The organism is Mesorhizobium sp. BH1-1-4 (genome assembly GCF_020165665.1).
Taxonomy (GTDB): Bacteria; Pseudomonadota; Alphaproteobacteria; order Rhizobiales; family Rhizobiaceae; genus Mesorhizobium.
On sequence record NZ_JAIUIN010000024.1, the window covers coordinates 1 to 87,012 of the forward strand.

75 protein-coding genes and 1 tRNA gene are annotated in these 87,012 nt (G+C 64.8%); 51 read left to right on the forward strand and 25 right to left on the reverse strand.

Translation table 11 applies throughout. From position 1 onward, the window contains the following. Nucleotides 1–138: 138 nt before the first annotated feature. Complete coding sequence (locus LB569_RS26960; protein ID WP_015314715.1) at nt 139–945, reverse strand: undecaprenyl-diphosphate phosphatase; 807 nt, start codon at nt 943–945, stop codon at nt 139–141. A 321-nt stretch (nt 946–1,266) separates the two neighbouring features. Here LB569_RS26960 and LB569_RS26965 point away from each other — a divergent pair, with 321 nt between their 5' ends. From LB569_RS26965 to LB569_RS27005, 9 genes are all read left to right on the forward strand, one after another. Further along, nucleotides 1,267–1,959 (forward strand): glutathione S-transferase family protein, encoded by a 693-nt coding sequence (locus LB569_RS26965; protein WP_015314714.1) that lies wholly within the window; start codon nt 1,267–1,269, stop codon nt 1,957–1,959. Continuing rightward, complete coding sequence (gene queG, locus LB569_RS26970; RefSeq protein WP_224694761.1) at nt 1,940–3,094, forward strand: tRNA epoxyqueuosine(34) reductase QueG; 1,155 nt, start codon at nt 1,940–1,942, stop codon at nt 3,092–3,094. The genes LB569_RS26965 and queG overlap by 20 nt, the downstream gene beginning before the upstream one ends. Beyond that, complete coding sequence (locus LB569_RS26975; protein ID WP_224694762.1) at nt 3,091–3,999, forward strand: SDR family oxidoreductase; 909 nt, start codon at nt 3,091–3,093, stop codon at nt 3,997–3,999. Before queG ends, LB569_RS26975 begins: the two co-directional genes overlap by 4 nt. A gap of 65 nt (nt 4,000–4,064) precedes the next feature. Further along, nucleotides 4,065–5,150, forward strand: coding sequence for a penicillin-insensitive murein endopeptidase (gene mepA / locus LB569_RS26980; protein ID WP_224694763.1), 1,086 nt, complete (start codon nt 4,065–4,067; stop codon nt 5,148–5,150). A gap of 187 nt (nt 5,151–5,337) precedes the next feature. After that, nucleotides 5,338–6,384 (forward strand): glucokinase, encoded by a 1,047-nt coding sequence (locus LB569_RS26985; protein WP_224539694.1) that lies wholly within the window; start codon nt 5,338–5,340, stop codon nt 6,382–6,384. A 79-nt stretch (nt 6,385–6,463) separates the two neighbouring features. Further along, entirely contained in the window at nt 6,464–8,323 is a 1,860-nt protein-coding gene (locus LB569_RS26990) for an ABC transporter ATP-binding protein (RefSeq protein WP_224694764.1), read from the forward strand. After that, entirely contained in the window at nt 8,320–9,141 is an 822-nt protein-coding gene (gene dapB, locus LB569_RS26995) for a 4-hydroxy-tetrahydrodipicolinate reductase (protein ID WP_224694765.1), read from the forward strand. The genes LB569_RS26990 and dapB overlap by 4 nt, the downstream gene beginning before the upstream one ends. Before the next feature lie 32 nt (nt 9,142–9,173). Then, nucleotides 9,174–9,794 carry a 2,3-bisphosphoglycerate-dependent phosphoglycerate mutase gene (locus LB569_RS27000; protein WP_140703458.1) on the forward strand — a complete coding sequence of 207 codons (621 nt, stop codon included), beginning with the start codon at nt 9,174–9,176 and terminating at the stop codon, nt 9,792–9,794. A 149-nt stretch (nt 9,795–9,943) separates the two neighbouring features. Beyond that, nucleotides 9,944–10,028: transfer RNA gene (locus LB569_RS27005), tRNA-Leu, on the forward strand. 201 nt (nt 10,029–10,229) lie between these two features. On the opposite strand, the gene LB569_RS27010 is transcribed toward LB569_RS27005, so the two are convergent. Beyond that, nucleotides 10,230–10,715, reverse strand: coding sequence for a hypothetical protein (locus LB569_RS27010; protein ID WP_224694766.1), 486 nt, complete (start codon nt 10,713–10,715; stop codon nt 10,230–10,232). 300 nt (nt 10,716–11,015) lie between these two features. On the opposite strand from LB569_RS27010, the gene LB569_RS27015 reads away from it, so the two are divergent. The 3 genes from LB569_RS27015 (at nt 11,016) to LB569_RS27025 (ending at nt 13,789) form a co-directional block, all read left to right on the forward strand. Further along, a complete protein-coding gene (locus LB569_RS27015) occupies nt 11,016–12,692 on the forward strand; it encodes an FAD-dependent oxidoreductase (protein WP_224694767.1) in 1,677 nt (558 codons plus the stop codon). Nucleotides 12,693–12,762: 70 nt separating this feature from the next. Continuing rightward, nucleotides 12,763–13,071 (forward strand): UBP-type zinc finger domain-containing protein, encoded by a 309-nt coding sequence (locus LB569_RS27020; RefSeq protein ID WP_224694768.1) that lies wholly within the window; start codon nt 12,763–12,765, stop codon nt 13,069–13,071. A gap of 181 nt (nt 13,072–13,252) precedes the next feature. After that, the gene (locus LB569_RS27025; RefSeq protein WP_224694769.1) at nt 13,253–13,789 is read left to right on the forward strand and encodes a cytochrome b; all 537 of its coding nucleotides are present in this window, start codon (nt 13,253–13,255) and stop codon (nt 13,787–13,789) included. A gap of 44 nt (nt 13,790–13,833) precedes the next feature. Here the strand turns inward: LB569_RS27025 and LB569_RS27030 are convergent, their stop codons facing one another. Beyond that, nucleotides 13,834–14,013: a hypothetical protein gene (locus LB569_RS27030; RefSeq protein ID WP_041163272.1), complete on the reverse strand. Its 180-nt coding sequence runs from the start codon at nt 14,011–14,013 to the stop codon at nt 13,834–13,836. A 164-nt stretch (nt 14,014–14,177) separates the two neighbouring features. Between LB569_RS27030 and LB569_RS27035 the strand changes: the two genes are divergently transcribed. Further along, nucleotides 14,178–14,534, forward strand: a complete 357-nt coding sequence (locus tag LB569_RS27035; protein WP_224694770.1) for a hypothetical protein — start codon at nt 14,178–14,180, stop codon at nt 14,532–14,534. A 33-nt stretch (nt 14,535–14,567) separates the two neighbouring features. Here the strand turns inward: LB569_RS27035 and LB569_RS27040 are convergent, their stop codons facing one another. After that, nucleotides 14,568–16,088 carry a winged helix-turn-helix domain-containing tetratricopeptide repeat protein gene (locus LB569_RS27040; protein WP_224694771.1) on the reverse strand — a complete coding sequence of 507 codons (1,521 nt, stop codon included), beginning with the start codon at nt 16,086–16,088 and terminating at the stop codon, nt 14,568–14,570. 237 nt (nt 16,089–16,325) lie between these two features. On the opposite strand from LB569_RS27040, the gene LB569_RS27045 reads away from it, so the two are divergent. From LB569_RS27045 to LB569_RS27065, 5 genes are all read left to right on the forward strand, one after another. Continuing rightward, the gene (locus LB569_RS27045) at nt 16,326–16,574 is read left to right on the forward strand and encodes a DUF1127 domain-containing protein (protein WP_224694772.1); all 249 of its coding nucleotides are present in this window, start codon (nt 16,326–16,328) and stop codon (nt 16,572–16,574) included. Nucleotides 16,575–16,717: 143 nt separating this feature from the next. Beyond that, nucleotides 16,718–17,089 carry a hypothetical protein gene (locus tag LB569_RS27050; protein ID WP_224694773.1) on the forward strand — a complete coding sequence of 124 codons (372 nt, stop codon included), beginning with the start codon at nt 16,718–16,720 and terminating at the stop codon, nt 17,087–17,089. Nucleotides 17,090–17,209: 120 nt separating this feature from the next. Beyond that, nucleotides 17,210–17,836: a CDGSH iron-sulfur domain-containing protein gene (locus LB569_RS27055; RefSeq protein ID WP_224694774.1), complete on the forward strand. Its 627-nt coding sequence runs from the start codon at nt 17,210–17,212 to the stop codon at nt 17,834–17,836. A 198-nt stretch (nt 17,837–18,034) separates the two neighbouring features. Then, nucleotides 18,035–20,077, forward strand: coding sequence for a hydantoinase/oxoprolinase family protein (locus LB569_RS27060; RefSeq protein WP_224694775.1), 2,043 nt, complete (start codon nt 18,035–18,037; stop codon nt 20,075–20,077). Nucleotides 20,078–20,332: 255 nt separating this feature from the next. Beyond that, nucleotides 20,333–22,504: a malate synthase G gene (locus LB569_RS27065; RefSeq protein ID WP_224694776.1), complete on the forward strand. Its 2,172-nt coding sequence runs from the start codon at nt 20,333–20,335 to the stop codon at nt 22,502–22,504. Between the two features lie 22 nt (nt 22,505–22,526). Here LB569_RS27065 and LB569_RS27070 read toward each other — a convergent pair whose 3' ends face one another. After that, on the reverse strand, nt 22,527–24,059 hold the full coding sequence (locus LB569_RS27070) for a YifB family Mg chelatase-like AAA ATPase (RefSeq protein WP_140703434.1): 1,533 nt from the start codon (nt 24,057–24,059) through the stop codon (nt 22,527–22,529). Nucleotides 24,060–24,361: 302 nt separating this feature from the next. Between LB569_RS27070 and LB569_RS32035 the strand changes: the two genes are divergently transcribed. Beyond that, nucleotides 24,362–24,583 (forward strand): hypothetical protein, encoded by a 222-nt coding sequence (locus tag LB569_RS32035; RefSeq protein WP_411970256.1) that lies wholly within the window; start codon nt 24,362–24,364, stop codon nt 24,581–24,583. Nucleotides 24,584–24,801: 218 nt separating this feature from the next. On the opposite strand, the gene gshB is transcribed toward LB569_RS32035, so the two are convergent. Then, nucleotides 24,802–25,746, reverse strand: coding sequence for a glutathione synthase (gene gshB, locus LB569_RS27080; RefSeq protein WP_224694777.1), 945 nt, complete (start codon nt 25,744–25,746; stop codon nt 24,802–24,804). 214 nt (nt 25,747–25,960) lie between these two features. Between gshB and LB569_RS27085 the strand changes: the two genes are divergently transcribed. The 9 genes from LB569_RS27085 (at nt 25,961) to LB569_RS27125 (ending at nt 35,678) form a co-directional block, all read left to right on the forward strand. After that, entirely contained in the window at nt 25,961–27,196 is a 1,236-nt protein-coding gene (locus LB569_RS27085) for a glycosyltransferase family 2 protein (RefSeq protein ID WP_224539675.1), read from the forward strand. Further along, nucleotides 27,193–27,579: a GtrA family protein gene (locus LB569_RS27090; protein ID WP_224694778.1), complete on the forward strand. Its 387-nt coding sequence runs from the start codon at nt 27,193–27,195 to the stop codon at nt 27,577–27,579. Before LB569_RS27085 ends, LB569_RS27090 begins: the two co-directional genes overlap by 4 nt. Nucleotides 27,580–27,738: 159 nt before the next feature. Then, nucleotides 27,739–29,544 carry a GtrA family protein gene (locus tag LB569_RS27095; protein WP_224694779.1) on the forward strand — a complete coding sequence of 602 codons (1,806 nt, stop codon included), beginning with the start codon at nt 27,739–27,741 and terminating at the stop codon, nt 29,542–29,544. A 209-nt stretch (nt 29,545–29,753) separates the two neighbouring features. Further along, nucleotides 29,754–31,103 (forward strand): putative bifunctional diguanylate cyclase/phosphodiesterase, encoded by a 1,350-nt coding sequence (locus tag LB569_RS27100; protein WP_140703422.1) that lies wholly within the window; start codon nt 29,754–29,756, stop codon nt 31,101–31,103. Between the two features lie 143 nt (nt 31,104–31,246). Continuing rightward, nucleotides 31,247–32,014, forward strand: coding sequence for an SDR family NAD(P)-dependent oxidoreductase (locus LB569_RS27105; protein ID WP_224694780.1), 768 nt, complete (start codon nt 31,247–31,249; stop codon nt 32,012–32,014). After that, nucleotides 32,011–32,964, forward strand: coding sequence for a 2-dehydro-3-deoxygalactonokinase (locus LB569_RS27110; protein WP_224694781.1), 954 nt, complete (start codon nt 32,011–32,013; stop codon nt 32,962–32,964). The genes LB569_RS27105 and LB569_RS27110 overlap by 4 nt, the downstream gene beginning before the upstream one ends. After that, entirely contained in the window at nt 32,961–33,602 is a 642-nt protein-coding gene (locus LB569_RS27115; protein WP_224694782.1) for a 2-dehydro-3-deoxy-6-phosphogalactonate aldolase, read from the forward strand. Before LB569_RS27110 ends, LB569_RS27115 begins: the two co-directional genes overlap by 4 nt. Next, nucleotides 33,602–34,483: an SMP-30/gluconolactonase/LRE family protein gene (locus tag LB569_RS27120; RefSeq protein WP_224694810.1), complete on the forward strand. Its 882-nt coding sequence runs from the start codon at nt 33,602–33,604 to the stop codon at nt 34,481–34,483. The genes LB569_RS27115 and LB569_RS27120 overlap by 1 nt, the downstream gene beginning before the upstream one ends. 136 nt (nt 34,484–34,619) lie before the next feature. Then, the gene (locus tag LB569_RS27125; protein WP_224694783.1) at nt 34,620–35,678 is read left to right on the forward strand and encodes a D-alanine:D-lactate ligase-like protein; all 1,059 of its coding nucleotides are present in this window, start codon (nt 34,620–34,622) and stop codon (nt 35,676–35,678) included. A 205-nt stretch (nt 35,679–35,883) separates the two neighbouring features. On the opposite strand, the gene LB569_RS27130 is transcribed toward LB569_RS27125, so the two are convergent. The 6 genes from LB569_RS27130 to dnaK form a co-directional block, all read right to left on the reverse strand. Beyond that, a complete protein-coding gene (locus tag LB569_RS27130; RefSeq protein WP_140703414.1) occupies nt 35,884–36,171 on the reverse strand; it encodes a DUF1330 domain-containing protein in 288 nt (95 codons plus the stop codon). A 28-nt stretch (nt 36,172–36,199) separates the two neighbouring features. Continuing rightward, nucleotides 36,200–36,883 carry an orotidine-5'-phosphate decarboxylase gene (gene pyrF / locus LB569_RS27135; RefSeq protein ID WP_263579806.1) on the reverse strand — a complete coding sequence of 228 codons (684 nt, stop codon included), beginning with the start codon at nt 36,881–36,883 and terminating at the stop codon, nt 36,200–36,202. Nucleotides 36,884–36,909: 26 nt separating this feature from the next. After that, nucleotides 36,910–37,506: an NADPH-dependent FMN reductase gene (locus LB569_RS27140; RefSeq protein WP_140703412.1), complete on the reverse strand. Its 597-nt coding sequence runs from the start codon at nt 37,504–37,506 to the stop codon at nt 36,910–36,912. Between the two features lie 145 nt (nt 37,507–37,651). Then, nucleotides 37,652–38,257, reverse strand: coding sequence for a phospholipid N-methyltransferase PmtA (pmtA, locus tag LB569_RS27145; RefSeq protein WP_140506955.1), 606 nt, complete (start codon nt 38,255–38,257; stop codon nt 37,652–37,654). 152 nt (nt 38,258–38,409) lie between these two features. Continuing rightward, entirely contained in the window at nt 38,410–39,540 is a 1,131-nt protein-coding gene (gene dnaJ / locus LB569_RS27150) for a molecular chaperone DnaJ (RefSeq protein ID WP_140703410.1), read from the reverse strand. A gap of 213 nt (nt 39,541–39,753) precedes the next feature. Further along, nucleotides 39,754–41,670: a molecular chaperone DnaK gene (gene dnaK, locus LB569_RS27155; protein ID WP_224539657.1), complete on the reverse strand. Its 1,917-nt coding sequence runs from the start codon at nt 41,668–41,670 to the stop codon at nt 39,754–39,756. 489 nt (nt 41,671–42,159) lie between these two features. On the opposite strand from dnaK, the gene LB569_RS27160 reads away from it, so the two are divergent. The 5 genes from LB569_RS27160 to LB569_RS27180 all read left to right on the forward strand — a co-directional run bounded on the left by LB569_RS27160 (nt 42,160) and on the right by LB569_RS27180 (nt 51,716). After that, nucleotides 42,160–44,121, forward strand: a complete 1,962-nt coding sequence (locus LB569_RS27160) for a hypothetical protein (protein WP_224694785.1) — start codon at nt 42,160–42,162, stop codon at nt 44,119–44,121. 10 nt (nt 44,122–44,131) lie between these two features. Then, nucleotides 44,132–47,977: a DUF11 domain-containing protein gene (locus LB569_RS27165; protein ID WP_224694786.1), complete on the forward strand. Its 3,846-nt coding sequence runs from the start codon at nt 44,132–44,134 to the stop codon at nt 47,975–47,977. A gap of 219 nt (nt 47,978–48,196) precedes the next feature. Beyond that, entirely contained in the window at nt 48,197–48,874 is a 678-nt protein-coding gene (gene rpe / locus LB569_RS27170) for a ribulose-phosphate 3-epimerase (RefSeq protein WP_224694787.1), read from the forward strand. Nucleotides 48,875–49,270: 396 nt separating this feature from the next. Then, a complete protein-coding gene (locus tag LB569_RS27175; RefSeq protein ID WP_224694811.1) occupies nt 49,271–50,017 on the forward strand; it encodes a GntR family transcriptional regulator in 747 nt (248 codons plus the stop codon). 175 nt (nt 50,018–50,192) lie between these two features. Further along, on the forward strand, nt 50,193–51,716 hold the full coding sequence (locus tag LB569_RS27180) for a malonate--CoA ligase (protein ID WP_224694788.1): 1,524 nt from the start codon (nt 50,193–50,195) through the stop codon (nt 51,714–51,716). A gap of 33 nt (nt 51,717–51,749) precedes the next feature. On the opposite strand, the gene LB569_RS27185 is transcribed toward LB569_RS27180, so the two are convergent. The 5 genes from LB569_RS27185 to LB569_RS27205 are packed head-to-tail and all read right to left on the reverse strand — an operon-like array spanning nt 51,750 to nt 56,730. After that, the gene (locus LB569_RS27185) at nt 51,750–52,862 is read right to left on the reverse strand and encodes an NAD(P)/FAD-dependent oxidoreductase (RefSeq protein WP_224694789.1); all 1,113 of its coding nucleotides are present in this window, start codon (nt 52,860–52,862) and stop codon (nt 51,750–51,752) included. A 10-nt stretch (nt 52,863–52,872) separates the two neighbouring features. Beyond that, complete coding sequence (gene nagA, locus LB569_RS27190; RefSeq protein ID WP_224694790.1) at nt 52,873–54,045, reverse strand: N-acetylglucosamine-6-phosphate deacetylase; 1,173 nt, start codon at nt 54,043–54,045, stop codon at nt 52,873–52,875. Further along, a complete protein-coding gene (locus tag LB569_RS27195) occupies nt 54,042–55,076 on the reverse strand; it encodes an SIS domain-containing protein (RefSeq protein ID WP_224694791.1) in 1,035 nt (344 codons plus the stop codon). The genes nagA and LB569_RS27195 overlap by 4 nt, the downstream gene beginning before the upstream one ends. Continuing rightward, nucleotides 55,073–55,855, reverse strand: coding sequence for a GntR family transcriptional regulator (locus tag LB569_RS27200; RefSeq protein ID WP_224694792.1), 783 nt, complete (start codon nt 55,853–55,855; stop codon nt 55,073–55,075). Before LB569_RS27200 ends, LB569_RS27195 begins: the two co-directional genes overlap by 4 nt. Next, on the reverse strand, nt 55,852–56,730 hold the full coding sequence (locus LB569_RS27205) for a BadF/BadG/BcrA/BcrD ATPase family protein (protein ID WP_224694793.1): 879 nt from the start codon (nt 56,728–56,730) through the stop codon (nt 55,852–55,854). Before LB569_RS27205 ends, LB569_RS27200 begins: the two co-directional genes overlap by 4 nt. 200 nt (nt 56,731–56,930) lie before the next feature. Here LB569_RS27205 and LB569_RS27210 point away from each other — a divergent pair, with 200 nt between their 5' ends. From LB569_RS27210 to LB569_RS27235, 6 genes are all read left to right on the forward strand, one after another. Further along, entirely contained in the window at nt 56,931–57,881 is a 951-nt protein-coding gene (locus LB569_RS27210) for an N-acetylmuramic acid 6-phosphate etherase (RefSeq protein WP_224694794.1), read from the forward strand. Between the two features lie 115 nt (nt 57,882–57,996). Beyond that, complete coding sequence (locus tag LB569_RS27215) at nt 57,997–59,256, forward strand: ABC transporter substrate-binding protein (RefSeq protein ID WP_224694795.1); 1,260 nt, start codon at nt 57,997–57,999, stop codon at nt 59,254–59,256. Nucleotides 59,257–59,505: 249 nt separating this feature from the next. Further along, complete coding sequence (locus tag LB569_RS27220) at nt 59,506–60,435, forward strand: carbohydrate ABC transporter permease (RefSeq protein WP_224539636.1); 930 nt, start codon at nt 59,506–59,508, stop codon at nt 60,433–60,435. A gap of 222 nt (nt 60,436–60,657) precedes the next feature. Continuing rightward, complete coding sequence (locus LB569_RS27225; RefSeq protein WP_224694796.1) at nt 60,658–61,497, forward strand: carbohydrate ABC transporter permease; 840 nt, start codon at nt 60,658–60,660, stop codon at nt 61,495–61,497. Then, on the forward strand, nt 61,494–62,555 hold the full coding sequence (locus LB569_RS27230) for a Gfo/Idh/MocA family protein (RefSeq protein ID WP_224694797.1): 1,062 nt from the start codon (nt 61,494–61,496) through the stop codon (nt 62,553–62,555). The genes LB569_RS27225 and LB569_RS27230 overlap by 4 nt, the downstream gene beginning before the upstream one ends. A gap of 15 nt (nt 62,556–62,570) precedes the next feature. Beyond that, complete coding sequence (locus LB569_RS27235) at nt 62,571–63,569, forward strand: ABC transporter ATP-binding protein (protein ID WP_140703381.1); 999 nt, start codon at nt 62,571–62,573, stop codon at nt 63,567–63,569. 195 nt (nt 63,570–63,764) lie between these two features. Here the strand turns inward: LB569_RS27235 and LB569_RS27240 are convergent, their stop codons facing one another. The 5 genes from LB569_RS27240 to LB569_RS27260 form a co-directional block, all read right to left on the reverse strand. Further along, entirely contained in the window at nt 63,765–64,610 is an 846-nt protein-coding gene (locus LB569_RS27240; RefSeq protein ID WP_140703379.1) for a fumarylacetoacetate hydrolase family protein, read from the reverse strand. A 211-nt stretch (nt 64,611–64,821) separates the two neighbouring features. Further along, nucleotides 64,822–65,553 carry an SDR family oxidoreductase gene (locus tag LB569_RS27245; RefSeq protein ID WP_224694798.1) on the reverse strand — a complete coding sequence of 244 codons (732 nt, stop codon included), beginning with the start codon at nt 65,551–65,553 and terminating at the stop codon, nt 64,822–64,824. A 181-nt stretch (nt 65,554–65,734) separates the two neighbouring features. After that, nucleotides 65,735–68,107, reverse strand: coding sequence for an aldehyde dehydrogenase family protein (locus LB569_RS27250; protein ID WP_224694799.1), 2,373 nt, complete (start codon nt 68,105–68,107; stop codon nt 65,735–65,737). 58 nt (nt 68,108–68,165) lie between these two features. Beyond that, on the reverse strand, nt 68,166–69,212 hold the full coding sequence (gene deoC / locus LB569_RS27255; RefSeq protein ID WP_140703373.1) for a deoxyribose-phosphate aldolase: 1,047 nt from the start codon (nt 69,210–69,212) through the stop codon (nt 68,166–68,168). 213 nt (nt 69,213–69,425) lie between these two features. After that, the gene (locus LB569_RS27260; protein ID WP_224694800.1) at nt 69,426–70,253 is read right to left on the reverse strand and encodes a ferredoxin--NADP reductase; all 828 of its coding nucleotides are present in this window, start codon (nt 70,251–70,253) and stop codon (nt 69,426–69,428) included. A 219-nt stretch (nt 70,254–70,472) separates the two neighbouring features. Between LB569_RS27260 and LB569_RS27265 the strand changes: the two genes are divergently transcribed. The 4 genes from LB569_RS27265 (at nt 70,473) to LB569_RS27280 (ending at nt 76,391) form a co-directional block, all read left to right on the forward strand. Next, nucleotides 70,473–72,557 (forward strand): hydantoinase/oxoprolinase family protein, encoded by a 2,085-nt coding sequence (locus tag LB569_RS27265; RefSeq protein ID WP_224694801.1) that lies wholly within the window; start codon nt 70,473–70,475, stop codon nt 72,555–72,557. 16 nt (nt 72,558–72,573) lie between these two features. Further along, nucleotides 72,574–74,316, forward strand: a complete 1,743-nt coding sequence (locus LB569_RS27270) for a hydantoinase B/oxoprolinase family protein (protein WP_224694812.1) — start codon at nt 72,574–72,576, stop codon at nt 74,314–74,316. Between the two features lie 122 nt (nt 74,317–74,438). Further along, nucleotides 74,439–75,212, forward strand: coding sequence for an ABC transporter substrate-binding protein (locus LB569_RS27275; protein WP_224694802.1), 774 nt, complete (start codon nt 74,439–74,441; stop codon nt 75,210–75,212). A 63-nt stretch (nt 75,213–75,275) separates the two neighbouring features. Next, nucleotides 75,276–76,391, forward strand: a complete 1,116-nt coding sequence (locus tag LB569_RS27280) for an aminomethyltransferase family protein (protein WP_224694803.1) — start codon at nt 75,276–75,278, stop codon at nt 76,389–76,391. Nucleotides 76,392–76,505: 114 nt separating this feature from the next. Here the strand turns inward: LB569_RS27280 and LB569_RS27285 are convergent, their stop codons facing one another. The 3 genes from LB569_RS27285 to LB569_RS27295 all read right to left on the reverse strand — a co-directional run bounded on the left by LB569_RS27285 (nt 76,506) and on the right by LB569_RS27295 (nt 79,172). Next, nucleotides 76,506–77,162, reverse strand: a complete 657-nt coding sequence (locus LB569_RS27285; RefSeq protein ID WP_224539617.1) for a methionine ABC transporter permease — start codon at nt 77,160–77,162, stop codon at nt 76,506–76,508. Beyond that, nucleotides 77,143–78,231: a methionine ABC transporter ATP-binding protein gene (locus tag LB569_RS27290; RefSeq protein WP_224694804.1), complete on the reverse strand. Its 1,089-nt coding sequence runs from the start codon at nt 78,229–78,231 to the stop codon at nt 77,143–77,145. The genes LB569_RS27285 and LB569_RS27290 overlap by 20 nt, the downstream gene beginning before the upstream one ends. Before the next feature lie 86 nt (nt 78,232–78,317). After that, nucleotides 78,318–79,172, reverse strand: a complete 855-nt coding sequence (locus tag LB569_RS27295) for a MetQ/NlpA family lipoprotein (RefSeq protein ID WP_224694805.1) — start codon at nt 79,170–79,172, stop codon at nt 78,318–78,320. A gap of 265 nt (nt 79,173–79,437) precedes the next feature. Here LB569_RS27295 and hpaR point away from each other — a divergent pair, with 265 nt between their 5' ends. From hpaR to LB569_RS27335, 8 genes are all read left to right on the forward strand, one after another. Continuing rightward, a complete protein-coding gene (gene hpaR, locus LB569_RS27300; RefSeq protein WP_224694806.1) occupies nt 79,438–79,794 on the forward strand; it encodes a homoprotocatechuate degradation operon regulator HpaR in 357 nt (118 codons plus the stop codon). 233 nt (nt 79,795–80,027) lie between these two features. Next, nucleotides 80,028–80,510, forward strand: a complete 483-nt coding sequence (locus LB569_RS27305; protein ID WP_224694807.1) for a hypothetical protein — start codon at nt 80,028–80,030, stop codon at nt 80,508–80,510. A gap of 203 nt (nt 80,511–80,713) precedes the next feature. After that, nucleotides 80,714–81,808 carry a transporter substrate-binding protein gene (locus LB569_RS27310; protein WP_224539608.1) on the forward strand — a complete coding sequence of 365 codons (1,095 nt, stop codon included), beginning with the start codon at nt 80,714–80,716 and terminating at the stop codon, nt 81,806–81,808. Beyond that, on the forward strand, nt 81,805–82,434 hold the full coding sequence (locus tag LB569_RS27315) for an ANTAR domain-containing response regulator (RefSeq protein WP_140703354.1): 630 nt from the start codon (nt 81,805–81,807) through the stop codon (nt 82,432–82,434). Before LB569_RS27310 ends, LB569_RS27315 begins: the two co-directional genes overlap by 4 nt. After that, nucleotides 82,412–83,320, forward strand: a complete 909-nt coding sequence (locus LB569_RS27320) for an ABC transporter permease (RefSeq protein WP_411970257.1) — start codon at nt 82,412–82,414, stop codon at nt 83,318–83,320. Before LB569_RS27315 ends, LB569_RS27320 begins: the two co-directional genes overlap by 23 nt. Nucleotides 83,321–83,333: 13 nt before the next feature. Continuing rightward, nucleotides 83,334–84,254, forward strand: coding sequence for an ABC transporter permease (locus tag LB569_RS27325; protein WP_140703350.1), 921 nt, complete (start codon nt 83,334–83,336; stop codon nt 84,252–84,254). Between the two features lie 52 nt (nt 84,255–84,306). Further along, on the forward strand, nt 84,307–85,950 hold the full coding sequence (locus LB569_RS27330) for an ABC transporter substrate-binding protein (protein ID WP_224694808.1): 1,644 nt from the start codon (nt 84,307–84,309) through the stop codon (nt 85,948–85,950). Then, nucleotides 85,940–86,884, forward strand: coding sequence for an acetamidase/formamidase family protein (locus tag LB569_RS27335; protein WP_224694809.1), 945 nt, complete (start codon nt 85,940–85,942; stop codon nt 86,882–86,884). The genes LB569_RS27330 and LB569_RS27335 overlap by 11 nt, the downstream gene beginning before the upstream one ends. Nucleotides 86,885–87,012 lie beyond the last annotated feature (128 nt).

Here is an 87,012-nt window from a genome sequence, read left to right on the forward strand (position 1 = left end):
CGGCGAACCCATCATAAGGGGAGAAACTGTTACCTATGTATCCGGTTCAAACTGTTACCCATCTATCGGCTGGACACCGGCAGGCAGGTGAGGGGCAGCGCTAACGTTCGGTTGCTCCAACCGAACCGGTCGCTGCGCTCACCCCCAGATCATCAACGCTACCAGCCCGACGATCCCCACAACCAGCCGCCACCAGCCGAACAGCGAGTAGCCGTTGCGCGAGACGTAATCGAGGAGGTAGCGCACCACGACCAAGGCCGTGACGAAGGCGGCGACGAAGCCGATCGCGATGATCGGCAGGTCGGCCGAGGTCAGCACGTTGCGGTTCTTGAACAGGTCGAAGGCGAAGGCGCCGACCATGGTGGGGATGGCGAGGAAGAAGGAAAATTCCGCCGCCGCGCGCTTGTCGACGCCCAGTAGCAGCGCGCCGACGATGGTCGAGCCCGAGCGCGAGGTGCCGGGGATCAGCGACAGGCACTGGAACAGCCCGATCTGCAGGTAAAGTCGGGTCGGAAACCGCTCGACGTCGCGATAGACGGGCTTGAGATTCATGCGGTCGACGACCAGTAGCACCACGCCGCCGATGATCAGCATGATGCAGATCAGTCGTGGCGATTCGAACAGCACCGTCTTGATGAAGTCGTGCGCCAGCGCGCCGATGATCGCCGCCGGCAGGAAGGCGATGAGGATGCCGATGACGAAATGCCGCGTCAGCCGGTCATGCGGCAGGTCGAGCAGCATCTGCCACAGCCGGCGGAAATAGACGCTCAGGATCGCCAGGATGGCGCCGAGCTGGATCAGGATCTCGAAGGCCTTGCCGGTCGACTGGAAGCCGAGGAAATGGCCGGCGAGCAGGATATGGCCGGTCGAGGACACCGGTATGAATTCGGTCAGTCCCTCCAACAGGCCGAGCAGCAGGGCTTCGACGATGGTCTGGCTTTCCATTTCTACCTCGGCATTTGCATGACGGCTAACGGCACGGCTTGCTTGTCATGGCGTTGAAGTCCCCCTATAGGTCGCAGCACCCCTGACGGCCCGCTAACCGGGCGGCCAAGACTTACCGGTGCGCCCTGCGATTCGCCAGTGTGGCAATCCGGAATTCGCCATAGCTGGGACGAGCGCGATGCGCGAATTCCGGGTTCTGAGCCACACTGCCAACTCAAGTTCTGGTGTGGTTTGGATTTGAAGTTCCTGAACGCGGATGCCGTTGAGGGGACAGGAACTTCAAATCCAAACCACACCAGTGCGCTTTATCATCGCGGAACCATGCTGACGCTTTTCCATCACCCCATGTTCGCCACCTGCCGCTTCGTCCGCCTCGCCTTTGGCGAGTACGGCGAGGAGCTGGCGCTGATCGAGGAGAAGCCCTGGACGCGGCGCAAGGAGTTTCTGGCGCTGAACCCGGCCGGCACGCTGCCGATCCTGCTGGCCGAAGGCGACGTGCCGATCATCGGCGCGACGGTGATTTCCGAATATCTCGACGAGACGCGCGGCGTGCTCAAGCGCGACAAGCGGCTGTTCGCCGAAGACCCGATGCAGCGCGCCGAAATCCGCCGGCTGATCGACTGGTATCTCAACAAGGCCGAGAGCGAGGTCACCCGCCACCTCGTGCGCGAGCGCGTGCTGAAGCCGGTGATGCCGGAAACGGCTGGCGGCGGCTCGCCCGATTCGGGCGCCATCCGCGCCGCGCGCGCCAACATCCGCCAGCACATGAAATACACCAATTGGCTGGCCGGCACCCGCCACTGGCTGGCCGGCGGCAGGGTCACCTATGCCGACCTGGCGGCCGCCGCGACGCTCTCTGTGCTCGACTATCTCGGCGAGATCGACTGGCGCGAACATCCCGCCGCGCGCGAATGGTACACGCGGGTGAAGTCGCGGCCTTCGTTCCGGCCGCTCTTGACCGACCGCGTGCGCGGCCTGTCGCCGGTGTCGCACTATGCGGACCTCGACTTCTAACGCGGCAAAACTGCGTGCGCTGATCGACGCGGAGGCGCGGCGCGCCGGCTTCGCTGCCATTGCCGTCACCGCTCCCGACGCCATCCCGCTGGCTCCGGCGCGGCTCGCCGAATTCGTCGCCGACGGTTTTCATGGCTCGATGGACTGGATCGCTGAGACGATCGCGCGCCGCAGCGAGCCTTCGACGCTTTGGCCCGACGTGCGCTCGATCGTCGTGCTGGCGATGAATTACGGGCCTGACGAGGATCCGCGCGAGGTTCTGGCCAGGCCCGATCGGGGCGCCATCTCGGTCTATGCGAAAAACCGCGACTATCACGAGGTGATCAAGGGCCGGCTGAAGGAAATCGCCGGCAAGATCGTGGCGCGGACGGGCGGCGACGTGAAGGTCTTCGTCGACACGGCACCCGTCATGGAAAAGCCGCTGGCCGAGGCCGCGGGTCTGGGCTGGCAGGGAAAACACACCAATCTGGTGAGCCGCGAGCATGGCTCCTGGCTGTTCCTCGGCACCATTTTCACCACGGCCGAACTGGAACCGGACAAGCCCGAGATCGACCATTGCGGCTCCTGCCGCGCCTGCCTCGACGCCTGCCCGACCGATGCCTTCCCGGCACCCTACAGGCTCGATGCGCGGCGCTGCATTTCGTACCTGACCATCGAGAACAAGGGGCCGATCCCGCATGAATTTCGGGAGAAAATCGGCAACCGCATCTATGGCTGCGACGACTGTCTCGCCGCCTGTCCGTGGAACAAGTTCGCCCGCGCCGCGTCCGAGACCAAGCTCGCCGCCCGCGACGATTTGCGCGAGCCGCCGCTGGTCGAGCTGTTGCGGCTGGACGATGCTGCCTTCCGGGCCTTCTTCTCCGGTTCGCCGATCAAACGCATTGGCCGCGACCGTTTTGTCCGCAACGTGCTGATTGCCGCCGGCAATTCCGGCGAACAGTCGCTTGCCGGTACCGTGCGGTCCTTGCTCGGCGATGCCTCGCCGCTGGTGCGGGGCGCGGCAATTTGGGCGCTGGCGCGGCTGGTGCCGGAAACCGAATATGCCGAACGGGCCGCGGACGGCCTGCAGAGCGAGAGCGACGGCGCCGTCCGCGAGGAATGGCGCCTGGCGCGGCCAACCAGGACGCATGCATGAGCCAAAAGCAGGTTTTCATCTTCGGCGCCGGCTATTCCGGCAAGGCCTTTGCCCGTGCCAACAGGGGAGCCGCCACGATCGTCGGCACGACACGCTCCGAGGGAAAATTCGAAGCGCTGCGCCAGGCCGGCATCGTCCCGCTGCTGTTCGACGGCAAGTTGACGAACGAAATCGGCGAAACGCTTGAGAAAACCACGCATCTGGTGATCTCGGTCGCCCCGGAAGACCCCGGCGATCCCGTGTTGAATGCCACCCGCGAGGCAATCGTAGGGATGCCTGACCTGCAATGGATCGGCTATCTCTCGACCGTTGGTGTCTATGGCGATCATGGCGGCGCCTGGGTCGATGAAACGGCCGCCTGCCGGCCGGTGTCGAAGCGCTCGGTCATGCGGGTCGAGGCCGAGCAGGCGTGGCAGAAGTTCGGCAGGGAAATCGACCGGCCGGTGGCGATCCTGCGGCTGTCCGGCATTTACGGGCCGGGGCGCAATGCGCTGGTCAATCTGGAAAACGGCACCGCAAGGCGGCTGGTCAAGCCGGATCAGGTGTTCAACCGCATCCATTGCGATGACATTGCAGGCGCGCTCTGGCATCTGATCGGCGGCAATACGGGCGGCATCTTCAACGTCACCGACGACGAGCCGGCGCCGCCGCAGGATGTCGTCGCCTACGCCGCTTCGCTGATGGGTATCGAGGCGCCGCCCGAAATTCCCTTCGAGGGCGCCCAACTTTCGCCCATGGCGCGGTCCTTCTATGGCGAGAACAAGCGGGTCGCCAATGCGGCGATCAAGGCGGCGGGCTATCGGTTTCGCTTTCCCGACTACCGCGCCGCCTTCGACCATATGTGGGCAAGCGGCGACTGGCGCGACGGCGCGCCGCGCAGCCCGATGAAGGGCGCCAAGGCATGAGGACGATCGAAGCGTGACGCTTGGCGTGGTATGATTCGGCGGTTGCAGGCACGGGGGTGCGGTTCATGAAATCATCGACGCGATCGCTCGGCGCCAGAAATGCGGTGTTGGCGGTGGTGCTGGCCATTGCAGGCCTGGCCGCACAGCCGGCGGCCGCCGAGGAGCGGGCGAAAGACCTGTTCGGCGCCGAGAAACTGCCGACCGCCACCGCGCCGCAATCCTTCGGCTTCTATTCCAAGGGCTGTTTTGCCGGCGGCGTCGCCATTCCCATGGACGGCCCGACCTGGCAGGTGATGCGGCCGTCGCGCAACCGTCGCTGGGGCCATCCGGCAATGATCGCCACGATCGAGCAACTGTCGCGCGACGCGGCCGCCGATGGCTGGCCGGGCCTTTTGATCGGCGACATCGCGCAGCCGCGCGGCGGCCCGATGCTGACGGGCCATGCCTCGCACCAGATCGGGCTCGACGCCGACATCTGGCTGACGCCGATGCCCGACCGCACCATGACCAGGGCGCAGCGCGAGACCATGAGCGCCACGCTGATGGTCGACGAGAAGACGCATCTGGTGAAGGACGCATTGTGGACGCCGCGGCACACGGCGTTGCTGAAGCGGGCGGCGAGCTATCCGCAAGTCGAGCGCATCCTGGTCAATCCCGGCATCAAGAAAAAGCTCTGCGACACGGTCAAGGGCGACCGCACCTGGCTGCGCAAGATCAGGCCGTTCTGGGGCCACGACTACCATTTCCACATGCGTATCGGCTGCCAGCCTGGCTCGCCCACCTGCAAGGCGCAGGAAGCGACGCCGGATGACGATGGCTGCGGCAAGCCGCTGGCCTGGTGGTTCACCCAGGAGCCGTGGCGGCCCAACAAGAACCCCGATGCGCCCAAGGCGCGCGACGTGATGACGATCGCCAACCTGCCCAAGGAATGCCGGGCCGTGCTCGACGCGCCGGGGCCGGCCTCGGCCGAGGCGGCGACCTATCACGGCGGCGCCGTGCCAGTCGCGGTTGCCGCGCCCGAACCGGAAGCGCCGTCGCTGCCCGCCACCACGGCAAGCGGGACGGCCGGCCTGCCAAGCGCGGTGAACGCCTTCACGGCGACGCCCGAGGTCGGCGTGCCGGTGCCGCGGCCACGACCGCCCGCGAAATGAGTGTTGGGCGCCATCGGCCGTCTCAATCGGTTTAGCGGCCTGTTTTCATGAAACAGTGGCCGTTTGGCCGCATAACCCGACCCTGCACGCCGGCGGGTTCGAAAACCGTTTCCCTTTTCAAACCCATGCGCTAGTCAACGGAAGAACGGCAAAGCGCCGTTGGGGGCGCCGGGGAACGGACGAGAGCATGCCAAGCACAGCCGATGACGAGACTTTGCTGCGGTTTCCGATCCTGATCGGCGATATCGGCGGCACCAATGCGCGCTTTTCGATCGTGCTCGACGCCAATTCCGAGGCCGGCGAGCCGATGATCGTCCAAACCGCCAATTACAACACCATCGACGAGGCGATCCAGGCGGCGGTGCTCGACCGCTCGTCCGTCCGCCCCAATTCGGCGGTACTGGCCGTGGCCGGCCCGGTCGATGGTGACGAGATCGAGCTCACCAACTGTCCCTGGGTCGTCAAGCCGAGGCAGATGTTCGCCAATCTGGGCTTGAGCGATATCGTCGTCCTCAACGATTTCGAGGCGCAGGCGCTGGCCGTCGTGGCGCTCGGCGAAGAGCATATGGAAAAGATCGGCGGCGGCGCGCCCGAGCCCAACGCCGGGCGCGTCGTGCTCGGCCCCGGAACCGGACTCGGCGTCGCCGGGCTGGTCCACGCGCTGCACCACTGGATTCCGGTGCCCGGCGAAGGCGGCCATATGGACATCGGGCCGCGCACGCCGCGCGACTACCAGGTTTTCCCGCATATCGAGAAGCTCGAGGGCCGCGTTTCGGGCGAGCAGATCCTGTGTGGGCGCGGCCTGGTCAACGTCTACCGGGCGGTGGCCAGGGCCGATGGCAAGCCGGCGCCCTTGACCACGCCGGCCGAGGTCACCGGTGCGGCGCTGGCCAAGACCGATCCGGTGGCGCAGGAAGCGTTGGAGACCTTCGTCACCTGTCTCGGGCGTACGGCGGGCGACCTTGCCTTGGTGTTCATGAGCCGTGGCGGCGTGTTCCTCACCGGCGGCATCGCGCAAAAAATCGTGCCGGCGCTGAAGGAGGGCAATTTCCGCGCCGCCTTCGAGGACAAGGCGCCGCACAGCGCGCTGATGCGCACCATGCCGGTCTACGTCATCACCCACCCGCTGGCCGCCCTTCTCGGCCTTGCCGCCTATGCCCGAAACCCGTCGCTGTTCGGCGTCCAGACGGCGGGCCGGCGGTGGCGCGACGAAGTTAGTCACTCGAAGGCATAGGCAAGCCGGCTGCTTGGCGCTAATAGGGGTGCCGAATTGCCCGGCCACGGGAAGCGGAAACCGACAAAAGCCCTCTGATTTGACACTTCAAAACCCAACCAAGCAAAAGGCCACCCCCGGCGAGGTCACGGCGGTGCTCCGCCGCATCCTCGCAGAAAACGGCAACGAGTATCGTTGGACCTATGTCGTTGCCGTCGCCTGCTTGCTGATCGTTTCCGGCACCACCGCGTTCACGGCGTGGATCATGGCCCCGATGATCAACCAGATCTTCTACGAACGCCGCGGCGATATGCTCTGGTTGATCTGCGCCGGTTTCATGGGCGCCTCCGTGCTGCGCGGCTTCGCCGGTTACGGCCAGGCAGTCGCGTTGGCCAGTATCGGCAACAATCTGGTCGCGCGCTACCAGAAGCGTGCCTTCGACCATCTGATGAAGCTCGGCGTCAACTTCTTCAACGATACACGGTCCGGTCGGCTGGCGGCACAGGTCAGCGAGAATGTGGGCGGCGTTCGCGATCTGCTGTCGCTGACACTGACCTCCATCAGCCGCGACGCGGTCACGCTGGTCGCTCTCGTCGGCGTCATGATCTACCAGGATCCGGTGTTGTCGCTCAGTTCGCTGCTGATCGGCCCTCCACTGATCTGGGCCGTCGTCTACATCACCCGCCGACTGCGGCGTATCAACCGGGAATCCGTGCTGATCAATTCACGGCTGAACGGGTCCGTGCAGGAGGCCACACAAGGCATCGCCATCGTCAAGGCCTTTACCTTGGAGGCTGAGCTGGCGCGCCGCATCGGCATCATGGCGGACACGGCCGAGCAGCGGAACAACAAGATTGCCCGCGTCTCGGAGCGGCTGTCGCCGATTTCCGAGATTCTGGGCGGTCTCGCCATCACCTCCGTGCTCGCCTATTCCGGTTACCGGGCGCTGTATCTCGGGCAGCCGCCGGGCGCGGTGTTTTCCTTCATCACCGCGCTGATCATGGCCTACGATCCGGCAAGACGCCTGGCGCGCACACAGGTGGGCATGGAACGGGCGCTGGTCAACGCACGCATGATCTACGAGTTGCTCGACCTGGAGCCGAAACAGGGCGATGCGCCCGATGCTGTCGAGGCCAGGATCACCACCGGCGAGGTGCGCTTCGACAATGTGACGTTCGGCTACAACGCCGACATGCCGGTGCTGAGGGACCTGAGCTTTACCGCCGCCGCCGGCAAGGTCACGGCCATCGTCGGTGCCTCGGGCGCCGGCAAGTCGACGTTGGTGGCGCTGCTGCAGCGCTTCTATGACGTCGACCAGGGCAGCATCGCGGTCGATGGCCAGGACATCTCGAAGGTGACCAAGCATTCGCTGCGGCAGTCGATCGCCTATGTGGCGCAGGCACCCTATCTGTTCGAAGGCACGATCCGCGACAACATCCGCTACGGCCGGCTCTCGGCCACCGACGCGGAGATCGAGCAGGCCGCGACGCAGGCCGCCGCCGACGAGTTCATCCGCCAGCAGCCGCAAGGTTACGACACACCGGTCGGCGAAGGCGGCTCGACCCTTTCCGGCGGCCAGCGCCAGCGCGTCTCGATCGCCCGCGCCATCGTGCGCCAGGCACCGATCCTGCTACTCGATGAGGCGACCTCGGCGCTCGACAACGAGGCGGAGGCCCGCGTCCAGGAGGCGCTGACCCATGTCATGGAAGGCCGTACCACCATCGTCATAGCGCATCGTCTGTCGACGGTGGTCAATGCGGACCACATCATCGTGCTGGAAGAGGGACGATTGGTCGAGGAAGGCACCCATGCGACGCTGATGGCCGACCCGGACAGCATCTATTCCCGCTTCCACCGCATCCAGGGCAAGAAGGGGCTGGGGCTTGTCGATGACAGCAAGCCGATCCAAACTCCGGTTCGGGCCACGCGTGCGAAGAAGACTGCTGTGAGGAGCACATGAGCGAAGCAGGCGATATGGGCCTCGTGGTGGTGGGCGCCGCCGGCCGCATGGGCCAGACGCTGATCCGCGCCATCCACACCATTCCGGGCGCCCGCGTCATTGGCGCTGTCGAGCGCCCGGATTCTCACTATCTAGGCAAGGATGTCGGTGAGCTGGCGGGCATCGGCATCATCAATGTGCCGATATCAGACGATCCGCTGCCGGTCTTCGCCAAAGCCGATGGCGTGCTCGATTTCACCACGCCGGCCTCATCAGTCGAATTCGCCGGCTACGCAGCGCAGGCGCGTATCGTCCACGTCATCGGCACGACTGGCTGCTCGGCCGATGACAATGCCAGGATCGCCGCGGCCGCCCGCCACGCGACCATCGTCAAGTCGGGCAATATGAGCCTCGGCGTCAATCTGCTGGCGGTGCTGGTCGAACAGGCGGCGCGCGCGCTCGACGCCGACGATTTCGACATCGAGATCCTCGAAATGCACCACAGGCACAAGGTCGATGCGCCGTCGGGCACCGCACTGCTGCTCGGCGAGGCCGCCGCCGCCGGGCGCGGCATCGCCCTCTCCGGCAATGACGTGCGTTCACGCGACGGCCATACGGGTGTGCGAAAGCAAGGCACGATCGGCTTCGCCACGTTGCGCGGCGGCTCGGTGGTCGGCGACCACAGCGTGATCCTGGCCGGCACCGGCGAGCGCATCACGCTGTCCCATCATGCCGAGGACCGCGCCATCTTCGCCCGCGGCGCGGTCAAGGCCGCGCTCTGGGCGCGGGGCCAGAAGCCGGGACTGTATTCGATGCGGGACGTGCTCGGCCTAAGCTGAGCTTCCGATCCGCGAACCCCAAGGGAGCAAAAATGTCGAGAACCCTCGTGCTCGTGCGCCACGGCCAGAGCGAATGGAACCTGAAGAACCTGTTCACCGGCTGGCGCGACGTCGACCTGACCGAGCAGGGCCACGCCGAGGCCAAGGCCGCCGGCCAGAAGCTCAAGGCGCGCGGCCTGAAATTCGACATCGCCTTCACCTCGGCGCTGATCCGGGCGCAGAAAACCTGCCAGCACATTCTCGACGCCGTCGGCCAGAGCGACCTCCAGACCATCCGCGACCAGGCGCTGAACGAGCGCGACTATGGCGACCTCTCCGGCCTCAACAAGGACGATGCCCGCAAGAAGTGGGGCGAGGAGCAGGTGCATGTCTGGCGCCGCTCCTACGACGTGCCGCCGCCCGCCGGCGAAAGCCTGAAGGACACCGGTGCCCGCGTCTGGCCCTACTACCTGCACGACCTGCAGCCGCATGTGCTGCGCGGCGGCACCGTCCTGGTCGCTGCCCACGGCAATTCGCTGCGCGCGCTGATCATGGCGCTGGACGGCAAGTCTGGCGAGGAGATCGTCAAGCTTGAACTCGGCACCGGCGTGCCGATCATCTACCAGCTCAACGCGGATTCGACCGTGGCTTCCAAGGAAGTACTGGAAGGTTGAGAGCGTTCCTCCCCGTCACTATACGGGGAGAGGATGCCGGCAGGCAGGTGAGGGGCGGCGCAGGCGCCCGAAACTGAGCCGGCGAGCATCGGCCCGCGAAAAAAGCGCGTTGACAGCCATCGCTTGCCCGCTTACATGAGCCCGCACCAGCCCAGATGGCGGAATTGGTAGACGCGCACGGTTCAGGTCCGTGTTCCGCAAGGAGTGGAGGTTCGAGTCCTCTTCTGGGCACCATCTTTCCCGACTACCAACGGGATCACGGAGATAAGTCTTTCGATTCGCATCCGCATTTGTGTTTAGGCGCATCTGTCTGGTGAACGAAAAGGCTCATTACCACGTGCCACGCCCCACTGATGTCTAGGCATGTGCGCTAGCCTATGACCGAACATTTCCTATCGAATAATGCGGGGAAGAACGACGACGGCCACTAAGTTCCTATGCAGCGCTCCGTCCTTTTGTTCTGGCTGCGGCCGAAAGATGGACGCCGAACCGCTCGTCCACGTCCTGCATAACGTCGACAATTTGCAGAATGCGGGATGCTTGCTCCTCTACGGTCATAGGCTCTTGGGATAGCTGAAGAATAGTCCTTTGCTTTATCGCAGAGAGCTTGATGCGACCCTGCTCGCGAAGATGTGCAGCTCGCTCAATACCCGTTCTATACAGAAACCCAGACACCAAAGTAGCTGCGGCGGATAGAATGACGACCGCCCACTTAACCATTTTGTCGTCAGATGGATAAGCAGCCACCACCGTCGTTAGGAACGCCAAAAATAAACCTGAAACTTGGAGCCACCACGTCCAAGATTCCAGTTTCTGGGTTTCTTTCCAGTACCATTTCAGCATGTCATCGATCTGGTCTTCGACTCTTTCAGTTGCCTTCTCCAAGGACAAGACGCTCTTCGTCTGATTCAGTGTTGGCATTTTACCCCCCATAGATGGACACTTCGGTGTCCTTTTGAAGGATATAGGGCACCAATCGTCGCCGCAACTGTAGCGGAGCAATTGGTCAACCGAATTGCCACGAAACGAAGGGATTTAGTCTGCGTTCTGACTTCTCAGCGATCATCAATGCATCGTCACGGCCATCTATGCCCGTGGTCAGGACACCAGCATGGCTTCTCTCATGGATTGGCCATGCGTGAATTGGGATGTGCGGGCATGGATGCGCCAGCCCCCAACAAACCGCTTCAAACCGCCCCACCACTTCGCTACGCTCGCGCCATGGCCCCTTCCGTCAGCCCGACCATTGCCGCGCGCCGCGACCAGATGTTTCCCATCCTCGGCGATGCGGATGTCGAGCGGATGCGCCGGTTCGGCGAGGCACGGACCTATGCCGCCGGCGATCCTGTCGTCACCGCTGGTGAGGTCTCGCCTGGCCTGATCCTCATCCTGTCGGGCAAGGTCGCCATCACGCAGGCCTCGATCGGCTCGCGCGAGCCGATCATCACCCACGGCCCCGGCAATTTCGTCGGCGAGCTGGCGCAGCTCTCCAGCCGTCCGTCGCTGGTCAATGCCGAGGCTGTCGAACCGGTCGAGGCCGTCGTCATCCCCTCGCAGCGTTTGCGCGACCTGATGGTGCAGGAGGCCAATCTCGGCGAGCGCGTCATGCGGGCGCTGATCCTGCGCCGCGTCGGCCTGCTCGAAAGCGGCATTAGCGGGCCGATCGTCATCGGTCCTCCGGGCAATGGCGACGTCCTGCGGCTGCAGGGTTTTCTCGCCCGCAGCGGCCAGCCCCACCGCGCGCTCGATTCCGACAGCGACCCCTGCGCGAAAACGTTGATCGAGCGGTTCCATGTCGACCCGCACCATCTGCCGATCGTGCTTTGCCCAAGCGGCAAGCTGCTGCACAATCCCGGCGAGAGCGACCTTGCCCGCTGCATCGGGCTGTTGCGGCCGGTCGACGCCTCGAAGGTCTATGACGTCGCCATCGTCGGCGCCGGGCCGGCGGGGCTGGCGGCGGCGGTCTATGCGGCCTCCGAAGGGCTGTCGACCATCGTGCTCGATTGCCGGGCCTTCGGCGGCCAGGCCGGCGCCTCCGCGCGCATCGAGAACTATCTCGGTTTCCCCACCGGCATTACCGGCATGGCGCTGATGGCGCGCGCCTACAATCAGGCGCAGAAATTCGGTGTCGAAATGGTCATCCCCGACGAGGTGAAGCTGCTCGGTGCCGCCGGCGATGGCGCTCGCTACCAGCTTGCGGTCGGCGACGGCGAGACGGTGCGCACGCGCTCCGTGGTGATCGCCAGCGGCGCGCGCTATCGCCGCCTCGATGTCGCCAACCTCGCCGCGTTCGAGGGCACATGCGTGCATTATTGGGCCTCGCCCATCGAAGCGCGGCTTTGCGGCGGCCAGGAAGTGGCCCTGGTCGGCGCCGGCAATTCGGCCGGCCAGGCGGCCGTGTACCTTGCCAGCCAGGTCAGGAAGGTGGCGCTGCTGGCGCGTGGCGGCAATCTCGAGGCCTCGATGTCGCGTTACCTCGTCGAGCGTATCAGGGCGCAGCCGAACATCGAGGTGCTGACCGGCACCGAAATCGAGGCGCTGGACGGCGAGGAAGGCAATCTTGCCACTGTCCGCTGGCGCGACCGCTCGAGCGGCGCGGTAACGACGCGGCCGATCCGTCATCTCTTCCTGTTCATCGGCGCCGAACCGAACACCGACTGGCTCGCCCAATCCGACGTGGCGTTGGATGCCAGGGGTTTCATCCGCACCGGATCGGACATAGCAACGGCTAACAGTGGGATGGAGACGAGCCGCAGCGGCGTGTTCGCCATCGGCGACGTGCGCTCCGGCTCGGTCAAACGCGTCGCGGCGGCCGTCGGCGAAGGCGCCCAGGTGGTCGCTGCCTTGCATGCATTTCTGGCGCGGGAAGGCAGCCCCGCCGACGCGCCGAAAGTATGATCCCGAAAAGTGAGAACCGGTTTTCGGAAAAAGATCATGCTTCAAATGAGAGCCAGGTCGGGAGAGTGCGATGGCGGATGAGTGCAGACACGCGGCTGATGTGAGGGACGTGACGCCGAGCGCGCTCGGCTGCGAGGAATGCCTGAAGAGCGGCTCGTGGTGGGTGCATCTGCGGCTCTGCCGCACCTGCGGCCATGTCGGCTGCTGCGACGACTCCCCCAACCGCCACGCCACCAAGCATTTTCACGCCACCAGCCATCCCGTCATCGAGGGCTACGACCCGCCGGAAGGTTGGGGCTGGTGCTATGTCGACGAGGTGTTTATCGACCTCGGCGACCGCACGACGCCACAGAACGGTCCGATCCCGCGCTTCTATTGACGCAGAGCGGCCCGGATGCCCGCCGAGAAAACCCAAAAGCCCGGTTCGTCCTGGCTTTTTTGTGCAACGCAGTCTGCAGGCGCCCGGCCGAAAGAACCTCTGTTGCGACAAAGCCCCTGTTGCGACAAAGCTTTGACATGATCGCGGCTAGTTTAGAAACATTCAAAACTGGACGAGCCAAATGAACCCCACCTACACAGGCGCGCAGAAAGCCATCCACTGGGCCGTCTTCGTACTGGTCATAGGCCTCTACGGATTGACTTATCTGGAGGATCTTTTTCCACGCGGCGATCCCGGCCGTGCGCTGGTCTGGTGGTTCCACATTTCCTTCGGGATGCTGCTTTTCGCGCTGGTCGTCATCCGCGTCGCCCTGCGCCTGACGGTGGGAACGCCGGGACTGCCGCGGGAAATGTCGGGGCTCGAGCGATGGGCGGCCAGGGTCGCGCATCTCCTGCTTTACGCGCTGCTGGTAACCATTCCGGTGCTTGGCATCCTGCTCACCTGGTACAGGGGCGACGCCTTAAGCTTTTTCGGCCTCTTCACCATTCCGGCTCCGTTTGCGCCGAACAGCGGTACGGCGCGTTCCATCAGGGAGCTGCACAGCCTGTGCGCCAATCTCATCCTCATCCTTGCCGGGCTGCACGCGGCCGCGGCGCTATGGCATCATTTCATCCGCAAGGATGACGTGCTCAAGCGCATGCTGCCGACGCGATCCTGACGCAACCCAAGCAAAAGCGGATCAGCGGCAGGGAGTCTCGCTGCCTATCGTACCGAGCCCGTAACGGTACGGTCGACATCGGGAACGGATTTGCGGTCGTTGCCGGCAAGCGCGGCGATGAGCAGCAGGCTGGCCACCACCGGTACGAACAGGATGGCGACGCGGGCTTGTACGTAAAAAATGGCGCGCCATTCGCTGCGCTTCTCAGGGCTGTCGCTCATCATACTCACTTTGCCATGGCCCCCCGGGAGGTCACATAGCCGTGAACGGTTAAGCAACTCCTTCCGAGTTTGTTAACGGGCCGAGTTCGTAACGGCGCAGCTTGCCTGTCTTCCTAGTTCCCGGCGGGCGTGCGAACCTGCCCGCGATGATTCGGTGGAGGTCGGCGGTGACGCTGTTTCGCATGGTTGCGCTGGCGGCACTGGTCCTGGCCAATTCGGCCGAGGCCGCCGACATGGCGTTTTTCGTCAAGAACCTGCGCAAGGAGCCGGTCGCGATCGAGCTGTTCAGCCGCGACCGCGAGACGGTCTGGCCGGGCAACGACAAGGTCTTCCTTGTCGATCCGGGCTCGCGGAAATCGGTGCCGATCTCCTGCAATCAGGGCGAACGCATCTGCTATGGCGCCTGGGTCGACGGCAACGACCAGATCTCCGCCGGCGTCGGGCCCGATAACGACCAGCCTTGCGACACCTGCTGCTTCATCTGCGTGGAGCACACGACCGAGACGATCGACCTGGTGCCGTAACAGTGCTTGCCGCGCGGCGGCCACGCCGGCGCGTCAATCCGGAAGGCCGGCCTTGCGGAAGCCGTCGACGAAATGGTCGCGCGTCGCGTCGTCGCGGAACGGTTCGGTCCACACCCAGTGGCTGGTGGTGAAATGCGGATTGCCGACCAGGAACAGCTCGACCTCGGCGCGCGCCTCGTCGAGCCGGCCGAGTTGCGCCAGGCTCGCCGCCAGGAAGCGGCGGGAGCTCGTGCGGTAGGTCTCGTCCCGGCGCAGCGTCTCGATGGCGCCCTGATAGTCGCGCGCCGCATATTGCGCCTGGCCGAGCGTCAGATAGTACCAGCTCGCCGGAAACGGGTTCAGCCGCAAAGCCTTGCGGATCTGCTCCAGGCCCTCCTCGACCCGTCCCGCCAGGGTGGTTATGTCAGCTAATGTCGCCCAGGCGTCGGCCTCGTTGGGGTCGAGTTCGAACGCCCTGGCGAATTCGGCATCCGCCCTGGCGAAATCATGTTCATAGGCAAGCAGATTGCCGAGCACCCAGTGGCAGCCGGCATCGTTGGGATCGATCGAGACCGCCTTGCGCGCCAGATCCAGGGCAAGGCGGCGATTGGGGTCGACCGGTTCGCCCCAATGCACCCATCCCATCCAGTGGTTCATGGCCAGCCAGCGATAGGCCTCGGCATAGTCGGGATCGAGCGCAATCGCGCGCGTCAGCATCAGATGGGCTTCCCGCGCCGTCTGCGGCGAATCGTCGATCAGCTTGCGCGCCCGCACGCACAGATCGTAGGCGTCGAGATTGGTGGGCCGGTTGCGTGGCGGCGGCGCGCGCAGCCGGCCGAGCAATGCCTCCACGATCTTGGCCGTCACCTCATCCTGGACGGCAAAGATATCGTCGAGGCCGCGGTCGAAGCGTTCCGCCCATAGATGGTCGCCGCTCGCCGCGTCGACGAGCTGTGCATTGATGCGCACGCGCCCCGCCTCGCGCCTCGCGCTGCCTTCCAGCAAATAGCGGACGCCAAGCTCCCCGGCGATCGCGCGCACATCAATCGCCATTCCCTTGTAGGCAAAGGTCGAATTGCGCGCGATGACGAACAGGCCGGAGATTCTCGACAGGTCGGTGATCAAGTCTTCGGTCAAGCCGTCGCAGAAGGAATCCTGCCCCGGATCGTTGCTGAAATTGACGAAGGGCAACACCGCTATCGACGGCTTGTCCGGCAGCGGCAGGGGTTTTGGTCTGGCGCCAGTAAGGTGCTCGACGGTCCCCGCGAAGCGATAGCCGACGCGCGGAACGGTCGCGATCCATTCGCCACCCGCTTCACTCCCAATGCCGGGCGGACCGAGCAGCTTGCGCAGCTGTGCGATCTGTACGGTGAGGTTGCCTTCCTCGACGGCCGTTCCCGGCCACGCAGCGTCCATCAATTCGGCTTTTTGCAGGATTTCGCCGGGCCGTCCGACGAGCGCCGCAAGCAGCTTCAGCCCGCGATAGCCGACGGCAACGGGGTCGTCGTTCCGAAGCAGCGTTCCCGCACCCGGATCAAGCACGAACGGACCAAAGGCAAAGCGCGATCCCTGCATGGGCGCATCTATAGAGCAATTCCGGGAAAAGTGTGAGGCGTCTTGCCGGCGAAACGCGTGGCGCGCGCTCCTTGGGAGTAGCGCCAAAACAAAGAGTTAGCGCAGGTTTGGAACTTTTGAGAACTATTTGGGAGGGCTTAATTACGCCGCCGCCCATATCCTGCAGACTCCAACCTCTTTCAGCTCGAGGCGGCCCATTCTCAAAGCGTATGGGCGCCAAACCACATGGAGGTTGCCATGACCAACACCTTTGCATCGACCCTGCATCAGGCAGCGCGACGGGGAACGCTCGTGGGCCAGGCGTCGCGCCGGCGCTACGGCCTTGCCAGCCTGCGAAACACCATCGCGGCCTGGCGTCAACGGGCCCGCTTCCGCTGGGATCTCAAGCGAATCTCGGAAGCTAATCCGCATCTGATCGACGATATCGGTCTGACCAGACAGCAGGTCGATGAAGAGATCGCCAAGCTGCCTTTCTGGCAACGATAGAGCGAAGTCGGCGATGACGCCGGTTCGCCGGCTTGCACATGCGATTATATTAGGGATTGCCCTTGGCATCCCTTTAGCCCCCGCCCGCGTCATGGCATGATCCCCCGTCGGCCGTGGGGGCCGATTCCATATCGGGGGTTTCCATGTCAGTCATATCCGCGCGCCGGCTCGCCGCCGCGTTTTCGCTTGCCTTCCTGTTCGTGCCCGCCGCCCAGGCCGGCGACGTCACCTTCGCCGTCAAGAACAGCCACCCCAATGCCATGCGCCTCGAGCTCTACAGCCAGGACCGCGACTATGTCTGGCCGGGCGATGGCAAGGATTTCTATCTCGACGACGGCGAGACCAAGCAGCTGCCGATTTCCTGCAACGAGGGCGAATCGATCTGCTACGGCGCCTGGGTCGATGGCGACGAGGGTACCTATTGGGGCGTCGGCCCCGGCAACAAGGAGAAATGCGAGGATTGCTGCTATACGTGCAGCGGCGGCGAGACCGAGGAGATCGACCTGGTCCCCTGACCGGTTTGCCAGCTTGACGGTTTTCCTGTTCGAGCCATAGCTTGGCTACAAGACCATACCCAAGGCGCGCCCGCCTGTGCATTCAGGCGCGGCGCGCTCCAGGCAAACAGGAGCACCGCGATGGCCGGCACGGTCGAGGGCGAAAAAATCGACGTCGGGTTTTCCGGCAGGCGCTGCATCCATTCGCGCAATTGCGTGCTCGGCGACCCGCATGTCTTCGTGCCCAACGCGCCGGGCCAATGGATCCATCCCGAGGCGGCCAGCGCCGAGAAGGTCGTCGCGCTGGCCGAGAACTGCCCTTCGGGCGCCATCACCTATGTCCGCAAGGATGGCGGGCCGCAGGAAAAACCGCCCGTGGTCAACACCGTACGCTTGCGCGAAAACGGCCCGCTGGCGGTCCATGCCGAGATCGTGCTTGGCGACGAGACATTTTTCCGCGCCACGCTCTGCCGCTGCGGCGCCTCCCAGAACAAGCCGTTCTGCGACAACAGCCATATCAAGGCTGGTTTTGCCGCCACCGGCGAACCGGCGCTGAAGGACACCCCCGCGCTGGAGGGCCGCAACGGCCCGCTGAAAGCGGCGCCGACCACCAACGGCCCGCTCAAGCTCGAAGGCAATGCCGAGATCGTCACCGGCACCGGCCACACGATCGACCGCACCACCAAGGTCTTCCTTTGCCGCTGCGGCCATTCGGCCAACAAACCGTTCTGCGATGGCAGCCATAAGAGAGTGGGGTTCGTGGGATAGGCGAGTAGCCAAGCTCCCCTCGTGGGGGAGATGTCCGGCAGGACAGAGGGGGGCGCCGTAGAGCGCTGCCTTTAAATACCCGGCGAACAGTGACGAGGGGGGAGATCGCTTGTGGCCCATCGCTCTCGCCTTTATCCCCAAGTCCGTATCGGCTAAGGGCTTCGCAACAAATCTCTCGCCAGCCGGACCGCCCCGCTCATGACCGCCAAACCCAAGCCAAAACCTCTCTTCCTCGGCATCGACACCGGCGGCACCTACACCGATGCCGTGCTGTGGTCCGAGACCGAAGGTCCGCAGCAGGGGCCGAACAAGGGCAAGGTGCTGGCCAAGGCCAAGGCCCTGACCACGCGGCATGATCTGGCCGTCGGTATCTCGGGCGCCGTCGATGCGGTGCTGGAAAAGGCAGGCACCGATCCGGCCGCCATAAAACTGGTCTCGATGTCGACGACGCTCGCCACCAACGCGCTGGTCGAGGGCCAGGGTGGCCGCGTCGCGCTGGTCATGATCGGCTTTTCGGAGGCCGACCTTGCCCGCGACGGGCTGAAGACGGCGCTCGGGACCGACCCGGTGGTCTTCTGCCCGGGCGGCCATGACGTGCACGGCAATGCGGCAAAGCTCGATCTGTCCGGGCTGGAGGCGATGCTGCCGGAACTTGGCGCGTCGGTGTCCGGCTTCGCCGTCTGCGCTTATTTCGCCACCCGCAATCCCGCGCACGAGATCGCCACCCGCGAGCTGATCCGGGAAAAGACCGGGCTGCCGGTGACATCGAGCCATGAGCTGTCGGCCAAGCTCGGCGGCCCGCGCCGGGCGCTCACCACGCTGCTCAATGCCAGGCTGATCTCGATGATCGACCGGCTGGTGGCGGCGACGGAGGGGTTTCTTCAGGCGCGCAACATTGCCGCTCCCCTGATGGTGGTGCGCGGCGATGGCGCGCTGGTTTCGGCGGCGTTTGCACGGCAGCGGCCGATCGAAACCATCCTGTCGGGTCCCGCCGCCAGCCTGGTCGGCGCCCGCCACATGACCGGCCTGGACAATGCGGTGGTGTCCGACATTGGGGGTACCACCACCGATGTCGCCGTGCTCGATGGCGGCCGGCCGCGGCTCGATCCGGAAGGCGCCACCGTCGGTGGCTTCCGCACCATGGTCGAGGCGGTGGCCATGCGCACCTTTGGCCTCGGCGGCGATTCCGAGGTGACGCTGGAGGACGGCGCGCTCAACCCGAAAATCCTGCTCGGGCCGCGCCGCCTGGTGCCGCTGGCGCTGGCCGGCATGGCGCATGGCGCCGCGGTGATCGCGGAACTCGAACGCCAGTTGCGCGCCCCCAACACCGGCCGCATGGATGGCCGCTTCGCGGTTCGCACCGGCGTGCCTGATCGGCTCGCCGCGGGGCTGACCGCGCCCGAGGCGAAGCTTTACGAGGCGATCGGCGCGGTGCCGCTTGCCCTCGACAGGCTGCTGACCTCGAACGCCCAGAATGCCACGCTGAACCGGCTGGTCTCGCGCGGGCTGGTGCATATCTGCGGCTTCACCCCGTCCGACGCCGCGCATGTGCTGGGCAAGCAGGCGAACTGGGATGTCGCGCCCGCCCGCCTCGGCGCCGAACTGTTCGCCCGCAGGCGCGATGGCCGTGGCCAGGCGATCGCGGCCTCGCCGGAGGTCATTTCGGAACGCGTGCTGGTAACGCTGACGCGCTGGTCGGCCGAATACATCCTGGAAACCGCCTTTGCCGAGGACGGGCTCGACGGCGCCGCGACCGTGGCGCACGCGCTGGTGCAGCGCGCCGTCGATGCCCATCCCGGCATTGCCCGCCTCAGCGTCGCGCTCGACCGGCCGGTCATTGGGCTCGGCGCCTCGGCCCCGCTGCACTATGCCGGCCTGGCACCGCTCGTCGGCAATGAGTGCGTGGTGCCTGGGGATACCGATGTCGCCAACGCGCTCGGCGCGGTCGTCGGCCAGGTCCGGGTCTCGGCCGAGGCGCGCGTCAGCCAGCCCAAGGAAGGCCTATTCCGGCTGGCCTCGGGAGAAGCGGTGCGCGATTTCCTCGACGAAGCGGCGGCGCTCGCGGCCGCCGAGATCGATGTCCGGGCGATCGTCGCCCAACGCGCCCGCGATGCCGGCACCGACAGCGCCGAGATCGAAGTCGCCACCGAGTTCCGGGTCTCGACCGTCGAAGCCCAACGCATGTTCATCGAAGCGCATGTGGTGGCGGTGGCCTCGGGCAGGCCGAGGATCGCGGTGTGAGCGCCTCTTCCCTTCTCCCCGTTTCACGGGGAGAAGGTGCCCGAAGGGCGGATGAGGGGCAGCGCCAGCCAACGCAGTTTCGCCGCCACGCCACCTCACCTACCTCCGCGCCGCCGCTCATCTGGCTGCCGCCATCTTCTCCCCGTAGAACGGGGAGAAGGACGCTGTTGCGACCCGCCTTCAACCTAAGCTGAATTGACCATGCAACCCTGACATGCCAAAGCCCGGCAACGCCTGATATCTGGAGACAGCCTGATGACCGATCGTGTCGAGATCGCCGGACTGCGGATTGCCCGCGAGCTCACTGACTTCGTCGTCAACGAGGCATTGCCCGGCACCGGCATCGAAGCGGCGCGGTTCTGGGACGGTTTTTCTGCCATCGTCCACGATCTTGCCCCGAAGAACCGGGCGCTGCTGGCAAAACGCGATGCCCTGCAGGAAAAGCTCGACGGCTGGTACCGCGACAACGGCGCGCCCATCGACATGGAGGCCTACAAGGCGTTCCTGAAGGAGATCGGCTATCTCGTGCCGGAAGGGCCGGCCTTCAGCGTCTCGACCGAAAATGTCGATCCGGAGATCGCCGTCGTCGCCGGGCCGCAGCTCGTCGTGCCGGTTATGAACGCGCGCTACGCGCTCAACGCCGCCAATGCGCGCTGGGGTTCGCTCTACGATGCGCTATACGGCACCGATGCCATTCCCGAAACGGATGGTGCCGGGAAGGGCAAGGGCTTCAACCCGGCGCGCGGCGCCAAGGTCATCGCCTGGGCCAAGGACTTTCTCGACCAGTCGGTGCCGCTCACCTCGGGCAAATGGGCAGGGGTCAATGGCCTGTCGGTGGCCAATGGGGCGCTGAAGCTCGGCGCCGGCGCCGGTTCGACGACGCTGGCCGATCCCAGGCAATTCGTCGGTTATCGCGGCGACGCGGCCAACCCTGAAGCCGTGCTGCTGGTGAAAAACGGATTGCACGTCGAGATCGTCGTCGACCGGGCCAACCAGATCGGCCGCACCGATCCGGCTGGCATCGCCGACGTCATCCTGGAATCGGCGCTGACCACCATCCAGGACTGCGAGGATTCGGTCGCAGCGGTGGATGCGCAGGACAAGGTCGTCGTCTACCGCAACTGGCTCGGCCTGATGAAGGGCGACCTCGCCGAAGAGATCAGCAAGGGCGGCAAGAGCTTTGTCCGCAGGCTCAATCCCGACCGCGCCTACACCGCGCCCGCCGGCGGCCAGCTCACCGTGCCTGGCCGCTCGCTGATGCTGGTCAGGAATGTAGGCCACCTCATGACCAATCCGGCGATCCTGGATCGCGACGGCAACGAGGTGCCGGAAGGCATCATGGACGCGGCGATGACGGCGCTGATCGCGCTGCACGATGTCGGGCCGAAGGGACGGCGGATGAACTCCCGCGCCGGCTCGACGTATGTCGTGAAGCCCAAGATGCACGGGCCGGAGGAAGTCGCCTTCGCCGTCGAGATTTTCGACCGTGTCGAGGCGCTGCTCGGCATGGCCCGGAATACCATCAAGATGGGCATCATGGACGAGGAGCGGCGCACCACCATCAACCTCAAGGAGGCGATCCGCGCGGCACGCGAGCGCGTGGTGTTCATCAACACCGGTTTCCTCGACCGCACCGGCGACGAGATCCACACCTCGATGGAAGCCGGCCCGATGATCCGCAAGGGCGACATGAAGCAGGCCGCCTGGATTTCCGCCTACGAGGCCTGGAATGTCGATACGGGCCTGGAATGCGGCCTCGCTGGCCACGCCCAGATAGGCAAGGGCATGTGGGCGATGCCGGATTTGATGGCGGCGATGCTGGAACAGAAGATCGCCCATCCCAAGGCCGGCGCCAACACCGCCTGGGTGCCGTCGCCGACGGCGGCGACCCTGCACGCCACGCATTATCAAAAGGTCGATGTGCATGCCGTCCAGGCGGCGTTGAAGAGCCGGCCGAAGGCCAAGCTCGACGATATATTGTCGGTGCCGGTGGCCGTGCGGCCGAACTGGACGCCCGACGAGATCCAGCGCGAGCTCGACAACAACGCGCAGGGCATTCTGGGTTACGTCGTGCGCTGGATCGACCAGGGCGTCGGCTGCTCCAAGGTGCCCGACATCAACGATGTCGGTCTGATGGAGGACCGCGCCACGCTGCGCATCTCCTCGCAGCACATCGCCAACTGGCTGCGCCACAAAGTGTGCACGGAAATCCAGGTGCGGGATTCGCTGCAACGCATGGCGGCGATCGTCGATCTGCAAAATGTCGGCGACCCGCTCTACCAGCCCATGGCCGCCGACTTCGACAAGTCCATCGCCTTCCAGGCCGCATGCGACCTGGTATTCAAGGGAACGAGCCAGCCGAATGGCTACACCGAGCCGGTGCTTCACGCGCGGCGGCTCGAGCTGAAAGCGCGCGATAGAGCCTGAAAAGCAGGATGGCCCAAAGCGCCTACGCCGCCTGCGCCACGCGCTCCGCACTCATCCGGTAGGAAATCGCCTCGGCCAGATGGATGCGGCCGACGGTTTCGCTGGCATCGAGGTCGGCCAGCGTTCGTGCCACTTTCAGCACGCGGTGATAGGCCCGCGCCGAAAAAGCGAGTTTTTCGCTGGCATCCTTGAGCAGCGACAGGCCTGCCGCATCCGGCATCGCGATTGTCTCGATGATTGCCGGAGAACAATGCGCATTGGTGGTGGCGCTGCTGACGCCGAGCCGCTCGAAACGCTCGCGCTGGAGGGCGCGGGCGCGGCCGACGCGCAGTGCAACGTCCGCGCTCTTCTCCGCCCGGTCGGGCCGGATCAGGTCGCTGGCCGAAACCGCCGGCACTTCGATCCTGAGATCGATGCGGTCGAGCAGCGGGCCGGAGATGCGCGCCTGATAGTCGGTGCGGCAGCGTTCGCCGCGCAAGCAGCGATAGCCGGGCTCGCCGGCCATGCCGCAGCGGCACGGGTTCATCGCCGCCACCAGCTGGATGCGCGCCGGATAGGTGACGCGGTGGTTGGCGCGCGCGATCATGCAGTCGCCGGTCTCCAGCGGCTGGCGCAACGCATCGAGCGTTTGCGGCGTGAATTCGGGGAATTCGTCGAGGAACAGCACGCCATGATGGGCAAGCGACACTTCGCCCGGCCGCGCACGCAGGCCGCCGCCGACCATCGCCGCCATCGAGGCCGAATGATGCGGCGCCCGGAACGGCCGCCGATCGGTCAGCTTGCCTTCGCCGAGTTCGCCCGCCACCGAGGCGATCATCGAGACCTCCAGCAATTCCTTCGGCGCCAGCGGCGGCAGGATCGACGGCAGCCGCTGCGCCAGCATCGATTTGCCTGAACCTGGCGGGCCGATCATCAGCAGATTGTGGCCACCGGCGGCGGCCACTTCCAGCGCCCGCTTGGCCGTCTCCTGGCCCTTGATGTCGGCAAGGTCGGGCAGGTCGCGCGGCGCGGCGCGGATGCCGGCTTCGGGGCGCGACAGCACCTGCGTGCCGCGGAAATGATTGGCGATCGCAATCAGGCTGCGCGGCGCGAGGATATCAAAATCTTTTCCCGCCCAGGCCGCTTCCGGCCCGCAGGCGAAGGGACAGATCAGCCCCTTGCCCTCGGCATTGGCACCGATCGCCGCCGGCAAGGCGCCGGCCACCGCCGTGATCGTGCCATCGAGCGACAGTTCGCCCAGCACGACATAGCCGGCCAGCATGTCGCCCGGAATGGCGCCAAGTGCCGCCATCAGGCCGAGCGCGATCGGCAAATCGTAGTGGCTGCCTTCCTTCGGCAGGTCGGCCGGAGCGAGGTTGACCGTCACCTTCTTCGACGGCATCGACAGGCCTGACGCATGCAGCGCCGCCTGCACCCGCTCGCGGCTTTCGGCCACCGCCTTGTCGGGCAGGCCGACGATATGCATGTTGACCTTGCCGGGCGCGATCATCACCTGCACGTCGACCGGCACGGCCTCGATGCCCTGGAAAGCGACCGTACGAACCCGCGCCACCATGTTTTGCCCCCGGATGCGGCTCGTCTTGGCCCGTGTGAACAGGCCGCGAGCGGTGTCAACGCAAGACAACCACAGATTTCAGCCCAAGGCAAGAACAATACAGGAACAAATAAGACGCCGCGCACGGTCGGATGGACTTTTCGCCTGCTGCCGCACGCAACAAGCCTCGCCGTGTTCGCGACCTCCCCGGAAGACGAGCCTCACCGGATGCCGGGCGGGCCCCTCGAGGACGCGCGGGGTCACGACCGCCTCACCGCCAGGAAAGTATTCCACCCCCGCTCCTTCCTGCCGACGCTAAAGGCGTGGCTGAGAAGCTCCATGCTGGCGGCCTCGATGCGCGCCGCGAAGGCGTCCCTGCGCCAGTCGACCGTATGGTATCTGCCACCCGTTTCGCCGTCGCCGTCGCGCATCGAGACGACAAGGCGCCGCCGGGCCGCAAGGAGCGCGCAATCTTCGCCAGGACCTGGTCGATCTGGTCGCGCGGCACATGGATCAGCACGGTGAGCGCCACCACCCCGTCGTAGGGACCGCCAAGCTCGTCGCGGCGCGCCTGCCACGCCTGGCCGGGATGCACAGGTTTTCGACCAAATCAGGAACATCACCGGAACCGGTAATCGCTTCGGTTGCATCGCGATTTGTACGCGGTTGCAAAAAGCGGAACATGGTTAAAACAAAGTGAAAACGGCTGCTCAGCCTGGCATGAGCGCCGAGCAATATGCCAAACCCTCATAGGCTGTAAGCGCTATTTCCCGCGCTTGGCCTCCACCGCGTCCCAGAACAGGCTGGCGATGTCGGCGCCTCCGAAGCGTGCGACTTCGCGCACGCCGGTCGGCGAGGTAACGTTGATCTCGGTCATGTAGTCGCCGATGACGTCGATGCCGACCAGGATGAAGCCGCGTTCCTTCAGCGACGGTCCGATGCGGGCGCAGATCTCGCGCTCGCGTGTCGTCAACTCGGTCTTCTCGGCGCGGCCGCCGACATGCATGTTGGAGCGCGAATCGTGCTCGGCCGGCACCCTGTTGATGGCGCCGACCGCCTCGCCATCGATGAGGATGATGCGCTTGTCGCCCTTGCGCACGTCCTTCAGATAGCGCTGCACGATATAGGGCTCGCGCGACAGCTGGGCGAACATTTCGAGCAGCGAGGCGAGGTTGCGGTCGTCTTCCTTGAGATGGAAGATGCCGGCGCCGCCATTGCCGTAGAGCGGCTTGACGATGATGTCGCCAAACTCCTTGCGGAAGGCGGCCACCTCGAGCGGATCCTTGGTGATCAGCGTCTCCGGCATCAGGTCCGGGAATTCGGTGACGAAGATCTTTTCGGGGCTGTTGCGCACCCAGGCCGGGTCGTTGACGACCAGCGTCTTCGGATGGATGCGGTCCAGTATGTGCGTGGTGGTGATGTAGTTCATGTCGAAGGGCGGATCCTGGCGCAGCAGGATCACGTCCATCTCCGACAGGTCGGTGCGCACCTTGTCGCCCAGTGTGTAATGGTTGCCCTTCTCGTCGCGCACCTGCATCTCCTCGATGCGGGCAAACACCTTGCCGTCGCGCAGCGACAGCCGGTCGGGCGTGTAGTGAAACAATTGATGGCCGCGCCGCTGCGCTTCCAGCGACAGCGCGAACGAGGTGTCGCCGGCGATCGACACGGTGGAGACATGGTCCATCTGGACGGCGATTTTCAGCTTCATGGCGGATCCCCAGCGCAGTCGACGCAAGCGATATAAGGGTCGCGGCGCCTTCTGCCAATCGCAGGTTTTGAACATTGCGATCAGCCAGACGTGCCGGCCGTTACAGACAAGGCGAGAACGCATGTCATCGCTTTCTTAAGCCTTATCGGACAAGATCGGCGCCGAAAACCCTGACGGCCGGTGCCGGACAGGGTGTCTCCGTTGGACAACGATCATGAACGCGCTCACTGCCGTCCGCGCAGCCTCCTCCCAGCAGCTCGAACTCACCATCCTGATGCCGTGTCTCAACGAGGCCGAGACGCTGGCCGTTTGCATTGGCAAGGCCAGGGCATTTCTCGACAAGACCGGAATCCCGGGTGAGGTGCTGATCGCCGACAATGGCAGCAACGACGGCTCTCAGGAGATTGCCGCGCAAGGCGGCGCCCGTGTCGTCCCGGTCGCGCAAAAGGGCTATGGCGCGGCACTTCTGGGCGGCATCGCCGCCGCCAGGGGGCGCTTCATCATCATGGGCGACGCCGATGACAGCTATGATTTCGGTGCGCTGGAGACATTCGTGGCGCGGCTGCGCGGCGGCGCCGACCTGGTCATGGGCAACCGCTTCCGGGGCGGCATCGAGGCCGGCGCCATGCCGCCGCTGCATCGGTATCTCGGCAATCCGGTGCTTAGTTTCGTCGGCCGGCTGTTCTTCAGCATCAAGACGGGGGATTTCCACTGCGGCCTGCGCGGCTTCAATGCCGACAGCATCCGCAAGCTCGATCTGCAGACGACCGGCATGGAATTCGCCAGCGAAATGGTGGTGCGCAGCGCGCTTGCCGGCCTGCGTATCGAGGAAGTACCGACCACGCTCAAGCCGGACGGCCGCAGCCGGCCGCCGCATCTGCGGACCTGGCGCGACGGCTGGCGGCATCTCAAATTCCTGCTGGTCTACAATCCGCGCTGGATGTTCTTTATCCCGGGCGCGGTGCTTTCCGGCCTTGGCTCGCTGTTTGCCGCCCTGCTGGTGTTCGGCCCCTTGCGGGTGGTCGACAATCTTTCGCTCGATCTCAACACCTTCGTCGCCGCCTGCTTCATGGTCGTCACCGGCATCCAGCTCATCACCTTCGGCGCCATTTCGAGATACTATGCCGAGATCACCGGCATCCTGCCGCGCAGCCGCGGGTCCGACTGGCTGACCAGGACCATCAGCACCGACCGCCTCGCCGCCAATGCCGGCATCTGCTTTGCCGCTGGCCTGCTGTTCTGCCTCTATGCCGTCATGCGCTGGGCCCACCTCAATTTCGGCCCGTTGAATGATTCCGAAATCCCGCGCATCGTCGTCCTCGGCCTCAGCCTGATCGTCATTTCGTTTCAGGCCTTCTTTTCGGCTTTCCTGCTCGGGGTCCTGGAAATACCGGTCAAGCGGCTGAAGGCAGGCCAGTTCCAGGAAACGCCGGCCCGCGAGGAACCGTGACCGACCTCGTCCAGACACGGCTGTTCCGCTTCCTGACGGTTGGCGTGGCCGCCGCGTTGCTTCTGTTTGCCCTGTCGTGGCTGCTGGTCTCGCTCGGCCTCTCGCCCTTCCTGGGCAGCCTGCTTGCTTACGCGCTCACGGTTGCCGTTGCCTATTGGGCGCAACGAGGCTGGACCTTTGGCGGGCAGCACGATCATGCTCGTGCCTTGCCCCGCTATCTGGCGGTGCAAGCGGGGTGCGCGGTCTTTTCCGGCGCCGTTTCCCATATAGCGGTGGCGTATCTCGGCATGTCCGCGCCCGCCATGTCGGCGCTGATGACGGTCGCGACCAGTACGCTGAGCTATCTCCTGTCTTCGCTTTGGGTTTTCCCGATGCGCGCCTGAGCAGGCTCAGGGAAACGCCGGGATGGCCGCCTTCTTGTCTTGCTCGATTCCAGCTCGAAACCGTCGGACACGTCCCTGACGGTTGTTCTGATTTTACCCTTTGTTGAAACCCGCGCGCTACGATGCGGTGCTCCGCACGGAATGAAGCCGCTCGTGACCATGTCCCAGAAATCTTCCAAGCAGACGCGCCACGGCTTCTGGCGATCCGATATTGCGTTTGCGCTGCTTGCGCTCTTGCTGTTGCTGGCCCTCGAGGCCCTGCAAGGATTCCCGCAACTGGCCAATCCCGCGGGCGACAATGACAGCCTGCTGCAACTGGTCGAGGTCCGCGATCTGCTGGGGGGCCAGGGCTGGTTCGACCTGCACCAGTACAGGATGGGCTTGGAGGGCGGCTTCGTCATGCACTGGTCGCGGCTGCTCGACGCGCCGCTCGCGCTGGGCATCCTTGCGGCTTCGAGCCTGACCGGCAGCCCCGCTTTGGCCGAACACATCGTGCAAATTTTCTGGCCTTCCCTGCAGTTCTGGCTGGCGATCTTCTTCGTCATCCGCGCCGCGCGCGCTTTCGCCGGCGCGCCCGCCGTGCTGCCCGCCGCCGTCGTCGGTGGGGCGGCCTTGTACTACATCGGTATTTTTTCTCCCGGCGCGCTGGACCATCACAATGTCCAGTTGATGCTGACGCTGGCAAGCCTCGCTTTGCTGCTCGAGGCGCCCATGCATCGGCCGGCTGCCTTTGTCGCGGGCATCTGCGCCACGCTGACCCTCGCCATCGGTATGGAGAGCGCGCCCTATGCCGGAACCCTCGGCGCCGTCGTCGCGCTGCTGTTTCTCGGCACGGGTGACGGCGAAAGATTGATCGCCAGGGATTTTGGCCTCGGCCTCGCCGGCGCCTCGGGCCTCGTCTTCGCCGCCACCATTCCCGTCTCGTCCTGGGGCGTGGCCCAGTGCGACACATTCTCGGTCGTGCAGTTCGCTGTCACCGGGCTTGCCGGCAGCGGCTTGGCAATCATTGCTTCATGGAAGGCCGCCAACGCGACGGCCGCCCGGCGCCTGATATCGCTTGCCTTGCTTGCCGTCGCTCTCGCGCTCCTTGTCGGGCTCCTGTTCCCGCAATGCCTGGCGGCGCCCTACGCCGATCTCGACCCGCGCCTGCGGCAGATATGGCTCGACCATATCGAAGAGGCACAGTCGATCACCCAGCTTGTCGTCGACGATCCGGCAAGGGCCGTGGCGCGTTTTGCCACGCCGCTGGTGGCGATCGTCCTGATGGCGCTCCGCTTCAGCCATGGCGGCTGGCGGCGGCAGGATAGCCTCGTCGCCGCGCTGCTGGTGGTGGCACTCCTCGTCAGCGCCTGGGAAGTGCGCGGCTCGACCTTCTCCATCGTCTTCGCGGTGATCCCGCTTTCGGCCTGGATCGCCAAATGGCGGCAGCGGGCCGAAGCCAGCCCGTCCAGCGGCTCGGTGCTCCGGATGGCCGCGGCCTGGCTGATCTCGGTGAACGCGATCTGGGCGGGTGCCGCTCAAGCCGCATCGAGCGCGTTCGAAACCGCGGCACCTGCCAGCGCCGCCGGCATCAATGCACCCTGCAACAGCAAGGCTTCGTTCGCCACGCTTGGCGCGCTGGCCCCCACCACGGTGCTCGCCATCTCCAATCTCGGCTCGCCGATCCTCGCCTTCACCGGTCATCGCGTGTTCGCCGGGCCCTACCATCGCAACGTCGCCGGAAACCTGCTGGCGTTCGAAGCCTTGCTGGGCTCGGCCACCGACGCGAAAGCCGTCGTCGAAAGCCACCATGTCGGAATTGTCGCGCTCTGCCGCGGCAACCCGGAAAGCCGGCTATTCGCGGCCAAGGCGCCGGACGGCTTCCTGGCCGGACTGATGCGCGGCAGCGTGCCGGAATGGTTGGAGCCGGTGGCCGAGACCCGTGGCGCCCCTCTGGAACTGTACCGCGTCCGGCCCGGCGGCTGAAAATCCACGTGCTTGACGTATCTTGTAGCCGGCTTCTCGAAGGCATCCGCTCCCTGTCCAGGCGTGGTTCACGGTGAAGGCCGGATGCCATTTTTCGGGATCATGCTCCGGCTACAAAAATCGGTTCACGCGATACGTTTCCTAAAGGGTTTGCTGCCAGTCTCGAAAATAAATTCCGACGACAAGAGCAGGGACGAACAGGGACACCGATGCAAACTCCGTTTGGCACCGGTCAGGCAAACAGGGAAAGCACGGATCTGGCATTCACCGATCCGTTGACCGGGCTTGGCAATCATCGCCGCTTCTTCGACAAGGTGGATCGTCTGATCAGCGACCGCGCCGACGATCCCGCGCCCTTCACCGTCGGCATTCTCGACCTCGACGGCTTCAAGCCGATCAACGATCTGTTCGGCCACAAGGCCGGCGACGACATCCTGATCCAGGTCGCGATGCGGCTGCGCGCCTCGATGGACGGCCATTCGACGGTCTGCCGCATCGGCGCCGACGAATTCGCCTTCCTCTACCCGCTGGTGTTCTCGGAGGACGCGGCGGCCGAAAAGTCCCGCATGTTGATCGAGATACTGTCAGCGCCCTACGATGTCGGCGAGCGCACCGCCAGGCTTTCGGCCTCGGTCGGCTGCTCGCTGTTCTATTCCGGCGACGAAACCACCGAGATCCTCATCAACAAGGCCGAAACGGCGCTTTACCACGCCAAGCGTTCCGGCCGTGGCCGCGTCGTCGTTTACACCCGTGAGATGGAGGAGGCCGCCAAGCGCGTCACCCGCATCGAGCAGGCGCTGCGCCGCGCCGTCTCGGCCGGCGAGGTGGAGCCGCATTTCCAGCCGATCGTCGATCTCGCCACCCGTCGCACCATCGGTTTCGAGACGCTGGCGCGCTGGACCGACCGCGATCTCGGCGCGGTACCCCCGACCGTCTTCATTCCGATCGCCGAGGAACGCGGCATCATCGGCCCGCTGTCGCAGCTCGTATTGCGCAAGGCGACCGAAGCCGCCAGGAGCTGGCCGAAGGACCTGTTCCTGTCCTTCAACCTGTCGCCCTCGCAACTCGTTGACCAGAACACCGGCCTGCACATACTGGCGATCCTCGACCGCACCGGCTTCGACCCGCGCCGGCTGGAGATCGAGATCACCGAAACCGGCCTGATGAACGACCCCGCCTCGGCCGCGCAGATCGTCGAGGATCTGCGCCGCGTCGGCATCCGCGTCTCGCTCGACGATTTCGGCACCGGCCAGTCCTCGCTCGGCCGCTTGCGTGAATTCCATTTCGACAAGCTCAAGATCGACCGCGCCTTCGTCTCCTCCATTCTCGACGACCGGCCGTCCGAACACATCATCCGCGCCATCCTCGCAATGTGCGAAGGGCTCGGCATGGACGTGGTCGCCGAAGGCATCGAGGAGGAAGCGCAGGCCGACCGGCTGGTCCAGTTCGGTTGCGCCGGCGGGCAGGGCTATCTGTTCGGCAAACCGGCCGATGCCGACGCCACATTGGGCTATCTCCGCGATTCCTTCCGTGGCGCCTTGCGCGCCAAGGCGATCTGAGCGGCGGATTCAGGCGCTGCCCCGCATGGAGCGATGCCGCCTCCGCCTTTTTGTCTGACATAAGCCGGAAAACCGTCTTTCGCCCTTGCCCACCGGACGCGTCTGGCTAGGATGCGCGCCGGTTGACCCGGGAGACGACAATCATGATGCCATCGGCGCGTTTTGCCGACCTCGAAGGCGCTTCGGTACTGATTACCGGCGGCGGCTCCGGCATCGGCGCGGCCCTGACCGAGGGGTTCATGCGCCAGGGCGCCAAGGTCGCCTTCATCGACATCGCCGACACGCCGAGCACCGCGCTTGCCGACAGCATCGAGAAGGAGCTCGGCCGGCGGCCGCTCTATCTCAAGACCGATCTGCGCGACGTCGAGGCCTTGCGCGCGGCCGCGGCCCGGGCCGCCGACGCGCATGGCGACGTCACGGTGCTGGTCAACAACGCCGCCTGGGACGAACGCCATGCCGTCGAGGATGTCAGCGTCGAATTCTGGGACAATAATCTCGCCATCAACCTGCGGCCGCATTTCTTCACCGCGCAGGCGGTGGCGCCGGGGATGAAGCGGGCGGGCGGCGGCTCGATCATCAATTTCACCTCGACCTCCTACCTCATCAACCATCCCGACATGCCGGCCTATACCGCCGCCAAGGCGGGTATACTGGGTCTCACCAAGGGGTTGGCCGGCAAGCTTGGACCCGATCGCATCCGCGTCAACGCCGTCGCGCCCGGCTGGGTGATCACCGAGCGGCAGCAGGAGCGCTGGGTGACCGAAGGCGCGCTTGCCGCCCATGTCGCCAAGCAGTGCATCAAGGAGGTCATGCGGCCGGACGACATGATCGGCACGGTCCTGTTCCTGGCCTCCGACGCCTCGCGCATGCTGACCGCTCAGATGCTGATCGTCGATGGGGGCTTCCTGTGAGCGCGGGATTTGCCGCTCCGGCCGTCGCGGCGCTCGACTGGGGCACGACCCGGCTCCGCGCATGGCTGATCGATAGCAATGGCAACGTCCTTGCCGAGCGCCGCGGCGACGATGGCCTGATCACCGCGCGCGAAAAGGGGTTCTCCAACGTGCTGGAAGGCCATCTGACCGCCATGGGGGCGCCTGATGCGCTGCCCGTCATCATCTGCGGCATGGCTGGCTCCCGCCAGGGCTGGATCGAGGCGCCCTATGTGACCGTGCCTGCACCGATCGGTGCCATCCTGCGCGGCGCGGCCCGGATCGAGGGTGAGCGCCGCGATATCCGCATCGTTCCGGGCCTTGCCCAGCGTCTGGCCGATGCGCCCGACGTCATGCGCGGCGAGGAAACACAGCTCGCCGGCGCCGGTTTGCCGGCAAGGGGGCGGCATCTTGTCTGCATGCCCGGCACGCACTCGAAATGGGTCGCGGTCGAAGATGGCGCGGTTGCCGGCTTCGGCACCTGGCCGACCGGCGAATTGTTCTCGGTGCTATCTGCGCATTCGATCCTCAAGCATTCGCTGGGCGAGCATCCGGCTCCGGTGGCAGTGGACAGTCCGTTCTTCCGGCAATGGTGCGAGCAGGCGCTTGGCGAGGGTGGCGATGTCACCTCACGGCTGTTTGCCATCCGCGCCGCCGGGCTCTTGCAGGATTTGAAGTCGGAGGATGCGGCGGCCTGCCTGTCCGGCCTGCTGATCGGCGGCGAGATCGCGTCGGCCCGGCGCCGTCATGGCGCCGGCGCGACATCGGTCGTCCTGGTAGCCTCGGGCGCGCTGGCTGGGCTCTACCAGGCCGCGATTGGCCTTGCCGGGCTTGGTCTGCGCACCGTCGATGCCGACGAGGCAGTACGCGCCGGTCTCATAGAAGCCGCGCGCGAGAACGGCATGATCGCCAGAACCGGAGCAGCCCCATGAGCCAGACCGCCCCTTTCCCGAAGCTCAAGCGCGGGCTGGTCGCCATCCTGCGCGGCCTCAAGCCGACTGAGGCGATCGCCATCGGCCAGGCATTGTTCGATGCCGGCATCGAGGCGATCGAGGTGCCGCTCAATTCGCCCCAGCCGTTTTCGTCGATCGCCAGGATTGTTCAAGTGCTACCGAAGTCAGCGCTGGTCGGCGCCGGTACGGTGCTGACGGCGGCCGACGTCGACGGCCTTCACCAGGCCGGCGGGAGGCTGCTGGTCAGCCCCAACATCGATGCCGAGGTGATGGGCCGCGCCGCGCATTACGGCATGGTCACCATGCCCGGCGTGTTCACCCCGACCGAGGCTTTCCAGGCGATCCGGCTCGGCGCCTCGGCGTTGAAATTCTTTCCCGCCAGCGTGCTCGGCGCCTCGGGCATATCCGCGATCCGGGCGGTGCTGCCCGCGCAGACGCTGGTCGGCGCGGTCGGCGGCGTTTCGGAGAAGGATTTTGCCGGTTACAAGGCGGTTGGCGTGACGGTCTTCGGGCTGGGCTCCAGCCTGTTCAAGCCGGGCATGAGCGTCGACGACGTGGCCGCGCGGGCCCAGGCGGCGGTGGTGGCCTGGGACGCCGTGTTCGGCGGAGGCGCATGATGAACGAAGCGATCGTTTCGGTTTTTTCCGACCATGTCTGCCAGCTCGGCGAAGGGCCGAGCTACGATCCCGCCACCGATGCGCTGTTCTGGTTCGACATCGTCAACGGCCAGCTTCTGGAAAAGCAGCTGTCCGGCGGCGCGACAAAGGTTCACGAGCTCGGCCAGATGGCCAGCGCCATCGCCATCATCGACGACAAGCGCCAGCTGATCGCCACCGAGACCGGCCTTCATGTCCGTGACGTCGCGACCGGCAAGATGACGTTGCACACGCCGATCGAAGCCGACAATCCGGTCACCCGTTCCAACGATTCCCGCGTCCATCCCTGCGGCGCCTTCTGGGTCGGCACCATGGGCAAGGGCGAGGAAAAGGGCGCCGGCTCGATCTACTGGTTTTTCAAAGGCGAACTGCGCCGCCTGTTTTCGGACATCACGGTGTCCAACTCGATCTGCTTTTCATCAGACGGCGCGCTCGCTTACTATACCGACACCTCGACCGGACTGCTGATGCGCGTTGCCTGCGATCCGGCGACCGGACTGCCCGCCGGCGAGCCGAAAATCTTCGTCGATCACCGGTCGGCCAAAGGCTATATCGACGGTTCGGTGCTCGACCGCGACGGCATCCTGTGGAACGCTGTCTGGGGCGGCAGCGTCATCGAGGCCTATGGACCGGACGGCAAGCTCGTCCGCACGGTCGCCATGCCGGTGACGCAGCCATCCTGCCCGGCCTTCGTCGGCAAGAATGCCGATCGGCTGGCGGTCACGTCGGCCTGGTCCGGCAAGAACGAGAAGCAACGTCTGCTCGACCTGCAGGGTGGCATGACCTTCCTGATCGACATTCCTGTCAATGGTCGCCTGGAGCCGCGCGTCCTGATCGCTTGAACAGGCCGGGCGACCGGCACCGCTCACGCCCATGGCGGTGCTGTCACGCAGGCGTCCGGCTTGAGTCGGTTTCGCGAAAGCCGTTTGTGTCGGCTGTGCGATTGTGGGTGATCGCATTGCCGGGATTCACGCATCGATGTCGAGCCACAAGCCAACCCTGATCCTTGTCCATGAACCGGAGAAGGCTTGCCTCGACCGCCTGGTCGCCGATGGCCATGCACCGGAGCGAGCCGCCGAGATTTCGTCCTATCTGGCGCAGTCGACCGATCTCGCGCCCGAATTCGACACGCTGGCCGCCGCCTGCGACAGAGGCGGCCTCGCCTTTGTTCCGGTGGAACTGGACGACGCCGCAAGCACCCTCACCGGAGCCGATCCGTCCACGACGCTGGTCTGGACGCTGACCGACGGCATCGCCTATTTTCGCGGCGGTGCCGCGCCAGCCTTGGCGAGGCTGGGCGGGTTCAAGACAATCGGCGCCGACGATTCGCTCTTCGCGCTCTGCCAGGACAAGTTCCGCTCCGGCGCCGTGCTTGGTGCGCTCGGCCTGCCAGTGCCTCAGGCGGGTCTTGCCCGGGATGGGAAATGGCTGGTCGAGCCGCCGGCCTCCACCGCCGGCTGGTTCGTCAAGCCCAACCGGCTCGGCGCCAAGATCGGCATCTGGCCGGATTCGCGCGTAAGCGATCTCGGCCACGCGCTGGAGCTCAGCCGGCGTGTTTTCGCCAGATATCGCGACGATGTCGTCGTCCAGCCCTATGTCGCCGGCCGCAACGTGCGCGCCAGCTTCCTCGGGCTGACGCCGCAAACCGGCGTCGAGGCGCTGGGCATCGCCTTTGTCGAATCGGGCGCGGATTTCCAGACCATGGCCGACAGCCTGGCGCTCTATGGCGACACTGGCGAGGCGGCCAAGGCGGCGGGTGAGTACCTCGAACCGGAGCTCGTGGCCGTTGGCGACAGCCAGCCCGGCGCCGATGCCAAGATCCGCCGGATCGCCGAACGGCTGATCCAGGGACTCGGCCTGCGCGACGTGTTTTCCATCGATCTGCGTGTCGAGGCCGACGATACGGTTCACCTCATTGAATTCGAGGTCTGCCCCGGACTGCCCTGCTTCGATTTTCGCGACTATTGCCGCGCGCAGTGGGGGCTGAGCCTTGCCGACGCGATGGCGCAAACAGCGGCGAATAGGCTGATGCCGTGATCTTCATGATTGGCTGAGACCGAACGACTTCGTCATTCCAGGGCGGAGCAAGGAGCGAAGCGACGCGCGCAGACCCTGGAATGCATGCCGTGACTCAGAAGCGTCGCGACGCTGCATTCCTGGTCAAGGTCACGGAATGGATCCTTAGGTCTTCGCTCCGCTTCGCGTCGCTACGCCCAAGGATCACGAAACCAAGAGGCGTCGCCTAAATCCCCTCGACCAGCACGATCTCGCCGTCGGCGACCTTCTGGCGGATGGCGACGGCGCGCTGATACTCCGGCGAGTGGTAGCAGTCATGCGCGGCGGCGAGCGATGGAAACTCGATGACGACATTGCGCGCGCGGCCGGGACCCTCGGCTTTCTCGTGTTCACCGCCGCGGGCGAGAAATGTCGCGCCGAAGCGCTCGAAGGCCGGCTTGGCGGCCGCGACGTAATCCTTGTAGCCTTCCGCGTCGCGCACATCGACGCGGGCGATCCAGTATCCCTTGGGCATTGTCTTTTCTCCTATTCGTGCGGGCCCGTCAGGCCGAGCGCATTTCTTCCAGAATGGCTTCAGCCGCGGCGCGCCGGTCGCTGGCCGCGACGATCGGTCGTCCGACGACCAGATGGCTGGCGCCGTTTCGGACCGCCTGTCCCGGTGTCACCACCCGCTTCTGGTCGCCATGGTCGCTGCCAGCGGGCCGGATGCCGGGTGTCACCACCGCCATGTCAGGGCCGACGATGCGGCGCACCGCCTCGGCCTCCGCGGCCGAGCAGACGATGCCGCCCATGCCGGCATGCAGCGCCTGTTCCGAACGCCGCAGCACCAGCGTGTGCGGGTCGTATTCATAGCCGACATCGATCATGTCCTGTTCGTCCATCGAGGTCAGCACGCTGACGGCGAGCAGGCAAAGCTCGCTGCCGCGCGCCGCCTCCACCGCCGCCGCCATCGCCTTGGGATAGGCATGGACGGTCAGCATGGTCATGCCCATCTTGACGATGTTCTCGACGCCCTTGGCCACCGTGTGGTCGATGTCGAGCAGCTTCATGTCGAGGAAGATTTTCGTCCCGCCACCGGCCAGTTCCCTGGCGAAGTCGAGGCCGCCGGCAAAGGCCAGCTGGTAGCCGATCTTGTAGAAGGAGACGACGCCGTCGAGCTCGCGCACCGCCCGCTCGGCCTCTTTCACGGTCGGCACGTCGAGGCCGACTATCAGTCGCTCTTGCATGGAGTTGGCCTGCACGGTTGCGGCTGTCACGCCTCGACCCTGGTCGACAGCATGCGCGAGGTCTCGATCAGCGTGCGGCATAGGTGCTCCATCGATTTGTGCAGTCTTTCGTCACGGAAATGACCGTCCCCGTCGAAGGCGTCGCCCCCCTCCGGCACCGAGCATTCCGGTGTCACAACCTCCATCTGGCAGCGCACCAGCACGGCGCGCAGATGGTTGATGCAGCGGATGCCGGCGAAGTGGCCGTTGGAGGACGAGCAAAGGCCTGCGACCTTGCCGGCAAGCGGCCTGACCGATCGGCCGCCATCCCTTCGCACCCGGCTCACCCAGTCGATCGAGTTCTTGAGCAGCGGCGGGATGGAGCCATTATATTCCGGCGTCGCGATCAGCAGCCCGTCATGAGCGGCGATGAGCCGTGCGAGCCTCTGGGCGTTTTCGGGAACGCCTTTTTCCTTTTCCAGGTCTTCGTCGAGGATCGGCAAGGGATAGTCCGCGAGCGAAATGCGGGTCACCTCGGCGCCCTGAACCGCAAGTTCCTTCTGCGCCACGTCGGCGGTCCTGCCACTATAGGCGCCCGTGCGCACCGAGCCGGCGAAGACGAGGATTTTCGGGATCACTGCCATGGGCCAACCTTGTTCTGGCACACGTACAGCCAAGGTTCGATCAAATCAACGCATCGGCGCAAAATCGAAAGGCGTTTTTGGAAGGCGCGCTCCAGGCTGTGTTGATATTCAGGTGAGGCCGGCCTCACCTGAATATCAACACAGCCTAATGCGCCTCGCGCCGGTAGATCCACAGCTGCGTCGGCGGGATGTTGCGGAAGATGAAATCGAAATGCTTGACCGTGTAGTCGCCGCGGCCGGCCGGGATCGGCGACATCGGGCCATAGGTCAGCTGGACGATCGGCCGTCCGGCCGGGATGCGGTCGAGCAGGCTTTCGATATAGGCGATGCGCTGGGCGACCGGGAAGTTGAGCAGCGGCACCCCGGAAACGACGCTATCGAAGATCATCCCGCTCCTCTCGCCAAGCGTGGCGTTGAGGTTGAAGGCATCGCCCTCGATGACGTTGACGCCGGGATAGAGCTGGCGCAGATGGCGCACGAAATCGGTGGAATATTCGACCGCGTAGAGGTTTTCGGGCCGCACACCCTGGGCGAGGATGGCGCGGGTGATGACCCCGGTGCCGGGACCGACCTCGAGCACCGGCAGGCCGGACTTCGGGTTGACGATCGAGGCCATCTTGCGCGCGGTGATCGAGCTGGTCGGAACGATGGAGCCGACCGTCTTCGGCTTGTCGATCCAGCCCTTGAAGAATTTGAGTTCGTCGTCGAACTTCTCGGCAAACGCCTTCCGCAGTCCGTGACCACGTGCCATGCAAGCTCTCCTCAGCGCTCCCCTTGGGAGGTACTTAACACCTGGATGACGCAAGGCAAGGCGCGGACATGCGGATGTCGTGGATAAGATAGTTTTTGTCGCGCCTCGCTTTGCCGGTCAGCAGGCTGCATTGGCTTGCTTGCGACCGGCGGTCAACGCTCGCCGAAAGACTCGAAAAAATCCTTCATGCGGGCGAAAAAGCCGCTCGATTGGGGCGAATTGTCCTGCGAGGAGAGCTGTTCGAACTCTTCCAGCAGCTCGCGCTGGCGGCGCGTCAGGTTCTGCGGCGTCTCGACGGCGGTCTGGATGTAAAGGTCGCCGACATTGGGCTGGCGCAGCACCGGCATGCCCTTGCCCTTGAGGCGGAACTGGCGCCCGTTCTGCGTGCCTTCGGTCACTTTTACTTTGGTCTGGGTGCCGTCCAGCGTCGTTACCTCGAAGGAGCCGCCAAGGGCGGCCGTCGTCATCGAGATCGGCACCTTGCAATAGAGATCGGCGCCGTCGCGCTGGAAGAACTCGTGCGGCTTCACCGCCAGGAAGATGTAGAGGTCGCCCGAGGGCCCGCCGCGCAGGCCGGCCTCGCCCTCATTGGCCAAGCGGATGCGGGTGCCGTCCTCGATGCCGGCCGGGATGTTGACCGACAGCGAGCGCTCCTCGGTGACGCGGCCCTGGCCCGCGCATTTCGGGCATGGGTCCTTGATCGTCTGGCCGCGGCCCTGGCATTGTGGGCAGGTTCGCTCGATCGAGAAGAAGCCTTGCGTGGCGCGCACCTTGCCATGGCCGTTGCACATCGAGCAGGTGACCGGCTGGGTGCCGGGCTTGGCGCCGCTGCCCGAGCATTCCGTGCAGGAGATCGAAGCCGGCACGCGGATTTGCGCGGTCTTTCCGGCGAAGGCCTCCTCCAGCGAGATTTCCATGTTGTAGCGCAGGTCGGCGCCGCGCTCACGGCCACCGGAAGAGCGGCGCTGGCGCCCACCCATCATGTCGCCGAAAATATCCTCGAAAATGTCGGCGAAGCCGCCAGCGCCAAAGCCATGCGCACCGCCATTCATGCCGCCCTGCTCGAAGGCGGCGTGGCCGAAACGATCATAGGCCGCGCGCTTCTGCGGGTCCTTCAGCGTCTCATAGGCTTCGTTGATTTCCTTGAACTTGTGCTCGCAGGCATGATCGCCCGGGTTGCGGTCGGGATGGAACTGCATGGCGAGCTTGCGGAAAGCGCTCTTGAGTTCCTTCTCGTCGGCGCCTTTCTGGACGCCCAGCGTTTCGTAGAAATCAGCTTTCATTTTTTCCCGCTGTCCGGATGCTCAACGTCTTGCTGCATTGTCGCGTCGTTTGCCGGCACGTTGTTTCGATTTAGGATCGGCGCAGCCCGGATGCTAGGGCCGGTGCGGAGCTGTTCGTGCTTTTCGACGATTTTTTCCGCACTTTTTCTGCCAGGGTTGCAAAAAAGCCCGGCTTTGCGCCGGGCTTTCCGCTTTATCTTGCCGTCAGGCCGTTCAGGCCGACTTCTTCTTGTCGTCGTCCTCGTCGATTTCCTCGAAATCGGCATCGACCACGTCGCTATCCTTGGCGGCATCCGCCTTGGCGTCGGCTTCCGCCGCGTCCTTCTGCGAGGCCTCGTACATGGCCTGGCCAAGCTTCATGGAAGCTTCGGCAAGCGCTTGGCTCTTGGCCTCGATGTCGGCCGGGTCATCGCCTTCCGCCGCGGTCTTCAGCGCCGCGATCGCGTCCGAAATCGCCGTCCGCTCGGCCTCGGAGACCTTGTCGCCATATTCCTTCAGCGACTTCTCCGACGAATGCACCAGCGCTTCGGCCTGGTTGCGGGCCTCGACCACGGCGCGACGCTTCTTGTCGGTGTCGGCATTGGCCTCGGCGTCCTTGACCATCTTCTCGATGTCGGCGTCGGAAAGACCACCCGAGGCCTGGATGCGGATCTGATGCTCCTTGCCGGTGCCCTTGTCCTTGGCCGACACGTTGACGATGCCGTTGGCGTCGATGTCGAAGGTGACCTCGATCTGCGGCACGCCGCGCGGCGCCGGCGGGATGCCGACCAGGTCGAACTGGCCGAGCGCCTTGTTGTCGGCGGCCATTTCACGCTCGCCCTGGAAGACGCGGATGGTCACGGCCGACTGCGAATCCTCGGCCGTGGAGAACACCTGGCTCTTCTTGGTCGGGATCGTCGTGTTGCGTTCGATCAACCGGGTGAACACGCCGCCCAGCGTCTCGATGCCGAGCGACAGCGGCGTCACGTCGAGAAGCAGCACGTCCTTGACGTCGCCTTGCAGCACGCCGGCCTGGATGGCGGCGCCCAAAGCGACGACCTCATCGGGGTTGACGCCCTTGTGCGGCTCCTTGCCGAAGAACTGCTTCACGATCTCCTGGATCTTGGGCATGCGGGTCATGCCGCCGACCAGGACCACTTCGTCGATCTCGCCAGCCTTCAGCCCGGCATCCTTGAGCGCCGCCTTGCACGGTTCGATGGTGCGCTGGACGAGATCCTCGACCAGGCTTTCGAACTTGGCGCGGGTCAGCTTCAGCGTCAGGTGCTTCGGGCCGGTCGCGTCGGCGGTGATGAAGGGCAGGTTGATCTCGGTCTGCGTCGTCGACGACAGCTCGATCTTGGCCTTCTCGGCCGCTTCCTTGAGGCGCTGCAGGGCAAGCTTGTCGGCCTTCAGGTCGATGCCCTGTTCCTTCTTGAATTCGGCCGCCAGATACTCGACCAGGCGCATGTCGAAATCCTCGCCGCCGAGGAAGGTGTCGCCATTGGTCGACTTCACCTCGAACACGCCGTCGCCGATTTCCAGCACCGAAATGTCGAACGTGCCGCCGCCAAGGTCATAGACCGCAATGGTCTTGCCTTCCTTCTTGTCGAGGCCGTAGGCCAGTGCCGCGGCCGTCGGCTCGTTGATGATGCGCAGCACTTCCAGGCCGGCGATCTTGCCGGCGTCCTTGGTGGCCTGGCGCTGGGCGTCGTTGAAATAGGCCGGAACGGTGATGACCGCCTTCTCGACCTTCTCGCCGAGATAGGCTTCCGCCGTTTCCTTCATCTTCTGCAGGATCATGGCCGAGATCTGGCTGGGCGACTGCTTCTTGCCGCCGGCCTCGACCCAGGCATCGCCATTGTCGCCCTTGACGATCTTGTAGGGGACAAGCTTCTTGTCCTTCTCCGTCACCGGATCGTCATAGCGGCGGCCGATCAGGCGCTTGACCGCGAAGATGGTGTTTTCAGGATTGGTGACCGCCTGGCGCTTGGCCGGCTGGCCGACGAGACGTTCGCCGTCGCCCGAGATGGCGACGATGGAAGGCGTCGTGCGCGCGCCTTCCGCATTCTCGATCACCTTCGGCTCCTTGCCGTCCATGATGGCGATGCAGGAGTTGGTGGTGCCGAGATCGATACCGATTACTTTTGCCATTGTTCTAGTCTCTCCGCTAAGCAGGCTTTCAGGACCCGTAAGGCGTTCCGACGAAAGCCCCTGTTCACAAGAAATCCCGTTCGACGACCGATGTTCCGGCGCCGCACGGCTTGGCGCGTATATAAGAACAGGCGGCATCGGGCGCAAGCATTCTGCGCAAGGCTTCCATGAACCTTTCCGTGCCAGCCCGCGACTGATGTCCAGGCGCCGCATGGTGCGGCCCTGGAAAGGAAGCCCCCCATGACCAGCAACCCAGAGACTCCACGGTCTCCGGGAGCAACGGGAGCTCGGCGCGGCCACCGCCTTCGGGACGAGGTCGATGCGCTGGGCTTCCGGTTGATTCCGTTGACCCTGCGGAAGAGCAAGCGTATTCTAATGGAGAGGAAAGCAGACAATTCGATCAGGGAAGAACGAGCCGGACCGCCGCGCCTTGCCCTGATTTGCGCGGCAAGCCCGGACGTTGCTCCCCTGGACTACGGGGGTAGTGTCATGTCTCGCATCCGCGGCTCGTTCGTGCCTTCTCTCTATGGCCATTTGCGCAGGGCCGCCCATGCGGGCGGCGGCTTGCTGGCGCTGGCGCTGGCCGCCGGCCTGTTGTCGGGCGGCGCGGCCCGGGCGCAGGAAACCCAGATCATCTATCCCGGCTCGATGGCGGTCACCGGCTTCCCCGGCACCATCATCCCCGATTTCGACCAGGGCTTGCCGCCCGGCGTCGACCCGGTCGACGAAACCTTCATCGACACCTCGCGCGCCACCTTGCGCGTGTTCGACGTTTCGCACCTTGGCGGTCCGGCCTCGGGCCAGCTCGTCTTCACGCCGCCGCCTTTCGAGGTGACGGCGGGCCAGATCGGCGAGGTGTTCGGCCTGACCTATGATGACGGCGTGCGCGACGGCGTGCCGTCTGATATCCCCAACCTCTACGCCGCCGCAACTTCGCTGCATGGCATCGAGATCGTGACGCCGGATGCCGACAAGGACGGCAGGCCGGAACGGCAGCGTCGCGGCACGGCGGGCGCCACCTTCATGGAGGGCCAGTTCGGCACCGAAAACGGCGGCGGACCGGGCACCATCTGGAAGATCGACGGTATCTCAGGCCAGGTCGCCAAATTCGCCGACATTGATACCAATAGCGGCCCCGGCATCGGCAATATCACCTTCGACCCCGTTCATCGCCAGTTCTTCGCCTCCGACCTCGATACCGGCCTGATCCATCGCATCGACGCCGGCGGCAGACTGGTCGACACGTTCGACCACGGCGTCGCCGGCCGCCCGGCGCATGGGCTGGCCCCGGTCGCCGACGATGGCGCGGTGATGGATATACAGGGCGCGGCCTTCGACACCGAAGACCCCGACAGCTGGGGCTACACCCAGGACGAGCGCCGCGTCTGGGCCGTCTCCTATCATGGCGGCCGGCTCTACTATTCGGTCGGCGAAAAATCCGAAATCTGGTCGGTGGGCATTGCCCGCGACGGCACCTTTGCCGGTGATCCGCGCTGGGAACTGACCGTGAAGGCCGACAAGGACTACGCCGTCACCGACATTGCCTTCGACAACAGCGGCTTCATGTATCTCGCCCAGCGCGGTCCGGTCGAAAACCGCTATGATTACAGCCGGTTCGCCGATGCCGGCAAGGGCGAGGTGATCCGCTACTTCAGAGAGGATCCGGACGATCCGACGACGGAATCGGTTTGGGTTGAAACGCCGCAGGAATATGCTGTCGGCTTCCCGCAAGGCAACCGGCAGTCGGCCGGCGGTCTCGACCTGCAATATGGCTACGATGCCGACGGCAATCTCGACGCCTCCGTCTGCACGCAGACCTTGGTCAACATCGGCGACAAATTGCGCGACAATCCCGAGCTTGCCGAAAAGCTCGCCGCCGGCGGCCCGCTCGCCGTGCATGGCGTGCAGATCACGCCCAAGGACCTGGTCAAGCCGGCCAACGTGCCGCCTTACGGCTCCTGGTTCGTCGATTTCGATGGCTATTTCGAAGACCCCGAAGTGGAAGGCCATGTCGGCGACGTCGCCGTCTGGCATCCCTGCGAGGGCCGTGCCGGCTATTATGAGGAAATACCGGGCGGCTATGAGCCACCCTTCTACCCGCCGGACTTCCCACCGCCCGGCAATCTGCCTCCGTGTCTCGATGTCGAGGACGTGCAGTATTACTGTACGCCGCGCGGTCTCGAGGCCGATCTCTATCTCCATGACCATGCCGGCTTCGGCGGCGATTCGATCAAGGTCCAGTCCAGGACGCCAGGCGTCGGGGTGACCTCGCCCATGTCGCATGCACCGGGCAAGCCTTACACGATCGACATCACCGGCCACTATCCGGGCGACAGTGTGGATGTCGGACTGTGCTTCTACAGGAAGTCCGATAAGGACAAGGGTGGCTACTACCCTTGCTGCAAGATGACCTTGCCGCTCCGCACCCCCGCCGTCAGTTGCGAACGTTGAGGAGGCAAAGATGAACATTCTTGCCCTGTCCTCACCCGTAAACGCTCAGCAAACCGTCATGGAGACGATCATGAAACCCCTGTCATATGCCAGGCGCGGTGCGCGCTGGCTGATGGCGGCCGGTATCGCGGTCGCCACGCTTGCCCCCCTGCAAAGCCAGGCGGAAGACACCACCCCGATCACTCCGGAACTGAGGCTTGACCTCGAGAATTCGCGTGTCGTCAACCCCAGGCCGGAGCGGCTGGTCCCCTTCTTCACCAAGAAAGGCACCCAGCGAAGCTGCGACTATGTCGTCTATTCGCTGAGCTTCGGCCTGCGCGGCGATCCGCGAGGTTTTGCCGATCCGGGCATGATAGCCCTGTTGAAGAAGCTCAAGATCGAGTTCAAGGACCAGCTTCCGCACGGCTTGGCCATCGTCGGTGCGACTGTCTCCGGAGACGGCACGGACGCCTCCGGCGGACCGCTGCCCGGCGTTTCGATCAGCACCTCGGCAAATCCGAACGACACGGCCACGGTCTCCGATTTCCGGCTCTCCGCCGCCGATATCGACGGCGCCGGAGCCGCCAATGAACGCGTCATCACCTTCCAGATCACGGCCAAGATCGACCATGCGGCGTTTCCGTCGCCGACCACGGTCGACAATCAGGGCCTGATCAAGGTGAGCAACGAGGCCGGCACGGGCACCATCATCCTGTCGCAGGATCCGGGCAAGCCCGATGACGGCGACTACAAGACCGGCGCGAAGACCTCGATCCGCATCGACCTCACCAACTGCGACAAGCGGCCTCCGCCGCCGACCGACCATGAATGCTTCAAGGTCGAGCGCGGTACGGTCGACTGCGTGCCCGGCGGCGGCGCCTTCATCTACCACATGCCTGTCGGCCCGGAGATGGGCGGCAAGTGGGTGCAGCTGTCGACGACCACACCAGGCACCACCATCATCCCCGACACCCAGTTGGTGCCGGCGGGCGGCGGCGTGCTCAACTGGAAGATCGTCGGCGCGTCACCCGGTGACGTCATCCACCTCATCGTCACCGGCATCGAGACCTATGCCGGTCCGAAGGAGGGCTGGGGCCTGTGCTGCACGCAGACGATCGACATCGTCATCCCGCGTGACCAGAGATGCCCGCCCAGGGACAAGGAGCCCGACCTCAAAGTCGAGAAGCGCGCCGACGTCACGCGTTGCACGATGGCGGGCGGCTGCGACTTCACCATCCGGGTCACCAATGTCGGCGACGGCCCCTACCATGGCAAGATCGTGCTTGACGAAGTGACGCTGCCGGCCGGCTCGACGCTGAGTTCAGGGCCCAATCCGCCCTGGGTCTGCGTGCCGGGAACCACCCCGATGACGTGCACCTATCCGGTGACCACGCTCAATCCGGGGGCCTTTGTCGACCTCAAGCTCGGCTTCAGGCCGGCGGGAGGCTGGCAAGGCAGCGTGCTGCGCAACTGCGCCACCTACAATTACGGCGCCAGCGGCAAGCCGCTGTTCGGCAGCCAGCAGAACGACCGGGGCTGCGCCTCGATCCCGATCTGCCGGCGCGGCGACCGCAACCCGGATTGCCAGCCGCCGGTCGACAAGAAGGTCGACCTGATCCTGAAGAAGCGTGCCCGCACTGAAGTCTGCACCGCCGACGGCGTCTGCACCTTCATCATCGACATCATCAACAACGGCACATCGACCTATAACGGGCCGCTGACGGTGATCGACAACTACCCAAGCGGCGCGCCGACATCCTCGACCTTCGGGCCGAGCCCGCCCTGGACATGCGGCCCGAACGGCCCTGGCCAGTTCCGCTGCGACAATGCCGGCATCTCGCTGCCGGCGGGCGCCTCGACGCCGATCTTCGTCAAGGCGGTCGTGCCGGCCGGCTACCGGTCCGACACGGTCGAGAACTGCGCCGAGGTCAAGGCCATTCCCGGTGAGGTCGACCTCACCAACAACAAGGCCTGCGCCAAGGAACGCATCCGCCATCCCAATGGCGGCCAGCCGACCTTGCGCATCACCAAGGTGTGCAACGGCTCGCTCGCCGGTGCGTCGCTGGTTTCCTGCCGCATCACCGTCAGCAGCGTCGGCACAGCTGCCCCCACCGGTCCGGTGCGGGTCAACGACGCCGCCACTTTGGTGTCGGGCGGCGCGCCCGTCCAGATCCAGACCGTCACCCCCGACGGCGCGGAATGGGCGTGCGGACCGGTTCCGGCCAACACGCTGTCGTGCCAGATACCAGGCGCCGTCATGACGCCCGGAACCTCCAGGCACTTCGACGTGACGGTTTCGGCCAATGGCGAGTTCGAGAACTGCGCGCGCGGCTCCTATGGCCCGGCGCAGGGCGACGACGTCGTCTATCCGATCGGCCAGGCCTGCGCCAAGGGCGGCGGCTCCTCGACCATCCGTGTCGAGAAGACCGGCGACCGCGAATGCAGGCTCGGCCAACCCTGCTCGTTCGACATCACCATCACCAATGACGGGACGAGCCCCTTCTCCGGTCCGGTTCGCATCGGCGATGCGATCGGCGTGGAAGGGCTTGGCCGGCTCGAAGGCGTCGAGATCACCTCGATCGACCCGCCCTTCGGCTGTTCGCCGGAGCCGACGACCCTGCCGGCCTCCTGCATAGCCAACCTGACGCTCGGCGCTGGCGAGAGCCAGTCACACCGCGTGACGGTTGTCATCCCCGACGATGGGCGTCTCGCCAATCTGCAGGGCAACGTCGATGGCCAGAACTGCGTCGGCGTGCTCTCTCCCGACACACGGGTGCAGGGCGGCGGCGACGTGCTGTCCAGGGACGCCACCAATGTGCAGGGCGATCGCGGCAAGGCCTATGCGTGCCATCCCTTCATCATCACGCATGAGGTGAAGAACGAGTGCTCGCCGGGCTTTGTCATGAACGACGCCGGCCGCTGTGTCTGCCCGGAAGGCACCACCTTCCGCAACGGCCAGTGCACGGGCGGCGGCACCAACGTTCTGCCGACGCCTCCGCCGAAGCGCTGCGTTCTGCTGGAAGGCCAGATCCGCACAGAGGACGGACGCTGCGTCTGCCCGCGCGGCACCGCACTCGAGAACGGAAAGTGCGTCAGTACCGACCAGCCCGAGCAGTGCACCATCCGCGGTCAGATCCACAATGCCGACGGCGATTGTGTCTGCCCAAGGGGCACCGAGGTGCGCAACGGCGCCTGCCGTCCGCTCCGGCCGAAGCCCGAGCAGTGCACCATCCGTGGCCAGGTCCACAATGCGGATGGAGACTGCGTCTGCCCGCAAGGGACCGAGGTGCGCAACGGCGCCTGCCGACCTGTCCGGCCGAAGCCCGAGCAGTGCACCATCCGTGGCCAGGTCCACAATGCGGACGGGGACTGCGTCTGTCCGCAGGGGACCGAAGTGCGCGACAGGGCCTGCCGTCCGATCCGGCCGAAGCCTGACCAGTGCACGATCCGTGGCCAGGTCCCCGACGCCAATGGCGATTGCGTCTGCCCGAGAGGCACGGAGGTGCGGGACGGCGCCTGCCGGCGCAAGCAGCCGCAACTGGAGCAGTGCGACATACGTGGCCAGATCCACAACAAGCGCGGCGAGTGCGTCTGTCCGCGTGGGACCGAGGTGATCGACGGCGCATGCCGCCGGCCCAGGCAGCAGGAGGAATGCGCGCCAGGCTCGCAGATGATCAACGGCCTGTGCCAGCCGATCATCAGGCGGCGTTGCCCGGAAGGTACGATCGGGCGGTATCCGAACTGCCGGCCGATCCGCGGTCAGCCGTCTCTGGAGCTCAACCCGGGCCAATTGCTGCAATTGCTGCCGCGGCGCCAGCAGAGCGACCAGCAACAGGATCCTGCTCCAAACAGAATCCTGAAACTCCAGCAGCAGTAAGTCTGCGCTTCACCGAACGAGAAACCCGCCGGAGCAATCCGGCGGGTTTCTTCATGATCCGCGCAGGCGGTGGATTTGGCGGCCGAGGACCAGCGCGCGCCGCGACGTTACCCCTGCCTGTGGAACCGCCATACTTGCGCCCTCGACAAGTCGCCGGGAGCGCTTTAGGCAGTCGGTTTGGGACGACCGTATGAAAAGGGCGTCCGGAAAGGCCTCGAGATGAGCAAAAAAACCTTGATCGCACCGTCGGTGCTGGCATCGGATTTCTCGAAGCTCGGCGACGAGGTCGAGGCGGTGGCGGCGGCCGGTGCCGACTGGATACATCTCGATGTCATGGATGGGCATTTCGTGCCCAACATCACCTTCGGCCCACCCGTCATCAAGGCGATCCGCGACCGCACCAAGGCCTTTTTCGACTGCCACCTGATGATCGCGCCCGCCGACCCCTATCTCGCCGCCTTCGCCGAGGCCGGTTGCGACGGCATGACGGTGCATGCCGAGGCCGGGCCGCATCTCGACCGCTCGCTGCAGACCATCCGGAACCTCGGCAAGAAGGCCGGCGTCTCGCTCAATCCGGCGACGCCGGAAACGGCGATCGAATATGTGCTGGACCGGCTCGACCTGATCCTGATCATGACCGTCAATCCGGGTTTTGGCGGGCAGGCCTTCATCCCGGCAATGGTCGACAAGGTAAGAAGGGTCAAGGCGTTGATCGGCGACCGGCCGATCCGCATCGAGATCGACGGCGGCGTCTCTCCGGAAACCGCGCCTCTGGTCACCGCGGCCGGCGCCGACGTTCTGGTGGCCGGTGCCGCCATCTTCAGGGGTGGCAGTGTCGAGGCGTACCGCACCAACATCGAAGCGATCAGGACGGCGGCCGACAAGGCCGCCGGCTAACTCCGCGCCATCGCCCGGTTCTCAATCCCGTTAGGCCCACTAAGAACATGGTGCGGGGACGCCCCTTCGGCGTCCCGGCCGAATCAAATCCGTACGGAAAGCCTGATTCGGCCGAACCTTGCCGCTGTCTTTGCGCGCGACAGAAAAGATGCTCTCACGGGACCAAGGAAACAGATAATCCTGCGTGCATACAAAACACGTTAAGTTCTGCTGGTTGTAGAGATATACGAATTCCCGCGATCGGACGGCGGATCGGGTATATTTCTTTGTTCTAAAGTACAATAGCGCGATCTTCTGCTTGAGCAGCGAAAGTGCGGCGCTATATGATACATGTACAGAAGGGGAATTTTCGGACTCGAATTGCCCAAGATGACAGTTGGGGACAAGGAGTCGCTTTTGACATACGGAGCTGCCAATCTGAACGACGACGGCACGGGAGCCAAGAGTACGCTTGCCAGCACGGTCTATCATCAATTGCGTGATGATCTTCTGAGCGGCGCTCTGGAAACCGAAAGCAAGCTGCGCGTCGAGTGGGTCGTTTCCAAGTATGGCGCCGGTGCCTCTCCGGTTCGCGAAGCCCTCAATCGTCTTGCCTCCGAAGGTCTCCTTGGTCGCCACGACCAGCGTGGCTTCTTCATCATGCCTGTCAGCGCGAAGGAGCTCGATGAGCTGACGCGCACCCGCTGCTGGCTCGAGGAGCGGGCGCTGCGCGAATCGATCGCCCACCGCACGGCCGAATGGGAAGAACAACTGGTGCTGGCGCTGCATCGCCTCGGGCGCGCCTCACGGCTTTCGCCGCAAATTAGCTCGTCGCTCAATCCGGACTGGGAGAAATTGCACCGCACCTTCCACCGGGTGCTGATCTCGGCCTGCCGTTCGCACTGGCTGGTGGGCTTCTGCGATCAGCTTTCCGATCACGCCTACCGCTACCGCCAGATGGCCCATGACGGCGAGAGCGTCCAGCGCGACGATTTCGCCGAGCACCGGCTGATCGCCGAAAATGCGCTCGACGGAAACGCGGATGGCGCCGTCCGGGCCCTGATCGATCACTATCAGCTGACCGCCGCCATGTGCATGGAACGCTTCAAGCAAGACGAGGCGCCAAAAGCCGCCGCCGTTCCGGGCCGGCGCATCCATCGTTGACGGCTGTCTGATCGTCGCGCTTTGCTGTCCTATCCTTTTTCAATCTTTCGGTAGACGGGTGCCGTGGGCAGCCGTCCGCGGTCTTGACGGCAGGGCTGCGAAACGCGAACGCTTCGCCCGCGTGCCGACCCGGACATGGCCGGCGCGCCAGTCGCGGCCACCCCAGGAAGTTTTCATGATCAATCATCTGTTCGATGCATTCCGGTCCCGGATGCCGGCGCCCGGGCGTCTGCTGATGGAGACCGATGATGGACGCTCGCTCATCTATGGCGACATGCTGGCGCGCTCGGCGCAGCTCGCGCATGCGCTGCTGCAAATGGATGTCGCGCCCGGCGACCGGGTTGCCGTGCAGGTCGAGAAGAGCCCGGAGATGGTTTTGCTCTATCTCGCCTGCGTGCGCGCCGGCGCCGTCTTCCTGCCCCTCAACACCGCCTATACGCTGGCCGAGCTCGGCTATTTCTTTGGGGATGCCGCGCCTCGGGTGATCGTGTGCGACCCGGCACGGGCGGCGGATATCGCGGGGATGGTCGAGCCGTCCGGTGCTGTCGTCGTCACGCTCGACCGCGATGGCCAGGGATCCCTTGCGGACCAGGCATCGCGGCAGTCCGGCGATTTCCATGATGTCGAGCGCGGCGCGGACGACCTTGCGGCAATCCTCTACACATCGGGAACGACCGGCCGTTCGAAAGGCGCCATGCTCAGCCACGAGAACCTTGCCTCGAACGCGCGGGTCCTGGTCGAGCAATGGCGCTTCACCGGGGATGACGTGCTCATCCACGCGCTGCCGATCTTCCACACGCACGGCCTGTTCGTTGCCACCAATGTCGTCCTGATGGCCGGCGCCTCGATGCTGTTCGAGCAGAAATTCGATGCGGGCCGCATCGTCTCGCTGCTGCCGCGCGCCACCGTTCTGATGGGCGTGCCGACCTTCTACACCAGGCTGTTGCAGCAGGAGGGCCTGGACCGCGAGGCGGCGAAAAACATCCGTCTATTCGTCTCTGGCTCCGCGCCGCTGCTGGCCGAGACGCACAAGGCATGGCGCGATCGTACCGGCCACGCCATCCTCGAGCGCTACGGCATGACCGAGACCAACATGAACACCTCCAATCCCTATGAGGGCGAGCGGCGCGCCGGCACGGTCGGCTTCCCCTTGCCCGGCGTGTCGCTGCGCATCGCCGATCCCGAGACCGGCAAGCCACTTGCCCAGGGCGAGGTCGGCATGATCGAGGTGAAGGGGCCGAACGTCTTTGGCGGTTACTGGGGCATGCCGGAGAAGACCAAGGCGGAATTCCGCGCCGACGGCTTCTTCATCACGGGCGACCTCGGCACCATCGACGCCGATGGCTACGTCCACATTGTCGGTCGCGGCAAGGACCTGATCATATCAGGCGGCTACAACGTCTATCCCAAAGACCTTGAAAGCGAGATCGACGCGCTCGACGGCGTCCTGGAAAGTGCCGTCATCGGCCTTGCCCATCCCGACTTCGGCGAAGGCGTCACCGCCGTCGTTGTGCGCTCGCCAGCGTCGCGGATCAGCGCGGCCGAGATCCTCGACGCCATCGCCGGCCGCATGGCGAAGTACAAGCATCCAAAGCAGGTGATCTTCGTCGACGACCTGCCGCGCAACACGATGGGCAAGGTGCAGAAAAACTTGCTTCGCGACACCTACAAGGATCTCTACGCTTACAAAGCCGGCTAAGTAGACATTCCGCTTCGGCGCGCGAACGCCCGCTCAGGTCGGGTACAAGAGTTCGACGACATGGTCGGCGATCGCCAGGCTCGCCGTCAGGCCGGGGCTCTCTATGCCGAACAGATTGACGATCCGACCCGCGCCGTGATCGGCCGGCCCCTGCACCAGGAAGTCCGCGGCGGGCTGCCCGGGTCCCGAGAGCTTCGGCCTGATGCCGGCATAGGCAGGCTGCAGGGCGTCGTCGGCAAGGTCGGGCCAATAGCGGCGGATCGCCTCGTAGAAGACAGCACTTCGGCTGGGGTCGACCGTGTAATCGACACCGTCAATCCATTCGACGTCAGGGCCAAAGCGTGCATTGCCGGCGAGGTCGAGCGTTAGATGGACGCCGAGGCCGCCCTCGACCGGGACCGGATAGATCAGCCGTGAAAACGGCGACCGCCCCGGAAGCGCGAAATAATTGCCGCGCGCCAGCCACTGCCGGGGGACGAAATCGCCCGGGAAACCCTCGATTCGCCCGGCCAACGCCTGCGCGTCGAGGCCAGTGGCGTTGACGAAAGCGCCGGCCGCGAGGGCGAAGGTCTCGCCATTGGCATCACGTGTATCGATACGGATCCCGCCAGTTTCGATCGTCGCCCCGGCAACGGAAGTGAGGAAAGCGAAGGATGCACCGGCCGCTTCGGCGTCGCCGCGCAGCGAAAGCATCAGCCCATGGCTGTCTATGATGCCGGTCGATGGCGACAACAGCGCACCGGCACATGTCAGCGCCGGTTCCAGCCGCTCCGCCTCGCTGCGCGTCAAAAGCTCGACATCGTCGACGCCGCAGCGTTTCGCATTGGCCTCGATCGCCCGCAGCCCGTCGGCCTGGCCGGGCTCGCTGGCGACGATCAGCTTGCCGGCGCGGCGATGGCCGATATTGTGTTCGGCGCAGTAGGTGTAGAGAAGCCGGCGGCCTTCGACGCAGAGCCGGGCCTTCAGGCTGCCGGGCGCGTAATAGAGCCCGGCATGGATGACTTCCGAATTGCGCGAACTGGTGGCGGTGCCGATCGCGTCGGCCTTCTCCATCACCACCACCTCGCGGCCCGACAAGGCAAGCGCCCTGGCAATGGCAAGCCCGACGACACCTGCTCCGGCGACGACAAAATCGATGGTCTGCATGGCCTCGCTCTCAGCGTGGAGCGACAGCCCCGAACACCTTGTCGCCGCCGATCCAGACGCTTCCTATGCCAAGATCGTCCGACAGCGCAACGATGTCCGCCGCCGTGCCATTGGCAAAGCGGCCCAGCCGGTGCGACTGGCCGATCGCCTGCGCCGGATAGAGCGAAGCCATGCGCAAGGCTTCGGAAAGTTCGATGCCGACGGTGCGGTGCATGAACCGGATGGCCGAGATCATGTCGAGGTCGGCGCCGGCCAGCGTGCCGTCGGCAAGTCTCAGGCTGCCATCCCTGCGGTAGATGGTGCGGCCGTTCAGCGTGAACGACGTCATGTCGGTGCCGATCGTCGCCATCGCGTCGGTGACCAGCACGATCCTGCCCGGCCCCTGCTTGGCATCGAGCGCGATCCTGATCGTTGCCGGATGAACATGGATGCCGTCGGCGATCAGACCGGCCGACAAGGCACCGACATCGATGGCCGCACCCGCCAATCCGGGCTCGCGGTTGCCGATCTGGCTCATCGCGTTGAACAGATGCGTGACCACTCTGGCGCCGGCCTCGGCGAAGGTTTTTGCCGTGGCAAAACCCGTGTCGGAATGACCGAGGCTGACGATGATTCCGGCCTTGGCCAAGGCCGCGACGCGGGCCGGGTCGACGGATTCCGGCGCGATCGTGGTGAGCAGCACCGGCAGCTTGTCCCGCGCCGCGATCAGCATGGCCTGGTCGGCGTCCGTCATCGGCCGGATCAGCGCCGGATCATGCGCGCCCTTGCGGGCGACCGACAGATGCGGACCTTCCAGATGCAGGCCTAAAAAGCCCGGCACTTTTTGCAGCGCTGCCGCTTCGCCCGCGGCGATGGCGGCCGCGGTGATCGCGGGTGTGTCGGTGATCAGCGTCGGCAGCAGCGCCGTCGTGCCGAACGGCGCGTGCGCGCGGCAGATGGTTTCGATGGAGGCGACATCGGGATGGTCGTTGAGCATGACCCCGCCGCCGCCATTGACCTGGATGTCGACGAAGCCCGGCACCAGCATGCCGCCGCCCGTGTCGACGGCGCGAATATCGGAAGCGATGGCGCCAGCCGGCACGATGGCCTCGACGAGGCCCTCACGCACGACAAGGGCGGCACCTTCATGCCAGTCGTCGCCGTCGAAAATGCGGGCGCCGGTCAGGGCAAAACGGTCGCTCATACGGTCTCCGTCACCTTGCGAAGGTTGCGCGGCGCATCCGGGTCGAGGCCGCGATGGCGGGCAAAGGCCTCGACGAACATGTAGAAGGAGACGATCAGCGTCAGCGGATCGGTCAGCGGATGACCGGTGGCGACATGCGGCAGCCGCGTGGCGCGGTTGGCGAGCGCCGAGGTGACGAACACCGGCGCGCCCTTGGCCGCCAGGCTGTCGGCGGCTTCGGCGACGGAGGGCTCGGACGCATCGCGCGCGGCCAGCGCCAGCACCGGAAAGTCGGGGCCGATCAGCGCCAGCGGGCCATGCATGACCTCGGCCGCGCTATAGGCCTCGGCATGCATCCCGCAGGTCTCCTTGAATTTCAGCGCTGCCTCGTTGGCCATCGCCGCCGACGGGCCGCGTCCGAGGATGAACAACGACTTCTGCTTCTCGATCGTTTCGGCCAGCACGCTCATCCAGTCGCAGGCGATCGCCTTGCCGAAATGCTCGGGCAGGCGTGCAAGCGCCGCAAGCAGCGCTTCGTCGCCGGTCGAATGCGCCATCAGGGCAAGACCGGCAACGGCGGAATTGATGAAGGTCTTGGTGGCCGCGACGCTGCGCTCCGGTCCGGCCAGGATGTCGATGGCGAAATCCGAGGCGCGCGCCAGCGGCGAATCGGCGGTGTTGGTGACGGCGATGGTCAGCGCGCCGCCGGCCCTTGCGGTTTCGGCCATGGCGACGATGTCGGGGCTCTTGCCCGACTGTGAGATCGCGAGACACGCCGAGCCCTCAAGCCTGAGCTTGCGGCCGTAGATCGAGGCGATGGAGGGACCGACAGAGGCGACGGCAAGGCCGGCGGTCAGCTCGACGGCGTATTTCATGAAGGTGGCGGCGTGGTCGGACGAACCGCGCGCCACGGTGACGACGAAATGCGGGTCGCGTTCCCGGATGCCGCGCCCGGCTTCGGCGAGCATAGCGCCGGAGCCGTCGAGCAGGCGGGCGACGGCCTGCGGGATCTCCTCGATCTCGCGCTGCATATGAGTGGTGTTGGCAATCATGGTCGGCCCTCTTCGCTCGGCCCTGTCAGCCGCAGTTCGGCGACGAAATCATAGGCGTCGCCCCGGTAGATGGAGCGGGTGAATTCGATCACCTTGCCGCTCGCCAGATAGGAAATACGCTCGATATGCAGGCCGGCAATGCCCGGCGGCACTTCCAGCAGGCGCGCGTCACTGTCGCCGAGATTGGCAGCGGAGATACGCTGCACCGCCCGCACCGGCCGGTTGCCGGTCAGTTCCAGCGCCGCGTAGAGCGAGGAGCCGATGCCGGCCGGGTCGGGCAGCACGCTGGCCGACAGCGAAGCGCGTTCGATGGCCAGCGGCGTGTCGTTGGCGATGCGCAGGCGCGCGACGCGCGCCACCAACTCATTCGATGACAGGCCGAGCACCATCATCTCGTCGGGCGAGGGGGCGTAGAGGCCGCGATCAAGCCAGGCCGAACGCACGGCCATGCCGCGCCGCGCCATGTCCTCGGTGAAGGAGGTCAGCCGCGACAGCGACTGCTCGACGCGCTCCATGCGCGGCGCCACGAAGGTGCCGGAGCCATGGCGCTGCACCAATATGCCGCCCTTGACCAGGTCCTGCACCGCCTTGCGCACGGTGACGCGGGAAATATCGGCCTTGGTGGCGATGTCGCGCTCGGACGGCAGCGCGTCGCCGGGCCCGATCAGGCCCCGATTGACGGCGTCCTCAATGCTCTTCCTGAGCTGCAGATAAAGCGGCGCGCCACTCTGCGAGGATTGCTTGAGCGCGAAGAAGATCTGGTCGGCGGCATCGCTCATCGTGCGGCCTCCGTCCTGGCGAACAGACGCGCCGCCATCTGAACGGCACCGCCGAGCGCATCGTCGAGCGGCTCCTTCAGCAGGGCGCGGTAGCGCGCCGACAGGCGCGGCGCATAGAGCGGCGCCAGCCCGCCGAGCAGGCAGAGCGGCGCGCCGGCGGCGAGGTCGAGCGCGCCGAGCGAGGCCTCGACATCGGCGACCGCCCTGTCGAGGATCCAGTTGGCGACGATGTCGCCCTTCCCAGCGTGTTCGAACACTTTCGGTGCGAAGCCGCCGAAATCGCCTGGTTTGGCGTTGGTGGTGAACTCGACCACGTCCTCGGGATTGTTGCGGAAGACGGCCATCATGCTGTCGGTCAGCGGCGAGGCCTGGCGCACGCCATCATGCGCGAGCAATGTCTGTTCCAGGAGGTCGCGGCCGATGCGGGCGCCACTGCCCTGGTCGCCGACCTGGAACCCCCAGCCGCCAATGGCGCGCGATTTGCCATCCTTGCGTGCCATATAGGCGGTGCCGGTGCCCAGGATCGCCATCGCGCCGTCACCGGAACCGACCGCGCCTTCCAGTGCGATCTCGGCATCGGTCTCGACGCGGCTGATGCTGAACGGCAGGATCGCCTCGAGCTGCTGCCGGTAAGTGCCGACATTGGCGCCGGCAAGGCCAAGAATGGCGGGTGTTTGCGGAATGAGCTCGGGATCCTGACCAGCGGCGATGAAGGCCTGCCGCGCCGCGTCGACGATGTTGGCGCGCGCTCCGGTAAGGTCGGTGCGGATATTGGCGGCGCCGCTTTTGGCGCGCCCGAGGACGATGCCGTCCACTGTTGCCAGGGCGGCTCTGCAGCTGGTGCCGCCGCCATCGATACCGAGCACGAATTTCACACGATTTCTCCTCCGCACAGATAATACCAATAAAATACCAATAGCCAAGGCTTAATTTGTCTTTCAAAAAGATTAGGCCGCATTTTATTGAAAAACCTAATCATTTTCCCGGCGCAGTGATTTCTAGTCGACGAATTCGTTAATGCGTGTGGACAAGTGGTATTTTTTTGGTATTGTTTTCGAAGTTTGGAGGAACAGGGATGGCCGAAACGCGCACCGAAGCGCTGCATGGGAACGCCGAGGGGCTGGATATCCAGGCTCCCGAAGCGATCCTCGGTGCGCTGGCCGATGCGCAGGTCGAGGCCGCGAAAGCCGTCCGCAACGCCATCCCCTCTATTGCCAGGGCAGCCGAGATCATTGCCGGCAGCCTCAGCGGCGGCGGCAAGCTTGCCTATGCCGCGGCAGGCAGCTCCGGCCTGATGGCACTGGCCGACGCGCTGGAACTGCCGGGCACGTTCGGCATTCAGCGCGACCGCATCGCCATCCTGATCGCCGGCGGCGACGAGGCTTTCAAGACATTGGCCGGCGGACCCGAGGACGACACCGAGGAGGCCGCGACCGCGGTCGCCAGTGCCGGCATCGGCGCGGGCGATTGCCTGATCGCCCTTTCCGCCTCCGGCACCACGCCCTATGCGGTGCGCGCCGTCGAGGAGGCGCGGCACCGGGGCGCCGCCACCATCGGCATCGCCAACAACCGGGATACGGCGCTGCTCAGGCAAGCCGACACCGCCATCCTGCTCGAAACGCCGCCGGAAGTCATTGCCGGCTCGACCCGCATGGGCGCCGGCACCGCACAGAAGATCGCGCTCAACATGCTGTCGACGCTGACCGCAATTCATCTCGGCCATGTGCATGACGGCTATATGGTCAACCTCATGGCCGACAACATGAAGCTGCGCGACCGGGCGGCGCGCATCGTCGCCGCCATCAGTGGGCGCGACAGGGAAGAAGCGGCCCGGCTGCTCGAAAAGAGCAGCGGTGCCGTCAAGACCGCCATTCTGCTCGCCGCCGGCGTCGACAGTGCGGAAGCGGCGCGGAAAATACTGGAAGGGACAGGCCAGAAGCTGCGGCCCGCCCTTTCCGCGCTGGGGCATGATCCCGAAAAGCGGAAACCGCTTTTCGGAAACGATCATGCCCGAACAAAGAAATAAAGCCTGTTTCATCCCGATTTGCATCGGGTGAAACCGGCTTCGAGGGGAACAAGGGTTCCAAAGCCTGGGTTCTCATCAAAACCGAACCTGAAAAAGGTCAACAGGGAGACTGAGCATGACAACGAAACTACTGACGGCACTGCTTCTGGGCACATCCATTCTCGGCTCGGCCGGGTTGGCTCACGCCGCGGACGTAACGCTCAACATCGAAAGCTGGCGCGGCGACGACCTCGCCATCTGGAAGGACAAGCTGATCCCGGCCTTCGAAGCCAAGAACCCGGGCATCAAGGTGGTGTTCGCGCCCTCGGCACCGACCGAGTATGACGCCGCGCTCGGCGCCAAGCTCGCCGCCGGCTCGGCGGGCGACCTGATCACCTGCCGCCCGTTCGACAAGTCGCTCGAACTGTTCAAGAAGGGCAACCTTGCCGATCTCTCTTCGCTGCCCGGCATGGAAAACTTCTCGCCTGTCGCCAAGTCCGCCTGGCAGACCGATGACGGCAAGTCGAGCTTCTGCGTGCCCATGGCGTCCGTCATCCACGGCTTCATCTACAACAAGGACGCCTTCGACAAGCTCGGCATCAAGGTGCCGGAAACCCGCGACGAGTTCTTCGCCGCGCTCGACAAGATCAAGGCCGACGGCACCTACATCCCGATGGCGATGGGCACCAAGGATCTCTGGGAAGCCGCGACCATGGGCTACCAGAACATCGGCCCCAACTACTGGAAGGGCGAGGACGGCCGCGCCGCGCTGATCAAGGGCGAGCAGAAGCTGACCGACAAGGACTGGGTCGCGCCCTATGAGGAACTGGCCAAGTGGAAGCCTTATCTCGGGGATGGCTTCGAGGCCCAGACCTATCCGGACAGCCAGAACCTGTTCACGCTCGGCCGCGCCGCCATTTACCCGGCCGGCTCGTGGGAAATCGGCCTGTTCAACACCCAGGCCCAGTTCAAGATGGGCGCCTTCCCGCCACCGGTCGAGAAGGCCGGCGACACCTGCTACATCTCGGACCATACCGACATCGGCATGGGCCTGAACGCGGCTTCGAAGAATGCCGACGCTGCCAAGACCTTCCTGTCCTGGGTGGCTTCCGCTGACTTCGCCACCATCTACGCCAACGCGCTGCCGGGCTTCTTCAGCCTGAACTCCGCGCCGGTGAAGATGGAAGACCCGCTGGCGCAGGAATTCGTCTCCTGGCGCGGCAAGTGCAAGTCGACGATCCGCTCGACCTACCAGATCCTGTCGCGCGGCACGCCGAACCTCGAAAACGAGACCTGGGTCGAATCGGCCAATGTCATCAACGGCACCGATACGCCGGAAGCCGCGGCCAAGAAGCTGCAGACCGGTCTCGACAGCTGGTATAAGCCGGCGAAATAAGAGCTCAGGCAACGGAGCGGGGCCGTTCCAAGTGGACGGCCCTGCCTTTTTCGATAGCATCGACCGCGAACGATGGCGCCGCCCCTCATCCGCCTGCCGGCACCTTCTCCCCGTATGTGACGGGGAGAAGGGACTAGCCGCGACGCTGGCGACCCCTCTCCCCGTCCTTCACGAGGAGAGGGTAAGGGTGAGGGCGGCGCTGCCGGCAAGCGCATTTGCCCAGACCCTTGATCGGCGGGAACCGAACTCATGGCCGCACAAACACGACCGAAAAGACCGTTCCGCTGGCATATCGCCGTCTTCCTGGCGCCGGCGGTGCTCGTCTACACCGCGATCATGATCCTGCCGCTCGCCGGCACGCTGCAGCTGTCGCTGTTCCGCAACGTCGACCAGTCCCAGGTCTTCGTCGGCCTGGACAATTTCCGCACCCTGTTCGGCGACCCCAACTGGTCGGTCAATTTCTGGAATGCGCTGAGGAACAATGTCTGGTTCTTCATCATCCACATGCTGGTGCAGAACCCGGTCGGCGTGCTTTTGGCGGCGCTGTTGTCCAGCCCCAAGCTGCGGTTCTCGGCCTTCTACCGCACCGCCATCTTCGTGCCGACCATCCTGTCCTTCGTCATCGTCGGCTTTGCCTGGAAGCTGATCCTGTCGCCGCTCTGGGGCGTGGCGCCGCATCTGCTCGATTTCGTCGGCCTGAAAAGCCTGTTCACGCCCTGGCTCGGCAAGGAGCAATACGCGCTGACCGCGCTCAGCCTGATCTCGGTGTGGCAGTTCATAGGCATTCCGATGATGCTGATCTATGCCGCGCTTCTGTCGATCCCCGAAGAGGTGATCGAGGCGGCCGAATGCGATGGCATCACAGGCTTGTCGCAGTTCTGGAAGATCAAGCTGCCGCTGATCCTGCCGTCGATCGGCATCATCTCGATCCTCACCTTCGTCGGCAATTTCAACGCCTTCGACCTGATCTACACCGCGCAGGGCGCGCTCGCCGGGCCGAACTATTCCACCGATATTCTCGGCACCTTCCTCTACCGCGCCTTCTTCGGCTTCCAGTTGCAGGTCGGCGACCCCAATATGGGCGCGACCATCGCCACGATCATGTTCCTGATCATCCTCGGCGGTGTCTGCGTCTATCTCTTCCTCATCCAGACGCGCCTGCGTCGGTATCAGTTCTAGAGGGGTGGATATGTCACGGCTGAACACCCCCCTCTGCCTTGCCAGGCATCTCCCCCTCAAGGGGGGAGATTGGATTTCATCACCGCTTTCGCCAACAATCGGCACAGCTGAACTGGTGGTGACACCGATGCTGCCAATCTCCCCCCTTGAGGGGGAGATGTCCGGCAGGACAGAGAGGGGGACCTTGGCGCTTACCTCTCCATGCACCTGGGAGGCCTTCCAATGAGCATCGCAACCCGTTCACTCCCGCGCACCATCGGCGCCCACGCGATCCTATTGACATACACGGTGATCGCCCTGTTCCCGGTGGTGCTGGTCATCATGAATTCGTTCAAATCCCGCGCCGGCATCTTCGGCGCGCCGCTGACGCCGCCGACGCCGAAAACCTTCGACCTGATCGGCTACACCACGGTGATCGGCCAGGGCGACTTCATCCACTATTTTCAGAACAGTCTCGTCGTCACCGTCGGCTCGCTGTTCTTCGTGCTGCTGTTCGGCGCCATGGCCGCTTTCGCGCTGTCGGAATACCGCTTCCGCGGCAACACGCTGATGGGGCTTTATCTGGCGCTGGGCATCATGATCCCGATCCGCCTCGCCACCGTCGCCATCCTGCAATTGATGGTGGCGAGCGGACTGGTCAACACGCTGACGGCGCTGATCCTGGTCTACACGGCGCAAGGCCTGCCGTTGGCCGTCTTCATCCTGTCGGAATTCATGAAGCAGGTCTCCGACGATCTGAAGAACGCCGGCCGCATCGACGGCCTGTCGGAATACACCATCTTCTTCCGCCTGGTGGTGCCGCTGGTCAGGCCTTCGATGGCGACGGTCGCCGTCTTCACCATGATCCCGATCTGGAACGATCTGTGGTTCCCGCTGATCCTGGCACCGTCGGAAGAAACCAAGACGGTGACGCTCGGCGCGCAGCTCTTCCTCGGCCAGTTCGTCACCAACTGGAATGCAATCCTGGCGGCGCTGTCGCTGGCGATTCTGCCGGTGCTGGTCCTCTACGTCATCTTCTCGCGGCAACTGATCCGCGGCATCACCTCCGGAGCCGTCAAGTGAGCGTGCAAAAACCCGTTCGTGTCGTCGTCGCCGGGCTCGGCAATATGGGGCGCAGCCATGCGCTGGCCTATCACAACAATCCAGGCTTCGAGATCGCGGCCCTGGTCAACCGCTCCGACGTGCCGCTGCCGGACGGGCTGTCCGGCTATGGCATCAGGCGCTCCTTCGACGACGCGTTGCGCGAGGAAAAACCCGATGTCGCCTGCATCGCCACCTATTCGGACAGCCATGCCGACTATGCGGTGAGAGCGTTCGAGGCCGGATGCCATGTCTTCGTCGAAAAGCCGCTGGCAACGACGGTGGCGGATGCCAAGCGCGTGGTCGCCGCCGCCAAGGCCAATGGTCGAAAACTGGTGATAGGCTATATCCTGCGCCATCATCCGTCCTGGATCAGGCTGATCGCCGAGGCGCGCAAGCTCGGCGGTCCCTACGTCTTCCGCATGAACCTCAATCAGCAATCCTCAGGCCATACCTGGGAGACGCACAAGCAATTGATGCGGACGACATCGCCGATCGTCGATTGCGGCGTGCACTATCTCGACGTGATGCTGCAGATCACTGACGCCAGGCCGGTCGAGGTGCGCGGCATGGGCGTGCGGCTGACCGACGAGGTCGCGCCCACCATGTACAATTACGGCCATCTGCAGGTGCTGTTCGATGACGGCTCGGTCGGCTGGTACGAGGCCGGTTGGGGTCCGATGATCTCAGAGACGGCCTTCTTCGTGAAGGATGTCATGTCGCCCAAGGGCTGCGTGTCGATCGTCATGAAGGAGGGCGTCAAGTCGGACGACATCGACACCCACACCAAGACCTCGACCATCCGCCTGCACAGTGCGGCGACCGGCGCTGACGGCAAGTTCCTAAAGCCGGACGAGCTGCTGTCGATGGCAGGCGAACCCGGCCACCAGGACCTCTGCGATCTCGAACAGGCTTTTGTCCTGAAAGCGATCCGCGAGGACCTGGACCTGACCCGCCACATGGACGATGCGGTGCGCTCGCTCGCCGTCTGCCTTGCCGCCGACGAGAGCGTGCGCAGCGGCGTCGCCGTGAAACTCTAGAACAGGGACGAAGCCGTGGGCTCGCTGAAAATCGAGAATGTGAAGAAGGCCTTCGGGCCGGTCGAGGTGCTGAAGGGCATCGACCTCGAAGTGACGGATGGCGAATTCGTCGTGTTTGTCGGCCCCTCCGGCTGCGGCAAGTCGACCTTGCTCAGGGTCATCGCCGGGCTGGAGGATTCCACCTCGGGCCGGGTGCTGATCGATGGCGAGGACGTCTCGGTCACCCCGCCGGCCAAACGCGGCATCGCCATGGTGTTCCAGACCTACGCGCTCTACCCGCATCTGACGGTCAGGAACAATATGGGGCTCGGCCTCAAGCAGGCGAACACCCCGGCGACCGAGATCGATCGCCGCATCGGCGTCGCCTCATCCATGCTGTCGCTGGAACCTTATCTCGAAAGGCGGCCAGCGGAACTCTCCGGCGGCCAACGCCAGCGCGTTGCCATCGGCCGCGCCGTGGTGCGCGAGCCGAAACTGTTCCTGTTCGACGAGCCGCTGTCGAACCTCGATGCCGCGTTGCGCGTCAACACGCGGCTGGAAATCGCGCAGCTGCACCGCCGCCTCAAGGCGACGATGATCTACGTCACCCACGACCAGGTCGAGGCGATGACGCTGGCCGACAAGATCGTCGTGCTCAACGCCGGCAAGATCGAACAGATCGGCGGCCCGATGGAGCTCTACAATGCGCCGGCAAACGAATTCGTCGCCGGCTTCATCGGCTCGCCCAAGATGAATTTCGTCGACGGCGCCCGCCTTGGCGAGACAGCCAAGACCATCGGCGTGCGGCCCGAGCATTTGACCGTTGACCCGAAATCCGGCGCCTGGAAGGGCACCGTCGTGCATGCCGAGCATCTCGGCGCCGACACCAATCTTTATCTCGATTGCGAAAAGGCCGGGCTGATCACCGTGCGGATTTTCGGTGTTTACGACGCGGAGCCCGGCACCACGCTTTATGCGACGCCGGAGCCGGGCAAGACCTATCGGTTTGGTGCGGATGGGAAGGTGCTGAAGTAGCTTTCACAGTAAAGGCCAGCGCCGCCCCTCATTGCCCTGCCGGGCATTTCTCCCCGTAGAACGGGGAGAAAGAAGCTGGCGGCGACGCTGGCGTCAATTTGCGAAAGCAGCGATGACAGCGTCCTTCTCCCCGTTCACGGGGAGAAGATGGCGGCAGCCAGATGAGGGGCAGCGCTGACGCCCAAAATCTCGCGCTTAAATATCAGCCTTGAACGTCTGCTTCTGCTGCCCCAGCCCTTCGATTCCCAACTCCACCACATCGCCGGCCTTCAAAAACACCGGCGGCTTCATGCCGAGGCCGACGCCGGGCGGCGTGCCGGTCGAGATGATGTCGCCGGGATGCAGCGACATGAACTGGCTGAGGTAAGAGACGAGATAGGAAACGCCATAGACCATGGTCTTGGTCGAGCCGTTCTGCATCGTCTTGCCGTTGACGGTTAGCCACATCTTCAGGTTCTGCGGGTCGGCGATCTCGTCCTTGGTGACCAGCCATGGGCCGGTCGGGCCGAACGTGTCGCAGCTCTTGCCCTTGGTCCACTGGCCCTGGCGCTCGGCCTGGAAGGCACGTTCAGACACGTCGTGCGAGACACAATAGCCGGCGACATAGTCCAGTGCGTCGGCCTCGCTGACATACTTGGCCGTCTTGCCGATGACCACGCCGAGCTCGACTTCCCAGTCGGTCTTCTCGGAACCGCGCGGGATCAGCACGTCATCATCCGGGCCGACGATGGCCGAGCTTGCCTTCATGAAGATGATCGGCTCGGAGGGCACGGTGGCGCCGGTCTCGGCGGCATGGTCGGAATAGTTGAGGCCGATGCAGATGAACTTGCCGGTGCCGGCAACGCAGGCGCCGAGGCGAGGCTTGCCGGAAACAACAGGCAGCGACTTCGCATCGAGCTTCGACAGCATGTCCAGCGACGCAGGATGAAGCGTGGTGCCGGCAATATCGGCGACATGGGCGGAGAGATCGCGGATCGTTCCATCCGCATCGAGTAGGCCGGGACGTTCGCTCCCCACCTCGCCATAGCGCAGCAGTTTCATGCATCTTCTCCTGATTGCGGCCTCGGGCCGTTCTACAAAACTCTCCGCCGGGGCATCAGCCCTTCCGGAACCGGGCCGGACCCTAGCCACCGGCCTGCTTCACGACAAGCGCGGGCAGCTCGTTTTGATCGCCGGTGGGCGGGATTTTCAGACTTCCCGATCCTTCGTCGAACCCGATCGTCCGGTTGCCGGCAATCGTCTCCGGACGCGATCAGATCGACCAGCCGCCGTCGATATTATAGGCCTGCCCGGACGTATAGGTGGCGCCGGCCAGATAGACGGCGAGATCTGCGATTTCCTCCGGCGTCCCGAGCCGGCCCATCGGCTGGCGGGCGATGAACGCGGCACGGGCGGCGTCGTAGTCGCCCTGAGCGTGCATGCGGTCCTGCAGCGACGGGCTCTCGACCGTGCCGGGGCAGATGGCGTTGCAGCGTATGCCCTTGCCGACATAGTCGGCCGCGACCGCCTTGGTCAGGCCGATGACGGCGGCCTTGCTCAGGCCATAGACGAAGCGGTTTGGGACACCCTTGGTCGAGCTGGCGAGCGAGGCCATGTTGATGATCGATCCGTCGCCGCGCTCCAGCATGCCGGGCAGCACGGCCCTGATGGTCCGGACCATGGCGCGGACGTTGAGGTTCAGCGCGAAATCGAGGTCGCCATCCTTCATCTCGAGGATCGAGCCGGAATGGACGAAACCGGCGCAGTTGAACAGAACGTCGACACGGCCGATCTCGGCGAAGGCCGCGTTGACCGCCTCGTCGTTGAGGACGTCGACCTTGCGGGTCTTGATTCCTGATGTCTTGGCGAGTTCCGCCAGCAGCGTCTCGTTGATGTCGGTGGCGTGGACGACAGCACCTGCCTTGGCGAAGGCCAGTGCGCTTGCCTTGCCGATGCCTTGCGCCGCCGCCGTGATGACAACGACCTTGCCTGCCAAATCCGCCATGTCTTTTCCTCGCCTGCTTGGATCGATTGCCTTTATCGGCGGCCGGCGAAGACGTCATGTGCCAGTCAGGCGCGATCGTGCGGCCTGCGCCAGTTCACTGATAAAGATGTTTTTTCTCGTTAAAGAACATATGCACGGGCGTCAAGCCCGAACACGATCCCATTGCGGCAGCATGGAGATATCAGTCCCCGTAAGGCACCCAGACGTTCTTCACCTCGATGGCGCGGCGCAGGAAAGCGTCGCCGGCGGCATCTTCGGAGGCCCAGTCGAGGCTCCGGCCATTGCCGTTCCAGACGCGCTTGAGATTGCCGATGGAGTCGGCTTCCGCCTTGGCGCAGGTGTCGGCGTCGGCGAACAGCCAGAGCCCGTCGACATCGTCATGCTTGGCCAGCACGCCGGCAAGTTCGGCGCTGCGGCCGGTGACGATGTTGATGGCGCCGGCCGGCACGTCGGAATATTCGATGATCTGATAGAGATCGGTCGCCAGCAGCGGATACCGTTCCGAAGGCACGGCGACCACCGTGTTGCCCATGGCCAGCGCCGGAGCGACCAGCGAGATGAAGCCGAGCAAGGGCTGATTGTCGGGCGCGACGATGCCGATGACGCCGACCGGCTCATGCAGCGCCAGCGTCACGGCACGCGCCGGCGGCTGGTGCACGCGTCCCTCGAACTTGTCGGCAAGGCCGGCATAGAGGAACAGCCGTTCGATCGAGAGCTCGACCTCGTCCCGCGCGCCCTTGGCGTTGGCGCCGGTCAGCTCGGTGAGGCGGGCGGCAAACTCGCCCGCACGGCCGGAAAGGTTCTCGGCCAGGTAATAAAGCACCTGCGACCTGTTATAGGCGGTTGCTTCCGGCCAGCTCTTGCAGGCGCGCGCGGCGGAAACGGCGTCACGGATATCCTTGCGGCTGCCGAGCCCGATCTCGCCGGCAAGCTTGCCCTTGGCGGTGGCGATGCCAAGCGAGTAATTGCCATCGGGCCGCACCTGCTTGCCGCCGATGAACAGTTTTGCCGTGCGGTCGATGGCGCTACCGTCGGCCTGCTCGACGGGCCGAGCGGACGACGTCGCCGGTTTGATGACCGGACCGAGCGGCAGCTTTGCCGTCAGATATTCGAACATCCCCTCACGACCGCCCTCGCGCCCGAAACCGCTCTCGCGGTAGCCGCCGAAGCCGCAGGCGGCGTCGAACATGTTGGTGCCGTTGACCCAGACGACGCCGGCCTTGAGTTGCGGCGCGATATGAAGGGCCAGATTGACGTTCTCGCTCCACACAGAGGCGGCGAGCCCGTAGCGCGTGTTGTTGGCAAGCTCGATCGCTTCCTCGGTGTTGCGGAAGGTCATGGTGGCGAGCACTGGCCCAAACACCTCCTCCTGCGCCAGGATATTAGCCGGCGAAACACCAGTGGCCAACGTCGGCAGGTGGTAATAGCCGGAAGACGGCAGCGCCGCATCCGGCTGCCAGCAGACGGCGCCCTGCCTGGCGCCTTCCGCGACCAGACCCTTGACCCGGTCGAGCTGTGTGGCGTCGACCAGCGGCCCGATATCGGTGTTCTTGTCGAGCGGACTGCCGACGCGCAGCCGGCTCATCCGCGTCTTGACCTTAGCGATCAAGGCTTCGGCAATGCCTTCCTGCACCAGCAGCCGCGAACCGGCGCAGCACACCTGGCCCTGGTTGAACCAGATGCCGTCGACGAGGCCCTCGACGGCGCTGTCGAGGTCGGCATCCTCGAAGACGATGAAGGCGGATTTGCCGCCAAGCTCCAGCGACAGTTTCTTGCCCGAGCCGGCGGTGGCCTTGCGGATGATCTTGCCCACTTCGGACGAACCGGTGAAGGCGATCTTCTGGATGCCGGGATGGTTGACGATCGCCGCACCTGCTTCCGGACCGCCCTGGACGATGTTGACGACGCCCTTCGGCACGCCGGCGCGTTCGCAGATTTCGGCGAACAGGATAGCGGTCAGCGGCGTGAACTCGGCCGGCTTCAGCACCACCGTGCATCCGGCGGCGAGTGCCGGCGCTATCTTCCAGGCCAGCATCAGCAGCGGGAAATTCCACGGGATGATCTGGCCGACGACACCGACGCCCTTGTGGCCGGGGAAATCCTTGTCCAGCGCCTGCGCCCAGCCGGCATGATGGATAAAATGACGGATCGCCAGCGGCACGTCGATGTCGCGGCTCTCGCGGATCGGCTTGCCATTGTCGATCGATTCAAGTACCGCGAACAGCCGCTGGTGACGCTGCATGGCGCGGCCGATGGCGTAGAGCACTTTCGCGCGCTGGTATCCCGAGGCGGCCGACCACTTCGGCAGCGCCTTCGTGGCCGCGGCGACAGCCGCGTCGATATCGGCGGCATTCGCATCCGACACCTTGGCCAGAAGCTTGCCCGAAGACGGTTCGCTGGTCTCGAAGGTCTTGCCGCCGGAAGCGGCCTTCCATGCGCCGTCGATGAACAGCGCCTTGCCAAAGTCGCGCGCGGCCAACCAGGCGTCGGCCTCGTTGCGGGCTTCCGGCGCCGGGCCGTATTCCATGGCGTGATAGCGTTCGAGAATGTTCATCAGGCACTCCAGATAATTGTCAGAGAAGGCATTCCGCTACGCCCGTCAAACTCTGACGCTAGGCCATCGCGTGGCGGTGATTGGCCGAATAGTGCCCAGTCAGGTGATGTTCGAGCTGGCGCTCTATATCGGTCAGCAGGCTCGACGCGCCGAAGCGGAACAGCTCGGGCTCCAGCCACGGCCGGCCGAGCTCTTCCTTCATCAGCACGAGCCAGTCGAGCGAAACCTTGGCCGTGGAAATGCCGCCGGCCGGCTTGAATCCGATGAGATAGCCGGTCTCCTCGAAATAGGCCCTGATGGCGCGCACCATGGCCAGGCCGACAGGCAGCGTGGCGTTGACGCTTTCCTTGCCGGTCGAGGTTTTTATGAAATCGGCGCCCGCCATCATCGCCACCATCGAGGCCAGCATGACATTGCGCAGCGTGGCGAGGTCGCCGGTGCCCAGAATGACCTTCAGATGCGCGTCACCGCAGGCGGCGCGCATCGAGACGATCTCGTTGTAAAGCTCGCGCCATTTGGCGCCGAACACCAGGCCGCGCGGAATGACGACGTCGATCTCGTCGGCGCCGTCGCGTACCGAGGCCTCGATTTCCTGCAGCCGGGTCGACAGCGGCGCCAGCCCATGCGGGAAGGCGGTGGAGACGGCGGCGACATGGATGCCGGTGCCGCGCACGGCATCGACGGCGGTGGCGACGAAGGGATGGTAGACGCAGACGGCGGCCGGCCGGATGGTCTCGCCCGCAATGCCCAGGCCCTCCATGATGTCGCGGCGCAGCGGGTTGATCGCCTTGGCGCAGAGCCGGCGCACGCGCTCCTCGGTGTCGTTGGAGTTGAGCGTTGTCAGGTCCATGCAGGCGATCGACCGCAGCAGCCAGGCCGCCTGGTTGTCGGCCTTGATCGAGCGCCGTTTGGTCAGGCTGGCGACGCGGCGTTCCAGCGCCGAACGGTTGACGCTGCGCACCGATTCCAGAAAGCCGAGGTCGAGCTTGAGGCCAGGATTGCGCGCGATGTGATGGTCCAGCGGCACCGGGGTGTTGGCGGCGGCGCGTGCCGGCAGCGGCGTCACCTTGGTGCCAAGATCGGCGTCGCGGATTGTGCTGCTCATCTCCTGCCCTTTCATTCAGCGGCGTGCGCTTGACGTCTTGGTGCGCATCGTTCTCCCAAAGCCGTTCGACAGCTTTGGGCAACACGCACGAAGATAGCCCGCGAAGCCGCGCTTCACGAGTCCTCAAGCGAGGGATAGCTGAAAAAGGCTGCAAAAGCAGCTAATTTTTGACCGGAAGGTCAAAACTCGATTGCCGAGCGTTAAGCGCGGGCCTCAGCCGACGAAGGCGCGTTCGACGACAAAAGTCGCGGGATGGCTGAGCGAACCTTCCTGGAAGCCGAGGCTTTCGGCCAATTCCTTGACGTCCTTCAGCATATGCATCGAGCCGCAGATCATGATGCGGTCGGTTTCCGGATCGAGCTTCTCGATGCCGAGGTCGCTGTAGAACTTGCCCGAGCCGATCAGCGCGGTGATGCGGCCCATGCGCGCCGACTCTTCGCGGGTCGTCGAATTGTAGAGCGTAACGCGCCCGGTGGTCAGCTCGCCGATAAGCGGGTCGCTTTCCAGCGCCGCCACCAGTTCCTGGCCATAGATCAGTTCGGCATTGTCGCGGCAGGTATGGGTCAGGATCAGCTGGTCGAATTTCTCGTACGTGTCGGGATCGCGCAGCAGGCTGGCGAAGGGCGCGATGCCGGTGCCGGTCGAGATCGTGAACAGCCGCTTGGCCGGCGTCAGCGCGTCGACGACCAGCGTGCCGGTCGACTTCTGGCGCATGATGACGGTGTCGCCGACCTGGATCTTCTGCAGTTCCGAGGTCAACGGGCCGTCTGGCACCTTGATCGAGAAGAACTCCAGCTCTTCGTCCCAGGCCGGGCTGGCCACGGAATACGCACGGTACACCGGCTTCTCAGCATTGGGCAGGCCGATCATGACGAACTCGCCCGAGCGAAAGCGTAGCGACTGCGGACGGGTGATCCGGAACGAGAACAGCCGGTCGGTATAGTGCTTCACCGAGACGACGGTTTGCGCATAGACATTAGCCGGAATCGGGAACTGCAGCGGACGGGCTTCAGCGGTGTTGAACGCGGGCGTGGTGTTCATCAATTCCAACCTTCTCGCCCAATGAGAGATACGGGCGCCGAACTTTCCCGTGCGCGCCCGAACCATTCAGGTCCCGGCGTGCCATGCACGCTACCAAAGCGGTAAGCTCTTGTGTCGGGAATTTATTAGTATACAAACGATATTTGCGTCAAGATGGCGCCGTGAAACACCTTTCCAAACTGCGGCATATCCGTAGTCCCAGCATTTCGGGTTTCGACAATGGAAGAGAATTTTTCGGTGCCGTCGCCGGATTCCCTGGGCAGCGTGGTTGCCGGCATCGATGTCGGCGGAACTTTCACCGACCTGCTTTTGATCGATGGCAAGGACGGCGGCAAGGTGTATCTGGCCAAGACGCCGACGACGGTCGACAACCAGGCTTTTGGCGTGGTTTCGGCGCTCGGCGCCACCGGTTTTCCGGTCGACGGCATCGACCTCATCGTGCATGGCACGACCACCACCACCAATGCGGTGCTGGAGCGCCGGCTGGCCAAAACCGGCATGATCACCACGCGCGGTTTTCGCGACGTGATCGAGCTCGGCCGGCGCACGCGGCCGCAGCCCTATGGCATGACCGGGACCTTCGTCCCCATCATTCCGCGCAATCTCAGGCTCGAAGTGTCGGAGCGCGTCGAGGCCTCAGGCGCTATCCGCACGCCGCTCAACGAGGCCGAAATGCGCGATGCCGTGCAGGCGCTTATCGCCGCCGGCTGCGAATCCCTCGTCATCCACTTCCTGCACTCCTACGCCAACCCCGGACATGAGCGGCGCGCAGCCGAAATCGCTGCCGAATTCTGGCCGAACGGCTACATCACCACGGGCCATGCGCTGCTGTCGGAAGCGCGCGAATTCGAACGCGGCGTAACGGCCTCGGTCAATGCCTCGGTGCAGCCGATCCTCGAGCGTTACGTCGAGCGGCTGCGCAAGGAATTGGCGGCACAAGGCTATGGCCGCGACTTCCTCATCATGAACGGCAATGGCGGCATGATCTCGGCCCGCTTCGTCACACGTGAATCGGCCAAGACGGTGATGTCGGGCCCCGCCTCCGGCGTCATCGCCGCCGCCTATACGGGCAAGCGCGCCGGCTTCGAAAACCTCGTCACCTACGACATGGGCGGCACCTCGACCGACGTGGCGTTGATCCGCAATGCCGAGCCGGCGGTCTCGAACGAGATCGAGATCGAATATGCGATGCCCATCCACGTGCCGATGGTGGCGGTGCACACGGTCGGCGCCGGCGGCGGCTCGATCGCCCGCGTCGATGCGGCCGGCCTGATCCAGATCGGCCCCGAAAGTGCCGGCGCCAATCCCGGCCCGATCTGCTACGGCCGTGGCGGCACCGAGCCGACCATCACCGACGCCAATCTTGTGCTCGGCCGGCTGGCCCCGAAGAAGCTGCTGGCGGTCGACAATCCGGTCACGGCGGAGCGCGTCACCGGCATTTTCGAGGACAGGATCGGCAAGGCGACCGGCCTGTCCGGCGTCGAGGCGGCTGGCGCGGTGCTGCGCCTCGGCAACATGAAGATGGCCGGCGCCATCCGCATGGTCTCGGTGTCGCGCGGTCATGACCCGCGCGATTTCGCGCTGTTCGCCTTCGGCGGCGCCGGGCCGCTGCACGCCACCGCGCTCGCCCGCGAACTCGGCCTGCCCAAAGTGCTGGTACCGGCCCGTCCCGGCATCACCAACGCGCTCGGCTGCGTCGTCGCCGATCTGCGCCATGACTTCGTCAACACCATCAACCAGCCTGTGGCCCTTCTTGATGAAAGCCGGCTCCACCAAGTATTGGAACGGCACCGGAACGAAGGTGAGGAGTTGATCGGCAAGGAGGCGGTGAAACCGGAGAGGATCCGCGTCACCCACTCCGCCGACATGCAGTTCGTCGGCCAAACCCATATCATCAACGTGCCGCTGCCGTCTTCGACGGTGACGCGGAGCGAATTGCAGGCTTTGTTCGAAAAAGCCTATTTCGCCCGCTTCAAGGTCGAGCTGCCGGAAATCCGCGCCAATCTTGTCAACTTGAACACGTCGGTCACCGGCGTCAGGCCGGCGATCGACCTGTCGCGCCTGATCGACCCGGTCGGGCGCGCAAAAACGCTGGAAGAGGCGCGGCGTGAAATCCGGCCGGTCTGGTACGCCGGCCATTGGCACGACACGCCGGTATACATCAGGGAAAAGCTGCCGCTCGACGCCATCATCGAAGGCCCGGCGATCCTCGAACAGATGGACGCCACCACCGTGCTGGAACCCGGCGACCGCGCGCGCTCGGACCCCGACGGCAACATCATCATCGACATCGGCGAGGCCTGAGATGCCCGACATTGGTATGGCAAAGCTCGACGCCATTACGCTTTCGGTCCTCCAGGCCGCCTTGCAGCAGGTCTGCGACGAGATGGACCTGACCTTTTCCCGCGCCGCCTTCTCGCCCGTCATCGCCGAGGCCAACGACCGTTCCGACGGCATCTATTCCGCCGTTGACGGTTCGCTGATCGCGCAGGGCAGCCAGGGCCTGCCGGTGTTCGTCGGCGTCATGCAATATTCGACCAGGACGGTGATCGAAATGATCGCCGACGGCCGCTGCCTGGCCCCGGAGCCGGGCGACATCTACATCGTCAACGACCCTTATCTCGGCGGCACGCATCTGATGGACGTGCGCTTCGTCATGCCGGTCTATCGCGGTGAAAAGATCTTCTGCTGGTTGTCCAACACCGGCCATTGGCCCGACATTGGCGGCTCCGTGCCCGGCGGCTTCTCGGCATCCGCCACCGCCGTCGAGCAGGAAGGCCTGCGGCTGCCGCCGGTAAAGCTGTTCAAGAAGGGCGTGCTCGATCCTGAAATCTACGCCATCATTTGCTCCAACATCCGGGTTGCCGACCAGCGCATCGGCGACATCAGGGCGCAAGCAGCAGCCCTGCTGATCGGCCAGGATAGGCTCAATGGAATCCTGGATCGTTACGGAGACGAAACTGTTGTCGCGGCGATCGCCGAACTGCGCCGCCGCGCCGCCGAGCAGATGCGCGCCAACATATCCGCCATTCCCGACGGAATCTATCATTCCAAGGCCTTCGTCGATTCCGACGGGGTGGTCAACGAACCGCTGACCATCGCGCTCGCCGTCGAGAAACAGGGCGATACGCTGACCTTCGATTTCACGGGCTCATCCAAGCCCTGCGCCGGACCAATGAACAGCGTGCTGGCAACGACCCTGTCCTCGGTCTATCTCGCCATGCGTCATATCTTCCCCGATGTGCCGATCAGCGCCGGCGCTTTCGAACCACTCGAGGTCAAGCGGCCGGAGGGCACTTTCCTCGATGCAAAGTATCCACGTCCGGTCTCGGGTTGCGCGGCCGAGGTCTCGCAGCGCATCGCCGAGGCGGTGTTCGCCGCCATGGTGCAGGCGCTTCCCGACAAGGTGACGGCCGCCCCCGCCGGCTCAAGCGGCAATTTCGCGCTTGGCGGCAGCGATCCCGCGCGCGGCCGTGATTATGTCATGTATCAAATATCCGGCGGCGGCTATGGCGGCAATTCGGCCCATGACGGCCTCACCAATGGCTGCTCGACCATCGGCATTTCGAAATCGCCGCCGGTCGAGATCATGGAGCAGGCCTTTCCCGTGCTCTACCGCCACTATGCCTTGCGCGAAGGCTCGGGCGGCGCCGGCAAGCATCGGGGCGGTTTCGGCCTCGCCTACGAAGTCGAGATCCTGCGCGGCGAGGCGCGCGCGTCCTTTGTCATGGATCATGGCCGTTTCGGGCCGCAGGGCGCGCTTGGCGGGGAGGACGGCGAACCCAACAGCGTGACTGTCTTCCGCGATGGCGCAGAACACATACCGCCGCACCTCTCCAAGGAACAGGACATCCCGCTGAAGGCCGGCGACCGCGTGCGCGTCGGCACGCCCGGCGGCGGCGGTTATGGCGATCCGCGTGAACGTGACGCGGAGCAGGTGCGGCGCGATGTGGCGCTGGGCTATTACACCTTCGAGCAAGCCAGGGAAAAATTTGGCGTCGTATTGTCGGCGGGTGATCTCATCGTCGACCGGATGGCAACCCACAATCAGCGAGCCGGCTAACCACCGCAGGTCGCCCGCGCGGATCGTTCACAGCGCCGTGATCGCCGCATGACATGTCGTTTCCGTCTCCGCCGGGAGCATGAAAGCCCGTAGATTTATCCCGGTCAACGGAGATCTCGAACATGCATCTTTTTGGTCGTTTCGTGCTTGCCGCTTCCGTCGTTTTCACCCTCGCCACGGGTGCTGCTTCCGCCCAGGAGAAGCTGCGGCTTGGCACCGAGGGCGCCTATCCGCCCTTCAATTATGCCAATGCCGACGGCACGCTGGGCGGTTTCGACATCGATCTCGGCAAGGCGCTGTGCACCGAGATGAAGGTCGAGTGCGAATTCGCCGTCCAGGACTTCGACGGTTCGATCCCCGCGCTGCAGGCCGGCAAGTTCGACGCCATCATCAACATCACCATCACGCCCGAGCGGGCGCAGAAGGTGGAGTTCACCCACAAATACTACCAGACGCCGCCGGCCATCGCCGTGCCGAAGGACTCGACCATCGCGGGCACCTCGCCGGACGATCTCAAGGGCAAGGTGCTCGGCGTGCAGAGCGCCACCATCCACCAGAATTTCGCCGAGCAGAAATACAAGGGATCGACCGTCAAGGCCTATCCGACGGGCGACGACGCCCGCACCGACATGGCCAATGGCCGCCTCGACGCGATGATGGATGGCTCGATTATCCTGACAGAATGGCTGAAGAAGCCCGACGGCGCCTGCTGCAAATTGCTGGGCACGCTGACCGCCGATCCGGCCATTCATGGCCCCGGCGTCGGCATCGCGCTGCAGAAGGGCAACAAGGACCTGGCCGACAGGTTCAACGCGGCGATCGACGCGCTGCGCGCCAACGGAAAATACAAGGAGATCAACGACAAATATTTTGCCTTCGACGTCTACGGTTCCTGAGACCGACGGCAACCCCTCTGGCAGCGCTATCAGGCGCTGCCGTTTTTCATACGGAGAAATTCCTTGGCCGAGCGGCGCTCCCCCTTCTACAGCGGTATTGTCGGGCTTGGCGCCACCATGGGCCGTGTCGGCGGCGACTTCATCTCGGCCAAATACTATTCCGGCATTGCCGACGAGCACCTGAACACCCGCGCCAATGTCGGCGTGCAGGATCTCAGCACCATGGGCAAGATGGACATCAAGGGGCCGGACGCCGAGGCGCTGGTCAACCATGTCACCGTCAACGATGCCTCGGCGATGAAGCCGGGCCAGGTCCGCTACTCCACGGTCTGCCGCGAGGATGGCGGCATCATGGACGATCTCACCGTGTTCCGGCTGGCACCCGAGCACTTCATGCTGGTGACCGGCTCCGTCAACCGCCTGAAGATGCTGCCCTGGCTGCAGCATCATGCTGAGGGCCGCAAGGCCTATGTCACCGACATCACGGCGGCGGTCGCCTTCCCCACCATCCAGGGTCCGCGCTCGCGCGACCTGTTGAAAGCTCTGGTCACGGATGCCGATCTCGATGGGTTGAAGCGCTGGGCGTTCACCTCGGGGCGTGTCGGCGAAACCAAGGTGTTGATCTCGCGCACCGGCGTCACCGGCGAACTCGGCTTCGAACTCTTCGTGCCGGCCGATGAGGCGGCTTCGGTCTGGGACGCGCTGATGAAGGCCGGCCGCGATTTCGGCCTGAAGCCCTATGGCGTGCTGGCCATGTTCACGCTCGGTCTGGAAAAGGCCTATCCCGCGCATGGCATCGACATGGACGAGACCCGCACGCCGTTCCATGTCGGCCTCGACCGCTGGATCAAGTTCGACAAGGGCGATTTCATCGGCCGCGAGGCGCTTTTCAAAGTGCGCGACAAGGGTCTCGACGAACGCTGGACCGGCCTGATCCTCGATGGCGACACGCCGGCAGCGACGGATGCGCGGGTGATGGCCGATGGCAGGGATGTCGGCGTGGTCACCTACAGCGACCATGGCTATTCCCTGGGCAAGGTGCTGGCGACAGCGCATCTGCGGCTGCCGTTCACGGCTGTTGGAACGGAACTCAGCATCGCCATTGAAGGCAAGCCGGTCCGCGCCATGGTGGCGCCGATACCGTTCTTCGATCCGGAAGGGGCGAGGTTGAGGGGTTAGCGCGACTTGCGTCGACAGGTCGCTGCCTTCGCGATTGGCCGAAACGGCCTGACATCGTCATCCTATGACGAAGCGATGGGCGGTGGCCCCAATCGCTGACAGTCAGCCGGCTCATCACCCCCGACGATCGAGCCGCGCCACCAGACGATCCCCCACCCACTGGATGCCGCAAACCAGTATGATCAGCACGATCACCACGGCGATCATCACGCTGGTTTCAAACCGCTGGTAGCCGTAGCGGATGGCGAGGTCGCCGAGTCCGCCCGCACCGATGGCGCCGGCCATGGCCGAAGCGCCGACCAGCGTCACCAGCGTCACGGTGAAGCCGGCGACGATGCCGGGCAGGGCTTCGGGCACCAGCACCTCGCGGATGATGGTCCAGCGGTTGCCGCCCATCGCGCGCGCCGCCTCGATCAGCCCGTGGTCAACCTCCCGCAGCGACACTTCGGCGATGCGCGCATAGTAGGGCGTGGCGGCGATCGACAGCGGCACGATCGCCGCCCAGGTGCCGATCGAGGTGCCGACGATCAGCCGCGTCACCGGGATCAGCGCCACCAGAAGGATGATGAACGGCACCGAGCGGAAGCCGTTGATGACGGCGGCGAGCACCCGGTTCACCCACGGGCTTTCGGCGATGCCGCCGCGCTCGGTGGCAATCAGCGCCAGGCCGAGCGGCAGGCCGAAGACCAGCGAGATCAGGCCGGAGGCGGCCGTCATCAGCACCGTCTCCCGGATCGACCGCAGCAGAAGCTCAAACAGGATCGGCGACATGGCCAAGCACCTCCACCCGCGCCTGGCGGGACTTTAGAAAAGCGATCACCTCGGCGAGATGGCCCGCATCGCCGCCGGGAATGGACAGGAACAGCGTTCCGACCGGCTGCTGCTGAATATGGTCGATGCCGCCATGAACGAGCCGGAAGGCGCCAGGCACGGCTCTCGCAAGGTCGGAGAGCAGCGGGCCGCGCGCGGCTTCGCCGGCCACATCCACCCGCAGGATGGTTTGCGCGCCGGCTGACGGACGGAGCCGGGCCGCCAGCTCCGGCGGCAGTTGCGGCCGGATGGCGCCGAGCAGGCGTTTTGTGATGCCGGATTGCGGATCGGCGAACACCGACCAGACCGGCCCTTGCTCGACGATGCGTCCGGCGTCGATGATCGCCACGCGGTCGGCGATCGAGCGGATCACCTCCATCTCGTGGGTGATCAAGAGGATGGTCAGGCCAAGCTGCCGGTTGATGTCCTTGAGCAGGGCGAGAATGGAACCGGTCGTCTCCGGGTCGAGCGCCGACGTCGCTTCGTCAGACAGAAGCAGCGCCGGCCGAGCGGCCAGCGCCCTGGCAATGCCGACGCGCTGCTTCTGGCCGCCCGACAGCGACGCCGGATAGGCTTTCGCCTTTTCCGACAGGCCGACGAGATCGAGCAGCTCCGCCGCCCGCTTCAGCCGCTCGGCCTTTGGCCGGCCCCCGATCTTCAGCGGCAGCGCCACATTGTCCTCGACGGTCTTGGCCGACAGCAGGTTGAAATGCTGGAAGATCATGCCGATGCGCCGCCGCAGCGGCTGCAGGTCACGCTCGCGGAGCCGGCTGATCTCGCGGCCCTCGATGAACACCTCGCCGGTGTCGGGGCGCTCCAGCCCGTTCAGGCAGCGGATCAGCGTCGATTTGCCGGCGCCGCTGCGGCCGATGATGCCGAGGATCTCGCCCTTGCGCACCGTCAGTGAAATGCCGTCGAGCGCCGCCGTCGCGCCGAAGCGGCGCTTCAGCTCGACAAGGCGCACAACGTCCTGTGCCGGTGCATCGGCGTCGTCCGTGTTCTCGATGGCTGCGGTCACATGCTGGTTCATACGCGGATCCCGAAACAGGATTGCGGCCCGCGCATCGGGCGGACCGCACTTCTCGTCAAAGCAGACACTTTCGTGCCAGGATTTGCTCAGTAGGCGCTGAGACCGGTGCCCTTGTAGACCTTGTCGAACTCAGCCTTGACTGCCTCGTTCTGGTAGGAGGCGACCAGCGTCTTCACCCAGGCCTCGTTCTCGTTGCCGACCTTGACCGCGATGAAGTTGCGATAGGGATTGTCGGCGATCGACTCCTGCGCGATGCGGTTTTCCGGGGTCAGGCCGCTTTTCAGCGCCCAGTCGGTGTTGACCACGGCGGCGTCGAGATCCTCGACCGAGCGGCCGACGATACCGGCGTCGAGTTCCTTGATCTCGAATTTCTTCGCATTCTCGGCGATGTCGGCGGTGGTGGCGAGGATGCCGGTGCCGTCCTTCAGCTTGATCACGCCCTCATTCTGCAGCACGCGCAGCGCCCGGCCTTCATTGGACGGGTCGTTCGGCACGCCGATCACCGCGCCTTCCGGCAGGTCGGCGACCTTCGTGTACTTCTTGGAGTAGAGGCCGATCGGCCACACGCCGGTATAGCCGACGCGCACGATATGGTAGCCCTGCGTCTTGATCTGGTTGTCGAGATAGGGCTGGTGCTGGAAGGCGTTGGCGTCGATCTCGCCGCGCTCCAGCGCCTCGTTGGGCTGGGTATAGTCGTTGAACACCACGGTCTCGATGCTCAGGCCCTTCTCGGCGGCTTTAGCGACCACGACGCGCCAGACATCCTCGTCCTCGCCGCTGATGATGCCGACCTTGATCGCCTTCTTGTCCTCGGCGAAGGAGGCATGCGGCGCCATCAGGCTGCCGATCGCCACAGCCGAGGCGAACAGCAGAGCGAGGCCGCTGCGCCGGTTGATGGTTGACCTTGGGGAAGAGGACAAAGTGTTGTTGAAGTCGGACATGTCTGATTCTCTGCGGTTGCGAAGTCATGACGGCAAGGCGGGTTGCCTAGGCTTGGTCACATCATCAGAATTCTATCGATTTTATCAAAGAACGTGTTTCGCCGTTCTCAGCCAAGCCGGGAATATTCTCTCAAAAATTTTGGGGAAGAGAGCAAAACACGCCGCGGGATCGGGTATCGTCCGTTGCGATCCGATCCCGTGGCCCAGAAGAGCCGGCGAGGTTCCCGCGAGCCCGGCCGTCGTGTTTCCCTCCGGATTTATAGTGTTGTTACAATTGTTGGCCGCGCATGACGTGACCGAGCAGCAATGGCGGGTGCTGCGCGTGCTGAGCGAGGCCGGTCCGATCGAGGCGACGGAGCTTGCGGACCGTGCCTCGGTGCTGCAGCCCAGCCTGACCCGCATCATCAAGACCCTCGAAGGCCGAAAATTCATCACCCGCAACAAGGCGCAAGGCGACGGCCGTTGCGTCGTGCTCGCCATTGCTCCGGCCGGCTCGGCGCTGATCGAGGCACTGTCGCCCGAACGTCGCGTCATCTATGACGACATCGAACGGCGCTTCGGCCGTGAGCGGCTCGAGCACCTTCTCGATCTCCTGGAAATCCTGATCGACGGCAAAGGCTGACCGCTCCGCGGCGCGGGCCGTTCGCCTCGCCTCGAGCGCAGACTGCCCAGCCGCGCGGCGCCGGCGGCAGTTGCAGGGACATTGATCCTTACGCTGATTGATTGTGCCTGCGGCCAGCATTCTTCCCTCATGCGGCCATGGCCACCTTTTCGTGAAGGCGGGCGGGTTGATCGGGCGGCCTTCTTGCCTAGGTAGAGAGTGCGGCAGGGCGCCACGCGATCTCAAAAATCGGTATGACATTTTCCTCTATTCGAAAGCTTGCCCTTTCTGGTCTCTTCGTCGTCGCCCAGTCTTCCTGCGTCGTTCCCGACGACACGTCGCGCATCGGCAAGGTCGATCCCACGGCGGCGGCGGCTCGCAAGGAGATGGTCGGCCTCAGCGAAGCCGACGTTCGAATGTGCGCGGGGTTTCCAACCGCCACCGCGGACGCTGGCGGATCCGGCCAGATCTGGACCTACAAGCGCGTCGTTCAGCGCGACAATCTCAGCATCGTCGTCCCCACCCTGTCGGTGGGGCCGGTCCCGGCCCTCGGTGGTTCCCTCAATGTCGCCCCCGGCGGCTATTGCGACACGCAAGTCCGCATGGTCGGCGGCCGCGTCGCCGAAGTTGCCTACGCCGGCGACAACAATCTGCCCAGCAGGCGCGACGCGCTCTGTGTCAGCACCGTGGACGCTTGCGTGGCTTATGCCCGCCAACACAGGCAGGTGACCAAATAGGTGGGGCGACAAGGGGATTTCGCGGGAAACAGCGATGGCCGGGCTTCGGTGTTTGACGCGGATGGCGTTGAGGGCTTGACTGGCCCGCCGGACCGAATACCCTAGCGCAAAATACCGGCTCTGATCGCCGGGCGGCAAATATGCCTCGTATGCCTCGCCTTTCCGGCGCTGGCTGCGGGGCATTGTCATTTCTGGGGTCTTGTTTGAAACGGCGTATCGAAATAGGCATCCTCTATTCCCGCTCGGGGAGCTATCAGCTCGTCTCCGACGCGTGCCGCATCGGCGCCATGCGCGCCATCGCCGACATCAATGCCGACCGCAGCTCGGGTATCGAACTGGTGCCGGTCGAACGCGATCCGCAAAGCAACGCCGACCGCTACGCGACGCTGTGCGAGGACATTTTCAGGACCAGCAGCGCCCGCCACGTCGTCGGCTGCGTCACCTCCTGGAGCCGCAAGGAGACCATTCCCGTGCTGGAGAAGGCGGGCGGCATGCTCTGGTATGCCTGCCCCTATGAGGGGTTCGAGGCCAACGAGCATGTCGTCTACATGCACGCCTGTCCCAACCAGCACCTGGTGCCGCTACTGGCGCATGTCGTGCCGCGCTTCGGCGCCAACGGTTTTCTGCTCGGATCGAACTATATCTGGGGCTGGGAGATGAACCGCGTGGCGCGCGACCTGATCGCCGATGCCGGCGGCAAGGTCTTGGGCGAGCGCTATCTGCGTATCGGCGAGACCGACGTGTCGCGCCTGATTGCCGAAATCAGGGCGACGCGGCCGAATTTCATCCTCAACAATCTGATCGGCACCTCGTCCTATGCCTTCCTGGCCGCCTATCGCGACCTGGGCGTCGAGGATCCGGCCTTCAGCCCGCAAAACTGCCCGGTCATTTCCTGTAACCTGACCGAGGGCGAGCTGCCGGCGATCGGCGAGACGGGCAAAGGCCATCTGTCGGTCGGGCCCTATTTCGCGCCGCGTCCGGCCGCCTTCGCCTCGTCCTTCGAAGCCTCGGCCTATGCCTCCGTGCAAGTGATGGCCGACGTGCTGTCGCGTGATCCCGAGGCCGGCCCGGCCGAATTTTCCAGGACCTTCGCCGAGCGGCGCTTTTCCACCCGGCTCGGACCGATCGCCATCGACGCGCATTCCCAGCACGCCACGCTGCCCGTCATCATAGGCCGGATCGCTGACGGTTTCTTCGAAGTCGTCAGCCGCGAGGACGAGGTCGCGCCGGATCCCTACCTGTCACGCTACGATCCGGCAAAAACATTCGGCCGGCCGCGCTTGCGGGTGGTGTCGTGACCCGCACCCCGCGCATCCCCAATCTCGGCGGCGCCAGGGCGTTTGTCCTGCATCGCCCGCACCCGACGGTGCAGGCGATCACCAGGCAATTGTCGGCCATCGGCCTTGTCACCGTGGACTGCTGGCCGGAACTGGCGGCGGAAGCGCTGGCCGCGGACTTCGTCTTCTTCGATGCCGATCTCGGCTTCGACGAGCAATTCCCCTGGAAGCCGGGCGAGGCGCCGATGCCGCTGGTGGCGCTGATCGGCTCGGAAGCGCCCGGCCGCATCGAATGGGCGCTGTCGCACAAGGCCGACGCGCAGCTCCTGAAGCCGGTCGGCAATGCCGGCGTCTACAGCGCGCTGCTGATCGCGCGCCAGAGCTTCGAGGCACGAAAGAACTTAGCCGGCGAGATTGCCGCGCTGCGCCAGCGCGTCGCCGAACGCCAGACCATCGTGCGGGCTGTCTCGGCTTTGGCCAAAGGCAGCGACGACGAGCGCGCCTATGCGCAACTGCGCTCGCTGGCGATGAGCTGGCGGATCAGCGTCGAGGACGCCGCGCGCCGTATCGTGGCAATGACCGAGGACGTAACGGGAGAGGCCAAGACCGGGGAGGAGAGCGGCGATGACCAGTCCCATCGCGCCTGACCTCGCGGCGACGGCGCGCATGCCGTTAAAACCGCGCGCCGGCGTCTGGCGCCGGCTGGTCCAGCGCCGCCTGGCGCTGCTCGGCCTGGTCATCGTGGCCGTTGTCGTCGCCGGCGCGATCCTGGCGCCATGGCTGACCGGCTACGATCCCAACGAACAGATGTTCGACGGCCTGACCATCGAGGGCTCGCCGCTGCCGCCGAATGCGAAATTCTGGCTGGGCACCGACCTGCTCGGGCGTGACCTGTTGACCCGCATCCTCTACGGCGCGCGCACCTCCCTGATCATCGGCATCGTCGCCAATGGCATCGCACTCTTCATCGGCACGCTGGTCGGGGTCGCCGCGGGCTATTTCCGCGGCTGGGTCGGCAGCGTGTTGATGCGTTTCACCGATCTGATGATGGCCTTCCCGGCGCTGCTGCTGGCCATCTGCCTGGCGGCCGTGTTCCAGCCCAGCCTGTGGATCGTCGCCATGGTCATCGCCCTGGTCAACTGGGTGCAGACCGCGCGCGTCATCTACACCGAGACGTCCTCGCTCGCCGAACGCGAATTCATCGACGCCGAGCGCACCATCGGCGCGAGTGCGCCGCGCATCCTGTTTCGCCACATCCTGCCGCATCTCCTGCCCACCATCATCGTCTGGGGCACGCTCGGCATCTCGACCACGGTTCTGCTCGAGGCGACGCTCTCCTTCCTCGGCATTGGCGTGCAGCCGCCGACGGCATCGTGGGGCAACATCATCTTCGAGAACCAGACCTATTTTCAGGCCGCGCCCTGGCTGGTGTTCTTTCCCGGCGCCGCGATCCTGGCGCTGGCGCTGGCCTTCAACCTGATCGGCGACGCGCTGCGCGACATTCTCGACCCGACGCAAAGGGGCCGGGCATGATGGGAGGCCGGGCATGATCGCCTATCTCGGCCGCCGGCTGATCCAGTCGCTGCTCATCCTGCTCGGCGTCTCGCTGATCACCTTCGCGCTGCTCTATCTCCTGCCCGCCGATCCGGTGCGCCAGATCGCCGGCCGCAGCGCCACGCCGCAGACGGTGGAGAACATCCGCCAGCAGCTCGGCCTCGACCAGCCCTTCATCGTCCAGTACTGGCACTATCTGGTGAAGCTCGTCAGCGGCGATCTCGGGCGCTCCTACATCCAGCGCTCGGAGGTTACCGAGCTCATCGTCTCGCGGCTGCCGGCCAGCCTGCTTCTGATGGTCGGCGCCATCCTGTGCGAATTGCTGATCGGGCTCTCGATGGGCCTGATCGCCGCCATCAAGCGCGGCACCGCCACCGACCAGACCTTGATGGTCGCCTCCTTCGTCGGCGTCTCGGCGCCGCAATTCGTCGTCGGCCTTTTGCTGCTCTACGTCTTCGCGGTCAGGCTGAGCTGGTTTCCGATCGGTGGCTACGGCACCTGGCGCCATCTCGTGCTGCCATCGCTGACCATGGGCATCCTCGGGGCCGGCTGGTATGCGCGCATGATGCGTTCGTCGATGATCGACGTGCTGCGCCAGGATTATGTGCGCACCGCGCGTGCGAAAGGCCTGGCTCGCGGCGCTATCATTTTCCGCCATGCGCTGCCCAACGCCATCCTGCCGGTCATCGCCATGATCGGCATCGACATCGGCATCTTCATGGGCGGCATCGTCGTCGTCGAAAGCGTGTTCGGTTGGCCCGGCATAGGCCAGTTGGCTTGGCAGGCCATCCAGCGAGTCGACATCCCGATCATCATGGGGGTCACGCTGGTGTCGGCTTTCGCCATCGTGCTCGGCAATCTGCTCGCCGACATCATCGCGCCGTTCATCGACCCCCGCATCAAACTGAGATGAGCATCAAGCTCGGATGAAACCAAGAAAACAAACAGAGAAAGGGAACATGACAATGAAGAAGTTTCTCGCATCGACCGTGGCGGCATCGGCGCTGGCGCTGATGCTCGGCATGACGAGCGCCCGCGCAGAGGACGCCATGGATACCAACGCCAAGCAGGGTGGCGAGATCATCGCCACCTACAAGGACGACGTCACCACGCTCGACCCTGCCATCGGCTATGACTGGCAGAACTGGTCGATGATCAAGAGCCTGTTCGACGGGTTGATGGACTACGAGCCCGGCACCACCAATCTCAAACCCGACCTCGCCGAGAGCTACGAGATCTCGCCCGACGGCAAGACCTTCACCTTCAAGCTCAGGCACGGCGTGAAATTCCACAATGGCCGTGAGATGACGGCCGACGACGTCAAATATTCGCTCGACCGCGTCACCAATCCGAAGACGCAGAGCCCCGGTGCCGGTTTCTTCGGCTCGATCAAGGGCTATGACGACGTCGCCGCCGGCAAGGCCGAGACGCTGTCGGGCGTCACCGTCGTCGATCCCTACACGGTCAAGTTCGAGCTGACCCGCCCCGACGCCACCTTCCTGCATGTCATGGCCATCAATTTCTCGCATGTCGTGCCGAAGGAAGAGGTGGAGAAATACGGCGCCGATTTCGGCAAGCATCCGGTCGGCACCGGGGCGTTCAAACTCGCCGAGTGGACGCTCGGCCAGCGCATCGTCTTCGAACGCAATCCGGACTATTGGCACAAAGGCCTGCCGCATCTCGACAAGATCACCTTCGAGGTTGGCCAGGAGCCGATCGTGGCTTTGCTGCGCCTGCAGAAAGGTGAGATCGACCTGCCGCTCGACGGCATTCCTCCGGCAAAGTTCCAGGAGGTGATGGCCGATCCCGAGCAGAAGGCGCGCGTCGTCGAAGGCGGCCAGCTGCACACCGGCTATGTCACCATGAACACCACCATGGCGCCGTTCGACAATGTGAAGGTGCGCCAGGCGGTCAACATGGCGCTCAACAAGGCGCGCATCATCCAGATCATCAACGGCCGCGCCGTGCCGGCCAACCAGCCGCTGCCGCCATCGATGCCGGGCTACGACAAGGAGTACAAGGGTTATCCCTACGACGTCGCCAAGGCCAAGGCGCTGCTTGCCGAGGCCGGCCATCCCGATGGCTTCGAGACGCAATTGTTCGCCATGAACACCGATCCCAACCCGCGCATCGCCCAGGCGATCCAGCAGGATCTGGCGGCGATCGGCATCAAGGCCAGCATCCAGTCCCTGGCGCAGGCCAACGTCATCGCCGCCGGCGGCGACAAGGCCGGCGCGCCGATGATCTGGTCCGGCGGCATGGGCTGGATCGCTGATTTCCCGGATCCCTCCAACTTTTATGGCCCGATCCTGGGCTGCGCCGGAGCGGTGCCGGGCGGTTGGAACTGGTCCTGGTATTGCAACAAGGATCTCGACGCCAAGGCAGCCGAGGCCGACTCGATTGTCGACCCTGCGAAGGCCGGGGAGCGCAGCAAGATGTGGAGCGACATCTACGCGAAGATCATGGCGGACGCGCCCTGGGCGCCGGTCTTCAACGAGCAGCGATTCACCATGAAATCGGCCCGCATGGGCGGCGCCGACAACCTTTACGTGGACCCGGTCCATGTCCCGATCAACTACGACAATGTGTACGTAAAAGATGTGCAATAACTGCGATTACACCATCCACGGGCGCCATCACCATTTCGGCTGGGACAATTCGTTTGTCCCGGCGCAGCGCGTGGCGCCCGGCTCCACCATCGAGTTCCAGTGCCTGGATTCCTCGGGCGGCCAGTTGCAGCCCGACAGCACGGTCGCCGAGATCGCCAAGCTCGACTTCGGCCAGATCAACCCGGTCACCGGTCCGATCTTCGTCGAGGGCGCCGAGCCGGGCGATGCGCTGAAGGTGACGATCGAGATGTTCAAACCGTCCGGCTTCGGCTGGACGGCGAATATTCCCGGCTTCGGCCTGCTCGCCGACGACTTCAAGGAGCCGGCGCTGAACATCTGGAAATACAATGCCGCCTCGCTCGAGCCGGCATTGTTCGGCAAGAACGCGCGCGTGCCGCTGAAACCGTTCGCCGGCACCATCGGCAACGCACCAGCCGAGATGGGCCACCACTCGGTGGTGCCGCCGCGCCGCGTCGGCGGCAATCTCGACATTCGCGATCTCGCCGCCGGCACCACACTCTATCTGCCGGTCGAGGTGGCGGGCGCGCTGTTCTCGGTCGGCGACACGCACGCGGCGCAAGGCGATGGCGAGGTCTGCGGCACGGCGATCGAAAGCCCGATGGACGTCGTGCTCAAGCTCGATCTGGTCAAGGACGCCAGGCTGAAGACGCCGCGCTTCACCACATCGGGCCCGGTGACGCGCCATCTCGACGCCAAGGGCTATGAGGTGACGACCGGTATCGGGCCGGATCTGATGGCGGGCGCCAAGGAAGCGGTGGCCCAGATGGTCGACCTGCTCGCCGGGCGTTACGGAATAGATCCGGTCGAAGCCTACATGCTGGCCTCGGTCTGCGGCGATCTCAGGATCAGCGAGATCGTCGACATGCCCAACTGGGTGGTGTCGTTCTACTTTCCGCGCTGCGTGTTTGAATGAAAGGTCGGCGCCGCACCCCCCTCTGCCCTGCCGGGCATCTCCCCCTCAAGGGCAGGGCTGTCCGGGGAAAGTATCTGGTGAATCGAAATGCCGCATGCGCATGCCCCGTGAGACGGTGGTTTTCCGTC

Bases quoted from the DNA above. Each gene is read 5' to 3' on its own strand.
- LB569_RS26960 (WP_015314715.1), bottom strand. From the start codon at position 945: ATGGAAAGCCAGACCATCGTCGAAGCCCTGCTGCTCGGCCTGTTGGAG.
- LB569_RS26965 (WP_015314714.1), top strand. From the start codon at position 1,267: ATGCTGACGCTTTTCCATCACCCCATGTTCGCCACCTGCCGCTTCGTC.
- queG (WP_224694761.1), top strand. From the start codon at position 1,940: ATGCGGACCTCGACTTCTAACGCGGCAAAACTGCGTGCGCTGATCGAC.
- LB569_RS26975 (WP_224694762.1), top strand. From the start codon at position 3,091: ATGAGCCAAAAGCAGGTTTTCATCTTCGGCGCCGGCTATTCCGGCAAG.
- mepA (WP_224694763.1), top strand. From the start codon at position 4,065: ATGAAATCATCGACGCGATCGCTCGGCGCCAGAAATGCGGTGTTGGCG.
- LB569_RS26985 (WP_224539694.1), top strand. From the start codon at position 5,338: ATGCCAAGCACAGCCGATGACGAGACTTTGCTGCGGTTTCCGATCCTG.
- dapB (WP_224694765.1), top strand. From the start codon at position 8,320: ATGAGCGAAGCAGGCGATATGGGCCTCGTGGTGGTGGGCGCCGCCGGC.
- LB569_RS27000 (WP_140703458.1), top strand. From the start codon at position 9,174: ATGTCGAGAACCCTCGTGCTCGTGCGCCACGGCCAGAGCGAATGGAAC.
- LB569_RS27010 (WP_224694766.1), bottom strand. From the start codon at position 10,715: ATGCCAACACTGAATCAGACGAAGAGCGTCTTGTCCTTGGAGAAGGCA.
- LB569_RS27015 (WP_224694767.1), top strand. From the start codon at position 11,016: ATGGCCCCTTCCGTCAGCCCGACCATTGCCGCGCGCCGCGACCAGATG.
- LB569_RS27020 (WP_224694768.1), top strand. From the start codon at position 12,763: ATGGCGGATGAGTGCAGACACGCGGCTGATGTGAGGGACGTGACGCCG.
- LB569_RS27025 (WP_224694769.1), top strand. From the start codon at position 13,253: ATGAACCCCACCTACACAGGCGCGCAGAAAGCCATCCACTGGGCCGTC.
- LB569_RS27030 (WP_041163272.1), bottom strand. From the start codon at position 14,013: ATGATGAGCGACAGCCCTGAGAAGCGCAGCGAATGGCGCGCCATTTTT.
- LB569_RS27040 (WP_224694771.1), bottom strand. From the start codon at position 16,088: ATGCAGGGATCGCGCTTTGCCTTTGGTCCGTTCGTGCTTGATCCGGGT.
- LB569_RS27045 (WP_224694772.1), top strand. From the start codon at position 16,326: ATGACCAACACCTTTGCATCGACCCTGCATCAGGCAGCGCGACGGGGA.
- LB569_RS27050 (WP_224694773.1), top strand. From the start codon at position 16,718: ATGTCAGTCATATCCGCGCGCCGGCTCGCCGCCGCGTTTTCGCTTGCC.
- LB569_RS27055 (WP_224694774.1), top strand. From the start codon at position 17,210: ATGGCCGGCACGGTCGAGGGCGAAAAAATCGACGTCGGGTTTTCCGGC.
- LB569_RS27060 (WP_224694775.1), top strand. From the start codon at position 18,035: ATGACCGCCAAACCCAAGCCAAAACCTCTCTTCCTCGGCATCGACACC.
- LB569_RS27065 (WP_224694776.1), top strand. From the start codon at position 20,333: ATGACCGATCGTGTCGAGATCGCCGGACTGCGGATTGCCCGCGAGCTC.
- LB569_RS27070 (WP_140703434.1), bottom strand. From the start codon at position 24,059: ATGGTGGCGCGGGTTCGTACGGTCGCTTTCCAGGGCATCGAGGCCGTG.
- gshB (WP_224694777.1), bottom strand. From the start codon at position 25,746: ATGAAGCTGAAAATCGCCGTCCAGATGGACCATGTCTCCACCGTGTCG.
- LB569_RS27085 (WP_224539675.1), top strand. From the start codon at position 25,961: ATGAACGCGCTCACTGCCGTCCGCGCAGCCTCCTCCCAGCAGCTCGAA.
- LB569_RS27095 (WP_224694779.1), top strand. From the start codon at position 27,739: ATGTCCCAGAAATCTTCCAAGCAGACGCGCCACGGCTTCTGGCGATCC.
- LB569_RS27100 (WP_140703422.1), top strand. From the start codon at position 29,754: ATGCAAACTCCGTTTGGCACCGGTCAGGCAAACAGGGAAAGCACGGAT.
- LB569_RS27105 (WP_224694780.1), top strand. From the start codon at position 31,247: ATGATGCCATCGGCGCGTTTTGCCGACCTCGAAGGCGCTTCGGTACTG.
- LB569_RS27115 (WP_224694782.1), top strand. From the start codon at position 32,961: ATGAGCCAGACCGCCCCTTTCCCGAAGCTCAAGCGCGGGCTGGTCGCC.
- LB569_RS27120 (WP_224694810.1), top strand. From the start codon at position 33,602: ATGAACGAAGCGATCGTTTCGGTTTTTTCCGACCATGTCTGCCAGCTC.
- LB569_RS27125 (WP_224694783.1), top strand. From the start codon at position 34,620: ATGTCGAGCCACAAGCCAACCCTGATCCTTGTCCATGAACCGGAGAAG.
- LB569_RS27130 (WP_140703414.1), bottom strand. From the start codon at position 36,171: ATGCCCAAGGGATACTGGATCGCCCGCGTCGATGTGCGCGACGCGGAA.
- pyrF (WP_263579806.1), bottom strand. From the start codon at position 36,883: ATGCAAGAGCGACTGATAGTCGGCCTCGACGTGCCGACCGTGAAAGAG.
- LB569_RS27140 (WP_140703412.1), bottom strand. From the start codon at position 37,506: ATGGCAGTGATCCCGAAAATCCTCGTCTTCGCCGGCTCGGTGCGCACG.
- pmtA (WP_140506955.1), bottom strand. From the start codon at position 38,257: ATGGCACGTGGTCACGGACTGCGGAAGGCGTTTGCCGAGAAGTTCGAC.
- dnaJ (WP_140703410.1), bottom strand. From the start codon at position 39,540: ATGAAAGCTGATTTCTACGAAACGCTGGGCGTCCAGAAAGGCGCCGAC.
- dnaK (WP_224539657.1), bottom strand. From the start codon at position 41,670: ATGGCAAAAGTAATCGGTATCGATCTCGGCACCACCAACTCCTGCATC.
- LB569_RS27160 (WP_224694785.1), top strand. From the start codon at position 42,160: ATGTCTCGCATCCGCGGCTCGTTCGTGCCTTCTCTCTATGGCCATTTG.
- LB569_RS27165 (WP_224694786.1), top strand. From the start codon at position 44,132: ATGAACATTCTTGCCCTGTCCTCACCCGTAAACGCTCAGCAAACCGTC.
- rpe (WP_224694787.1), top strand. From the start codon at position 48,197: ATGAGCAAAAAAACCTTGATCGCACCGTCGGTGCTGGCATCGGATTTC.
- LB569_RS27180 (WP_224694788.1), top strand. From the start codon at position 50,193: ATGATCAATCATCTGTTCGATGCATTCCGGTCCCGGATGCCGGCGCCC.
- LB569_RS27185 (WP_224694789.1), bottom strand. From the start codon at position 52,862: ATGCAGACCATCGATTTTGTCGTCGCCGGAGCAGGTGTCGTCGGGCTT.
- nagA (WP_224694790.1), bottom strand. From the start codon at position 54,045: ATGAGCGACCGTTTTGCCCTGACCGGCGCCCGCATTTTCGACGGCGAC.
- LB569_RS27195 (WP_224694791.1), bottom strand. From the start codon at position 55,076: ATGATTGCCAACACCACTCATATGCAGCGCGAGATCGAGGAGATCCCG.
- LB569_RS27200 (WP_224694792.1), bottom strand. From the start codon at position 55,855: ATGAGCGATGCCGCCGACCAGATCTTCTTCGCGCTCAAGCAATCCTCG.
- LB569_RS27210 (WP_224694794.1), top strand. From the start codon at position 56,931: ATGGCCGAAACGCGCACCGAAGCGCTGCATGGGAACGCCGAGGGGCTG.
- LB569_RS27215 (WP_224694795.1), top strand. From the start codon at position 57,997: ATGACAACGAAACTACTGACGGCACTGCTTCTGGGCACATCCATTCTC.
- LB569_RS27220 (WP_224539636.1), top strand. From the start codon at position 59,506: ATGGCCGCACAAACACGACCGAAAAGACCGTTCCGCTGGCATATCGCC.
- LB569_RS27225 (WP_224694796.1), top strand. From the start codon at position 60,658: ATGAGCATCGCAACCCGTTCACTCCCGCGCACCATCGGCGCCCACGCG.
- LB569_RS27240 (WP_140703379.1), bottom strand. From the start codon at position 64,610: ATGAAACTGCTGCGCTATGGCGAGGTGGGGAGCGAACGTCCCGGCCTA.
- LB569_RS27245 (WP_224694798.1), bottom strand. From the start codon at position 65,553: ATGGCGGATTTGGCAGGCAAGGTCGTTGTCATCACGGCGGCGGCGCAA.
- LB569_RS27250 (WP_224694799.1), bottom strand. From the start codon at position 68,107: ATGAACATTCTCGAACGCTATCACGCCATGGAATACGGCCCGGCGCCG.
- deoC (WP_140703373.1), bottom strand. From the start codon at position 69,212: ATGAGCAGCACAATCCGCGACGCCGATCTTGGCACCAAGGTGACGCCG.
- LB569_RS27260 (WP_224694800.1), bottom strand. From the start codon at position 70,253: ATGAACACCACGCCCGCGTTCAACACCGCTGAAGCCCGTCCGCTGCAG.
- LB569_RS27265 (WP_224694801.1), top strand. From the start codon at position 70,473: ATGGAAGAGAATTTTTCGGTGCCGTCGCCGGATTCCCTGGGCAGCGTG.
- LB569_RS27270 (WP_224694812.1), top strand. From the start codon at position 72,574: ATGGCAAAGCTCGACGCCATTACGCTTTCGGTCCTCCAGGCCGCCTTG.
- LB569_RS27275 (WP_224694802.1), top strand. From the start codon at position 74,439: ATGCATCTTTTTGGTCGTTTCGTGCTTGCCGCTTCCGTCGTTTTCACC.
- LB569_RS27285 (WP_224539617.1), bottom strand. From the start codon at position 77,162: ATGTCGCCGATCCTGTTTGAGCTTCTGCTGCGGTCGATCCGGGAGACG.
- LB569_RS27290 (WP_224694804.1), bottom strand. From the start codon at position 78,231: ATGAACCAGCATGTGACCGCAGCCATCGAGAACACGGACGACGCCGAT.
- LB569_RS27295 (WP_224694805.1), bottom strand. From the start codon at position 79,172: ATGTCCGACTTCAACAACACTTTGTCCTCTTCCCCAAGGTCAACCATC.
- LB569_RS27305 (WP_224694807.1), top strand. From the start codon at position 80,028: ATGACATTTTCCTCTATTCGAAAGCTTGCCCTTTCTGGTCTCTTCGTC.
- LB569_RS27320 (WP_411970257.1), top strand. From the start codon at position 82,412: ATGACCAGTCCCATCGCGCCTGACCTCGCGGCGACGGCGCGCATGCCG.
- LB569_RS27325 (WP_140703350.1), top strand. From the start codon at position 83,334: ATGATCGCCTATCTCGGCCGCCGGCTGATCCAGTCGCTGCTCATCCTG.
- LB569_RS27330 (WP_224694808.1), top strand. From the start codon at position 84,307: ATGAAGAAGTTTCTCGCATCGACCGTGGCGGCATCGGCGCTGGCGCTG.
- LB569_RS27335 (WP_224694809.1), top strand. From the start codon at position 85,940: ATGTGCAATAACTGCGATTACACCATCCACGGGCGCCATCACCATTTC.